Origin of the sequence: Sphingomonas folli, from assembly GCF_019429525.1 — a bacterium.
Classification (GTDB): Bacteria; Pseudomonadota; Alphaproteobacteria; order Sphingomonadales; family Sphingomonadaceae; genus Sphingomonas; species Sphingomonas folii.
Genome location: NZ_JAHXZL010000001.1, coordinates 453,982 through 547,699 on the forward strand (window position 1 = coordinate 453,982; position 93,718 = coordinate 547,699).

At 71.0% G+C, this 93,718-nt stretch carries 76 protein-coding genes and 1 pseudogene (1 of these 77 cut by a window edge); 44 read left to right on the forward strand and 33 right to left on the reverse strand.

Annotated features, from left to right (window positions below; genetic code table 11):
• The 4 genes in view from KZ813_RS02085 to KZ813_RS02100 are tightly spaced (at most 54 nt apart) and all read left to right on the forward strand, a layout consistent with a single transcriptional unit that may run on beyond the window.
• Positions 1-1,292, forward strand: the 3' end of a protein-coding gene (locus KZ813_RS02085; RefSeq protein WP_219753303.1) for a TonB-dependent receptor. Its footprint begins 1,828 nt before the window's first position; 1,292 of the gene's 3,120 nt are visible here — the last part of the coding sequence; its start codon lies beyond the left edge, outside the window; it ends in the stop codon at positions 1,290-1,292.
• Between the two features lie 28 nt (positions 1,293-1,320).
• Positions 1,321-3,660: a GH92 family glycosyl hydrolase gene (locus KZ813_RS02090; protein ID WP_219753304.1), complete on the forward strand. Its 2,340-nt coding sequence runs from the start codon at positions 1,321-1,323 to the stop codon at positions 3,658-3,660.
• A 17-nt stretch (positions 3,661-3,677) separates the two neighbouring features.
• On the forward strand, positions 3,678-5,087 hold the full coding sequence (locus KZ813_RS02095) for a glycoside hydrolase family 125 protein (RefSeq protein ID WP_258046357.1): 1,410 nt from the start codon (positions 3,678-3,680) through the stop codon (positions 5,085-5,087).
• 54 nt (positions 5,088-5,141) lie between these two features.
• Positions 5,142-7,472 carry a GH92 family glycosyl hydrolase gene (locus KZ813_RS02100; RefSeq protein ID WP_219753306.1) on the forward strand — a complete coding sequence of 777 codons (2,331 nt, stop codon included), beginning with the start codon at positions 5,142-5,144 and terminating at the stop codon, positions 7,470-7,472.
• A gap of 409 nt (positions 7,473-7,881) precedes the next feature.
• Here KZ813_RS02100 and KZ813_RS02105 read toward each other — a convergent pair whose 3' ends face one another.
• On the reverse strand, positions 7,882-10,221 hold the full coding sequence (locus tag KZ813_RS02105) for a GH92 family glycosyl hydrolase (protein ID WP_219753307.1): 2,340 nt from the start codon (positions 10,219-10,221) through the stop codon (positions 7,882-7,884).
• 152 nt (positions 10,222-10,373) lie between these two features.
• On the opposite strand from KZ813_RS02105, the gene KZ813_RS02110 reads away from it, so the two are divergent.
• On the forward strand, positions 10,374-11,708 hold the full coding sequence (locus KZ813_RS02110) for an ABC1 kinase family protein (protein ID WP_219753308.1): 1,335 nt from the start codon (positions 10,374-10,376) through the stop codon (positions 11,706-11,708).
• A gap of 251 nt (positions 11,709-11,959) precedes the next feature.
• Here the strand turns inward: KZ813_RS02110 and KZ813_RS02115 are convergent, their stop codons facing one another.
• Positions 11,960-12,451 (reverse strand): nucleoside deaminase, encoded by a 492-nt coding sequence (locus KZ813_RS02115; RefSeq protein ID WP_219753309.1) that lies wholly within the window; start codon positions 12,449-12,451, stop codon positions 11,960-11,962.
• A gap of 265 nt (positions 12,452-12,716) precedes the next feature.
• Between KZ813_RS02115 and KZ813_RS02120 the strand changes: the two genes are divergently transcribed.
• On the forward strand, positions 12,717-13,730 hold the full coding sequence (locus KZ813_RS02120) for a glycoside hydrolase family 26 protein (RefSeq protein WP_219753310.1): 1,014 nt from the start codon (positions 12,717-12,719) through the stop codon (positions 13,728-13,730).
• 467 nt (positions 13,731-14,197) lie between these two features.
• Here KZ813_RS02120 and KZ813_RS02125 read toward each other — a convergent pair whose 3' ends face one another.
• On the reverse strand, positions 14,198-15,196 hold the full coding sequence (locus KZ813_RS02125) for a 2-hydroxyacid dehydrogenase (RefSeq protein WP_219753311.1): 999 nt from the start codon (positions 15,194-15,196) through the stop codon (positions 14,198-14,200).
• Positions 15,197-15,277: 81 nt separating this feature from the next.
• Between KZ813_RS02125 and KZ813_RS02130 the strand changes: the two genes are divergently transcribed.
• The 4 genes from KZ813_RS02130 to KZ813_RS02145 all read left to right on the forward strand — a co-directional run bounded on the left by KZ813_RS02130 (position 15,278) and on the right by KZ813_RS02145 (position 17,820).
• A complete protein-coding gene (locus KZ813_RS02130) occupies positions 15,278-15,781 on the forward strand; it encodes an SH3 domain-containing protein (RefSeq protein WP_373369234.1) in 504 nt (167 codons plus the stop codon).
• Positions 15,778-16,623: a carboxylating nicotinate-nucleotide diphosphorylase gene (nadC, locus tag KZ813_RS02135; protein ID WP_219753312.1), complete on the forward strand. Its 846-nt coding sequence runs from the start codon at positions 15,778-15,780 to the stop codon at positions 16,621-16,623. The genes KZ813_RS02130 and nadC overlap by 4 nt, the downstream gene beginning before the upstream one ends.
• Before the next feature lie 64 nt (positions 16,624-16,687).
• Complete coding sequence (locus tag KZ813_RS02140) at positions 16,688-17,119, forward strand: hypothetical protein (protein ID WP_219753313.1); 432 nt, start codon at positions 16,688-16,690, stop codon at positions 17,117-17,119.
• Positions 17,116-17,820, forward strand: a complete 705-nt coding sequence (locus tag KZ813_RS02145) for a ribonuclease T2 family protein (protein ID WP_219753314.1) — start codon at positions 17,116-17,118, stop codon at positions 17,818-17,820. The genes KZ813_RS02140 and KZ813_RS02145 overlap by 4 nt, the downstream gene beginning before the upstream one ends.
• A 7-nt stretch (positions 17,821-17,827) precedes the next feature.
• Here KZ813_RS02145 and KZ813_RS02150 read toward each other — a convergent pair whose 3' ends face one another.
• The 7 genes from KZ813_RS02150 to KZ813_RS02175 all read right to left on the reverse strand — a co-directional run bounded on the left by KZ813_RS02150 (position 17,828) and on the right by KZ813_RS02175 (position 25,513).
• Positions 17,828-19,006: a vWA domain-containing protein gene (locus KZ813_RS02150; protein WP_219753315.1), complete on the reverse strand. Its 1,179-nt coding sequence runs from the start codon at positions 19,004-19,006 to the stop codon at positions 17,828-17,830.
• A 10-nt stretch (positions 19,007-19,016) separates the two neighbouring features.
• The gene (locus KZ813_RS02155; protein WP_219753411.1) at positions 19,017-19,871 is read right to left on the reverse strand and encodes an AAA family ATPase; all 855 of its coding nucleotides are present in this window, start codon (positions 19,869-19,871) and stop codon (positions 19,017-19,019) included.
• A 42-nt stretch (positions 19,872-19,913) separates the two neighbouring features.
• Complete coding sequence (locus KZ813_RS02160) at positions 19,914-20,570, reverse strand: DUF6975 family protein (RefSeq protein WP_258046311.1); 657 nt, start codon at positions 20,568-20,570, stop codon at positions 19,914-19,916.
• A 75-nt stretch (positions 20,571-20,645) separates the two neighbouring features.
• Complete coding sequence (locus KZ813_RS20005; RefSeq protein ID WP_258046312.1) at positions 20,646-20,768, reverse strand: hypothetical protein; 123 nt, start codon at positions 20,766-20,768, stop codon at positions 20,646-20,648.
• 124 nt (positions 20,769-20,892) lie between these two features.
• A complete protein-coding gene (rpoD, locus tag KZ813_RS02165) occupies positions 20,893-22,929 on the reverse strand; it encodes an RNA polymerase sigma factor RpoD (protein WP_219753317.1) in 2,037 nt (678 codons plus the stop codon).
• Positions 22,929-24,824, reverse strand: a complete 1,896-nt coding sequence (gene dnaG, locus KZ813_RS02170; protein ID WP_219753318.1) for a DNA primase — start codon at positions 24,822-24,824, stop codon at positions 22,929-22,931. Before dnaG ends, rpoD begins: the two co-directional genes overlap by 1 nt.
• 233 nt (positions 24,825-25,057) lie before the next feature.
• Entirely contained in the window at positions 25,058-25,513 is a 456-nt protein-coding gene (locus KZ813_RS02175) for a GatB/YqeY domain-containing protein (protein WP_219753319.1), read from the reverse strand.
• Positions 25,514-25,608: 95 nt separating this feature from the next.
• On the opposite strand from KZ813_RS02175, the gene carA reads away from it, so the two are divergent.
• The 3 genes from carA (at position 25,609) to greA (ending at position 30,758) form a co-directional block, all read left to right on the forward strand.
• Complete coding sequence (carA, locus tag KZ813_RS02180) at positions 25,609-26,781, forward strand: glutamine-hydrolyzing carbamoyl-phosphate synthase small subunit (RefSeq protein WP_219753320.1); 1,173 nt, start codon at positions 25,609-25,611, stop codon at positions 26,779-26,781.
• A gap of 80 nt (positions 26,782-26,861) precedes the next feature.
• Complete coding sequence (gene carB, locus KZ813_RS02185; protein ID WP_219753321.1) at positions 26,862-30,206, forward strand: carbamoyl-phosphate synthase large subunit; 3,345 nt, start codon at positions 26,862-26,864, stop codon at positions 30,204-30,206.
• 75 nt (positions 30,207-30,281) lie between these two features.
• Entirely contained in the window at positions 30,282-30,758 is a 477-nt protein-coding gene (gene greA, locus KZ813_RS02190; RefSeq protein ID WP_219753322.1) for a transcription elongation factor GreA, read from the forward strand.
• Positions 30,759-30,948: 190 nt separating this feature from the next.
• Here greA and rsmA read toward each other — a convergent pair whose 3' ends face one another.
• From rsmA to KZ813_RS02210, 4 genes are all read right to left on the reverse strand, one after another.
• Positions 30,949-31,794: a 16S rRNA (adenine(1518)-N(6)/adenine(1519)-N(6))-dimethyltransferase RsmA gene (rsmA, locus tag KZ813_RS02195; RefSeq protein ID WP_219753323.1), complete on the reverse strand. Its 846-nt coding sequence runs from the start codon at positions 31,792-31,794 to the stop codon at positions 30,949-30,951.
• Positions 31,791-32,768, reverse strand: a complete 978-nt coding sequence (gene pdxA, locus KZ813_RS02200; protein ID WP_373369235.1) for a 4-hydroxythreonine-4-phosphate dehydrogenase PdxA — start codon at positions 32,766-32,768, stop codon at positions 31,791-31,793. The genes rsmA and pdxA overlap by 4 nt, the downstream gene beginning before the upstream one ends.
• Before the next feature lie 28 nt (positions 32,769-32,796).
• Positions 32,797-34,182: a peptidylprolyl isomerase gene (locus tag KZ813_RS02205; protein ID WP_219753325.1), complete on the reverse strand. Its 1,386-nt coding sequence runs from the start codon at positions 34,180-34,182 to the stop codon at positions 32,797-32,799.
• A gap of 112 nt (positions 34,183-34,294) precedes the next feature.
• Positions 34,295-36,538, reverse strand: coding sequence for an LPS-assembly protein LptD (locus KZ813_RS02210; RefSeq protein WP_308461763.1), 2,244 nt, complete (start codon positions 36,536-36,538; stop codon positions 34,295-34,297).
• A gap of 145 nt (positions 36,539-36,683) precedes the next feature.
• On the opposite strand from KZ813_RS02210, the gene KZ813_RS02215 reads away from it, so the two are divergent.
• From KZ813_RS02215 to KZ813_RS02230, 4 genes are all read left to right on the forward strand, one after another.
• Positions 36,684-38,138: a leucyl aminopeptidase gene (locus KZ813_RS02215; protein WP_219753326.1), complete on the forward strand. Its 1,455-nt coding sequence runs from the start codon at positions 36,684-36,686 to the stop codon at positions 38,136-38,138.
• A 32-nt stretch (positions 38,139-38,170) separates the two neighbouring features.
• A complete protein-coding gene (locus KZ813_RS02220; protein ID WP_219753413.1) occupies positions 38,171-38,611 on the forward strand; it encodes a DNA polymerase III subunit chi in 441 nt (146 codons plus the stop codon).
• A gap of 75 nt (positions 38,612-38,686) precedes the next feature.
• A complete protein-coding gene (gene ndk / locus KZ813_RS02225) occupies positions 38,687-39,109 on the forward strand; it encodes a nucleoside-diphosphate kinase (protein WP_219753414.1) in 423 nt (140 codons plus the stop codon).
• Position 39,110: 1 nt separating this feature from the next.
• Entirely contained in the window at positions 39,111-39,635 is a 525-nt protein-coding gene (locus KZ813_RS02230; protein WP_219753327.1) for a GNAT family N-acetyltransferase, read from the forward strand.
• 201 nt (positions 39,636-39,836) lie between these two features.
• Here the strand turns inward: KZ813_RS02230 and purN are convergent, their stop codons facing one another.
• The gene (gene purN, locus KZ813_RS02235) at positions 39,837-40,418 is read right to left on the reverse strand and encodes a phosphoribosylglycinamide formyltransferase (RefSeq protein ID WP_219753328.1); all 582 of its coding nucleotides are present in this window, start codon (positions 40,416-40,418) and stop codon (positions 39,837-39,839) included.
• Positions 40,415-41,506: a phosphoribosylformylglycinamidine cyclo-ligase gene (gene purM / locus KZ813_RS02240; RefSeq protein WP_219753329.1), complete on the reverse strand. Its 1,092-nt coding sequence runs from the start codon at positions 41,504-41,506 to the stop codon at positions 40,415-40,417. The genes purN and purM overlap by 4 nt, the downstream gene beginning before the upstream one ends.
• Positions 41,507-41,569: 63 nt before the next feature.
• On the opposite strand from purM, the gene KZ813_RS02245 reads away from it, so the two are divergent.
• The 4 genes from KZ813_RS02245 to KZ813_RS02260 are packed head-to-tail and all read left to right on the forward strand — an operon-like array spanning position 41,570 to position 47,104.
• Positions 41,570-42,814 (forward strand): heavy-metal-associated domain-containing protein, encoded by a 1,245-nt coding sequence (locus KZ813_RS02245; RefSeq protein WP_219753330.1) that lies wholly within the window; start codon positions 41,570-41,572, stop codon positions 42,812-42,814.
• The gene (locus KZ813_RS02250; RefSeq protein WP_219753331.1) at positions 42,811-43,431 is read left to right on the forward strand and encodes an HdaA/DnaA family protein; all 621 of its coding nucleotides are present in this window, start codon (positions 42,811-42,813) and stop codon (positions 43,429-43,431) included. Before KZ813_RS02245 ends, KZ813_RS02250 begins: the two co-directional genes overlap by 4 nt.
• Positions 43,428-45,608, forward strand: a complete 2,181-nt coding sequence (locus tag KZ813_RS02255; RefSeq protein ID WP_219753332.1) for an RNA degradosome polyphosphate kinase — start codon at positions 43,428-43,430, stop codon at positions 45,606-45,608. Before KZ813_RS02250 ends, KZ813_RS02255 begins: the two co-directional genes overlap by 4 nt.
• Before the next feature lie 5 nt (positions 45,609-45,613).
• Positions 45,614-47,104 carry a Ppx/GppA family phosphatase gene (locus KZ813_RS02260; RefSeq protein WP_219753415.1) on the forward strand — a complete coding sequence of 497 codons (1,491 nt, stop codon included), beginning with the start codon at positions 45,614-45,616 and terminating at the stop codon, positions 47,102-47,104.
• A 158-nt stretch (positions 47,105-47,262) separates the two neighbouring features.
• Here the strand turns inward: KZ813_RS02260 and KZ813_RS02265 are convergent, their stop codons facing one another.
• Entirely contained in the window at positions 47,263-47,574 is a 312-nt protein-coding gene (locus tag KZ813_RS02265) for an I78 family peptidase inhibitor (RefSeq protein ID WP_219753333.1), read from the reverse strand.
• Complete coding sequence (rnd, locus tag KZ813_RS02270) at positions 47,571-48,746, reverse strand: ribonuclease D (protein WP_219753334.1); 1,176 nt, start codon at positions 48,744-48,746, stop codon at positions 47,571-47,573. Before rnd ends, KZ813_RS02265 begins: the two co-directional genes overlap by 4 nt.
• Positions 48,747-48,917: 171 nt before the next feature.
• On the opposite strand from rnd, the gene aspS reads away from it, so the two are divergent.
• Positions 48,918-50,741: an aspartate--tRNA ligase gene (aspS, locus tag KZ813_RS02275; RefSeq protein ID WP_219753335.1), complete on the forward strand. Its 1,824-nt coding sequence runs from the start codon at positions 48,918-48,920 to the stop codon at positions 50,739-50,741.
• A 174-nt stretch (positions 50,742-50,915) separates the two neighbouring features.
• On the opposite strand, the gene KZ813_RS02280 is transcribed toward aspS, so the two are convergent.
• A complete protein-coding gene (locus KZ813_RS02280; RefSeq protein ID WP_219753336.1) occupies positions 50,916-51,545 on the reverse strand; it encodes a carbonic anhydrase in 630 nt (209 codons plus the stop codon).
• 54 nt (positions 51,546-51,599) lie between these two features.
• Here KZ813_RS02280 and lipA point away from each other — a divergent pair, with 54 nt between their 5' ends.
• Entirely contained in the window at positions 51,600-52,520 is a 921-nt protein-coding gene (lipA, locus tag KZ813_RS02285) for a lipoyl synthase (protein WP_219753337.1), read from the forward strand.
• Complete coding sequence (locus KZ813_RS02290) at positions 52,507-53,001, forward strand: type II toxin-antitoxin system RatA family toxin (protein WP_219753338.1); 495 nt, start codon at positions 52,507-52,509, stop codon at positions 52,999-53,001. The genes lipA and KZ813_RS02290 overlap by 14 nt, the downstream gene beginning before the upstream one ends.
• Here KZ813_RS02290 and KZ813_RS02295 read toward each other — a convergent pair.
• Genes KZ813_RS02295 through KZ813_RS02305 form a run of 3 tightly spaced genes read right to left on the reverse strand, consistent with a single transcriptional unit; the run spans position 52,929 to position 55,125 of the window.
• Entirely contained in the window at positions 52,929-53,465 is a 537-nt protein-coding gene (locus KZ813_RS02295) for a CinA family protein (RefSeq protein WP_219753339.1), read from the reverse strand. The genes KZ813_RS02290 and KZ813_RS02295 overlap by 73 nt on opposite strands.
• Positions 53,462-54,001: a hypothetical protein gene (locus KZ813_RS02300; RefSeq protein ID WP_219753340.1), complete on the reverse strand. Its 540-nt coding sequence runs from the start codon at positions 53,999-54,001 to the stop codon at positions 53,462-53,464. Before KZ813_RS02300 ends, KZ813_RS02295 begins: the two co-directional genes overlap by 4 nt.
• Positions 53,998-55,125, reverse strand: a complete 1,128-nt coding sequence (locus KZ813_RS02305; protein ID WP_219753341.1) for a bifunctional 2-C-methyl-D-erythritol 4-phosphate cytidylyltransferase/2-C-methyl-D-erythritol 2,4-cyclodiphosphate synthase — start codon at positions 55,123-55,125, stop codon at positions 53,998-54,000. Before KZ813_RS02305 ends, KZ813_RS02300 begins: the two co-directional genes overlap by 4 nt.
• Positions 55,126-55,206: 81 nt before the next feature.
• Between KZ813_RS02305 and dusB the strand changes: the two genes are divergently transcribed.
• From dusB to hflX, 7 genes and pseudogenes are all read left to right on the forward strand, one after another.
• Entirely contained in the window at positions 55,207-56,220 is a 1,014-nt protein-coding gene (dusB, locus tag KZ813_RS02310) for a tRNA dihydrouridine synthase DusB (protein WP_219753342.1), read from the forward strand.
• Between the two features lie 2 nt (positions 56,221-56,222).
• Positions 56,223-57,278: a two-component system sensor histidine kinase NtrB gene (locus KZ813_RS02315; RefSeq protein WP_219753416.1), complete on the forward strand. Its 1,056-nt coding sequence runs from the start codon at positions 56,223-56,225 to the stop codon at positions 57,276-57,278.
• Complete coding sequence (gene ntrC, locus KZ813_RS02320; RefSeq protein ID WP_219753343.1) at positions 57,275-58,717, forward strand: nitrogen regulation protein NR(I); 1,443 nt, start codon at positions 57,275-57,277, stop codon at positions 58,715-58,717. Before KZ813_RS02315 ends, ntrC begins: the two co-directional genes overlap by 4 nt.
• Positions 58,718-58,769: 52 nt before the next feature.
• Positions 58,770-61,019, forward strand: coding sequence for a sensor histidine kinase (locus KZ813_RS02325; protein ID WP_219753344.1), 2,250 nt, complete (start codon positions 58,770-58,772; stop codon positions 61,017-61,019).
• A gap of 6 nt (positions 61,020-61,025) precedes the next feature.
• A complete protein-coding gene (gene ntrX, locus KZ813_RS02330) occupies positions 61,026-62,396 on the forward strand; it encodes a nitrogen assimilation response regulator NtrX (protein ID WP_219753345.1) in 1,371 nt (456 codons plus the stop codon).
• 192 nt (positions 62,397-62,588) lie between these two features.
• A pseudogene (hfq, locus tag KZ813_RS02335) lies at positions 62,589-63,083 on the forward strand (RNA chaperone Hfq); the annotation flags it as partial.
• A 22-nt stretch (positions 63,084-63,105) separates the two neighbouring features.
• Positions 63,106-64,398 carry a GTPase HflX gene (gene hflX, locus KZ813_RS02340; RefSeq protein ID WP_219753347.1) on the forward strand — a complete coding sequence of 431 codons (1,293 nt, stop codon included), beginning with the start codon at positions 63,106-63,108 and terminating at the stop codon, positions 64,396-64,398.
• 203 nt (positions 64,399-64,601) lie between these two features.
• On the opposite strand, the gene mazG is transcribed toward hflX, so the two are convergent.
• The 6 genes from mazG to KZ813_RS02370 form a co-directional block, all read right to left on the reverse strand.
• Entirely contained in the window at positions 64,602-65,360 is a 759-nt protein-coding gene (gene mazG, locus KZ813_RS02345) for a nucleoside triphosphate pyrophosphohydrolase (RefSeq protein WP_219753348.1), read from the reverse strand.
• A 38-nt stretch (positions 65,361-65,398) separates the two neighbouring features.
• Entirely contained in the window at positions 65,399-65,863 is a 465-nt protein-coding gene (locus KZ813_RS02350; RefSeq protein ID WP_219753349.1) for a VOC family protein, read from the reverse strand.
• Positions 65,864-65,960: 97 nt separating this feature from the next.
• Positions 65,961-67,295 carry an amidohydrolase gene (locus KZ813_RS02355; RefSeq protein ID WP_219753350.1) on the reverse strand — a complete coding sequence of 445 codons (1,335 nt, stop codon included), beginning with the start codon at positions 67,293-67,295 and terminating at the stop codon, positions 65,961-65,963.
• A 55-nt stretch (positions 67,296-67,350) separates the two neighbouring features.
• Positions 67,351-68,244: an alpha/beta hydrolase gene (locus KZ813_RS02360; protein WP_308461764.1), complete on the reverse strand. Its 894-nt coding sequence runs from the start codon at positions 68,242-68,244 to the stop codon at positions 67,351-67,353.
• Positions 68,235-68,525: a hypothetical protein gene (locus tag KZ813_RS02365; protein WP_219753352.1), complete on the reverse strand. Its 291-nt coding sequence runs from the start codon at positions 68,523-68,525 to the stop codon at positions 68,235-68,237. Before KZ813_RS02365 ends, KZ813_RS02360 begins: the two co-directional genes overlap by 10 nt.
• A 72-nt stretch (positions 68,526-68,597) precedes the next feature.
• The gene (locus tag KZ813_RS02370) at positions 68,598-69,878 is read right to left on the reverse strand and encodes a glycoside hydrolase family 130 protein (RefSeq protein ID WP_219753417.1); all 1,281 of its coding nucleotides are present in this window, start codon (positions 69,876-69,878) and stop codon (positions 68,598-68,600) included.
• A gap of 271 nt (positions 69,879-70,149) precedes the next feature.
• Between KZ813_RS02370 and KZ813_RS02375 the strand changes: the two genes are divergently transcribed.
• The 4 genes from KZ813_RS02375 to KZ813_RS02390 all read left to right on the forward strand — a co-directional run bounded on the left by KZ813_RS02375 (position 70,150) and on the right by KZ813_RS02390 (position 77,767).
• On the forward strand, positions 70,150-70,746 hold the full coding sequence (locus tag KZ813_RS02375; protein ID WP_219753353.1) for an RNA polymerase sigma factor: 597 nt from the start codon (positions 70,150-70,152) through the stop codon (positions 70,744-70,746).
• A complete protein-coding gene (locus KZ813_RS02380; RefSeq protein ID WP_219753354.1) occupies positions 70,746-71,744 on the forward strand; it encodes a FecR family protein in 999 nt (332 codons plus the stop codon). The genes KZ813_RS02375 and KZ813_RS02380 overlap by 1 nt, the downstream gene beginning before the upstream one ends.
• Positions 71,745-71,764: 20 nt before the next feature.
• The gene (locus tag KZ813_RS02385) at positions 71,765-75,016 is read left to right on the forward strand and encodes a TonB-dependent receptor (RefSeq protein ID WP_219753355.1); all 3,252 of its coding nucleotides are present in this window, start codon (positions 71,765-71,767) and stop codon (positions 75,014-75,016) included.
• 177 nt (positions 75,017-75,193) lie between these two features.
• Positions 75,194-77,767 carry a glycoside hydrolase family 3 protein gene (locus KZ813_RS02390; RefSeq protein WP_219753356.1) on the forward strand — a complete coding sequence of 858 codons (2,574 nt, stop codon included), beginning with the start codon at positions 75,194-75,196 and terminating at the stop codon, positions 77,765-77,767.
• Between the two features lie 280 nt (positions 77,768-78,047).
• Here KZ813_RS02390 and KZ813_RS02395 read toward each other — a convergent pair whose 3' ends face one another.
• From KZ813_RS02395 to KZ813_RS02405, 3 genes are all read right to left on the reverse strand, one after another.
• On the reverse strand, positions 78,048-79,382 hold the full coding sequence (locus tag KZ813_RS02395) for a GntT/GntP/DsdX family permease (protein ID WP_219753357.1): 1,335 nt from the start codon (positions 79,380-79,382) through the stop codon (positions 78,048-78,050).
• A complete protein-coding gene (locus KZ813_RS02400; RefSeq protein WP_219753358.1) occupies positions 79,383-79,775 on the reverse strand; it encodes a RidA family protein in 393 nt (130 codons plus the stop codon). It abuts the gene before it with no gap.
• An 86-nt stretch (positions 79,776-79,861) separates the two neighbouring features.
• Positions 79,862-81,304, reverse strand: a complete 1,443-nt coding sequence (locus KZ813_RS02405; RefSeq protein WP_219753359.1) for an N-acyl-D-amino-acid deacylase family protein — start codon at positions 81,302-81,304, stop codon at positions 79,862-79,864.
• An 84-nt stretch (positions 81,305-81,388) separates the two neighbouring features.
• Between KZ813_RS02405 and KZ813_RS02410 the strand changes: the two genes are divergently transcribed.
• From KZ813_RS02410 to KZ813_RS02435, 6 genes are all read left to right on the forward strand, one after another.
• Positions 81,389-82,612, forward strand: coding sequence for an amino acid deaminase (locus tag KZ813_RS02410; RefSeq protein ID WP_219753360.1), 1,224 nt, complete (start codon positions 81,389-81,391; stop codon positions 82,610-82,612).
• Between the two features lie 657 nt (positions 82,613-83,269).
• Entirely contained in the window at positions 83,270-85,438 is a 2,169-nt protein-coding gene (locus KZ813_RS02415; protein ID WP_219753361.1) for a TonB-dependent siderophore receptor, read from the forward strand.
• Between the two features lie 460 nt (positions 85,439-85,898).
• Positions 85,899-86,264 (forward strand): DUF305 domain-containing protein, encoded by a 366-nt coding sequence (locus tag KZ813_RS02420; RefSeq protein ID WP_206379054.1) that lies wholly within the window; start codon positions 85,899-85,901, stop codon positions 86,262-86,264.
• A gap of 1 nt (position 86,265) precedes the next feature.
• Complete coding sequence (locus KZ813_RS02425; RefSeq protein ID WP_088368484.1) at positions 86,266-87,705, forward strand: YncE family protein; 1,440 nt, start codon at positions 86,266-86,268, stop codon at positions 87,703-87,705.
• Position 87,706: 1 nt separating this feature from the next.
• Positions 87,707-88,216 carry an RNA polymerase sigma factor gene (locus KZ813_RS02430; protein ID WP_088368483.1) on the forward strand — a complete coding sequence of 170 codons (510 nt, stop codon included), beginning with the start codon at positions 87,707-87,709 and terminating at the stop codon, positions 88,214-88,216.
• Positions 88,213-88,983 carry an anti-sigma factor family protein gene (locus tag KZ813_RS02435; protein WP_058733713.1) on the forward strand — a complete coding sequence of 257 codons (771 nt, stop codon included), beginning with the start codon at positions 88,213-88,215 and terminating at the stop codon, positions 88,981-88,983. Before KZ813_RS02430 ends, KZ813_RS02435 begins: the two co-directional genes overlap by 4 nt.
• Positions 88,984-89,034: 51 nt before the next feature.
• Here the strand turns inward: KZ813_RS02435 and KZ813_RS02440 are convergent, their stop codons facing one another.
• Positions 89,035-89,547: an MgtC/SapB family protein gene (locus KZ813_RS02440; protein ID WP_058733712.1), complete on the reverse strand. Its 513-nt coding sequence runs from the start codon at positions 89,545-89,547 to the stop codon at positions 89,035-89,037.
• On the reverse strand, positions 89,544-90,611 hold the full coding sequence (locus tag KZ813_RS02445) for a molybdopterin-dependent oxidoreductase (RefSeq protein ID WP_219753362.1): 1,068 nt from the start codon (positions 90,609-90,611) through the stop codon (positions 89,544-89,546). Before KZ813_RS02445 ends, KZ813_RS02440 begins: the two co-directional genes overlap by 4 nt.
• Positions 90,612-90,757: 146 nt before the next feature.
• Between KZ813_RS02445 and KZ813_RS02450 the strand changes: the two genes are divergently transcribed.
• The 3 genes from KZ813_RS02450 to KZ813_RS02460 all read left to right on the forward strand — a co-directional run.
• Positions 90,758-91,630: a LysR family transcriptional regulator gene (locus KZ813_RS02450; protein ID WP_058733710.1), complete on the forward strand. Its 873-nt coding sequence runs from the start codon at positions 90,758-90,760 to the stop codon at positions 91,628-91,630.
• Complete coding sequence (locus KZ813_RS02455; protein WP_097064886.1) at positions 91,627-92,778, forward strand: TDT family transporter; 1,152 nt, start codon at positions 91,627-91,629, stop codon at positions 92,776-92,778. Before KZ813_RS02450 ends, KZ813_RS02455 begins: the two co-directional genes overlap by 4 nt.
• An 89-nt stretch (positions 92,779-92,867) precedes the next feature.
• Positions 92,868-93,718: molybdopterin-dependent oxidoreductase (locus KZ813_RS02460; RefSeq protein WP_219753363.1), on the forward strand; the 851-nt coding region annotated here is incomplete at its 3' end.

Here is a 93,718-nt window from a genome sequence, read left to right on the forward strand (position 1 = left end):
GCGCGCTGGCGTTGCCGGAGATCTTCTACCCCAATTCGCTCGGCAACATCGCGGGCGGCTTCGAGGCGAGCGCCTTCCCGGCGATCAACATCAACAACTACGTCGACTACCTCAATCGCACCTACAACGGGCCGGTGCGCGTGCCCGAGCCGCAGAACGTGTACAACATCCAGGAGAAGATCTGGGCGGGCTACGCCCAGGCCAACTTCAAGATGGACAACGTCCGCGGGAACCTCGGCCTGCGCGTCGTCAACACCAAGCAGGACGGCACCTCGACCGACGTCCTCTATTATGAGAACGACTATTGCGTGAACGGCCCGGGCGGCGCGTTCGACCCCAACAAGCCGGTCGGCGCCGACGGCAACTGCTCGGTCATCCCGCAGGCGCAGCGCGAACTCCGGGTGTACAGCCCGAACCAGGAGAGCAAGAGCTACACCGACTTCCTGCCGAGCTTCAACATCTCGTGGGAGGCGATGCCGAACCTGCTGATCCGCGCCGCGGCGTCGAAGGTGATCAGCCGGCCGGGTTACGGCGATCTCGCGGGCGCGCGTGGGCTCACCTTCAACTCGGACGCGTTCGTCTTCGATCGCGCCGAGTTCGGCGCGCTGCCGGGTTGGTTCGGCAACGGCGGCAACTTCAACCTCAAGCCGTTCAACGCCTGGCAGTATGACGCCGGCGCGGAATGGTATTTCCACCCCGGCTCGGTCGTCGGCTTCACGCTGTTCCGCAAGGACGTGAAGGACTTCATCGTGCCGGTCGTGGTCGACTTCCCGCAGGAGGTCGCGGGCGAGACGGTGACGGTGCAGCAATATTCGACCCAGGCGAACGGCTCCAAGGCGGTGTCGCAGGGCGTCGAGGTCTACGCGCAGCACACGCTCGACTTCGGTCTCGGCGCGCAGGTCAACTTCACCTACAACGACACGTCGCAGGCCGACGTGGCGCTGAACGGGACGAAGCTGGGCACCTCGCCGCTGGTCGGCAGCGCGAAGACGCAGGTGAACGCCTCGCTCTTCTACGAGCACGGGCCGGTGCTGGCGCGCGTCTCGTACAACCGCCGCGGCGAGGTGGTGCGCGGGCTGTCCTCGGGTCTCAACGTCTACGACGATCCGTACGAGCAGTTCGATCTCAACGGCGCGATCGACGTGATGAAGAACGTCCAGATCACCGCCTCGGTGATCAACCTCACCAAGTCCGAGCAGCGCCAGCATCTCGGCAATGACACCAAGGACCGCTTCATCTCGAACGTGTACTCGGGCCGCCGCTTCTATCTCGGCGCCGCCTTCAAGTTCTGATCATCGATACGTCTCAGGGAGAGTGAACATGGCAAGCGCGCGGCGCCGGGGCATCATCGCGGCGCTGTGCGCCTCCGCCACGATGCTCTCCCCCGCGGCGACGGTGGCGCAGGACGCGCCACCGTCGCCGGTCGACCTCGTCAACCCGCTGATGGGGACGGACAGCAGCTACGAGCTGTCCTACGGCAACACCTATCCCGCGATCGCGGTGCCGTTCGGCATGAACGCCTGGACGCCCGTCACCGGCAAGATGGGGAACGGCTGGGGCTACACGTACAGCGCGCACAAGATCAACGGGTTCAAGCAGACGCACCAGCCGAGCCCGTGGATGAACGATTACGCCGCCTTCGCCTTGCTGCCGATGACCGGCGCGGTGAAGGCGAAGGAGGAGGAGCGCGCCTCCTGGTTCAGCCACAAGGCGGAGGAGAGCCGCGCCTGGGGCTATAAGGTCTATCTCGCCGACTATGACGTCACCACCGAGATCGTGCCGACCGGGCGCGCCGCGCAGTTCCGCTTCACCTTCCCCGAGACCAAGGACGCGCATGTCCTGCTCGACGGCTATGCCGGGGGCTCGATGGTCTCGGTCGACCCGGCGCGGCGCCGCATCACCGGCTATGTCAGCAACAACCACGGCGGCGTGCCGGCGAACTTCCGCAACTGGTTCGTCGTCGAGTTCGACAAGCCCTTCACCGTCAGCCAGACCTTCGACGGCAGCGGCACGCTGACCGCGGGCCGCCGCGCCGAGGGCGATCACGTCGGCGCGGTGATCAGCTTCGCGACGAGGAAGGGCGAGCAGGTCGGCGCGCGCGTCGCCTCCTCGTTCATCAGCGCCGAGCAGGCGCAGCGCAACCTGGACCAAGAGATCGGCCGCGACACGTTCGACCAGACCAGCGCCAAGGCGCGCGCCGCCTGGTCGGCCGAGCTCGACCGCATCAAGGTCGACGACCCCGACCTCGACAACCGCCGCACCTTCTACTCGGCGCTGTGGCGGATGCTGCAGTTCCCGCGCGAGTTCCACGAGCGCGGCGCGAACGGCAAGCTGATCCACTACAGCCCGTATGACGGCAAGGTCCACGACGGCCCGCTCTACACCGACAACGGCTTCTGGGACACGTGGCGCGCGGTCTTCCCCTTCTTCGCGCTGATGTACCCCGAGCGCGACGGCGAGATCATGCAGGGGCTGGTCAATACCTACAAGGAATCGGGCTGGCTGCCGGAATGGGCCAGCCCGGGGCACCGCAGCGTGATGATCGGCTCGAACTCGGCCAACCTGATCGCCGACGCCTATCTCAACGGCGTGCGCGGCTTCGACGCGAACACGCTGTACGAGGCGATGGTCAAGAACGCGACCACCTCCGAGGGGCGCCCGCGCGACAAGAGCGGCAAGGTGCTCAGCGCGGTCGGGCGCGAGGGCGTCGAGCTGTACAACCAGCTGGGCTACGTCCCCTATGACGTCGGCATCAACGAGAATGCCGCGCGCACGCTCGAATATGCCACCGCCGACTTCTCGCTGTCGCGCATGGCCGCCGCGCTCGGCAAGACCGACGACGCGAAGAAATACGCCGAGCACGCGCAGAACTATCGCAAGCTGTTCGACCCGCAGAGCGGCTGGATGCGCGGGCGCAACAGGGACGGCAGCTGGTCGGCGGCGTTCAGCCCGTACAAATGGGGCGACGCCTTCACCGAGGGCAACTCGGTCCACTACAGCTGGTCGGTGATGCAGGACGTGCAGGGCCTGATCGGCCTGATGGGCGGCGACGACAAGTTCGTCGCGCGGCTCGACTCGGTGTTCTCCACCCCGCCGATCTTCGACGACAGCTATTACGGCCAGGTGATCCACGAGATCCGCGAGATGCAGATCGTCGACATGGGGCAGTACGCGCACGGCAACCAGCCGATCCAGCACATGATCTATTTGTACGACTGGGCCGGCGCGCCGTGGAAGGCGCAGTATCACGCGCGCGAGGTGATGCGGAAACTCTACTCCGCCGCGCCCGACGGCTATCCCGGCGACGAGGACAACGGCCAGACCTCGGCCTGGTACGTCTTCTCCGCGCTCGGCTTCTATCCCGTCACGCCGACGGTGGGGCAATATGCCATCGGCAGCCCGCTGTTCCGCCGCACCAGCGTCACCATGCCGGGCGGCAAGGTGCTGACGATCGAGGCCGAGAACAACAGCCGCGACAATGTCTACATCCAGTCGGCGACGCTCAACGGCGCGCCGTACGCGCGGCCGTGGCTGTCGCGTGAGGCGCTCCAGGCGGGCGGTACGCTCCGCTTCGTGATGGGGCCGACCCCGAACAAGCAATGGGGCACCGCCAAGACGGATCGACCCTTCTCGATGAGCGCGCCCGGGGCGCTGAAGTGATCGCGCGGCGCGCGCTGATGGCGGGCGCGGGGGCGGCGGCGGTCTCGGCCGCGCTGCCGCGCGCCGCGGCGGCGCAGGCGTTCGCGAGCAAGCGCCCGCCCAGGGCGCAGCGCAGGTTCACCAGCGCCGCGGTCGAGGCCGAGATCGCGCGGGTCAAGCGCCGCATCGCCGACCCCGAGCTCGCCTGGCTGTTCGAGAATTGCTACCCGAGCACGCTCGACACCACCGTCACCAAGGTCGGCACCGTCGACGGCAAGCCCGACGCCTTCGTCATCACCGGCGACATCGAGGCGCTGTGGCTGCGCGACAGCTCGGCGCAGCTCCAGACCTATGTGCACCTCACGCCCAAGGACGCACCGCTCCGCCGGCTCTTCCACGGGCTGATCCAGCGCCAGGCGCGCTGCATCCTGATCGACCCTTATGCCAACGCCTTCATGGAGGACCCGACCGCGCGCTCCAACCTGGGCGCGCGCGACGACAGGACCGAGATGAAGCCGGGCGTCGCCGAGCGGAAGTGGGAGATCGACTCGCTCTGCTACCCGATGCGGCTGGCGCACGGCTATTGGACCGCCACGCGCGACAAAGCGCCGTTCGACGCCACCTGGCAGCGCGCCATGGCGCTGGCGGTGGCGACGCTGCGCCAGCAGCAGCGCAAGGGCGACGACGGGCCGTATCGCTTCCAGCGGCTCAACCTCTCGCCGACCGAGACGCTGATGTTCGAGGGGCGCGGCGCGCCGACGCGCAAGGTGGGGCTGATCCACTCGATGTTCCGCCCGTCGGACGACGCCTGCCTCTACCCCTTCCTGATCCCGTCCAACCTGTTCGCGGTGAGCGCGCTGCGCATGCTCGCCACCGTCCAGCGCGAGGCCGCGGGCGACGCCACCAGCGCCGCCGACGCCGAGGCGTTGGCGGGCGAGGTCGAGGCGGCGCTGGCGGCGCACGGCAGGATGCCCGACGGGCAGGGCGGCGAGGTCTGGGCCTATGAGGTCGACGGCTACGGCAACGCGATCTTCATGGACGACGCCAACGTGCCGAGCCTCTCCGCGCTGCCGCTGCTCGGCGCGGCGCGGCGCGACGACCCGCTCTACCGCCGCACCCAGGCGCTGGCGTGGAGCGAGCGCAACCCCTATTTCTTCAAGGGCAGCGCGGCCGAGGGGATCGGCGGGCCGCACGTGGGGATGGACATGATCTGGCCGATGTCGATCGTCAGCCGCGCGCTCGACAGCGACGACGACGCGCAGATCCTCCAGTGCCTGCGCTGGCTCAAGGCGACGCACGGCGGCACCGGCTTCATGCACGAGAGCTTTCACAAGGACGATCCCGTCAAGTTCACGCGCCCCTGGTTCGCCTGGGCCAACGGGCTGTTCGGCGACCTCATCCTCGACCTCGAGCGGCGTCGCCCCGCGCTGCTCGCCGCGCCGCTCTGACGGTCCCCGTCCTGACCGACCCCGCCCGCCCTGACCGACCCTGAAGGACCCGACATGACCACCACCCGCCGCGAGGCGCTCGCCTCCGCCGCCGCGCTCGGCCTGGCCGGCGCGCTCCCCGCCGTCGCACGCGCGCAGGGCGGCGCGGCGCCCGCGGCCGCCGCCCCCGACCTGTTCATCGGCACCGGCGGCCACGGCCACACCTTCCCGGGCCCGACGATGCCGCACGGCATGGTCCAGCTCGGCCCCGACACCGACAACACGCGCTGGGATTCCTGCTCGGGCTACCATCGCACCGACACGTCGATCATGGGCTTCAGCCACACGCACCTGTCGGGCACCGGGATCGGCGACATGCTCGACGTGCTGGTGGTGCCGACGCGCGGCCCCGTCCAGCTCCAGCCCGGGCCGCTGAGTGACCCCGACCAGGGCTATCGCCAGCGCTTTTCGGAGGAGCATGCCGAGCCCGGCTATTATCGCGTCCGGCTGGAGAGCGGCGTGCTGTCCGAGCTGACCGTGACCGACCGGACCGGCTGGCATCGCCACAGCTTCCCCGACGGCCCGGCGCACATCCTGGTCGACTTCGCGCACATGGTGCTCGACGTGTGGGACAAGGGCGTGCTGGTCGACGAGGCCTCGCTCCGGCTCGACGCCGACGGGCTGCTCACCGGCAGCCGCCGCGTCCATCGCTGGGCCAAGGGGCGGCGGATCCATTTTGCGATGCGGCTCTCGCGCCAGCCCGATCGCGTCCAATTCTACGGCGACGACGACCGGCCGCTGCCCGCCGGCGCGCGCGCGGCCACCGGCGCCAGGCTCAAGGTGGCGCTGTTCTACGACCAGGCCGGCGGCGCGCCGATCCTGATCAAGACCGGCATCTCCGCGGTCGACGTCGCCGGCGCCAAGCAGGCGCTCGCCGAGGAGGCGCCCGGCTGGGACTTCGACGCCACCGCCACCGCGGCGCGGCGGCGTTGGGCGCGCGAGCTCGACTCGATCAAGGTGGCCGGCGCCACCCCGGCCGAGCGGACGATCATGGCGAGCGGGCTCTACCACTGTCTCGTCGGCCCGACGCTCTTCACCGACCGCGACGGCCGCTACGTCGGGCTCGACCGGCAGGTCCATCGCGTCCCCGCGGGCGAGGCGGCGTACAGCGCCTATTCGCTGTGGGACACCTATCGCGCGCTCCACCCGCTCCTCACGCTGGTGAAGCCCGATCAGGCGGGGCTGCTCGTGCGCGACCTGGTGCGCCAGACGGTCGAGAGCCCGTACGGTCCCCCGGTCTGGCCGTTGCAGGGGGTCGAGACGGGCACGATGATCGGCTGGCACGCGGTGTCGGTGATGGCCGAGGCCTGCGCCAAGGGGATCAAGGCGGATTACGCCGCCGCCTGGCCCAATTTGCGCCGCCGCGCCTTCGACCGCGACTTCAAGGATTCCGACAGCTCGCTCGGGCGCGGCTGGTACATGGACCTGGGCTTCGTGCCGGCGGACAAGACGTGGGAATCGGTCAGCCGCACGCAGGAATATGCCTATGACGACTGGGCCGCGGCGGTGATCGCCGAGGCCGCGGGCGCGACCGCCGACGCCGCCGCGCTGCGGCAGCGCGCGCGCAACTGGCGCAACGTGATCGACCCCTCGATCGGCTTCGCGCGCCCGCGCTTCGCCGACGGCAGCTGGTGGAAGGACTATGATCCGATCCAGCTCGGCCACGATCCCGCCAAGCAGCGCGACTATACCGAGGCCAACGGCTGGCAGGCGACCTTCCTCAACCAGCACGACAGCTACGGCATGATCGAGCATTTCGGCGGCGACGCGCGGTTCATCGCCAAGCTCGACGCGCTGTTCAGCGCGCCCTCGATGCTGCCCAAGAACGCGCCGCCCGACATCTCGGGGCTGGTCGGCCAGTATGCGCATGGCAACGAGCCCGACCAGCACGTCGCCTATCTCTACGCCTTCGCGGGCGCGCCGTGGAAGACGCAGGCGATGGTGCGGCGGCTGTGCGCCGAGATGTACAAGGCCGACCCCGACGGCGTGATCGGCAACGACGACTGCGGCCAGACCAGCGCCTGGTTCGTGCTGAGCGCGCTCGGCTTCTATCCCGTCGATCCGGTGAGCGCGGTGTACGTGTTCGGCTCGCCGCTGTTCGACGCGGCCGAGATGGATCTCGGCGGCGGGCGCCGGCTGCGCGTGCGGGCGGTGGGCAACGCGCCCGACCGGCCCTACGTCCAGTCGGTGCGCTGGAACGGGAAGCCGTGGACGCGCAACTGGATCGCGCACCGCGACCTGGTGAAGGGCGGCACGCTCGAGTTCAATATGGGCGCGGCGCCGTCGCGCTTCGGCACCGCGCCGGCGGACCGGCCGCCGTCGTTCGGGCGCATGGCGCGGGGGTGAGGATTAGGCCCTCTCGCTGACGGCGTGCCCCGGCGAAGGCCGGGGCCCAGCTGAAATGTCGTCGGTGAGATCCACTGAGGTCCGCCCGACTGGGCCCCGGCCTGCGCCGGGGAACAGGTTGGCGGCGGCCGATCGTGGCCGTGCCGTGCTCCTGCGCACGCAGGAGCCCAGAGCGGCGGGCGCTACCTTTCGTGGTCCTGGGTTCCTGCATGCGCAGGAACACGGGAGTGTGCCCCCAAACGCACCGCCCCGGCGGACGCCGGGGCCCAGGTGGGAAGGCCTTCGTGAGAGCCACGGGCGTCTCCCGACTGGACCCCGGCGTCCGCCGGGTGGTCGCGGGTGAGGAGCGGCGTCGTGCCTGCCACTGCCGCCACCCGCCCCGAGAAGACCACCGCCGCGCCCCCCGGACTTACCGCGGCATCGGCGTCAGCGACGGCGGCGCGTCGCCCGGCGCGCTGCCCCATGCCTTGTTCGGAGACGGCCCCATCACCAGCTCGAGCCGCGCGCCGTCCTTGACGTCGTCGTGGCGGAACCACGCCTTGGTCCAGGGCCGCCCGTCGAGCGTCGCTGACTGGATGTACGGGTTCGCCGCGCCGTTGTTCTTCGCCACGATCTCCAGCACCTTGCCGTTGCCGAGCGTCACCGCGGCGCGATCGAACAGCGGGCTCGCCAGCATATAGACGTCGCTCGACGGGTCGACCGGGTAGAAGCCCAGCGCCGCCAGCGCGTACCAGGACGAGGTCGCGCCCTGGTCGTCCATGCCGGGATAGCCGAAGCCCGAGGTGTCGCTGCCGTAGAGCGTGTCGAGGATGCGGCGGGTCAGCGCCTGCGTCTTCCACGGCTGCCCGCCCCAGGCGTAGAGGAAGGGCGCGTGCTGGTCGGGCTGGTTGCCCTGGACGTACTGGCCCACCATCCCGGTGCAGTCGCGGCAGATCCCCTTGGGCGTGTAGGGCGTGGCGAAGAAGCGGTCGAGCTTGGCGTTGAACTTGTCGCGGCCACCGAGCGCGCCGGCGAGCCCGCCGACGTCGTGCGGCACCAGCCACAGCGTCGACCAGCCCGAGGCCTCCTTCATCATGAAGTTGTAATAAGGCTCCTGCGGGTCGAACGGCGCGATCCACTGGCCGTCGTCGGTGCGGCCGCGGATGAAGCCGGTGCGCCGGTCGAACACGTTGCGCCAGTTGGCGGCGCGGCGGCGGAACATCGCGGCGTCGTCGCGGCGCCCGAGCCGCTCGGCCAACTCCGCCATGGCATGGTCGTCCCAGGCATATTCGAGCGTCGTCGCGGCGCCCGCCTTGCCACCAGCGTAGGGCGGGCTGGGATTGCCCGCGGGCACCTCGTCCGAGATCCAGCCGCGGCGCATATATTCGGCGAGATAGCCGCGCGGGCCGACCGGGTCGGTCGCGTTCTTGCGCATATACTCATAGGCCGCGGCATAGTCGAAGGCGATGCCGCGCCGCATCGCGCCGAGATACAGGAAGACCGCATTGTCGCCGTGGAAGGAGGTGTTCATGAAGCCGCGCTCGCGCGCCATGTCGAGCTCGGACGCCATGATGTCCTGCACGACCTGGGGTTCGAGCAGCTCGAGCAGCACGATCTGGTTGCGCCCGGTATCCCAGAAGGGCACCGGGCCGTAGCGGTCGTGCGTCGCCGTCTGCACCTTGCCGTTGCTGTCGGCGAAGCGCTCGCCCTTGCGCGCGATCAGTCGCGGGCTGGCGAACGACTGGAACAGGGTGGAGTAGAACAGCCGCCGCTGCTTCTCGCTGCCCCCGCTCACCTGGACGCGGTCGAGCAGCGCCGACCAGGCCGCGCGCGCCGCGCCGCGCATCGCGTCGAAGTCCCACCCCGGGCTCTCCGCGCGCAGCCGCGCCTCGGCGTCGGCGTAGCTGGCGCCGTGCGCGATCTTGACGAGCACCTGCTCGCCCGCGCGCGTGGTGAAGTCGGCGTAGGCGCCGGCGAAGCCGCCCTCGATCGCGCGCGCGTCGGGCATCACGTCGGCGCCGCCGATGCCATAGCCCTGACCGTCGCCGGGGTCCTTGCGGAACGTGCCGAAACGCTTGAACGGCTTGGAGAAGACCGCGACGAAATAGCGACCGTCGCGGGCGTCATGATCGTCGTGGGCGGTGGCGGCGCCGCGCACGATCCGGTCGTTCACCACCTCGATCGCGCCGCCGCGGCGGTTGAGGTTGAGGATCAGATGCGCGCGCTCGGTGGCGGGGAAGGTGAAGCGCATCAGCCCGGTGGCACGCGTCGCGGTCAGCTCCGCCTTCACGCCGATGCTGGTGAGGTCGGCGGCGTAATAGCCCGGCGACGCCACCTCCCTGGCCTTGTCGTAATAGGCCTGGGTCGAGGCCGGCGGCACGGTCCAGTCGCCGACCACGGGCATGACGAAGGGCTGCGCGCGACCGCCATAGGTCGGCCCGCCGCCCGCGGTGAAGCCGATCATCGTCGGGTTGCTGTAGTAATAAGGTGTCGCCACGCCGCTGGGGTACGTGAGCGGCACGTTGACGTTGACCGGCGCCGCCTCGACCGCGCTGTGCGGCAGCCGCGCGCCGGGCGAGGTGATCCCCGAGTAGGTCGGCTCGCCCGGCGGGGGCGCGTTGCCGATCAGCTCGGGCCGGTCGAGCGGCGCGGTGCCGACTCGTGGGTCGGCGAGGTCGACGCCGGAGGGGCCGGCCTGCTGGCCGTGGCCGCCGCTCGCCGTCAGCGCCGCGAGCGCCACCGCGCCCACCCATCTCGTCGCTCGCCGCATCGTCACTCTCCCGCCCGCGCCGCGTGATCCGCTGCCACCCGGCTACGCTTCCGATTAGACGGATAAATCAATTTGTTTGTCAATGGTGTGCGATGCGCGCGTGTACCCGAACACCGCGGCCGGCCGTTGCAGGGGCACGAAGGAGTGAGCGGATGGTGGACGAGCGCGGACGCGCGGTGCCGAGCGGCCGATGGGCGCGGCTGGGCGGTTTCGGCAAGCTCGCCGGCGGCGTCGCCGGCGGGGTGATCGCCGAGGGGGCACGCCGGATCGCCACCGGCGAGCGACCGCGGATGAACGAGCTGCTGCTCACCCCTGCCAACGCCGCGCGCGTCGCCGACCAGCTGTCGCAGCTGCGCGGCGCGGCGATGAAGCTGGGGCAGATGATCTCGATGGACGCGGGCGACGTGCTGCCCCCGGAGCTCACCGCGATCCTGGCGCGGCTGCGCGAGAGTGCGCACCATATGCCGCCGGCGCAGCTCGACCGCGTGCTGGCGCAGCAATGGGGCGAGGGGTGGCGCAGGCGCTTCCGCCACTTCCAGGCGCATCCGATCGCCGCCGCCTCGATCGGCCAGGTCCACCGCGCCGAGCTGCGCGACGGGCGCGTGCTCGCGATCAAGGTGCAATATCCGGGCGTGGCGGAGAGCATCGACGCCGACGTCGACAATGTCGCGACGCTGCTGCGAGTCACCGGGCTGCTGCCGCGCGCGCTCGACCTGCGCCCGCTGCTCGAGGAGGCCAAGCGCCAGCTGCGCGAGGAGGCCGATTACGCGCGCGAGCTGGCCATGCTCGGGCGCTACCGCGACCTGCTCGGCGACGATCCCGCCTATGTCGTGCCCGCGGCCGAGCCGACGCTGAGCACCGGGCGCGTGCTGGCGATGGACTTCGTCGCGGGCGCGCCGGTCGAGACGCTCGCCGAGGCGCCGCAGGAGACGCGCGACACCGCGGGCGCGGCGCTGGTGCGGCTGGTGCTACGCGAGCTGTTCGACTGGAGCGTGATGCAGACCGACCCGAACTTCGCCAACTATCGCTGGCAGGCCGACACCGGTCGGCTGGTGCTGCTCGACTTCGGCGCCGCGCGGCCGGTGGGGGCGGAGACCCGCGCGGGCTATCGCCGGTTGCTGATGGCGGGGCTTGACGGCGAGCGCGCGCGCGTGCGCGACGCGGCGCTGGCGGCGGGTTTCCTCGGCGCCGCGGCGGTCGAGCGCCACGGCGCGGCGGTCGACCGCATGATCGACGTGATCCTGGCCGAGCTCGGCCGCCCCGGCCTGTTCGATTTCGGCGACCGCCGCTTCGTCGGCGCGATCCGCGAGGAGGCCACCGCGGTGGCGCGCGACCGCTCGACCTGGCACCTGCCGCCGGTCGACACGCTGTTCGTCCAGCGCAAGGTGAGCGGGACGGCGCTGCTGTGCGCGCGGCTCGGCGCGCGGGTCGAGGTGCGCGCATTGGTGGAGCGCTACCGCGCGGCGGACCTGGCGACGATGGGGTAGGTGCGCGGCCGGAGCGAACGGAGGGCTTCTGCCTCACGTCGTTCTCGCGCCTTGACCCCCTTCGTACCGTCATCCTGAGCTCGTCTCAGGATCCACCGTGCGGCAAACCCGACGGCCGGTCCGACGCGGGGATCGGTGGACCCAGAGACGAGTTCAGGATGACGGCAAGGGCAGGGGCAGGGGCAACGGCAACGGCAACGGCAGGGGCGCCGGCCACCCCGCGGAGGCAGGACCGGCCACGCCCGTCCACCTCACAGGTTCGCCTGTTCCTCCTCGGGCAGCTCGGCGTCGGGTGGGTAATAGAGCGCGGCGCACTCCTCGCGCAGGCAGCCGCCCTCCACGACGATGTCGTCGCGATAGGCGTCGGCGATGAACGACAGCGTGTCGACGTGCTGCGCCTCCCAGTACATCGCGTGGACGTCGTCGCGCCCCGCGCCGTACACGACGCGGCCGACCTTGGACCAGATCGAGGCCATGGTGCACATGCCGCACGGCTGAAGCGTCGAGTAGAGCGTCGCGCCGCGCAGCTCGAGCGCGCCGCTGTTCTCGCAGGCGCGGCGGATCGCCATCATCTCGGCGTGCGCGGTCGCGTCGGGCAGCTCGTGGGTCTGGTTGCGCTCGGCGGCGAGCACCTTGCCGTCGAGCACGATCACCGAGCCCAGCGGCGAGGTCGACGGGTGCGAACCCTTCGACCGTGCCACCGCGATGGCCTCGCGCATCCAGCGTTCGTCTTCCTCGGTCATGCTCACCTCCGCCGCGCTCAACGCCGCGGCGCCTCGCCCGGTCCCGGCCGTCTCGGGCTGATCCGCAAATAACAATGGCTTAGCAGCGCAAGCGCGCGACGGTGATCGCACCGGGTGCACCCGGCCGCGCGGTTCGTCGCGGCCGGGGCACGGAAGCCGGTGAACGGTGGTCGACGCGGCGCGAGCGGAGCGCGCCCGCGCTGGCGACGGCTTTCTCGCAGCCGCAGCAACTTCTACGCGACCGGCGGGGTTCGAGGAGGAAATGATGTTCGAGAGCGATCAGCCGCGGCAGACCAGCCGACGGGACGCGCTGCGGCTGGGGGTGGGCGCGGCGGCGACCGCGCTGGTGGCGTGCCGCGGCCACGCCGGCGAGGTGACCGGCCTGCGCCAGGACGGCATCCCGACGCGTCAGCTCGGCGCGATCACGGGCAACGACCCCGCCGCGATGCGGCAATGGGCGCAGTGGCTCGGCCGCGCGCAGGACCATGACCTGCTCTACTTCAACCAGGACAGCTGGGAGCAGCTGGAGCGGTCGATCGATTATATCGTCGGCGTCGGCCGCGCGGTGCTGGCGCAGGGCCGGCGGGTGCAATGGTCGGTCCCGGTCGGTGGCCCGGGCGGCTATGACAGTGTCGCCGCGGGCAAGCGCGACGATCTCTACCGACGCGTCGCCGCCGCGATCGTCGCGGCTTACCCGCGCGGCGAGGGTCGAATCTACGTGCGCCTGCCGTGGGAGTTCAACCTGCCGTCGCAGTCGCTCGCCGCGCGCGACGCCGGCGGGCGCTGGGCGGCGCGGCTCTATGTCGCGGCGTGGCGGCGCATCGCGGGCATCTTCCGCCAGGTCTCGCACCGCTTCTATTTCGACTGGTGCCCCAATATCGGCGAGGGCGGGATCAACCCGGAGCAATGCTACCCCGGCGACGACGTGGTCGATGTCGTCAGCCTCGACCTCTATTACCAGGGCAAGTACGACGACCAGAACATGCGCGACGGCGGCCGCTCGATCTTCGGCTATCGCCTGTCGCAGCCCTTCGGTCTGGCCTGGCTGTCGAGCTTCGGCGCGCGCCACGGCAAGCTGATCGGGCTGTCGGAATGGGGCGTGGACGACGATCGCGCCGTCGTCTTCGCGCAGCTGCTCACCGCCTGGATCGTCGCGCAGGGCACCCGCCTGTCGCACCACAATTACTGGAACCGCGCCGACGGCGGCATCGACGCGAAGCTCACCGACCGTCACCTGCCCAGGATAGCGGGCGTGTATCGCGCCGCGTTCGGGCGCTGACCGCGCGGCGCTGTCCTACGCGAGGGCGGATGCGCTAGGGCAGGGTGACGTCGCATGGCGCAGCCTCTCCCCTGAGGGGATCGCTGCGAGAGGTCTCGCTGTGCTCCTGCGCGGGCAGGAGGGCAGGGCCACGCGCACCCTGGTTCGCTCGGCCCTGGGTTCCGGCTCTCGCCGGAACACGGTCGCGTGGCGCGCGGACGTCGGCGTGGCGCAGCGTCTTTCTCATCGCCGCCGGCTGGAACGGCCGGTGGCGCCTATCCTCGCAGCCCCGTCGGCGGCTCCGACATGTCTCACCATTGGTGCGAGCGCCGATCCGGCGAGAAGCTCTGCCGGATCAAAGTTGCGAGCACCTACAACTGCTTACAGCCGTCGGTTCAGACCAAATAGGTCGTCGCGCGAATGTTGAGTCCGGCGTGCGACATCGTCGAGCGACTCAACATTCGCAACATTCGCGCCGCGCCGAGGGCTCAGGCCCAGCCCTCGAGCACCTGGTCGGGCGGGCGATGGCCGTCGGCCCAGCTGCGGATATTGGCGATGACCCGCTCGCCCGAGGCGACCCGCCCCTCGTAGGTGGCCGAGCCCATGTGCGGCGTCATGACCACGTTGGGCAGCGCGAGCAGTCGCGGGTCGATCTCGGGCTCGTGCCGCCACACGTCGAGCCCCGCCCCGGCGAGCCGTCCCGCCTCGAGCGCGTCGACCAGCGCGTCCTCGTCGAGGATGCCGCCGCGGCTGGCGTTGATGACGAAGACGTGCGGGCGCAGCAGCGCGAGCCGGCGCCGGTCGATCAGGTCGCGGCTGTCGGCGTTGAGCGGGGTGTGGATCGTCAGCACGTCGATCGCGCCGAGCAGGTCGTCGAGCGCGGCGTGCCAGGTCGCGCCCAGCTCGGCCTCGACCGCCGCGGGCAGCCGGTGGCGGTTGTGATAGTGGATCGAGAGCCCGAAGGCGCGCGCCCGCCGCGCGACGGCCTGGCCGATCCGCCCCATGCCGACGATGCCCAGCGCCTTGCCGCCGACGCGATAGCCGAGCATCCCGCCCGGGCTCCAGCCGGCCCATTGGCCCGAGCGCACCAGCTTCTCGCCCTCGGCGAGGCGGCGCGGCACCGAGACGATCAGCGCCATCGTCAGGTCGGCGGTGTCCTCGGTGAGCACGCCGGGCGTGTTGGTGACGATGATGCCGCGCGCGCGCGCGGCGCGCAGGTCGATATGGTTCACGCCCGCGCCGAAATTGGCGATCAGCCGGAGCCGCTCGCCCGCGCCCGCGATCAGCGCGGCGTCGATCGTGTCGGTGACGGCGGGGACGAGCACGTCGGTGTCGGCCATGGCGGCAGCGAGCTGGTCGCGCGCGAGCGGCCGGTCGCCGCGGTTGTTGCTGGCGTCGAACAGCTGCTCCAGCCGTCGCATCACCACCTCGGGCAGCTCGCGCGTGACGGTCACCTTGGGGTGGGCGCAGCGTCGCGGGTCGGCCATGCGCCCGGATTGGCGCAGCCCCGCGCGGGCGTCAACGGTTGCCGGTTGATGACGCGCCGCGCGCCTCCTAGAGACTCGAGCGTGGACAGCGGGATCTCAGTGCGGCGCGCCGTGGCGGCGGTGGGCATGGCGGCGGCGGTGGCGTGCTGCACGGCGGCCGACGCGGCGCCCGAGCAGCGCGAGCCGCCCTATTTCGCCTCGCTGAGCCCGTCGCGCGCGCGGATGCGCACGGGGCCGGGGCGCACCTTCCCGTCGAGCTGGGTCTATGTCCGCGCCGACCTGCCGGTGCGCGTGGTCGCGGTGTTCAAGGAATGGCGACGGGTCGAGGACCCGGGCGGCACGCAGGGCTGGATGCTGGGTACGCTGGTGAGCCACACGCGCACCGCGATCGTCACCGGGGGCGAGCCCGCCGAGCTGCGCGACCGACCCGGCGGCCCGCACGTGCTGTGGCGCGCGCAGCCGGGCGTGGTGGGGCGGTTGAGCCAGTGCGGCAACGGCTGGTGCCGCCTCGACGTGCGCGGGCAGGGCGGCTTCGTCCAGACCGAGCGGCTGTGGGGCGTCGCGCCCGGCGAGGTGCTGCCATGACGTTCGTGCTCGAGGGCTTCGACACCGAGGCGTTCGTCGACTCGACCCTGGCCGAGGACCTGGGCGGGGCGGGTGACATCACGTCCGCGGCCGTCATCCCGGCCGCGGCGCGGTTCGCGGCGGTGATGGACAGCCGCGACGCGATCATCGTCTGCGGGGTCGAGCTGGCCGCCGCCTTCTTCCGCCGGCTCGACCCCGTCGCCGCGATCGAGCCGCTGGTGCGCGACGGCGACCGCGTCGCCCCCGGCGCCAAGCTGCTGCGCGTGACCGGCGCGGCGCGCGCGGTGCTCACCGCGGAGCGCTCGGCGCTCAACACGATCCAGCATCTGTCGGGGGTCGCGACGCTCACCGGCGCCTATGTCGCGGCGCTGGAAGGGACCGGGGCGACGCTGCTCGACACGCGCAAGACGCTGCCGGGGCTGCGGCGGCTGGAGAAATATGCCACGCGGACCGGGGGCGCGCGCAACCACCGCATGGGGCTGTGGGACGCGGCGATGATCAAGGACAATCACGTCGCGGTGGCGGGCGGGGTCGGTCCCGCCGCCGCGCTCGCGCGCGCGACGGGGATCGCCGACATCATCGTCGAGGTCGACCGGCTCGACCAGATCGCGCCCGCGCTCGACGCCGGGGCGACCCACCTGCTGCTCGACAACATGCCGCCCCCGGTGCTGCGCGAGGCGGTGGCGCTGGTCGGCGGGCGCGTCCCGACCGAGGCGTCGGGCGGTGTCTCGCTCGAGACGATCGGCGCGATCGGCGCGACCGGCGTGACCTATGTCAGCGTCGGCCGCATCACCCAGTCCGCGCCCGCGGCGGACATCGGGCTCGACGTCGCCGCGGCGTGAGCCTGGCGGCTTGCCTCGCGGCGCGCGCGGGCGCAGAGCGCGCGCGCAACCATGAGAGATCGCCGTGACGCGTCCGCCCCCGATCGTCCGTTTCGAGCGCCTGTACCTGACCTCCTTCGCGCTGGGGCTACTCATCTGGGCGCTGACCTGGGACCAGCTGTCGGCGCGGCTCGCCGCCGACCCGCGCACCGCGGCGTTCGGCTGGATGCTCGCCGCGGCGCTCACGCTCAACGTCGCGATCGCGCTCTTCCAATGGTATGCGGTGGCGCGCCGCGGGGTGGCGTGGGTGCGCTGGATGGTGGTGCTGCTGACGACGCTCCACCTGCTGTCGCTGCTCCCCGGCCTGTTCGGCGCGCCGCTCGCGCCGGCGACGCTGCTCGGGCTGGTGCGCGTGGCGCTCGAGGTGACCGCGGTGGCGCAGCTGTTCGCGCCGGCGGCGCGGGCGTGGTTCGGGCTGGACGGCGTCGACGACGGTGATCGGGAGGAGTTGGCATGACGCGCTGGTTGGCCGCCGCGGCGCTGGTGGCGCTGCCCGGGAGCGCGGGGGCGCAGGCGCTCTCCTGCGCGCTGCCCGACACGATCGCCGCGCCGCACCCGGACCTGCCGAGCGCGCGCCAGCCGGCCCGGCGCGTGCCGATCGGCAGCTACACGCTGGCGGTGACGTGGAGCCCGCAATATTGCCGCGAGCACGGCGACGACCGCGCCGCGCGTTTCCAGTGCGGTTCGGCCAACCGCTTCGGCTTCGTGCTCCACGGCCTATGGCCGGACGGCGAGGGCAAGGACTGGCCGCAATATTGCCGCGCCACCCCGATCCTGCCCGCGGCGGTGCTGCGCCGGCATCTCTGCGCGACGCCCTCGGCGCAGCTGCTCCAGCATGAATGGGCCAAGCACGGCACCTGCATGGCGGGCTATTCGCCCGAGCGCTATTTCACCCAGTCGAACGCGATGTACGGCCGGCTGCGCTTCCCCGACATGGCGGCGCTGTCGCGCGCGCCGCTGACCGCGGGCGCGATGGCCGCGGCGGTGGCGCGCGCCAACCCGGGGATGCGCGCCGACATGATCCGCGTCACCGCGACGAGGGAGGGCTGGCTCGACGAGCTGTGGCTCTGCGTCGACAAGGGCTTCCGTTACACGCGCTGCCCGGCGCACCAGGGCGGGCTCAGGCCGGGCGCGCCGCTCCGGGTCTGGCGCGGCTGAGCCGCGCTCAGCGCCGCCGCGCCAGCTCGCGCGTGGCGGCGTCGATCCCCTCGATCGTCAGCGGGAACATGCGGCCGCCCAGCAGGTCGCGGATCAGCGCGGTGGAGGCGGAATAGCCCCATTGTGCCTCGGGCGCGGGGTTGAGCCAGGCGGCGGCGGGATAGGCCCCGGTCAGCCGCCGCAGCCAGGCCGCGCCGGGCTCGTCGTTGTGATGCTCGACCGAGCCGCCGGGATGCGTGATCTCGTACGGGCTCATCGCCGCGTCGCCGACGAACAGCAGCTTATAGTCGCGGCCATAGGTGTGGAGCAGGTCCAGCGTCGGCGTGCGCGCGTCGAAGCGGCGGCGGTTGTCCTTCCACACGCCCTCGTAGACGCAATTGTGGAAGTAGAAGAATGCCAGGTCGCGGAACTCGCTGGTGGCGGCGGAGAACAGCTCCTCGCAGCGCGTCACGAACGGGTCCATCGAGCCGCCGACATCGAGGAAGAGCAGCAGCTTGACCGCGTTGCGCCGCTCCGGCCGCAGCCTCACGTCGAGCCAGCCCTGGCGCGCGGTGCCGTCGACCGTCGCGTCCATGTCGAGCTCCTCCGCGGCGCCCTCGCGCGCGAAGCGGCGCAGGCGACGCAGCGCGACCTTGATGTTGCGCGTCCCCAGCTCGCGGCCGGGGTCGAGGTCGCGGAAGGCGCGCTGATCCCATATCTTGACCGCGCGACCGTGGGTCGCTTCGCCGCCGATGCGGACGCCCTCGGGATTGTAGCCCGAGTTGCCGAAGGGGCTGGTGCCGCCGGTGCCGATCCACTTGCTGCCGCCCTGATGGCGCCCGTGCTGCTCGGCGAGCCGTTCGCGCAGCGTCCGCATGATCTCGTCCCACGAGCCGAGCGCCTCGATCGCCGCCATCTGCTCGGGCGTGAGATGGCGCTGCGCCACCGCGCGGAGCCACTCCTCGGGCAGCTCGGCGGGGACGACGCCATCCACCGGCAGCGCGCCGCGGAACACCGCGGCGAAGACCTGGTCGAAGCGGTCGAGCAGCGCCTCGTCCTTCACGTAGATCGCGCGGCTGAGATAGTAGAATTGCTCGGGCGAGCGGTCGATCACCGCCGCGTCGAGCGCCTCGAGCAGCAACAGATGTTCCTTGAGGCTGGCCGGGATCCCCGCGGCGCGCACCGAGTCGAGGAAGGCGAGGAACATCGCGTCCGGCTCAGGGCCGCGGCGCGTGCCGGCGCGCCATGAAGGCGAGCCGCTCGAACAGCATCACGTCCTGCTCGTTCTTGAGCAGCGCGCCGTGGAGCGGCGGGATCGCCTTGGTCGGGTCGCGCTGCTGCAGCACCTCGAGCGGCAGATCCTCGTGGAGCAGCAGCCGGAGCCAGTCGAGCAGCTCACTGGTCGACGGCTTCTTCTTGATCCCGGGCACCTCGCGGACCTCGTAGAAGAGGTCGAGCGCGCGGTTGACGAGCGTGGTCTGGATGCCCGGAAAATGGACGTCGACGATCGCCTGCATCGTCGCTCGGTCGGGGAAGCGGATATAATGGAAGAAGCAGCGCCGCAGGAAGGCGTCGGGCAGTTCCTTCTCGTTGTTCGAGGTGATCACCACGATCGGCCGCTCGGTGGCGCGCACGGTCTGCCCGGTCTCGTAGACGTGGAACTCCATGCGATCGAGTTCCTGCAACAGGTCGTTGGGGAACTCGAGATCGGCCTTGTCGATCTCGTCGATCAGCAGCACCGCGGGCGTGTCGCGCTCGAACGCCTCCCAGAGCTTGCCGCGGCGGATGTAGTTGGCGATGTCGTTGACGCGCGGGTCGCCGAGCTGCCCGTCGCGCAGCCGCGCCACCGCGTCATAGTCGTAGAGCCCCTGCTGCGCCTTGGTGGTGGACTTCACGTTCCACTCGATCAGCGGGTAGCCGGTCGCGCGCGCGATCTCATGCGCCAGCACGGTCTTGCCAGTGCCGGGCTCGCCCTTGACCAGCAGCGGCCGGCGCAGCCGCACCGCGGCGTTCACCGCGACCTTCAGATCATCGGTGGCGACATAGTCGCCGCTGCCCTCGAACCGCTCCATGCGCGCCGTCATGCGGTGCGCCGCGGCGGCTGGCAAGCCGGCTCAGCCGGCGCGCGCGGCGGCGCGGGACTCCAGCAGCTGCCACAGTCCGCGATGCTGGCCGAGCAGCTGCTCGGCGCCGAAGCTGAGCGCGCGCAGCCGCGGTGGCGCGAGCGCGAGCGAGCGGAGCATCTCGACGGCCTCGTCGCGCGCGGCGGCGAAGTTCGCCGCGGCTTCCTCGCCCAGGCGCTCGGCGCAGCGGTCGAGCAGCGCGCGGATCGCGACCCAGTCGAGCACGAAGGCCGCGGCGGCGCCGGTGGCGCAGCCGAGCCGGTCCGAGCGCGCCAGCAGCGCCAGCGTGTCGCGCTGCTGCAGGATCGCGGCGGCGGCGCTGGCCTGGCCGGGCGTCGAGGGCAGCGGGCCCGCGGCGGCGGCGAGACGGACGAGCAGCGTGCGCTCGGCCGCCATCGCGCCCGCGGCCCGCGCCATCCACGCCGGCGCCAGCGTGTCGACGCCGTGGGCGGTGGCGTGATCGACGAGGCCCGGGAAGGTCCCGTGGACGACGCACAGGGCGTGGATCGCGTCGGCGAGGTCGCGCAGCGGGGCGGTGGGGTCGGCGAGCGCGCGGGCGTGGCGCGACGCCGCGGTGCCGTCGCGCGCGACCATCGCGAGGATCAGGTCGGCCGGACCGTCCTCGGGGCGCTGACTCGCGTCCGCCATCATTCCTGCCTCCACACTCGCGCGGCGCGCCTCGGCCGCGCGCTGCGAGCTAGCAGATCGACGTAAAGGTGCGGTTTACGCGGGCCGGCGAACCGCCGCCGCGACCACCTCGTCGAGGCGCAGGTTGACCCAGATCGGCCAGCAACCGAGCGCGAACCGACCTGTTCCGCCGTCGCCGGTCAGCGGCGTCGCGGCCACGCCGGTCTGGCCCTCGCTCGCGCCCGCTAGAGCGACTCAGCGACCGAGGGCCGATCCCGTCGCGACGATCCGTCGATCGCCGCGACGGACCCGGATCAGGAGGTCGCACCGACGCAGGGCGTGCTCACTGGTCGAGGAACGAGCGCATCTTGCGGCTGCGGCTCGGGTGCTTGAGCTTGCGCAGCGCCTTAGCCTCGATCTGCCGGATACGCTCGCGCGTCACGCTGAACTGCTGGCCGACCTCCTCGAGCGTGTGATCGGTGTTCATGCCGATGCCGAAGCGCATGCGCAGCACGCGCTCCTCGCGCGGGGTGAGCGAGGCGAGCACGCGCGTCACCGTCTCCTTGAGGTTGGCCTGGATCGCGGCGTCGACCGGGATCACCGCGTTCTTGTCCTCGATGAAGTCGCCGAGATGCGAATCCTCCTCGTCGCCGATCGGCGTCTCGAGGCTGATCGGTTCCTTGGCGATCTTCATCACCTTGCGCACCTTCTCGAGCGGCATGCTCAGGCGCTCCGCCATTTCCTCGGGCGTGGGCTCGCGCCCCTGCTCGTGGAGGAACTGGCGGCTGGTGCGGACCAGCTTGTTGATCGTCTCGATCATGTGGACCGGGATGCGGATCGTGCGCGCCTGGTCCGCGATCGAGCGCGTGATCGCCTGGCGGATCCACCAGGTCGCATAGGTCGAGAACTTGTAGCCGCGGCGATACTCGAACTTGTCCACCGCCTTCATCAGGCCGATGTTGCCTTCCTGGATGAGATCCAGGAACTGCAGCCCGCGGTTGGTGTACTTCTTGGCGATCGAGATCACGAGGCGGAGATTGGCCTCGACCATCTCCTTCTTGGCGATCCGCGCCTCGCGCTCGCCCTTCTGCACCATGTTGACGATGCGGCGGAACTCGGCGAGCGCCATGCCGGTCTGCTGGCTGATCTCGCTGATCTCGGTGCGGATTCGGTCGATCGCGGGCGCCTCGTTGGTGGCGAAGGCGGCCCATTTCTTGTCGCGCCCGCGCACCGCGTCGAGGAAGCCCTCGTCGAGCTCGTGGCCCATATATTGATCGAGGAAGTCCTTGCGGTTCACCTTGTGCCGCTCGGCCAGTCGCAGCATCTGACCGCCCAGCGCGGTGAGGCGCCGGTTGTAGCTGTAGAGCTGGTCGACCAGATACTCGATCTTGCTCTGGTGGAACTGCACGCTCTCCACCTCGGCCGTGAGCTCCTCGCGCAGCTTCTGGTATTTGCGCTCCTGCGCGTCGGACAGGTCCGCGCCCGACGCCATCGCGTCGAGCCGGCTCTCCTGCATCTTGGAGAAGTTGCGGTAGATCGCGGTGATGTTGGCGAACTTCTCGAGCGCGAGCGGCTTGAGCGTCTCCTCCATCTGCGCGAGGCTGAGGGTATTGTCCTCCTCCTCGTCGTCGGACGGCCGCGGCGTGCGGCGCTCGGTCATGTCGTCCTCGTCGTCGGCGGGCGCCTCCTCGGGCTCCTCCTCCTCCTTGAACGACGGGCCGGTGCTCGACTCGCTGATCTCGCCGCTGTCGTCCTCGGCGCCCTCGACCTGCTCGGCCGACGGACCCTTGGACAGCATCGCGTCGAGATCGACGATCTCGCGCAGCTGCATCGTGCCCTCGTTGAGCGCGGTCGACCAGTCGATGATGGCGTTGAAGGTGATCGGGCTCTCGCACAGCCCCAGGATCATCGTGTCGCGGCCCGCCTCGATGCGCTTGGCGATCGCGATCTCGCCCTCGCGACTGAGCAGCTCCACCGCGCCCATCTCGCGCAGGTACATCCGCACCGGGTCGTCGGTGCGGTCGACCGTCTCTTTCTTCTTCGCCTCGGGGGCGGGGGCGGTACCGTCGGACTCACCGTCGCCGTCGACCGCCTCGGCCTCGTCGTCGTCGGCGCGCTCCTCGGGCTCGCCGTCCTCGCCCGCTTCCTCGTTCTCGACGATATTGACGCCCATCTCGTTGAGCGCGGACATGACGTCCTCGAGCTGGTCGGACGACATCTGGTCCTGCGGCAGCGCCTCGTTGAGCTGGTCGTAGGTGATGTAGCCGCGCTTCTTGGCGCGCGCGATCAGCTTCTTGACGCTCGCGTCGTTGAGATCGATCAGCGGAGCGTCGGCCACTTCCGCGCCCTCGTCACCACCGCCACCGTTCATCTTCGCCATCAATCGTCCTCAAGTCCAAGCGCGCGGGCGTCTTCGTTTGCCTGCACCAGATTTGCAAGTCGCTCATCCAGCGCGCGTTGTTCGTTCACCAACGCTACCTGCCGTTCGAACGCCTCGGCGGTGAAGCGCGCCTTCATCGCGGAAGTTGCTTCCGCCAGCGCAGCATCGACCTCGGGCCGGGCGACCAGGATCGCGATCGCCTCGTCGAGGTCGTCGCGCGCCTGCTTCTCGTCGGCGCCGGCGCGCGTGAACGAATAGGGCATCGTATCGGCTCTCAAGAGGTCGTGCGCGACCGTATCGAAACCGGATCGCGCCAATATGGTGACGAGCCGCCCGCTATCAAGCGGATCGCCGCGACGATCCTCCAGCGCGACGTCGACCACCGCCTCGAACAGCCGGCCGAGCGCGCCCTCGGCGAGGCGGAGGCCGCCCAGCACCTCCATGTGGCGCGCGATCTCGGCGGGGTGGCGGATCAGCCCGGCGAGTACCGCCTTGGCGAGCACGCGATCGATCCCGCCCGCGGCGCCGACGCGCTTGGCGTCCTCGGTGACGGGCGCGGGCGGGGGCGTCCACTTCTGCCCGGGGCGACGCTGCGCCATCGGGTAGAACGGCGTGCGCTGCTGGAACGGCTGGCGGGTGCGCGCGAACTGCTCGTCGAAGCGGTGGCGGAACTCGGCCTGATACTCGGTGCGGACGCTCGGGTCGGTGATCGACTGAACGAGGTCGCCCAGGCGGCGCTTGAAGCCGGCGCGCTGCTCGGGTGTGGTGAGCGGCTCGACGGCGAGCTCGTGCTGCCACAGTCGGTCGACCAGCGGCTGCGCGCTACGTACCAGCGGCTCGAACGCGCCCGGCCCCTGCGCGCGCATCAGGTCGTCCGGATCCTGTCCCTCGGGCAGGGTGACGAAGGCGAGGCTGCGCCCCGGCGCGAGCAGGGGCAGCGCGCGCTGCGCCGCGCGGATCGCCGCTTTCTGCCCGGCCGCGTCGCCGTCGAGGCAGACATAGGGCACGTCGACCACGCGCCACAGCCGCTCGAGCTGCGCCTCGGTCAGCGCGGTGCCGAGCGGCGCGACCGCCTCGCCGATGCCGTGCTGCGCCAGCGCGACCGCGTCCATATAGCCCTCGACCACGAACAGCCGCTCGGCCTTGCGCGCGGCCGCGGCGGCGCGGTCGAGATTGTAGAGCGTGCGGCCCTTGTCGAAGAGCGGGGTGTCGGGCGAGTTGAGATATTTCGGCTCGCCCTCACCGATGATGCGGCCGCCGAAGGCGATGACCCGCCCGCGCGGGTCGCGGATCGGGATCATCAGCCGGCCGCGGAAGCGGTCATAGGGTTCCTTGCCCTCGACCTGGATCAGCAGCCCCGCCTCGATCAGCATGGCGTCGCCGAAATCCTTGAGCGCCGCGCGCAGCCGGGTGCGGGAATCGGGCGCGTAGCCGAAGCCGAACGTGCGCTGCGTCGCCGCACTCACCCCGCGCCTGTCGAGCAGCGCGCGCGCGGCGGCGCCGTCGCTGCCGCCGAGCTGCTGGGTGAAGAAGTCCGCGGCGGCCTGCATCACGTCGTGGAGCGACCTCGCGCGCTCGGCACGCTCGGCCGAGTGGCGGTCCTGCTCGGGCATCTCCATCCCTGCCGCGGCGGCGAGTTCCTTGACCGCGTCGATGAAGGGCAGGCCTTGGTGATCGGTCAGCCAGCGGATCGCGTCGCCGTGCGCCGAGCAGCCGAAACAGTGATAGAAGCCCTTGTCGTCGTTGACGTAGAAGCTGGGCGTCTTCTCGTTGTGGAAGGGGCAGCAGCCCTTCATCTCGCGCCCGGCGCGGGTCAGCTTCACCGTCCGGCCGACCAGCGCGGTGAGCGAGGTGCGCGCGCGCAGCTCGTCGAGGAAGGCGGGGGTGAGACTCACCAGCGCATTATACCCCTTATGCCGCGGGATCGCGCGGGGGGCAATGTGTCGCGGTGGGACGGGGTGTTCTGGCCCACCTGGGCCGTGGATCCTGCATCCCCCTCTGCCGTCATCCCGGACATGGTCCGGGATGACGGTAGTGTGTCGGGCGGGGCAGGGGGAAAGCACTCGCGGCGCCTCGGCGCCTCCGCGTGAAGCCTCACCCCGCCCGCGGCCTCACGCCATCCGCGATTTCACCCCGCCAGCGCCGCCTTCACCAGCGCGCTCGCCTTGCTCATGTCGAGCGTGGCGGCGTGGCGCGCCTTCAGCTCGGCCATCACACGGCCCATGTCCTTCATGCCCGACGCGCCCAGCTCGCCCTTGATCGAGTCGATCGCGGCGCGGGTCTCGTCCTCGCTCATCTGCTGCGGCAGGAAACGCTCGATCACCGCCACCTCGGCCTGCTCCGCCGCGGCCAGCTCAGGGCGGCCGCCCTGCTCGTACATCGCGATCGACTCGCGGCGCTGCTTCACCATCTTCTGCAGCACCTCGACCACGACCGCGTCGTCGTCCGCCGGCGCCGGGCCGGTGCGCAGCTCGATGTCGCGATTCTTCACCGCCGCCTGGATCAGCCCGATGGTGGCGCGCGCCTCCCTGTCGCCCGCCTTCATCGCCGCGATCTGCGCGGCCTTGATGTCGTCCCGAATCATACCCGTGTCCTTAACCGATTGACGCGTCCGGCGCGCGTCTCTAGCGGGCGGGGCTTAGCGACATTGCCGACCCACACAAGGAGTGCCCGCCTGCCATGGCCGACGCCACGTTTCCGCACGCGCCCAGACCGGATGGAGCGACGGGCGTCCTCGTCCTCGCCAGCGGCGAGGTGGCGTGGGGCCGCGGCTTCGGCGCGACCGGGCAGGCGGTGGGCGAGGTGTGCTTCCACACCGCCATGACGGGCTACCAGGAGATCATGACCGACCCGAGCTTCGCCGGTCAGATCATCACCTTCACCTTCCCGCACATCGGCAACGTCGGCGCCAACCCCGACGACGTCGAGGCCGACAACCCGCACGCGCTCGGCATGATCGTGCGCGAGGATCCGACCGCGCCCAGCAACTTCCGCGCGATGGAGCATCTGTCGGGCTGGATGGCGCGGCACGCGCGGATCGGGCTCGCCGGGATCGACACGCGCGCGCTGACGCGGCGCATCCGCGGCGGCGGGGCGCCGACCGGCGTGGTGGCGCACGCGCCCGACGGCGCGTTCGATCTCGACCTGCTGCTCCAGCTGGCGCGCGGCTGGCCCGGGCTGGAGGGGATGGACCTCGCCAAGGACGTGACGCGCGAGACCCATGGCAGCTGGGAGGGCGGCATCTGGCGGCTCGGCTTCGGCTATGAGGGCGCGGGCGAGGGCGCGCGGCCGCACGTGGTCGCGGTGGATTACGGAAGCAAGTTCAACATCTTCCGCAATCTCGTTCAGGCGGGGGCAAAGGTGTCGGTGGTGCCGGCGACCGCGACCTACGACGAGATCATGGCGCTCGCGCCCGACGGCATCTTCCTCTCCAACGGCCCCGGCGACCCCGCCGCGACCGGCGCGTACGCCGTCCCGGTGATCCGCCAGCTGCTCGACACGGGCAAGCCGCTGTTCGGCATCTGCCTCGGCCATCAATTGCTCGCACTAGCGGTGGGGGCGCGGACGACCAAGATGTTCCAGGGCCACCGCGGCGCCAACCACCCGGTGAAGCGGCTCAGCGACGGCGCGGTCGAGATCACCAGCATGAACCACGGTTTCGCGGTCGAGCGCGAGACACTGCCCGCCAACGCGCGCGAGACTCACGTGTCGCTGTTCGACGGCAGCAACGCCGGGCTCGAACTCACCGACCGGCCCGCGTTCAGCGTGCAATATCACCCTGAGGCGAGCCCGGGGCCGCAGGACAGTTTGTACCTGTTCGAGCGGTTCGTGGGGCCGCTGCGCGCGGGCTGACGCCGCGCCGCGACGACATAGCGGGCGAGCGGCGGTACCCTTGCCCGAAACAAAGAAGCCTTGAAGGCAGGACCTGACGCATGCCCAAACGCACCGACATCTCCTCGATCCTCGTCATCGGCGCGGGGCCGATCATCATCGGCCAGGCGTGCGAGTTCGACTATTCCGGCACGCAGGCGATCAAGGCGCTCAAGGAAGAGGGCTATCGCATCGTCCTGGTCAACTCGAACCCGGCGACGATCATGACCGATCCCGAGCTCGCCGACGCCACCTATGTCGAGCCGATCACCCCCGAGGTGGTCGCCACGATCATCGCTAAGGAGCGCCCCGACGCGGTGCTGCCGACGATGGGCGGGCAGACCGCACTCAACACCGCGCTGGCGCTGTTCCGCGACGGCACGCTGGAGAAATACGGCGTCCAGATGATCGGTGCCGACGCCGAGGCGATCGACAAGGCCGAGGACCGGCTCAAGTTCCGCGACGCGATGGACAAGATCGGGCTGGAGAGCGCGCGCAGCCATATCGCCCACACCGAGGCCGAGGCGCTCGCCGGGCTCGACAAGGTCGGGCTGCCCGCGATCATCCGCCCCAGCTTCACGCTCGGCGGGACGGGCGGCGGCGTCGCCTACAACCGCGAGGAGTTCCTCGAGATCGTCCGCAAGGGGCTCGACGCCTCGCCCACCACCGAGGTGCTGATCGAGGAGTCGCTGCTCGGCTGGAAGGAATATGAGATGGAGGTGGTCCGCGACCGCGCGGACAATTGCATCATCATCTGCTCGATCGAGAACATCGATCCGATGGGGGTGCACACCGGCGATTCCATCACCGTCGCGCCGGCGCTGACGCTGACCGACAAGGAATATCAGATCATGCGCAACGCCAGCATCGCGGTGCTGCGCGAGATCGGCGTCGAGACCGGCGGCTCCAACGTGCAGTTCGCGGTCAACCCCAAGGACGGGCGCCTGATCGTCATCGAGATGAACCCGCGCGTGTCGCGCTCCTCGGCGCTGGCCTCGAAGGCGACCGGCTTCCCGATCGCCAAGGTCGCCGCCAAACTGGCCGTGGGCTACACGCTGGACGAGATCGAGAACGACATCACCGGCGCCACCCCGGCCTCGTTCGAGCCGACGATCGACTATGTCGTCACCAAGATCCCGCGCTTCGCCTTCGAGAAGTTCAAGGGCGCCGAGGCGGTGCTGGGCACCGCGATGAAGTCGGTCGGCGAGGTGATGGCGATCGGGCGCAACATCCACGAGTCGATGCAGAAGGCGCTGCGTGGGCTGGAGACGGGCCTGTCGGGCTTCGACCCGGTCGAGCGGCTCGCCGGCGCGCCGCGCGCCGAGATCGAGGCCGCGCTCGCCGCGCCCACCCCCGACCGGCTGCTCGTCGCCGCCCAGGCGCTGCGCGAGGGCTTCACCGTCGCCGAGGTCCACGCCATCGCGAAGTACGATCCCTGGTTCCTCGAGCGGATCGCGGAGATCGTCGCCGCCGAGCGCCAGGTGATGGCGGACGGCCTGCCGATCGACGCGCCCGGCATGCGCCGGCTCAAGGCGATGGGCTTCTCCGACAAGCGGCTCGCCTGGCTCGCGCTCCAGTCGGCCAACCTGCGCGGGATGCAGCGCGGCATCGCGCGCGGCTCGGGGCTGATCCACGAGGCGGTGAAGGCGATGACCGGCGGCGTCACCGAGGCGGAGGTGCGCCAGCACCGCGTCAAGCTCGGCGTCCGCCCCGTGTTCAAGCGGATCGACACCTGTGCCGCCGAGTTCGAGGCGAAGACGCCGTACATGTACTCGACCTATGAGGCGCCGATGTTCGGCGAGCCCGAGAACGAGGCGCAGCCGAGCGACCGGCGCAAGATCGTGATCCTGGGCGGCGGCCCGAACCGCATCGGGCAGGGGATCGAGTTCGATTATTGCTGCTGCCACGCCTGTTTCGCGCTGGCCGACCAGGGCTATGAGACGATCATGGTCAACTGCAACCCGGAGACGGTGAGCACCGACTATGACACCTCGGACCGGCTCTATTTCGAGCCGCTCACCGCCGAGGACGTGCTCGAAATCCTCCACGTCGAGCAGCAGGCGGGCGAGCTGGTCGGCGTCATCGTCCAGTTCGGCGGCCAGACGCCCCTCAACCTCGCGCGCGCGCTGGAGCAGGCGGGGATACCGATCCTGGGCACCTCGCCCGACGCGATCGACCTGGCCGAGGACCGCGAGCGGTTCGCGGCGCTCGTCAACAAGCTGAAGCTGCTCCAGCCGTCGAACGGCATCGCGCGCAGCCGCGAGGAGGCGCTCAACGTCGCCGGCCGCATCGGCTATCCGGTGCTGATGCGCCCGAGCTACGTGCTCGGCGGACGCGCGATGGAGATCGTCGACAGCGACCAGCAGCTGGAGGATTATATCCAGACCGCGGTCCAGGTCTCGGGCGACGCGCCGGTGCTGATCGACCAGTATCTCCGCGACGCGGTTGAGGTGGACGTCGACGCGATCTGCGACGGCGAGCAGGTGGTGGTCGCGGGCGTGCTCCAGCATATCGAGGAGGCGGGGGTCCACTCGGGCGACAGCGCGTGCTCGATCCCGCCCTACTCGCTCGCCCCCGAGATCATCGCCGAGATCGAGCGCCAGACCGAGGCGCTGGCGCACGGCCTCTCCGTGCGCGGGCTGATGAACATCCAGTTCGCGGTGAAGGACGGGCACGTCTACCTCATCGAGGTCAACCCGCGCGCCAGCCGCACCGTGCCCTTCGTGGCCAAGGCCATCGGCGCGCCCATCGCCAAGATCGCGGCGCGCGTGATGGCGGGCGAGAAGCTCGCCGACCTGCCCGCGATCGACCGCCACATCGACTATTTCGCGGTGAAGGAGGCGGTGTTCCCGTTCAGCCGCTTCCCCGGCATCGACCCGGTGCTGTCGCCCGAGATGAAGAGCACCGGCGAGGTAATGGGGATCGACCGCGACTTCACCACCGCCTTCGCCAAGTCGCAGCTCGGCGCGGGCACGGTGTTGCCGAGCGGCGGCGCGGTGTTCGTCAGCGTCAAGGCGGGCGACAAGGAGGCGATCGTGCCCGCGGTGCGCGCCTTGGTCGAGGCCGGGTTCACGATCGTCGCCACCGCGGGCACCGCGGACCATCTCGAGCGCGCCGGGCTGCCGGTCGAGCGCATCAACAAGGTGGCGCAGGGGCGGCCGCACATCGTCGACCGCATCAAGGACGGCAAGATCGACCTGATCTTCAATACCACCGAAGGGTGGCAGAGCCTGAAGGACTCGCAGCCGATCCGCGCCTCGGCGGTCAACGGCAAGATCCCCTATTTCACCACCGCCTCGGCCGCGGTGCAGGCCGCGGCGGCGATCCGCGCCGGTGTGGCGGGCAATTCCGGGGGTAAGCTTGAAGTGCGTCCACTGCAGGCCTATTATTCGCAGCCGCACAACTGATCCCCAGACAATCCGGATGGTGCGGGCGGTCGCGACGACGCGACCGCTCGGGGGGTGTTATTCGAAGGATGGACGATGGCGACGGTCGAGAAGATGCCGATGCTGCAGGAGGGCTATGAGAAGCTGAACGCTGATCTCAAGCGCCTCAAGACCGAGCGGCCGCAGATCGTCGACGCGATCGAGGAAGCCCGCGCGCACGGCGACCTGTCGGAGAACGCCGAATATCATGCCGCCAAGGAGCGTCAGGGCCAGATCGAGGCGTCGATCGCCGACATCGAGGACAAGCTCAGCCGCGCGCAGATCATCGACCCGCGCGACCTGTCGGGCGACAAGATCGTCTTCGGCGCGACGGTCACGTTGCTCGACGAGGACGACAAGCCGGTGCGCTATCAGATCGTCGGGCAGACCGAGGCCGACGCGAAGACCGGGCGGATCAGCTATAACTCGCCGCTCGGCCGCGCGCTGATCGGGCGCAGCGTCGACGACGAGGTCGAGGTCGCGGTGCCCGCGGGCGACCGCTATTATGTGGTGTCGAAGGTCGAGTTCATCTGAGGCGTGCGCCAGTCGCGGGATGATGTCGGGCGGAGGTTCGGCATCGCCCTTCACGGCGGTCAGCCCGGCGAAGGACGGGGCCCGGTGGGAAGGCCGCGGCAAGGCGCGGTAGCATCTCCAGGGTGAGCCCGGCCTTCGACCGGGTACGTATCCTCTGGTCCGGGCCGCTACCTGATACGCGCCGAGCCGCTCAGGCGCGCTCGCCGTCGAGCCGCCGCGCCACCGCGACGAACTCCGCGACGCTGACCGTCTCCGCGCGCCGCGTCGGGTCGATCCCCTCCGCCTCCGCCGCGGCGATCGCGCCGGGCACGCCGCGCAGGCTCTGTCGCAGCATCTTGCGCCGCTGGCCGAACGCCGCCGCGGTCAACCGCTCCAGCGTCTCCAACCGCACGCCACCCGGTGCATCCTCCGGCACGACATGCACCACCGCCGACATCACCTTCGGCGGGGGGGTGAAGGCCGAGCGGTGCACCGGCATCGCGATGCGCGCGCTCGCGCGCCACTGCGCCAGCACCGCGAGCCGGCCATAGGCCTCGCCGCCGACCGGCGCCACGATCCGCTCCGCCACCTCGCGCTGGAACATCAGCGTCAGCGACTGCCACCACGGTCGCCACGCGGCCGAGAGCCAGCCGACCAGCAGCGCGGTACCGACATTATAGGGCAGGTTCGAGACGATGTGCGGCGCGGTCGCGAACAGCGCGCGCGCGTCGATCGCGGTGGCGTCGCCCTCGATGACCGTCAGCTGCCCGGGGTAAGCGTCGGCCAGCTCGGCGAGCGCGGGGATGCAGCGGCGGTCGCGCTCGATCGCGGTGACCCGCGCACCCGCGGCGAGCAGCGCGCGCGTCAGCCCGCCCGGGCCCGGCCCGACCTCGAGCACCTCGGCGCCGGCGAGGTCACCCGGCACGCGCGCGATCCGCGCGAGCAGCTGCGAGTCGAAGAGGAAGTTCTGCCCCAGCGCCTTGGACGCGTTGAGACCGTAGCGCGCGATGACGTCGCGCAGCGGCGGCAGCGCCACCGGCGCGGGCGGCGCGCTCACGCCGGCTGGGCGCAGCGCGCGCGCTGGCGCGCCGCGGCATCGGCCATCGCGATCGCCGCGATCGTCGCGCCGGGGTGCGCCACGCCCTTGCCGGCGATGCCGAAGGCGGTGCCATGGTCGGGCGAGGTGCGCACGATCGGCAGCCCCAGCGTGATGTTGACGCCGTCGTCGAAGTGGAGCGTCTTGAGCGGCACGAGCGCCTGGTCGTGGTAGCAGCACAGCGCCGCATCATACTGCGCGCGCGCGCGGGCGTGGAACATCGTGTCCGCGGGGAAGGGGCCGCGCGCGTCGATGCCCTCGTCGACGAGCTGCTCGATCGCGGGGCGGATCACGTCGATCTCCTCGCGCCCCATCGTGCCGTCCTCGCCGGCGTGGGGGTTGAAGCCGGCGAAGGCGAGCCGCGGCGCCGCGATGCCGAAGTTGCGCGTCAGCCCGCGCGCCGTCACGCGCGCCTTGGCGACGATCAGCTCGACGCTGAGCAGCCCGGACACCGAGGCGAGCGCGACATGGGTGGTGATCGGCACCACCCGCAGCCCCGGCCCGGCGAGCATCATCACCGCGTTGTCGCGCGCGATCCCGCAGCGCTCGGCGACGAACTCGGTCTGTCCCGGATGCGTGAAGCCGACGCCGTAGAGCTGCGACTTGGAGACCGGCCCGGTGACCAGCGCGCGCCCCGCGCCCGAGCGCACGAGCCCGGCGGCGAGCTCCAGCGCGTGGAGCGCGCAGCGCGCGCCGTCGGCGTCGGGCTGGCCCGGCACGATCTCGCCCGCGTCCTGCACGGTGAGCACCGGCAGCGCCTCGGCGAAGACGCGGTCCACGGCGGCGAGGTCGCTCACCGGCGCGATCGGCCCGTCCCACACGCGCGCCACGGCGCGCACGTCGCCGACCGCGACGAAAGGGGGCAGGCCGTGCGAGTCGCGTGCCGCCCACGCCTTGGCGATCGTCTCGGGCCCGATCCCGGCGGGATCGCCCATCGCGATGACGATCGGCGCGGTCACGGCCTCAGCGATACTCGATCACCGCGTCGCGGCGCAGGTCGCGCAGCGCCTGCTGCGCGCGCAGGTTGACGCGCTGCTGCTCGAGCTGGTTCTGCACCTGCTGCGCGCCCGGCAGCTGGCCACCCTGCGCCTCGTCGCGGCCGCACAGCACCAGCGTGCGCACGCCCTCGGTCGGCGAGCCGAACGGCGGGGTGGCCTGGCCGACCTGGAGGTTGACCATGATGCTCTGCAGCTGCGGCGGCAGGTCGCGGATGCGGATCGCGTCGTTGTTGACCACCTCGGCGTTGAGCGTCGCGGCGACCTTGTCGACCGAGCCGCAGCCCTGCAGCTTCTGGATCGCCTCGGCGAAGGCCGAGGTGCGCGCGGTGGCCTGCACCTGGGTCGTGCCGGTCGGGAATTTGATCGTCAGCTGCTTCAGGCTGAGCCGCGAGTCGCGCGGGTCGGCGGCGCCGACGCGGCGCTTGTCGACGAGGTACAGGATCGAGAAGCCGCCCGGCGTCGCGACCGGGCCGGCGACCTGGCCGACCTGCATCGTCGTCGCCGCCTGGGCCAGCGCGTCGGGCAGCTGCGCGGCGCGCACCCAGCCGAGGTCACCGCCGACGCCGCGGGTCGAGGCCTCGGAGAAGTTGCGCGCGAAATAGGCGAACGGCGCCTTGCCCTGACCGATCTGGGCGATCAGCTGGCGGGCGTTGGTGAACACCTGCTCCTGTCGGTCGGGCGTGGCGGCGAGATAGATCTCGTTGAGGTGGAACTCCTCGGTGCCCTTGGCCGCCTCGAGCCGGTCGAGGATCGCCTTCACCTCCTCGTCGCCGACGTTGACGAAGGGCTCGACTCGCTTGCTGAGATAGCGGCTCCACGCCAACTCGCCCTCGATCTGGCGGCGGATCGAGCGGTCGGACGAGCCGTTCTCGCGCAGGAAGGCGGCGAACTGCTCGGGCGTCTTGCCGAAGTTGCGCGCGACGCGGGCGAAGCTCTGGTCGATCTGGTCCTTGGTGATCGTCACCTCGGCGGTCTTGGCCTGCTGGATCTCCAGCGTCTCGTCGATCAGCTGGCGCAGCACCTGGAGCTGGAGCCGGTCGCGCTCCTGGTCGGAGAGCTTGACGTTGTTGGCCGCGGCGATCAGCGCGACGCGCTGGTCGACGTCGGTGCGCGTGATCACCGCCTCGTTGACGATCGCGGTCGCCTTGCGCACGTTGGGGTCAAGGTTGCCGAACACCTGGAGGTTGGCGGGCAGGCCGAGGCCGGTCGGGTCGAGCCCGGGCGCCTCCTGCCCGGCGTCGGCGCCGTCCTGCTCCGCCGCGGTCTGCGCGATCGCCACGCCGGCCGTCCCCACCATCAGCAGCGCCGCCAGCAACCGGCGGGTCAGCGCCGCGCCCCTCGTCTTGGTCATCACGTGTGTCTCGAAATCCCTATCGCGTCGCCGCACGTCGATCGCTTCCACCACGGCTCCCGGACATAGGCCGCCAGCGGCCGTTCCTGCCCGGAGCGAACTGAACAGGGGCTTAGCGGCCGAGGTTCTTGAAGGAAAGCGTCAACAGGTAGCTGTCGCCGCGACGGGCATCGCCGACGGTGCGATAGTCGCGCCGCCACGTCAGGCCCAGTTCGAGACAATCGTCCTGATAGGCGACGCCGAGGCGATGGCGGATCGGGGTGAAGCCGTCGGCCTGCGACAGCGGGTCCTCGGCCCGGTCGGTGAGGTCGACCAGTGCCGAGCCCCACAGCGACCAGAAGCGCGCGAAGGCGACGCGCCCGCCGGCGCGGACCTCCTCTCGATCCTGCAGGTCCTCCAGCTCGGTGATGTCACGGTTGAGCCGGAGGTAGCCGACCGTCGCATAGGTGCGGCGCGAGCCGACCGTCGCGTCGAGCTCGTTGCGGCGCACCGCGAGGTTGCTCTTGTCGAGCCGGTAGCGGTGCGTGAGCGTGACGAACTCGCCGATCCGCACGTTGGTGCGCCCGACGATGTCGGAGAAACGGTCCGACAGGCCGGTGCCGTCGGGCAGGATGCTGGGGCGCGAGTTGAGCCGGTAGCTCTGCCCGACGTTGGTGGCGATGGCGATGCCGGGCAGGTCGAGCGACCAGTCCGCGCCATAGGTCACGCGGCTCGAATCCTCCCACCGGTCATAGCCGGGGAAGCGATTGAGCGCGAACAGGTTGGAATCCTCGAGGTCGACCGCGCGCGCGTCCTCGTTGGGCACCTGGATGTTGCGCGTGCGCGGGGTGGCGACCACCTGGACTCGCGGCGAGAAGCGCTGCAGCCCGCCGAGCAGCTCGCCGACGAAGGGCCAGCGCACGTCCGCCGCCAGCGCGCCGATCGCGCGCGTCTGGAAGCCCGCGAGCCCGCGATATTGGTCGACCGCGGTCGCGACCGTGTCGTCCGAGTTATAGGCGTCGCCGCGGGCATAGGCCGTGAGCGTCACCTCCTGGCCCATGACGGTGATGCCACGCCAGTCCCAGCGGGCGCTGGCGAAGGCGCGCTGCGTGTCCTGCCCGGCCTTGCGCCCGACCGCGAGCGTGTTGAGCTGAAGCTGGAGCACGCCGCCGAGCGGCGCGTCGGTGATGCGGCGGCGATAGTCCAACTCGGGGAACGCGACCGGCTGCATGCCCTGACGGTCGCCGACCCGGAGCGTCTGCACCGCCCAGCCGGCGAGCGAGAAATAGCTGTCGGAGTCGATCCGCTCGAGCGCGATCGTGGTGCGCAGCCGGTCGTCGTTGGAGATGTCGTAGCGGCGGAGGAACGTGCGGTCGGTGACGATCCGCATCGAGCCCGAGATGCTCCAATTGGGGTCGAGCTGGAACCGCCCGCTGCCGTCGAGATAGCCGCGGAAGGCGCGCGTCGTGTCCGAGGTGAAGCCGCCCGACAGGTCGTCGCTGCGGCGGCTGCTGGTGGCGTAGCCCGCGATCGAATAGGCGCCGAGCTCGTTGACCGCGCTGTAGCGCGCCTCGAGCATCGGCACCTCGGACGAGAAGAGGTGCGGCGCGATCACGAGCGATCGGCTCGGCCCGAGCGCGAGATTGAACGGCAGCACCAGCTCGGCGCCGTTGAGCCGGGTGAGCCCGATCGAGGGCGTCAGCAGCCCGGTGTCGTTGCTCTGCGCGGTCGAGTGGCTGAAGCGCGGCAGCGACGGGCTGGTCAGGCCGAAGAGGTGGAAGCGCGCACCCTCGTAGGAGACGCGCTGGCGATCGGCGTCATAGGTCACCTTCACCGCGGTGATCTTCCACGCCGGTTCCTTGGGGCAGCCGTCCGAGTCGGTCACCGCGCAGGGCGAGTAGACCGCGCGGTCGAGCCGATAGAGGCCGTCCGGCTCGCGCGTGCCGCGCACCGCGGCGAGCCGGCCGCCCTGCTCGAGCACCACCAGCAGATTGTCGACGACGCCGTCGCGCAACGTGTCGGTCAGCTCGATCGAGTCGCCATAGGCGATGTCGCCCTCGGGATCGGTGACCGCGACGTTGCCGGTCGCGACGACCTTGCCGGTCCTGCGGTCCCATACGACGCGCTCGGCGCGCAGCCGGTCGGCGCCGCGGGTCATCCGCACCTCGCCGGTGGCAGTGACGACGTCGGCGTTCGTGTCATACTCGAGCGCGGTCGCGCTGAACTGCACCTGCTCGGTCTCGCCCGTGCCGCCCGCCGTCGTCGGCGCCGGCGCGGCGGGCGATGGCGCGGGAGGCGTTCCGGGTGCCTGCGCCGCGGCCGGGGCGGCGGCGAGCAGCCACAGCGCGCCGCCGGCGAGAAGATCGTTACGCGTCACGTCGCTCCCGTTGCACCCCCGCGCGCGCGGCCGGGATGGCGACGGCGCAACGCCGCCCTATCGCATCGCGCAGGGCCGGCTGCAACGCTTTGCCAGTTCACGCGCTCGGGCCTATTCAACGCGCATGATCGAGAAGGACAGTCGCATGAAGATCGCGTTCGCCGCCACCCGGCCCGACACCGCCCCCGCCGCGGGTGAGGTGCTGGCGCTGCCGGTACAGAAGGGCGGCGGCACCGCCGGGCTGGTCGAGGGGGCGGACGCGCTGCTCGCCGCCGCGGCCGCGGGCCAGCGTTTCGACGGCGAGGCCGGGAGCGTCGCGGAGCTGTTCGCCCCCGGTGAGGGCGGCGCGCGGCGCGTGCTGCTGCTCGGTACCGGCGCGGGCGACGATGCCGGCTATGAGCGCGCCGGCGGCGCGCTGACCGCGCGGCTGCTTACCAGTGGCGTCACCGCGGCCGTGGCGGACCTGGCCGGTGCCACGCCGCTGGCGGCGGCGCGGTTCGCGGCGGGCGCGGCGCAGCGCGCGTGGCGCTTCGACGAGTATCGCACCAAGCTCGCGGACAAGCAGAGGCCGACCTTGTCCTCGCTCACCGTCGTCGGCAGCGACGCGGCGTGGCGCGACCGTGCCGCGGTGACCGACGGCGTGGCGCTGGCGCGGCTGCTCGCGACGCTGCCGCCCAACATCCTCTACCCCGAGACCTTCGTCGAGCGCGTGCTCGCCGCGGTGGATGGCCTCGGCCTCGAGGTCACGGTGCTGACCGAGGCGGAGATGCGCGAGCTCGGCATGGGCGCGCTGCTCGGGGTGAGCCAGGGCTCGCGTCGCGACGCGCGCATCCTCGCGCTGCGCTGGACCGGCGGCGGGGAAGGGGCGCCGCTGACCGCGCTGGTCGGCAAGGGCGTGACCTTCGACACCGGCGGCATCTCGATCAAGCCCGCCGCGGGCATGGAGGACATGAAGTGGGACATGGGCGGCGCCGCGGCGGTGGCGGGCGCGATGCTCGCGCTGGCCAAGCGCGGCGCCAAGGCCAACGTCATCGGCGTGATGGGTCTCGTCGAGAACATGCCCGACGGCAACGCGCAGCGGCCGGGTGACGTCGTCACCACCATGTCGGGCCAGACGGTCGAGGTGATCAACACCGACGCCGAGGGCCGGCTGGTACTGTGCGACTGCCTCACCTGGGTACAGCGCGAGCACCAGCCGACGCGGATCGTCGACCTGGCCACGCTGACCGGCGCGATGATCGTCAGCCTCGGCAACGAGTACGGCGGCCTCTTCAGCAACGACGACACGCTCGCCGACGCGCTGCTCGCCGCCGGGCGCGCCTCGGGCGACCAATTGTGGCGCTTCCCGCTCGCGGACGCCTATGACCGGCTGATCGACTCGCCGATCGCCGACGTGAAGAACGTCGGGCCGCGCGGCGCCGGCTCGATCACCGCGGCGCAGTTCCTCCAGCGTTTCGTCGACGCCGGTATCGCCTGGGCGCACCTCGACATCGCGGGCATGGTCTGGGCCGACAAGGACGGGCCGACCTGGGCCAAGGGCGCGACCGGCTACGGCGTGCGCGTGCTCGACCGCTTCGTCGCGGACGCCTGCGAGAAGTGAGCGCGGCGGCGATCGAGCCCGGCGAGCGGGCGGTGCAGGTGGACTTCTACCACCTGACCCGCATGCCGCTCGAGCGCGCGCTGCCGCAGGTCGCGGAGAAAGTGGTGGCGAACGGCGCGCGGCTGCTGATCGTCGCCGCCGAGGAGGAGCAGCGCGCCGCGCTCGACCGGCTGCTGTGGAGCTACGCGCCCGCGAGCTTCCTGCCGCACGCGCGGCTCGGGGGCGGCGACGACACCCGCCAGCCGGTGCTGATCGCCGGCACGCTCGACGCCGCCAACGGCGCGCGCCACGTCGCGCTCGCGGACGGCGCGTGGCGCGACGACGCGCTCGACTTCGACCGCGTGTTCCACTTCTTCGCCGAGGACCAGATCGTGCCGGCGCGGGCGGCCTGGAAGGCGCTGGCGGACCGTCCCGCCGTGGCGCGGCGCTACTGGAAGCAGAACGACAGCGGGCGCTGGGAGCAGGCGGCGTAGCGCTTGCCTCGGGCCGCCCCGCCGCCTAGGGGAGCGCCACTTTCCCCTTCCTATCAGCAGGAGCCCGTGACCGTCATGGCCGCGAACCGTACCTTCTCGATCATCAAGCCCGACGCGACGCGTCGCAACCTGACCGGCGCCGTCACCAAGATGCTCGAGGAGGCGGGGCTGCGCGTCGTCGCGTCCAAGCGCATCCAGATGACCAAGGAGCAGGCCGAGGGCTTCTACGCCGTCCACAAGGAGCGGCCCTTCTTCGGCGACCTGGTCGGCTTCATGATCTCGGGCCCGGTCGTGGTCCAGGTGCTCGAGGGCGACAACGCCGTGCAGCGCAACCGTGACATCATGGGCGCGACGAACCCGGAGAATGCCGCGCCGGGCACGATCCGCAAGGAGCTGGCCGAGTCGATCGAGGCCAACACGGTGCACGGCTCGGACTCGGACGAGAATGCCGCGATTGAGATCGCCTATTTCTTCAAGCCGGAAGAGCTGGTCGGCTGAGATGACGACGCCGGCGTGGCGACTGCGCCGCGCCGGCGCGGAGGACGCGGACTCGCTCGCGCTGGTCGCGGGCGCGACCTTCCTCGAGGCGTTCGCGGGCGTGCTCGACGGTGCCGACATCGTCGCGCACGTCGCGCGCAACAGCAGCGCGGCGGCCTTCGCGCGCTACCTCGCCGAGGGCGGGGTGGCGACGCTGGCCGAGGTCGAGCCCGGCGCCGCGCCGGTCGGCTACACCTTGCTCACCGCGCCCGACCTGCCGGTGACGCCGCTGCCGGGTGACCTCGAGCTCAAGCGGATCTACGCGCTGGCGCCGTATCACGGCACCGGCCTGGGGGCGGCGCTGATCGCGCGCGCGCTCGACGACGCGCGGGCGACGGGATGCGGGCGCGTGCTGCTCGGCGTGTACGGCGGCAACCGGCGCGCGCATCTCTTCTACGAGAAGCACGGTTTCGCGGAGATGGGCGAGCGCCGCTTCCTGGTCGGTGCGACCTGGCACGACGATCGCGTGTACGGACGGGCGGTGTAGGGCCGACGGGAAGGGATGAGGGAACGAAAGTAAGCGGCTGCCCCGTTTTCCCGTCATCCTGAACTCGTTCCAGGATCCACCGTGCCGCAAACACCGCGGCACCTGGGGGTGGGGACGGGTAGATCCTGAGACACGCTCAGGATGACGCCGGCGGGCGGGAGAGGCGCTGCTGCCCGCGAGCCGCCGCGCTCCCAAGACCGCTCATCCCTCCCGCCACGTCCCTTCTCGCACGAAGCGCGCCAGCACCTCCGGATACAGCCGGTGCTCCGCCGCCAGCACGCGGTCGGCCAGCGTCTCGGGCGTGTCGCCCGGCGCGATCGCCACCTCGGCCTGGCCGAGCACCGCGCCGCCGTCGAGCTCCTCGGTGACGACATGGACCGAGCAGCCCGCGACCGCGTCGCCCGCCGCGATCGCGCGCGCGTGCGTGTCGAGCCCCTTGTACCTGGGCAGCAGCGAGGGGTGGATGTTGACGATCCGCCCGCGCCAGCGCGCGACGAGATCGTCGGAGAGCAGCCGCATATAGCCCGCGAGCGCGATCACCTCGACGCCAGCCTCGCGCAGCGCGGCGTCGAGCGCGGCCTCATAGGCGGGCTTGCCGATCCCGCGCGGCGAGAGCGCGAAGGTGGCGAGCCCCTGCTCGCGCGCCCAGGCGAGCCCCGCCGCCTCGGGCTTGTCCGAGGCGACCAGCGCGATCTCATATGTCTCACCCGCCGCGGCGGCGAGCGAGCGCATGTTCGATCCCCGTCCCGAGACCAGCACCGCTACCCGCACCGGCTCACTCATGCGCGGTGGGTCGCGGTCCAGTCGGCGTGCGCGCTCCACGTCTCGGTGGAGCCCGAGACGGTGCAGCCGCGCTCGCCCGCCTCGATCCGCCCGATCGCGTGGACCGTCTCACCCGCCTCGCGCAGCGCCGCGGCGACGTCATCGGCCTGATCCGCCGCCACCACCACCGCCATGCCGATGCCGCAGTTGAAGGTGCGCGCCATCTCCTCGGGCTCGATCCCGCCCTGCGCCTGGAGGAAGGCCATCAGCCGCGGCTGCTCCCAGGCGTCAGCGTCGACCGTCGCGTGCGTGCCCGCGGGCAGCACGCGCGGCAGGTTCTCGAGCAGCCCGCCGCCGGTGATATGCGCCAGTCCCTTGATCCGGTGCGCGCGCAGCAGCGGCAGCAGACTCGCCACATAGAGGCGGGTCGGCACCATCAGATGGTCGATCAGCAATTTGTCCGGGTCGAACAGCGCCGGGCGATCGAGCTTCCAGCCCTTGTCGGCGGCGAGGCGACGCACCAGCGAGAAGCCGTTCGAGTGGACGCCCGAGGAGGCGAGCCCGAGGATCACGTCCCCCGGCGCGATCGTGGCGCCGGTGAGGACGTCGCCGCGCTCGACCGCACCCACGCAGAAGCCGGCGAGGTCATAGTCGCCTACCTCGTACATCCCCGGCATCTCCGCGGTCTCGCCGCCGATCAGCGCGCAGCCGGCGATGCGGCAGCCCTCCGCGATCGAGGCGACGACTCGCTCGGCGACCGCGGTGTCGAGCCGGCCGGTCGCGTAATAATCGAGGAAGAACAGCGGCTCGGCGCCCTGGACGATCAGGTCGTTGGCGCACATCGCCACCAGGTCGATGCCGACGCCCTCGTGCCGCTCCCACTCGATCGCGAGCTTCAGCTTGGTGCCGACCCCGTCGTTGGCGGCGACCAGCAGCGGGTCGGTGAAGCCCGCGGCGCGCAGGTCGAAGAAGCCGCCGAAGCCGCCCAGGTCGGCGTCGGCGCCCGGGCGGCGCGTGGCGCGCGCCAGCGGCGCGATCGCGCGCACCAGCGCGTTGCCGGCGGCGATCGACACCCCGGCCCGCTCGTAAGTATAGCCTTCGTTGCTCATGGCGACGCGCCTAGACACATCGCGCTTGGATTTCCACGCCTGCTTCGCCAAAAGACGCGCGACATGCGACGCCTCCCCGTCATCATCGCCGCCGTGGCCGCGGCCGCGCTCGGCGCCGCCGCGGTGGTCGCGCAGATCGAGGGCGGCGACCGCGGCGTCGCCGCCGTGGACAGCTCGGACGACTTCGAGGTCAGCGGCGTGCGCGTCGACGTCTCGGGACCCAGCGCCGAGGTGGCGCGGCTCGCCGGGTGGCGCGAGGCGCAGCGCACGGGCTTCACCCAGCTGGCGCGGCGGCTCGGCGCGGGCGAGCGGACGCTGCCCGACGGCGCGCTCGACTCGATCGTCTCGAGCATCGTCGTCGAGCAGGAGCAGATCGGGCCCAATCGCTACATCGCGCGGCTCGGCCTGCTGTTCGACCGCGCGCGCACCGCGGCGCTGCTCGGCGTCTCGGCCTATGTCGAGCGCTCGCCGCCGTTCGTCGTGGTGCCGGTGCAATGGGCGACCGGGGTCGGCACCGCGTTCGAGCAGCGTACCGTGTGGCAGGAAGCCTGGGCGCGTTTCCGCACCGGCGGCAGCACGATCGACTATGTCCGGCCGAGCGGTACCGGGCCCGACCCGCTGCTGCTCAACGTCGGCGAGACGCAGCGGCCCGACCGCGGCTGGTGGCGTACCGTGCTCGACCAATATGGCGCGAGCGACGTGCTGATGCCGACCGCTCGGCTCACCCGGCGATGGCCGGGCGGCCCGGTGGTGGGCACCTTCGAGGCGCGCTACGGCCCCGACCACCGCCTGCTGCGCGGCTTCACGCTCCGCGTCGGCAGCGCGCGCGGCATACCGGCGCTGCTCGACGAGGCGGTGCGGCGGCTCGACTCGATCTACCAGGAGGCGCTGCGCGGCGGCGACCTCGACCCCGACAGCGGGCTCAACCCGATCATGCCCGAGGCCACCCCGACACCGATCGACCTCACCGACGCGTTCGTCGACCTCACCGCTCCGGTGGCGATCGCGAGCAGCATCACGGTGCAGTTCGACACGCCCGACGCCGGCGCGGTCACCGGCACGGAGGGCGCGCTGCGCGGCGTGCCCGGCGTCACCTCGGCGGCGACGACCAGCCTCGCGCTCGGCGGTGTCTCGCTGATGGCGGTGAGCTACGCCGGCACGCCCGAGGCCTTCCGCGCCGCGATGGAGGCGCGCGGCTGGCAGGTGTTCGGCAGCGGCACGACGCTGCGGATCCGGCGCGCGCCGCCCGGCGCCACGCCCGCGGCGCCGGCACCCCCCGCCGCGCCGCCGCGCGGGCCGGCGGGATGAGCCAGTTCGCGCTGCCGCTGGCGTTGCCCATCGACGCGCGCGACGCCGAGTTCCTCGTCACCGACTCCAACGCCGCCGCGGTGCGGCTGCTCGATCACTGGGCGACCTGGCCGGTGCGCACCGCGGTGGTCGCCGGGCCGCCGCGCTCGGGGCGCACGCTGCTGGGGCAGATCTTCACCGTGCGCTCGGGCGGACAGCTCATCGACGACGCCGAGACCCAGCCCGAGGAGGCGCTGTTCCACGCCTGGAACCGCGCGCAGGACGAGCGCCGGCCGCTGCTGCTGCTCGCCGCCGCGCTGCCGCCCGCCTGGGCCATCGCGCTGCCCGACCTGCGCACCCGGCTCGCCGCCAGTCCCGCGGCGACGATCGGCGCGCCCGACGACGCCCTGGTGCGCGCCCTGCTCGAGCGCGGCTTCGCGCGACGCCACCTCGACGCGCGGCCCGAGCTGCTCGCCTGGCTCGCCGCGCGGGTGGAGCGGAGTCACGCCGCTGTCATCGATGCTATAGAGAGACTGGACCGCGCCGCGCTGGCGGGACGACGTCGCCTGTCGATCCCGCTGGCGCGCGAAACCCTCCAGCCCGACGCGGCGTTCACCGCGCAGAGCGACGATCCATGACCCGACCGACCACCATCGCCCGCATCGACGCCGAGGACGTGCTCGAGGACCCCTTCGTCGACCGCGACGGCGAGCGCTATTTCAACCGCGAGCTGTCGTGGCTGGCGTTCAACCGCCGCGTCCTGGAGGAGGCGTGCAACCGCGCGCACCCGCTGCTTGAGCGGCTGCGCTTCCTGGCCATATCGGGCGCCAACCTCGACGAGTTCTTCATGGTCCGCGTCGCCGGGCTGAAGGGCCAGCAGCTGCAGGACGTCGAGGCGCGCTCGGCCGACGGCCTCACCCCGGGCCAGCAGCTCGCCGCGATCATCGAGGGGGCCGATTCGGTGATGGCGAGCCAGCAGGCGGTGTGGCGCGACATCCGCGCCGAGCTGCACGAGGCCGGTATCGCGGTGCTCGGCAGCCACGCGCTGGCCAGCGCGCTGGACGCCGAGCAGCAGGCCTGGCTCGAGACGCATTTCCACGAGCAGCTCTTCCCGGTGATCACGCCGCAGGCGCTCGACCCGGCGCACCCGTTCCCGTTCCTGCCCAACCGCGGCATGGCGGTGATGTTCGACCTGATGCGCCGCTCCGACCAGGAGCCGATCCGCGAGCTGGTGATGCTGCCCGCGGCGATGCCGCGCTTCGTCCGCGTGCCGGGCGAGGGCGCGCGCTACGTCGCCACCGAGTCGATCCTGAAACGCTTCGCCCCCGCGCTCTTCCCCGGCTATGACGTGCTCGGCGCGGCCGAGTTCCGGCTGCTGCGCGACAGCGACATCGAGATCGAGGAGGAGGCGGAGGACCTCGTCCGCTACTATGCCAACGCGATCAAGCGGCGCCGCCGCGGCCGCGTGATCCGGCTCGAGCTCGAGACGGGCATGCCCGACACGCTCGCCGCGGTGCTGCGCGACGAGCTGGGCGGCGCCGACGCCATCGTCACCGAGACGGGCTCGTTCCTCGGCATCGGCGACCTCTCGCTGCTCGCCGACGAGGATCGGCCCGACCTCAAGTTCGTCCCCTTCACGCCGCGCTTCCCCGAGCGGATCCGCGAGTTCGGCGGTGACTGTTTCGCCGCGATCCGCTCGAAGGACATCGTCGTCCACCATCCCTATGAGACGTTCGACGTCGTGCTCGCCTTCCTTAAACAGGCGGCCAACGACCCCGACGTCGTGGCGATCAAGCAGACGCTGTATCGCGCGGGCAAGCAGTCGGCGGTGATCAGCGCGCTGATCGCCGCGGCCGAGGCGGGCAAGTCGGTCACCGCGGTGGTCGAGCTCAAGGCGCGCTTCGACGAGGAGCAGAACCTGCAATGGGCCAGCGCTCTGGAACGCGCGGGCGTGCAGGTCGTCTACGGCTTCATCGACTGGAAGACCCACGCCAAGGTGGCGATGGTGGTGCGGCGCGAGAACGGCAAGTTCCGCACCTACTGCCATTTCGGCACCGGCAACTATCACCCGGTGACCGCGCGGATCTACACCGACCTCAGCTTCTTCACCGCCGACCCGCGCGTGGGGCGCGACGCGGCGCGGCTGTTCAACTATATCACCGGCTACGTCGAGCCGGGCGACATGGAGAAGGTGGTGCTCAGCCCGCGCAGCCTGCGCGAGCGGCTGATGCAGGATATCGACCGCGAGATCGCGCACGCGCGCGCCGGCCGCCCCGCCGCCGTCTGGGCCAAGATGAACTCGCTGGTCGACCCCACCATCATCGAGAAGCTCTACGAGGCGAGCAACGCCGGGGTGGAGATCGACCTGATCATCCGCGGCATCTGCTGCCTCAAGCCGCGCGTGCCCGGCATGTCGGAGAACATCCGCGTCAAGTCGGTGGTGGGACGCTTCCTCGAGCACAGCCGGATCGCCGCCTTCGGCAACGGCGCCACGCTGCCCAACGATAACGCGCTGGTCTACATCTCCTCGGCCGACTGGATGCCGCGCAACTTCGACCGCCGGGTCGAATACCTGCTGCCGCTCGACAACGAGACGGTGCACGACCAGGTGCTCGACCAGGTCATGGTGGCCAATCTCATCGACAATGAGCAGAGCTGGGAGCTGCAGGCCGACGGCAGCTACGTGCGCGTCGAGCCGGGCGACAAGCCGTTCAACCTCCACCGCTACTTCATGGTCAACCCGTCGCTCTCGGGGCGCGGCGCGGCGCTGGACGGCGACGAGGTGCCGGTCCTGTCGCTGAGGCGGCGGCGTTGAGGCTGCTGCCGACGCGGCGTGTCCCCCGTCCTGCCGCGACCGACACGAGCGACCCGCCGCGCACCGCGATCATCGACATCGGCTCGAACTCGATCCGCCTCGTCGTCTATCAGGGGCCGCCGCGCTTGCCCTCGATCCTGTTCAACGAGAAGGTGCTCGCCGGGCTGGGCCGCAGCCTGGCGCAGTCCGGGGCGATCGACTCGCAGGCGATGGCGACGGCGCGGACCGCGCTGCACCGCTTCGCTGCGCTGGCCCGCGCGATGGAAGTCACGCGGCTGCGCACCGTCGCCACCGCGGCGGTGCGCGACGCCGACAACGGCGCCGAGCTGGTCGCGGTAGCCGAGCAGGCCGGGCTGAGCGTCGAGACTCTGCCCGGCGAGAAGGAGGCCGAGGCGGCGGGGCTGGGCGTGCTCTCGGGCATCCCCGACGCCGACGGCATCGTCGGCGACCTGGGGGGCGGCAGCCTCGAGCTGGTGCGCGTGCGCGGCGGGGCGCTGCACGAGCGCGCCTCCTTCCCGCTCGGTGTGCTGCGGATCGGCGCGTTGCGCGAGAAGAACCAGCTGGAGCGGCGCGTCGGCGCGCTGCTCGCGGCGGGCGGCTGGACCGGGGCGGGGCAGGGGACGCCGCTGTACCTCGTCGGCGGCTCGTGGCGCTCGCTGGCGCGGCTCGACATGGTGGTGACCCATTATCCGCTGCCGGTGATCCACCAATATGGCATGTCGGCCGAGACGATCGCGCGGCTGCGGCGCACGCTGTCGCACGTCAGCAAGGCGCGGCTGCGCGAGATTCCCGGCATCTCGGGCGGGCGCGTGCCGACGCTGGGCGACGCCGCCGCGCTGCTCGCCGCGGTGCTGCGCCATCTCGGGAGCACGCAGACGATCGTCTCCGCCTACGGCCTGCGCGAGGGGCTGCTCTACGACGAGCTGAGCGCGGAGGAGCGCGCGCTCGACCCGTTGGTGGTGGCGACGCGCGACGAGGGGCGGGTGAGCGGCCGCTTCGCCGAGCACGGCGACCTGCTCGACGCGTGGATCGCGCCCCTGTTCGCCGACGAGGGCGCGAGCGACGCGCGGCTGCGCACCGCGGCCTGTCACCTCGCCGACGTGGGCTGGCGCGCCAACCCCGATTTCCGCGCCGAGCGCGGGCTGGAGATCGCGCTCCACGGCAATTGGGTCGGCATCGACGCGCGCGGTCGGGCGATGCTGGGGCAGGCGCTGTGGACCGGGATGGGCGGCGCGGTGACTCCGCCGCCGCCGCTGACGCTGCTGGCGGACGAGCCCTCGCTGAAACGCGCCGCCGCCTGGGGTACCGCGATGCGACTGGGGCAGCGGCTCAGCGGCGGCGTGGCGGGGCCGCTGGCGCGCTCGTCGCTGCGGGTCGAGTCGGGCGAGCTGGTGGTGACGCTGACCGGCGACGACGCCGCGCTCTACGGCGAGGCAGTGCAGAAGCGCCACAAGGCGCTGGCCCAGGTGCTCGGATTGCAGCCGCGGCTGGGGTGACGGGCTGAGGTAAGCTTTGACCTCGGCCCCACCAACTTACCGTCGTCCGGGCTCGCGCCGGGATCCACCGTCCCGCTCGTTCGATGGCGTTCGCGTGATGGGACGGTGGATCCCGGACCATGTCCGGGATGAAGGAAGGCTGGCGGGGCGCGCGTCCCTCAGCCGCAGCTCAGCTTGACGATCACGCCCCTCGCGTCGGTCTCGACGTCGAGCCGATCGGCGCGATAGTCCATCGTCAGCGCGTCGCCGGTGCGATAGCGCCGCACCGCTCGCGCGCCGCTCAGCCGCTGCGCCTCCGCGACCGACGGATCGGCCGCGCGCCCGACCAGCGCCGAGGCGGCGCCGGCGTCACAGCGCGTCCCCGGCGTCTCACCGGTGGCGACCGGTGGCCCCGCGGCCGGCGCCGCCACCTTCGGCGCACAGCCCGACAGCGCGACCAGCGCCAGCGTCGCGAGCGTCACCCGGCTCACGCCGCCGCCTCCGTCCGCGTCATCTTGAGCTTGCCGCCCTGAACCGCGAAGCCCAGCCGCCCCTCGACTAGGTCGAGCGCGTCGTGCCCGAACTGGTCGTAGCGCCAGCCCTGCAGGATCTGCAGCCCGTGGCGCTGCCCCGCCGCCAGCGCCTCCAGCTCGTCGCCGCGCGCGAGCAGCCGCGGTGCCACGTCGATGTCGCGCGCGCGGATCTTCAGCAGCAGCTTGAGCAGGTCGGCCACCAGCGCGCCCTCGCGCCCGAGCCCGGGCTTGCGGTCCTCGCGCGGCGGCAGCTCGTCCTCGGCCAGCGGCGCGGCCGACTCGATCGCGGCCATCAGCCGCGCGCCGATGTCGTTGCCCGCCCAGGTCTGCGACAGGCCGCGGACCTTGGCGAGATCGACCTGCTTGCGCGGCGGGTGGCTGGCGAGATCCGCGATCGTCTCGTCCTTCACGATGCGGCCGCGCGGCAGGTCCTTGGCCTGCGCCTCCAGCTCGCGCCAGCGCGCGATCGCCTTGAGCCGGCCGAGCACCTCGGGCTTGCGGCTCGACACGCGGACCCGCTTCCACGCCACGTCGGGGTCGTTGGCGTAGTTGGCCGGGTCGGCGAGCCGCTCCATCTCCTGGTCGAGCCACGCGCCGCGCCCGGTCTTGCGCAGCCGCTCCAGCATCTTGGGGAAGATCTTGGCGAGATGCGTGACGTCGCCGATGGCATATTCGATCTGGCGCGCGTCGAGCGGGCGGCGCGCCCAGTCGGTGAAGCGCGCGCCCTTGTCGACCGCGATGCCGAGCCAGCTGTCGACGAGGTTGGAATAGCCGATCTGCTCGCCCTGGCCGAGCGCCATCGCCGCCACCTGGGTGTCGAACAGCGGGTGCGGGGTCTTGCCGGTGAGATTGTAGATGATCTCGATGTCCTGCCCGCCGGCGTGGAAGACCTTGAGCACGTCCTCGTTGTCGACGAGCAGCGCGAGCAGCGGGGCGAGGTCGAGGCCCGGCGCCATCGGGTCGATCGCGGCGGCCTCCTCGGTGTCGGCGATCTGGATGAGGCAGAGCTCCGGGTAATAGGTGCTCTCGCGCATGAACTCGGTGTCGACCATCACGTACGGCGCCTCGGCGAGGCGGGTGCAGAGGTTGGCCAGCGTCGCGCTGTCGGTGATCAGGGGGTGAACGTGCATAAGCGCCTGCCCATAGCCGGGCGGGCGCGGGTTGACAAAGAGGGTAATGACGCGAGAGGGCGCGATCATCCGACAACCGCCGTCGCGGCGTGTCGCGGGCCGCCGTGCCGCCGCTTCGCGCGGCGCCGGCGCCCGGAGCCAAGCGCGGCGCCGCAGCCAGAGTCCCGCCTTATGCACGCCTATCGCTCCCACACCTGCGCCGCGCTGACCGCCGACGACGCGGGCCAGACCGTCCGCCTCTCGGGCTGGGTGCATCGCAAGCGCGACCATGGCGGCGTGCTCTTCGTCGACCTGCGCGACCATTACGGGGTCACCCAGATCGTCGCCGACAGCGACTCGCCCGCGCTGGCGCTGCTCGAGGGCGTGCGCGTCGAGTCGGTGGTGACGATCGACGGCGAGGTGAAGCGGCGCAGCGAGGCGACGGTGAACGGCGCGCTCGCGACCGGCGAGATCGAGGTCTACGCGCGCGCCGCGACGGTGCAGAGCGCCGCCGCCGAGCTGCCGATGCCGGTCTTCGGCGAGGCCGAGTATCCGGAGGAGATCCGGCTGCGCAACCGCTACCTCGACCTGCGCCGCGACAAGCTCCACGCCAACATCATGCTGCGCTCGAGCGTGATCGCCTCGATCCGGCGCCGCATGGTCGACCAGGGCTTCACCGAGTTCCAGACCCCGATCCTGACCGCCTCGTCGCCCGAGGGCGCGCGCGACTATCTGGTGCCGAGCCGCGTCCATCCGGGCAAGTTCTACGCGCTGCCGCAGGCGCCGCAGATGTTCAAGCAGCTGCTGATGGTGGCGGGCTTCGACCGCTACTTCCAGATCGCGCCGTGCTTCCGCGACGAGGACGCGCGCGCCGACCGCAGCCCGGGCGAGTTCTACCAGCTCGACTTCGAGATGAGCTTCGTCACGCAGGACGACGTCTTCGCCGCGATCGAGCCGGTGCTCCACGGCGTCTTCGAGGAGTTCGCGGATTGGCAGGGCAAAGGACGCACCGTCTCGGCGCTGCCGTTCCGCCGCATCCCGTACCGCGAGTCGATGCTGAAGTATGGCAACGACAAGCCCGACCTGCGCAACCCGCTGATCATCAGCGACGTCGGCCAGCAGTTCGTCGGCTCGGGCTTCGGCCGCTTCGCCGCGATCGTCGAGGCCGGCGACGTGGTGCGCGCGATCCCCGCGCCGAACACCGCCGACAAAAGCCGCAAGTTCTTCGACGACATGAACGCCTGGGCACAGGGCGAAGGCTATGCCGGGCTGGGCTATGCGACGCGGAAGGGCGGCGAGTGGGGCGGGCCCATCGCCAAGAACCACGGCGAGGAGAAGATGAACGCGCTCGCCGACGCGCTCGGGCTGGGGCCGGACGACGGGCTGTTCTTCGCCGCGGGCAAGGAGGCGCAGGCGGCCAAGCTCGCCGGGCTCGCGCGTACCCGCGTCGCCGACCAGCTCGGGCTGATCGACACGTCGCGCTTCGAGTTCTGCTGGATCGTCGACTTCCCGATGTTCGAATATGACGAGGACAGCAGAAAGGTCGACTTCAGCCACAACCCCTTCTCGATGCCGCAGGGCGAGCTGGAGGCGCTGGAGACCAAGGACCCGCTCGACATCCTCGCCTATCAATATGATATCGTCTGCAACGGCATCGAGCTGTCGTCCGGCGCGATCCGGAACCACCGGCCGGATATCATGTACAAGGCGTTCGAGATCGCGGGCTATACCAAGGCCGACGTCGACACCAACTTCGCGGGCATGATCAACGCCTTCAAGTTCGGCGCCCCGCCGCACGGCGGGTCGGCGCCGGGGATCGACCGGATCGTGATGCTGCTCGCCGACGAGCCCAACATCCGCGAGGTGATCGTCTTCCCGATGACGCAGAAAGCGGAGGACCTGATGATGGGCGCGCCCAGCTTCGTCTCCGCCAAGCAGCTCAAGGAGCTGAACATCAAGGTGACCGCCGAGCTGCCGAAGGACAATGACGCGCTCGTGGCGCCCAAGGCGGGGTGAGGGGAGTAGGGCAGGGACGACACCGCGTTTCCCCACACTGCTCCCCGGCGAAGGCCAGGGCCCAGGTGGGAAAGCCATGGTGGGTCTCGCCGACGTCCCCAACTGGGCCCCGGCCTCCGCCGGGGAACGGAAGAGGGTAGGGGCGCCCGCTTACGCAGACGACCCCCGCCCAGATCACGCCGGCTCGAAGTGGCCGTCCTCCTGCAGCACGCGCAGCTTGCCGTCGGCGATCGCGAAGACCGCGCCGTGGAGCCGCAGCTTGCCCGCCTCGACCCGCTCCTGCACGAACGGGAAGGTCATCAGGTTGGAGAGCGAGACCTTCACGCCCTCCTGCTCCAGCGCGGTCTGGCCCTCGGGACCCTGGCCGTGCTCGTGGATCACCTTCTCGCGCGCGTCGTCGAGCAGGTCGATCCACGCCGCGACGAAGCCGCCGTGGCCCGGCTCGGCCTGCTTGAGGTCGCCCGACAGCGCCGCCTTCACGCCGCCGCACGCGCCGTGGCCGAGCACCAGCACTTCCTCGACCTGGAGCACGGTCACCGCGAACTCGAGCGCGGCCGAGACACCGTGACGCCCGCCGCCGGTCTCGAACGGCGGCACCAGCGCGGCGACGTTGCGGACGACGAACACCTCACCGGGGCGGCTGCCGAAGATGGTGGCGGGGTCGACCCGGCTGTCCGAGCAGGCGATGACCATCACCTTGGGCGACTGGCCGCTGGCCAGCTCGGTCCAGCGCTCGCGCTCCTCCAGCCACTCGTTTCCGCGAAAGCGGTAGTAGCCTTCGACCATATCGTTAAACTTGCTCATTCCTCAGTTACCCTTCCGTTGTTTCGAAGACGGCCAGCCGCTATCTGCGACCGCATGAACGAGATGACTCCGCTTCCGGCTCCCGCGCGCCAGCGCAAGCCCGACTGGATCCGCGTCAAGGCACCGACCAGCGAGGGCTTCGCCGCCACGCGCGCGCTGATGCGATCCAAGAGCCTCACCACCGTGTGCGAGGAGGCCGCCTGCCCGAACATCGGGGAGTGCTGGACCAAGAAGCACGCGACCGTGATGATCCTGGGCGACACCTGCACGCGCGCCTGCGCCTTCTGCAACGTCAAGACGGGCATGCCGCGCGCGGTCGACCCGCTGGAGCCGCAGAACGTCGCCGACGCCGCCGCGCAGATGGGCCTGGAGCATATCGTCGTCACCTCCGTCGACCGCGACGACCTGCCCGATGGCGGCGCGCGGCAGTTCGTACGGGTGATCGAGGCGATCCGTCGCACCAACCCGACGACGACGATCGAGATCCTCACACCCGATTTCCGCAACAAGCACGAAGCCGCGGTGGAGGCCATCGTCGCGGCGCGGCCAGACGTGTATAATCACAATCTGGAAACCGTGCCGCGGCTGTACCCGACGATCCGGCCGGGCGCGCGCTACTACGCCTCGATCCGGCTGCTCGAGAGCGTCAAGAAGCTCGACCCCTCGATCTTCACCAAGTCGGGCATCATGCTCGGGCTCGGCGAGGAGCGGCTCGAGGTCCACCAGGTCATGGACGACATGCGCTCGGCCGACATCGATTTCCTGACAATGGGCCAGTATCTCCAGCCGACCCCGCGCCACGCCAAGGTAGCCGAGTTCGTGCCCCCCAAGGCGTTCGACGCCTATGCCGCGATCGCGCGCGCCAAGGGCTTCCTGCTGGTGGCCTCGTCGCCGCTGACGCGCTCGAGCTACCACGCCGGCGACGATTTCGCGAAGATGAAGGCGGCGCGCGAGGCGAAGCTTGCCCAAGCATAGCGAGACCCGCCGGCTGCCCTACAGCCCCGAGCAGATGTTCGACCTGGTCGCGGACGTGCGCCGCTACCCCGAGTTCCTGCCCTGGGTCACCGCGATGCGCGTGCGCCGCGACGGCGAGACCGAGACGCTGGCGGACATGATCGTCGGCTTCAAGGGGCTGCGCGAGACCTTCACGTCGAAGGTGGCGAAGGCGCGGCCCGACATGATCCGCGTCGAATATGTCGACGGGCCGCTGAAGTATCTCCACAACGACTGGCGCTTCCGCCCGGCCGGCGAGGGCGGCTCGCTGGTCGACTTCACGGTCGACTTCGCCTTCAAGAACCGCATGTTCGAGATGCTCGCCGGGCAGGTGTTCGGCGTCGCGCTGCGCAGGATGATCGGCGCCTTCGAGGAGCGCGCGCGCGCGCTCTACGGCGATTCGTCGACGGGTTCCTCGTCGGGCTCGGGCAGCAGCAGCTCGAGCGCGCACAGCGCCGCCTGAAGCCGCACGCCGGCGCGGCCGAGATCGCCGAAGAAACGCTTGTCGGCGACCACGTTGGCGGGATCGCCGGCGCGCTCGGCGCGCGCGAACACCACGGTGCCGACGGGTTTCTTCTCGGTACCGCCGCCCGGCCCGGCGACGCCGGTGATCGCCACCGCGACGTCGGCCGCGGACTGCGCCAGCGCGCCCTGCGCCATGCTCCACGCGACCGCGATCGAGACCGCGCCGAACGTGTCGAGCACGTCGCCGCTGACGCGCAGCTGGCGCTGTTTGGCTTCGTTCGAATACGTGATGAAGCCGGCGTCGAACACGTCGGACGAGCCCGCGATCTCCGTCAGCGCGGCGGAGACCAGCCCGCCGGTGCAGCTCTCCGCCACCGCGACGCGGCGTCCCGCGGCGCGGTTGGCCTCGATCACGCGGCGCGCCGCGTCGACCAGCTGCTGCGGGAGGACGTCGTCGCTCACGGCGCGGTCGCCGCGGCGCAGACGGGCAGGTCGGGGATGGCGTCGCGCTTCCCCTTGTTCTTCTCGGCCTTGAGATATTGCAGCGTCGCCACGACGATGCCCGCGGTGTTGCGCGCCGGCAGCGGCTCCAGCAGCGTCACCAGCCGGTCGAGCGTGGCGCAGTCGCCGGGCTGGATCCGCCCCGTGATCTGCGGCGCGAAGAGCGAGGTCAGCATCGGCCGCGCATAGTCGCTCAGCAGCAGCAGTTCCACCGCCGGGTCGCTGAGCTTGGCGATGGCGGTGCGCGCCGCGGGCCAGGCGCGATCGGCCTCGCGATCATATTTCTGCAGCAGCGCGCTGTCGGTCTGGCGCAGCAGGCTGGAGCCGGGCAACGCGGCGCAGACGCGGCCGGCGTCGCGGATGATCTCGGGCATCGCCACCAGCGCGATCGACTCGGCGTCGGTGCTCGACAGGCAGCGGTCCTGCGCCGCCGCGGGGGGGGCGACGAGGAGCGCGGCCCCCGCCAGCGCCGCGGCGAACTTGGGGAGACGGCTCATGCGTCGACCCCGCCGGGCAGCGTGACGGTCGCCACCGCCTGGGCGGCGATGCCCTCGCCCCGTCCGGTGAACCCGAGTCGCTCGGTGGTGGTGGCTTTCACGCTGACCCGATCGGTCGAGAGGCCGAGAAGTTCCGCGATGCGCGCCTGCATCGCGGCGCGGTGCGGGCCGATCTTGGGCGCCTCGCACATTAAGGTAAGATCGATGAAGGTGACGCGACCGCCGCGTGCTTCCACCAGGGATCGCGCGTGCGCGAGGAACTGTCCCGATTCGGCACCGCGCCAGCGCGGGTCGCTCGGCGGAAAGTGCGTGCCGATGTCGCCCGCCGCGATCGTGCCGAGCACCGCGTCGGTGATGGCGTGAAGGGCGACGTCGGCGTCGCTGTGGCCCGACAGGCCCCGGTGGTGCGGGATCAGCACGCCGCCGAGCCACAGCTCCTCGCCGTCCTCGAGCCGATGGACGTCGAAGCCGCTCGCCGAGCGGGTCTCCGCGCCGACGCGCGCCGCCGCGGCGGCGAAATCGGCGGGGTAGGTGATCTTGTCGAGCATCATGTCCCCTTCGACCTGCGCCACGCCCAGCCCGAGCGCGCGCACCATCTGCGCGTCGTCGGTCGCCGCACCGCCGTCCCACGCCGCGTGCGCGCGCGCCAGCGTCGCGGCGTCGAACGCCTGCGGCGTCTGCACCCGCGCGAGCGTCTCGCGCGCTATCGTAGCACCGTCCGCGCCGACCAGCGTGTCCGCGACCGGCAGCACCGGGATCGCGCCCGGCGAGTCGTCCAGCGCGGCGAGCAGCCGGTCGATGACCGCGCGCGGCACGAACGGCCGCGCCGCGTCATGCACCAGCACGCGCGTCGCGCCCGACGCGGCGTCGAGCCCAGCGCGTACCGAGTCGCGCCGCGCCGCGCCGCCGGTCACCCACTCGGCGTTGGGCACCGTGGCCGCGAGCAGCGCCTGCTGCCCGTCGCCGATCACGACGATCACCCGGCCGATCGCGGGGTGCGACGACAGCGCGGCATGGCTCCACGCCAGCATCGGCCGGCCGGCGACCGGCGCGAATTGTTTCGGCAAGGCGCTGCCGCTGCGCGAGCCGCTGCCGGCGGCGACGATGAGGGCGACCGTGGTCATGGCGGCGCGCCCTAGCCGCTCCGCGCGAACCTTGCCAGAGCGGCGCGCGTCGACTACCTGCCCATTTTTCGAGCAGCAGCGATGAACCAGCCTCCTTCCACCCGGCTCACGCCGATCCGCATCGGCGAGGTGAGCGTCGACCAGCCGGTCGTGCTCGCGCCGATGACCGGCGTGTCCGACCAGCCGTTCCGCACCTTGGTGCGGCGCTACGGCTCGGGGCTCAACGTTACCGAGATGATCGCGAGCCAGGCGGCGATCCGCGAGACGCGGCAGTCGCTGCAGAAAGCGATGTGGCACGTCTCGGAGGAGCCGGTGTCGATGCAGCTGGTCGGCTGCACCCCGCACGAGATGGGCGAGGCGGCGCGGCTGGCGCGCGACAAGGGCGCCTCGATCATCGACATCAACATGGGCTGCCCGGTCCGCAAGGTCACCAACGGCGACGCCGGCTCGGCGCTGATGCGCGATCTCGGGCTCGCCGCGGCGATCGTGAAGGAAGTGGTGCGCGCGGTCGACGCGCCGGTGACGCTCAAGATGCGGATGGGCTGGTGCCACGACAGCCTCAACGCCCCCGAGCTGGCGCGCATCGCCGAGGATCTCGGCGTGCGCATGGTCACGGTCCACGGCCGCACCCGCAACCAGATGTACAAGGGCAGCGCCGACTGGGGCTTCGTCCGCTCGGTCAAGCAGGCGGTGGCGATCCCGGTGGTCGTCAACGGCGACATCTGCACGATCGACGACGCCGAGGCGGCGCTCGCACAGTCGGGCGCGGACGGCGTGATGATCGGGCGGGGCGCCTATGGTCGGCCGTGGCTGCTCGGCCAGGTGATGCACTGGTTCGCCACGGGTGAGCGCCGGCCCGATCCGACGCTCGACGAACAATATGCCGTGATCTCCGAGCATTACGAGATGATGCTGAGCCACTACGGCATTGTCACTGGCGTCAACATGGCGCGCAAGCACATCGGCTGGTACACCAAGGGCATCCCCGGCTCGGCCGAGTTCCGCAACAAGGTCAACCAGGAGCCCGACCCCGCGCGGGTCAAGGCGATGCTCACGGACTTCTACGCGCCGCACCGGATGCGGGACGCCGCGTGAGGCTGACGCAGCGCGGGCCGAGCGAGGCCGAGCTGCTCGCCGCGCTGCCGGTCGCGGTGCTGGTGGTCGACCCCGAGGACCGTGTCGAGCGCGCCAACGCCGAGGCCGAGACCCTGCTCAACCTCGCCGAGCGCGCGATCCGCGGCCAGACCGTCGCCGAGCTGCTGGGCGCACCCGACGTCGAGACGCGCCGCGCCGGCCACGCCTTCGCCGCCTTCGACATCGAGGTGGAGACGCGCGGCGGCGCCAGGGTCCGCGTCGACCTGGTCGAGGCGGCGGTGGTCGACCAGCCCGGCTGGCGCACGATCACGCTCCACCATGCCGCGGCGTCGCGCCGGCTCGGCGTCTCGGGGGACCGCGCCGCGGCGGCGCGCGCCGCGGTCGGCGCGGCGGCGATGCTGGCGCATGAGATCAAGAACCCGCTGTCGAGCATCCGCGGCGCGGCGCAGCTGATCGCCGACGGCGCGGCGGCGGACGAGCTCACCGGGCTCGTGATCACCGAGGTCGACCGGATCGCCGCGCTGATCGATCATATGGAGGATTTCACCGACACCCGCCCGCGCGAGGTGGCGCCGCTCAACATCTACCCGCTGCTGGCGCACGCGCGCGGCGTCGCGGTGGCGGGGTTCGCGCGCGACATCCCGATCGACGAGCGCTACGACCCGTCGCTGCCGCCCGTGCTGGGCAATCGCGACGCGCTGCTCCAGGTGGTGCTCAACCTGCTCAAGAACGCCGCGGCGGCGCTGGGCGAGCGGGGCGAGCGGCGCATCACGCTCACCACCGCCTACCGGCACGGGATCACCGTGGCGACCGGGAGAGGCCGCGAGCGGGTCGCGCTGCCGATCGAGCTGTGCGTGATCGACACCGGGCCGGGCGCGCCCGAGGACATCGCCGACCACCTCTTCGATCCGTTCGTGTCGGGGCGGCCCGAGGGCAAGGGGCTGGGGCTGGCGCTGGTCGACAAGCTGGTGCGCGACATGGGCGGCATCGTCCAATATGCGCGCGAGGGCCAGCCGCACCACACCGTCTTCCGCCTGCTGCTGCCGCGCGCCGCGTGACCGGCGGGCGCGTCCTGATCGTCGACGACGACGACGCCGTGCGCACCGTGGTGGCGCACGCGCTGCGCCGCGCCGGCCACGCGGTCCGCACCGCCGCCAGCCTCGCCGACATGGCGCGCGAGCTGCGCACCCACCCGCCCGACGTGCTGGTGACCGACGTGGTGCTGCCCGACGGCGACGGCATCGACCATGCCGGCCGGCTCGCCGCCGAGCGCCCCGACATGCCGGTGATCGTGCTCTCGGCGCGCAACACGCTGACCACCGCGGTGCGCGCCACCGAGGCGGGCGCGTACGATTATCTCCCCAAGCCGTTCGACCTCGACACGCTGACCCGCACCGTCGCGGCGGCGCTGGCGCGCGGCGGGGCGGCCGCCGAGCACGTCGCGGTCGAGGAGGAACAGCTGCCGCTGATCGGCCGGTCGCCCGCGATGCAGGACGTGTATCGCGTGATCGCGCGGGTGATCTCGAACGACCTCACCGTGCTGGTCTCGGGTGAGTCGGGCACGGGCAAGGAGCTGGTCGCGCGCGCGATCCACGATCTCGGCGCGCGTCGCGCCGCGCCCTTCGTGCCGATCAACATGGCGGCGATCCCGCGCGAGCTGATCGAGGCCGAGCTGTTCGGGCACGAGCGCGGCGCCTTCACCGGCGCGGCGCAGCGCAGCGCCGGCCGCTTCGAGCAGGCGGCGGGCGGCACGCTCTTCCTCGACGAGATCGGCGACATGCCGATCGAGGCGCAGACGCGGCTGCTGCGCGTGCTCCAGTCGGGCGAGTTCACCACGGTGGGCGGCGCGCGCACGATCCGGGCCGACGTCCGCATCGTCGCCGCCACCAACCGTGACCTGCAACAGGCCGTCGCGGCCGGGCAGTTCCGCGAGGACCTCTACTACCGGCTCAACGTCGTGCCGGTCGCGCTGCCCGCGCTGCGCGAGCGGCGCGGCGACATCGCCGAGCTGGCGCGCCACTTCCTCGACCGCGCCGCCGAGGCGGGGCTGCCGCGCAAGACGCTCGACGCCGAGGCGGTCGCCGCGCTCGAGGCGCACGACTGGCCGGGCAACGTGCGCGAGCTGGAGAACCTCCTGCGGCGGCTCGCCGCCCTGTCGCGCGACGATCGCATCGGCGCGGCCGAGGTGGTGGCCACCATCGGCAGCGTCCCCGCCGCGGCCGAGGCGCTGCCCGATCCCGGCATCGAGGCGGCGGTGCGCGCGATGATCGAGCGGCTGGCGCGCGAGGAGCCGAGGGCGCTCGACGACGGCTCGCTGTACGACCGTGTGATCGGCGCGGTGGAGCGGCCGCTGATCGGGGCGATGCTGGCGCGCCACGGCGGCAACCAGCTGCGCGCGGCGCGCGCGATCGGGCTCAACCGCAACACGCTCCGCAAACGGCTCGACGCGCTGGGCATCACCCCCGGTGCGCGGCCATCGGGGTCGGGCGAGGGATAGATCGCCGAAATATGTGTTCTCTGTGCAACACCGATGTTGTAGCGGGAGAGCGATGATCGCGGGAGTCACTCCCTCCTCCTCCGCCACGTCGACCGCCCGCCGGCGGTCCACGGTGACGCCCGCGCTGGAGCTCGCGGTGCTGGCGGTGGCGATCGCGATCGCCGTCGGCAGCTATTTCTCGGTGCGCAGCGAGGGTGGCCCGGCCGCGCTGATCGAGCCGCCGGTGGTGGCATTGCTGCTCGTCGCCAACCTGGTCGCGGGCATCGCGCTGATGATCCTGCTGGGGCGAAGGATCGCGCTGAACCGCGCGGCGCGCTCGCCGGTCGGCGGGGAGGGGCGGCTCCACGTCCGGCTGGTGCTGCTCTTCTCGCTCGTCGCCGCGGTGCCCGCGCTGCTGGTGACGATCTTCGCCTCGCTGCTGTTCCAATACGGCGTCCAGTTCTGGTACTCGGACCGCGCGCGCGGCATGTTCGAGAACGCCGCCTCGGTGGCGCAGGAGAGCTATCGCAACGAGTCGGACCGGGTCGGTCGCGAGACGATGACGATGGCGGGCGACCTCGCCGACTATCTCCGCGCCGACCCGATCGAGAGCAAGCGCTTCGCCGCGGGCCTCGCCTACCAGCTCTACCTGCGCAACCTGTCCGAGGCGCTGATCGTCCAGCGCGGCCAGGACGGCGAGCTGCGCACCCGCGCCCTGGTCAATCCCTATGACCGCCAGCTCGAGCGCGTCGTCACCGCGCCGATGATCGACCAGATCGAGCGCGGCGCCGCCTCGGTGGTGGTACGCTCGGGCGACCGCGTCGGCGTGCTGACCCGGCTCGACTATGAGCCGCACACCTATCTCTACTCGGCGCGCGTGTTCGACCCGCAGCTCGCCAACCAGCTCAACCGCGGCGCGGCGGTGCTCAACGACTATCGCCAGCTGATCGCGCGCGCGCGCTCGCTCCAGCTCCGGTTCAACGCCGCGTTGCTGATCGTCTCGCTGCTGATCGTCGGCGTCGCGGTGTGGATCGCGCTGGCGGTGGCGGACCGGCTGGTGCGCCCGGTCGGCGAGCTGGTCGACGCCGCGCGGCGGGTGGGGGAGGGCGACCTGTCCGCGCGCGTGCCCGAGACCCCGGCCCGCGACGAGGTCGGCACGCTCGCCACCGCCTTCAACGGCATGACCGCCCGGCTCGAGACGCAGAACACCGCGCTGGTCACCGCCAACACCCAGCTGGAGAACCGTCGCGCGCTGATCGAGGCGGTGATGTCGGGCGTGTCGGCGGGGGTGATCTCGATCGACTCGCAGGACCGCACGATCCGGCTGGTCAACAGCTCGGCGCAGACGCTGCTGGGGCTCGACGCGCCGCCGGTCGGCCGCGTGCTGCGCGCGGTGGCGCCCGAGCTCGACGCGATGCTCGACGAGGGCGCGCGCGAGGCCAATGTCCAGCACAATGTCCAGGGCGAGATGCGCACCTTCGCGGCGCGGATCGCGCGCGACGGCACCGGCCCGATCATCACCTTCGACGACATCACCCAGCAGCTCACCGACCAGCGCCGCGCCGCCTGGGCCGACGTGGCGCGCCGCATCGCGCACGAGATCAAGAACCCGCTCACCCCGATCCAGCTCGCCGCCGAGCGGCTGCAGCGCCGCTACGGGAGCAAGATCGAGGCCGGCGACGTCACCTTCTCGCGCCTCACCGACACGATCGTCCGCCAGGTCGGCGACCTGCGGCGGATGGTGGACGAATTCTCCTCCTTCGCGCGCATGCCCAAGCCGGTGTTCCGCGACGAGGCGCTGGTCGACATCGCGCGCCAGACGATGTTCCTCCACGAGGTGGCGCATCCCGGCATCCGCTTCGTGCTGGAGCACGACGATCCCGCCCCGACGCTGGTGTGCGACCGCCGCCAGCTCGGGCAGGCGCTGACCAACATCGTCAAGAACGCGGTCGAGGCGGTCGAGGCCGCCGACGTCAGCGACGGCGCGGTGACGATGGCGCTGCGCGAGGGGGAGGGGCGCGTCGTGATCGAGGTGGCGGACACCGGCGTCGGCCTGCCGCTCGAGCGCGACCGCATCGTCGAGCCCTATATGACGACTCGCGCGCGCGGCACCGGGCTGGGGCTCGCGATCGTCAAGAAGATCGTGGAGGAGCATTTCGGCACGATGACCTTCGCCGACCGCGCGGGCGGCGGCACCGTGGTGACGCTGTCGTTCGACGCGGCGCTGCTCGCCCCGCTCGCCGCCGAGGACCATCTCCCGCCCGGCGCGGGCTCCACCGACGACGATCGCACGATCGCCGCTCTGACCAGGAATCGGATCTAGACAGTTATGGCGATCGACATCCTCGTCGTGGACGACGAACTCGACATCCGCGAACTCGTGGCCGGCGTGCTGGAGGACGAGGGCTATGAGACCCGCATGGCGGGCGACAGCGACGCCGCGCTGGAGGCGATCGCGACCCGCCGCCCCAGCCTGGTGCTGCTCGACGTGTGGCTCCAGGGCTCGCGGCTCGACGGGCTCGACCTGCTCGAGGAGATCAAGCGCCGCGACCCCTCGATCCCGGTGCTGGTGATCTCGGGTCACGGCACGCTCGACACCGCGGTCGCCGCGATCCGCAAGGGCGCCGCCGACTTCATCGAGAAGCCGTTCCAGGCCGAGCGGCTGCTGCTGATGGTCGAGCGCGCGACCGAGACCGAGCGGCTCCGCGCCGAGGTGAAGAGCCTGCGCGCCGCCTCGGGCCGCGGCACCGACCTCACCGGCAGCTCCACCGCGGTGAACGCGGTGCGCGCCACGCTCAAGCGCGTCGCCGGCACCGGCAGCCGCGTGCTGATCGTCGGCCCGGCGGGCGTGGGCAAGGAGGTGGCGGCGCGGCTGCTCCACGGCTGGAGTCAGCGTCAGCACGCCAATTTCGTCATCGTCAGCACGGCGGGCATGAGCCCCGACCGCGTCGAGGAGGAGTTGTTCGGGGTGGAGGAGGGGGGCGACCTCGTCCGCACCGGGCTGCTCGAGCAGGCGCACGGCGGGACGCTGTTCCTCGACGAGATCGCCGACATGCCGCAGGCCACCCAGGCGCGCATCCTGCGCGTGCTGACCGACCAGAGCTTCACGCGCGTGGGCGGCACGCGCGTGGTCAAGGTCGACGTCCGCGTCGTCTCCGCCACCGCGCGCGACCTCTCGCTGGAGATCGCCGAGGGGCGCTTCCGCGAGGACCTCTACTATCGCCTCAACGTGGTGCCGGTGACCATCCCGCCGCTCTCCGAGCGGCGCGAGGACATCCCCGCGCTGGTCGAGCATTTCGTCGCCCATTACGCCGCCGAGCGCCGCGTGCCCGTGCCCGAGATCGCCACCGACGCGCTGGTGGCGCTCCAGTCCTACGACTGGCCCGGGAACGTGCGCGAGCTGCGCAACGTGGTGGAGCGCACCATCATCCTCGCGCCCGGCGACCGCATCGGCCGGATCGACCTGGACCTGCTCCCCGCCGAGGTGCTCGGCGGCCACGACGCCGGCCCGGGCGCGACCGCGATCATGGGCGCGCCGCTGCGCGAGGCGCGCGAGACGTTCGAGCGCGAGTATCTGCGCGTCCAGATCCGGCGCTTCTCGGGCAATATCTCGCGCACGGCGAGCTTCATCGGGATGGAACGCTCGGCGCTGCACCGCAAGCTGAAGCTGCTGGGGATCACCGAGACGCGCGAGGACTGAGCTTATCCCCGGCACGGGTCACGTCCGTGCCGTCGCGCCCCGCAGGGAGGCCTGATTACCGCGACTTGACCGTGCGCCTCCCTAGACGCGCCCGCCCCGGAACCCTAACTTGCGCGCGCCGCTTACAGCGGCGGCACGTCCGACGCCGGCAACGGCGCACCCCGCGGGGAACCTCCCGCCAAGAACAAGGACCTTCTCATGGCCGACAAGCAGACCTCGCTCCAGGACCTGTTCCTCAACGCGCTGCGCAAGTCCAAGACCCCCGTCACGATGTTCCTCGTCAAGGGCGTCAAGCTGCAGGGCATCGTCACCTGGTTCGACAATTTCTCGGTGCTGCTGCGGCGCGACGGCCAGTCGCAGCTGATCTACAAGCACGCCATCTCCACCATCATGCCGGCCGGCCCGATCGACGTCGCGGGCATCGTCGGCCAGCTCGGCGAGGGCGGCAAGAAGCAGCTGTTGCAGGACATCTTCCTCTCCGCGGTGCGCAAGTCGGAGGATCCGGTGACGATGTTCCTCGTCAACGGCGTGATGCTGCAGGGCGCGATCGCGGGCTTCGACCTGTTCTGCATGCTGCTCCAGCGCGACGGCATGTCGCAGCTGGTCTACAAGCACGCCGTCTCGACGATCCAGCCCTCGCGTCCGCTCAACCTGGCCGAGGAGCAGGCCGCGGGCGAGGAGGAGTGAGCGCGCGCGTGAGGGCCGGGGCATGAGCGGCGGCTTCGAGCGCGACCGCGACGAGTTCGCGCGCGGCGCGCGCGCGATCGTGGTCTATCCCGACCTCGGCGGCTCGTCGCGCGACGCCGAGGCACGGCTGGAGGAGACCGCCGGGCTCGCCGAGGCGATCGGCGTCGTGGTCGCCGACCGCGTCGCGCTTCGCATCCGCACCCCGCGCGCGGCGACGCTGATCGGCGCCGGCCAGATCGAGGAGCTCGCCGCGCGCGCGCGGATGGAGGAGGCGGGGCTGGTCGTCGTCGACGGCAGCCTCACCCCGATCCAGCAGCGCAACCTGGAGACCGCGCTCGAGACCAAGGTGATCGACCGCACCGGGCTGATCCTCGAGATCTTCGGCGAGCGCGCCGCGACCGCGGAGGGGCGTCTCCAGGTCGAGCTCGCGCACCTCGACTATCAGTCGGGCCGACTGGTGCGCAGCTGGACCCACCTCGAGCGCCAGCGCGGCGGCTTCGGCTTCCTCGGCGGGCCCGGCGAGACTCAGATCGAGGCCGACCGCCGGCTGATCCGCGACCGCATGGCGCGGCTGCGGCGCGAGCTGGAGCAGGTGACCCGCACGCGCGGGCTGCACCGCGAGCGGCGTCAGCGCGCGCCCTGGCCGGTGATCGCGCTGGTCGGCTACACCAACGCGGGCAAGTCGACGCTGTTCAACCGGCTCACCGGCGCGCACGTGATGGCGGAGGACCTGCTGTTCGCCACGCTCGACCCGACGCTGCGCCAGATCAGCCTGCCCGGCATCGACAAGGCGATCCTGTCCGACACGGTGGGCTTCGTCTCGGAGCTGCCGACCCAGCTGGTCGCGGCGTTCAAGGCGACGCTGGAGGAAGTGGTCTCGGCCGACCTGCTGATCCACGTCCGCGACGTCGCGCACCCCGATACCGCGGCGCAGAAGGCCGACGTCGAGGGCGTGCTCGCCGACGTCGGGGTGAGCGAGACGACGCCGCGGATCGAGGCATGGAACAAGCTCGATCTGCTCCACGGCGAGGCGCGCGGCGACCTGCTGGACGAGGCGGCGCGGCGCGACGACGTGGTCCCGCTCTCGGCGCTGACCGGCGAGGGCGTGGACGAGCTGATCCGCCACGTCGGCGACCTGCTGACGCAGGGGCACCAGCGCTACGCCATCGCGCTGGACGCGGGTGACGGCGCGGGCGCGGCGTGGTTGCACGCCCACGGCGAGGTGCTCGACCAGCAGGTCGAGGGCGATCGCGTGCGCTACGAGGTGCGGATGGCGCCCGCGGTGCACGAGCGCTTCCTGTCGCGGCAGGGGTGAGGGGACGCGTCGGCCACTCCGCCGCTGATTACCCCGGCACCTCCGACCCGTTCGCCTCGAGTAGAGGCCGAGCTCGTGGCCACCTCGTATCGAGAGGACCACGCGCGATACCCTCTCGACACGCCGTCTCGACAGGCTCGACGGCTACTCGGGGCGAACGGAAGTGGTTAAGCCATCGGCGCGATCAGCCCACGCGCCGTGCCTCACCCCCCCTTCACCTGCTGCCACAGCGCCTCTTTCTCCTCCAGCGACAGCGCCGCGAAGCGCTCGCCGCCCGCCGCCTCGATCGCGCGGAAGCGTCGCTCGAACTTGGCGTTCGCCGCGCGTAGCGCGTCTTCCGCGTGGACCCCGAGATGGCGCGCCCAATTGACCACCGCGAACAGCAGGTCACCCACCTCCTCGACGCGCTCGACCTGGTCGCGCGCGGCCTCCACCTCGGCCAGCTCCTCGTCGACCTTGGCGCGCGGCCCGCTCGCGTCGGGCCAGTCGAAGCCGGTGCGCGCCGCACGTTTCTGCAGCTTCTCGGCGCGGCTCAGCGCGGGCAGCGCCACCGCCACGCCGTCGAGCGCGCCCGCCGCCCCTTTGCTCGCGCGCTCGGCCGCCTTCACCTCCTCCCAGAGGTGGTGGCCACCCTCGGCCCGGTCGCCGAAGATATGCGGGTGGCGGCGCTCCATCTTGTCGCCGATCGCGGCGGCGACGTCGGCCAGCGCGAAGGCGCCGTCCTCCTCGGCGATGCGGCTGTGGAACACCACCTGGAGGAGCAGGTCGCCGAGCTCCTCGCGCAGCTCGTCGACCGCGCCGCGCGCGATCGCGTCGGCCACCTCATAGGCCTCCTCGATCGTATAGGGCGCGATGGTGGCGAAGGTCTGCGCGCGATCCCATTCGCAGCCGCCGGGGCCGCGCAGCCGCGCCATGATCCCCACCAGCCGCTCGATCTCGACACTCGTCCGCTGCTCGCTCATGCCGGCGCGCTAGCAGCCGGGGCCGCGCGCGGCCAGCCTCAGCGCGGCGGGCGGTTGGCGGCGTCGTTGACCTCGATCCAATAGCCGTCCGGGTCCTGGGTGAAGATCTGGCGGACCCCGTCGGTTCGGGTACGATTGATCTCGCCGACCTTGCCCGCATAGTCGGTCCAGGTCCGGTTGGTCCGCTTGAGGAAGGCGATGACCGGGTCGAGGTCCTTCACCGTCAGCGCGAAGTGGATGATGCGCGGCGGCGGGGTGAAGGGCACCTTGATCGCCTGGATGTGCAGCTCCACCCCATTGCCCAGCCGCATCCAGCGCGGGTGGCCCGGCGCGGCATTGAGTGGCGCCGGGATCTCGGTCAGCCCGAACGCCTCCTCATAGTAAGCGACGCTGCGCGCCTGGTCGGTGACGTTGATCGCGACGTGGTTCATCGTCGCCTGCGCGGTCGCCGCGACCGGCACGAGGCCGGCGACCGCGACGAGCGCGGCCAGTGGGTATCGCATCATCCTCTCCCCTGTGAATCGACTATCGTGCTCCGTGGGCGCTGAGTCTCGCGGCCTTGAGCGCCTGCACACGCCTCCGCGGGAGCACGCGATCCCGTCAGCCCGCGCTCGCCTGACCCGGCTTGAGCAGGTCGAGCACCGCCGCGGTCATCGCGGTGGCGCCGGTGGTCACCACCGCGCGCGGGTCGACCTTGAACAAGGGCGAGTGGTGCGACGGCACCGGCGGTCCGCCGTTGGCGGCGGCGTCGAACGCCGCCTGCTGCGTGCCGCCGACCGCGAAATAATAGCCTTTCACGCCCAGCTCGGGCTGCACGAAAGCGGCGAAATCCTCCGCGCCCATGCCCTTCTGCTGGAACGGGATCACCTTGTCGGCGCCGAGCGTCGTCGCCATCACGCCGTTGAGCCGTCGCGCCAGCGCGGCATCGTTGATCGTCGTCGGCGTGCCCTCGATCACCTTGACGATCGGCATCTTGTCCGCGGGCATGCCGTTGAGCTCGCCGATGCCGCGCGCGACCCGCTCGATCCCGGCGAGCAGCTGCTTGCGGGTCGCCTCGTCGTTGGCGCGGACGGTCACCTGGAGCTTGGCCTCGTCCGAGATGATGTTGTGCTTGAGCCCGGCGTGGAAGCTGCCGACCGTGATCACGCCCGGATGGAGCGGCTGGCGCTCGCGGCTGATCAGCCCCTGCAGCGCGATGACGAGCTGGCTCGCCATATAGACCGGGTCCTTGCCGGTGTGCGGGCTGGCGCCGTGCGCGCCGATGCCGGGGACGGTGATGTCGACGCTGTCGGACGAGCTGTACTGGATGTCCTCCGACGCCGAGACGGTGCCCGCCAACCCTTCCGAGTTGGAGTGATAGGCCAGCGCGTACTGCGGCTTCGGGAAGCGCGTGTAGAGCCCGTCGCGCAGCATCGCGGCGGCGCCGCCGACGCGCTCCTCGGCGGGCTGGACGACGAACACGACCGTGCCCGCCCAGCGATCCCTGAGTGCGGCGAGCCGGCGCGCGGTGGCGAGCAGCCCGACGATATGCGTGTCGTGCCCGCAGGCATGCATCACCGGCGCCTCGACCCCGTCGACGCCGACCTGGCGCACCTTGCTCGCGTTCGGCAGCCCCGACTTCTCCTCGACCGGCAGCCCGTCCATGTCGGCGCGCACCAGCACCACCGGCCCGGCGCCGTTGCGCAGCACGCCGACCACGCCGGTACCGCCGACCTTCTCGGTCACCTGCATGCCGGCGACCGCGCGCAGCGCCGCGGCCATCTTCGCCGCGGTGCGCACCTCCCTGAACGACAGCTCGGGGTTGCGGTGGAAATCGTCCCACATCGCGCCCAGCGTCTTGTCATAGTCGGCGGCGATCGCGGGCGCGACGTCGGGCGCGGCGAGCGCGGGCGTGGTGACGAGCGACAGCGCGGTCGCGGCGAGCAGGTAGCGCATGCGAGAGATCCCCTTTTCCTCAGCGTAGCGGCGCGGGCGCGCGACGCAACGCCGCTCAGCGGCGCGTCGCGCGCGGCGACAGCCAGCCGCCGTCGGCGAGCCAGTCATACAGCCGGTCGGGCCAGTGGAGAATAGAGAGCCGCTCCGACTCGTCGAGGTTGAAGGCATGGCCGCTGTCGGCGTACATGTGCAGCTCGGCCGAGACGCCGGCGCGGCGCAGCTGCTCGTACAGCGCGACGGTCGGGGCGGCGCAGCACGCGTCGCGACTGCCGGCGACGAGAAAGGCGGGCGGCGCGGTCGCGACCGCCGGCGCCGGCACGCCGCGCGGGCCCGGGAAGACGAGCACCTGGAAATCGGGGCGCGCCGACAGCGAGTCGATCGCGTCGATATGCGGCCGCCCCGCGGGTTCGGGATGGTCCGCGATCTGGGTGACGAGCTCGCCCCCGGCGGAGAAGCCCATCGCGCCGACCCGCCCCGGGTCGATGCCGTAATCGGCGGCGTGCGCGCGCACCCAGCGGACCGCACGGCGCGCGTCATCGGCGGCGTCGCCCTCGACCGTGTAGGTCGAGCCGGGCTCGTTCGCGAGCCGGTATTTGAGCACGAAGGCGGTGACACCGGCGCGGTTGAGCGCGGTCGCCACCTTGGTGCCCTCGTTGGTCCAGACCAGCAGCCTGTGCCCGCCGCCCGGCAGGATCACGATCGCGGCGCCGTTGCGCTTGGCGGTGGGCGCGGGGAAGGGGATCAGCGACGGGTCGTGGACGTTGCGCACCCAATAGTCGCGCGCCACCTCGGTCTCGCCGCGGCGTCGGCCCACACCGGGCGCGCCGTTCGGCCACAGCGCGATCGCCTCGTAACGCGGCGTCCGCTCGGGCGGCGGGTCCTGCGCGCTCCCCGGCGCGGCGAGCAACGCCGCGGCGAGCGCGACCAGGCCGCGCCGGTTCAGCTGCACAACGCGCCGCCGTTCGCTCGATCGCGGCACGAGTCGCTGACCGACTGTTGCCGCAGGTTCTCGCGCTCGCGCTCCCACTCCCATTTGGTCTTGCAGGTGCGGTAGCCGTCCACGAGCGAACCGGTGCGGACGAAGCGTTTGCAGATCACCTTGTCGCGCGCGTCGGCGGCGCGCTCGGGCGCGTCGCTCGCGGACGCGCGGCGTGTCGGCGCGGCGCCGTCGACGGCCATCAGGCCGATCAGCATCGCCGCGACGAGCGGCGCTCCCCCGTTCCGCGTCATCCTGCTCCCCCCGGAAATCAGCCGGCAGTGAAGCACAGCTGGGAGAGGCTGACAATCGCGGCGCGGACGGCCTCAGCGCATCACGCCCAGCAGATCGTCGACGCTGCCGGTGGCGAAGGCGGTGTGCTCGTCGCCGATCGCATAGGGCAGCAGGATACGACGCCGATGCAGCAGCGCGCCGCAGCTGTAGGTGACGTTGGGGACATAGCCGCCGCGCTGCTCGGCGCTGGGGAAGAGCAGCGGGGAGGGGGTGCGCGCCAGCACCTTGCTGGGGTCGTCGCGGTCGAGCAGGCAGGCGCCGACGCAATAGCCGCGCACCAGCCCGACGCCATGGGTGAACACCAGCCAGCCCTCGTCGAGCTCGATCGGCGAGCCGCAATTGCCGATCTGGACGAACTCCCAGGGATAGCGCGGGCGCATGATCACCTCGCCCCGTTCCCAGTGATGCAGATCGTCGGAGCGGAGCAGCCAGATATTCTCGTTGTCCTGGCGCCCGAGCATGACGAAATCGTCGCCGATCCGGCGCGGGAACAGCGCCATCCCCTTGTAGCCCGCCATCGCGCCGGTGAGCGGGCGCATCTCATAGGTGCGCACGTCGATGCCGCGCAGCAGCTCGGCGCGCGCGACGCGGCCGTCGAACGCGGTGTAGGTGCCGATCACGCTCTGCGTGCCGTCATGATCGGTGAAGCGCACCAGCCGAAGGTCCTCGACGCCGCTGCGCTGGCTCGGCAGGATCGGGAAGATCACGGTCTCGGAGATGTCCTCGCTGTCGTCCGAGCGCAGCCGCACCCAGCCGGCGTCGTCGTCGCGCTCGATCCGCGGCGGCACGCCCTGCGCGCTCGGCGAATCCACCGTGAGCCGGGTGCCGCCGTCCCAGTTGCCCGAGCGGAACGTCACCGAGGAGATATGCCCCTCGCCGACACCGCGCAGCGAGAGCAGGAAGGCGACGCGGTCGTCGTCGGGATCCTGGTCGGGGATCGCGACGATCGAGGGGTTGAACAGCGCCGCGCTCTCGAACGCATATTCCTGGCTGAAATAGGCGCCGACCAGCAGCCGATCGTCCTCGCCCTCCACCGTGACCCCGATCGCGTCGCGGACCTCGTCGAAGCGGCGCAGGAAGACCTGATCGACGTTGCGGTGGCGCGGCCGCATCGCCTCGTGGAGCAGGCGGAGCATGCGCTCGCGCATCGGCCGATCGAGCGCCATCAGCCGCGACGCCACGGCCTGCGCGCGGTTCGGCTTGCCCGCGGCGAACGCCTCGGGATAGTCGAAGCTGAACGGCCGGATCACCGTTCGCGCGGGGTCGGGCTGGAGCTCGAGATCGAGCGTGGTGAAGACCTCGGCGGCGTCCATGTCAGCCCTCATGCTGGTTGCGCTGCCGATAGCGCGCGGGACGACGCGAATATCCATGAGGAAAGATTGCCGAGACGGCGGAGGCTTCCCGCCTCGCGGGGCGACCTCGTCGCCGCGTCGATCAGGGGCGACCCGGCCGGCCGACGATGGTAGCCCCGGCGCTCGCTCCGGCGGCATGTCGCGCCGAATGATCGCGCGGCGGCGGGAAGGATTATCGCGCGCCGAGCCTCTCACCGGGGAACGGCGTGATGGGGGGGGCGGGTAAGTCGTCATGGCGAGTGAGACGGGGGGAGGCACGATCGACGCGGCGCGCAGGCGGCGCACCGCCGTGTGGGTCGCGCGCGAGATCCTGCCGCACGAGCATCGCGTCCGTGCCTGGCTGCGGCGCTCGGGCACCACGGCGGACGACGCGGACGAGCTGATCCAGGAGGCCTATTGCCGGCTCGCCATGCTGGAGGACGTCGACCATATCGACAGCCCCTACGCCTATTTCTTCTCGATCGTGCGCAACCTCCTGGTGCGGCGGCTCAAGCGCCAACGCATCGTGCCGCTCGAGACGATCGCCGAGATCGACGCCTATCACGACGACCGCCCGTCCCCCGAGCAGCTCGCCGCGGGGCGGCTGGCCTATGGCAAGGCGCTCGACCTGATCGCGCTTCTGCCCGAGCGCTGCCGCCGCATCGTCCAGCTGCGCAAGATCGAGGGCTGGTCGCAGCGGCAGATCGCCGAGCATCTCGGCACCACCGAGAAAGCGGTCGAGAAGCAGGTCTGGCTCGGCGTGCGCTTCCTGCGCCAGGCGTGGAGCCGGGCCGAGCAGGACGCCGACGATCTGATGAGCGGGATCGAGCAGCGCGGAGGGCGTGGCTGATGACGGGACAGAGCGCGAGCGAGATCGCGGACGAGGCGGCGGCCTGGGTCGCGCGGCTCGACGCCGGGGACTGGTCGAGCGAGGACGAGGCGCGGCTCGACCAGTGGCTGGCGGCCGACCCGCGCCGCCGCGGCGCGCTGCTCCACGCCCAGGCCTGCTGGGTCGCGCTCGACCGCCCAGCCGCGCCCGGCCGCGCGGCGGTACCGCGGCGCGGGCTGATCATGGCGGCGGGCGGCGCGCTCGCGGCCTCGGTCGCGGGCGGGTTCCTGTGGCTCGCGCGGGGCACGACCTACCGCACCGAACTGGGTGAGATCCGCCGCGTCCCGCTGGCCGACGGCTCGACCGCCACGATCAACAGCGACACGCGGCTCGAGGTCATCTTGGCCAGCCGACGGCGCGAGGTCCGCATCGCCAGCGGCGAGGCGTGGTTCCGCGTCGCCAAGGATCCCGCGCGGCCGTTCGTCGTCGAGGCGGGGCAGGTGGTGGTGCAGGCGGTCGGCACCGCTTTCTCGGTGCGGCGCCGCGACGGCGGCGCGGACATCGTCGTCACCGAGGGCGTGGTGCAGGTCTGGGCGGCGCAGGCGGACGGCTATCGCACCAGCCTGGTCGCCGGGCAGAGCGCCTTCTTCGGCGACAATGCGGCGGTGCGGATCAGCGACGCCTCTCCCTCGGCGGTCGACCGCGCGCTGGCGTGGCGCTCGGGCGCGATCGACCTGAGCGGGCAGACGGTCGCGCACGCGGTCGACGATTTCAACCGCTACAACCGCCGCAAGCTCGTCCTCGCCGACCCGCGGCTCGCCGGCGAGCAGATCGACGGCATCTTCCGCACCGACGACCCGGAGGGCTTCGCGAAGGCGCTGCACGACAGCTTCGGGGTGGCGCTCGATACCTCCGACGCCGACGCGATCCGCATCGGCCACGCGAAAAATATATCCGACGTGGAAGGAAGTTCCTCGCCGACGTCTCTCCACCAGCACGGGAAAGCAACGAGACCGTGAGGAGTGGATTGATGGGGGGAATGAGGCGGCACCTGTGGCTCGCGACGGGCGCGGCGGTGGTGGTGGCGGCGCAGCCGGCGATCGCGCAGGCCAAGCAGTTCGACATACCCGCGCAGCCGGCCGAGAGCGCGATCACCGCGCTCGGTCGCCAGGCGGGGGTGCAGATCGTCGCGGCGCGGTCGTTCAGCCGCGGCAAGCGCACCAACGCGGTGCGCGGCGCGATGAGCGTCGACACCGCGCTGGCACGACTGCTCCAGGGCACCGGGCTGCGCGCGCAGCGCAGCGGGCCGCAGACCTATGTGGTGCTCGGCCCGGTCGCGGCGATGTTCAGCCCCGCCGCCGCGACGTCGCGGCAGGTGTCGGCGGGCGAGCCGCAGCTGCCGCCCGGCGCCACCCCCGGCGTCACCACCGACCAGCCCGCCGATGGGGCGACCGGCAGCACCACCGCCGCGAACCTGCCGGGTGACGGCCAGGCGGAGGAGCCGGCGCGCGACGTCGTCGTCACCGGCTCGCGCATCGTCTCGAGCGGGTTCACCGCGCCGACGCCGACCCAGGTGCTGAGCTACGAGGCGATCACCAAGAACGCCCAGCCCAACGTCTTCACCACGGTGGCGCAGCTGCCCGCGCTCCAGGGCTCGACCGGCGCCACCGTCGGCGCCAACGGCACCTCCACCGGCGTGCAGGGGCTCAGCACGCTCAGCCTGCGCGGGCTCCAGCCGATCCGCACGCTGACGCTGATCGACGGCCAGCGCGTCGTGGGCGCCAACGTCACCGGCGTCGCCGACGTCAGCCTCTTCCCGCAGCTGCTGATCGAGCGAGTCGACGTCGTCACCGGCGGTGCCTCGGCCTCCTACGGTTCGGACGCGGTCGGCGGCGTGGTCAATTTCGTCACCAACACGCGCTTCACCGGCTTCCGCGCCAATATCCTCGGCGGGATCAGCACCTACGGCGACGACGCGAATTACACCGTGCAGGCGGCCGCGGGTAAGTCGCTCGCGGGCGACCGGCTGCACCTGATCCTCAGCGGCGAGTACAGCCACGAGGACGGGATCCCCTCGGCCGGCTTCGGCGTCGGCAACGATCCCAACGGCGACGGGCCCAACGGCCGCACCTGGCTGGTCGCGCGCGGGGTGCAGAACCGCGGCATCACCACCGACGGCCTGCCGCAATATCTCGTCCGCGATCACGTCCAGTCGACGCTGTTCGGGCGCTACGGTCTGATCAACTCGGGCCCGCTCGCGGGCACGGCGTTCGACGTCAACGGCAACCCGGTGCCGTTCCGCTACGGCACCGGCTGTCTGCCCGGCTCGTGCATCGGCGGCGACCTCAGCGGCAGCGTGACCAACGGTAACAGCTTCAAGTCCGAGATCACGCGGCTCAACTCCTACGGCCGGATCGGCTTCGACGTGGATCCCGACAACGAGATCTACGCCACGCTCAACGTCGCGCGCGTCGACACGAGCAACACGCCCAACCCCGGCTCGGCGCAGGACAATCTGACGATCCAATGCGCCAACCCGTTCGTGCCGGCGGCGATCCAGTCGGCCTGCGCGGCCAACGGCATAACCAGCTTCCGCTTCGGCACGGTCAACCCGATGTTCGACTTCATCGACGTCAACACGCGGCGGCACCAGTATCGCGGCGTGGTCGGCGCGAAGGGCAAGGTGGCGGCGTTCGGCACCGACTGGCGCTACGATGCCTATTACGAGCACGGCACCGGCATCACCGACATCAACGTCAACAACATCCCGCTGATGCCGCGCTACCGCGCCGCGATCCAGGCGGTGCGCGGCGCCAACGGCGTGATCACCTGCGCCGACCCGGTCGCGGTGGCGAGCGGCTGTTCCCCGCTCAACGTCTTCGGCGGCCAGGCGCCGACCGACGCGACACGCTACTACATCGAGCCGCAGGACGGGCCGTACCAGCACACGCGTCAGACGCAGGACGTCGCCAGCTTCTCGGTCAGCGGCGAGCCGGTCGCGCTGCCCGCGGGGCCGCTCGCGGTCGCCTTCGGCGCGGAGTTCCGGCACGAATTCTACCGCGTCACCGCCGACCCGTACGGCAACGGCGTGCTGACAGGCGACGGCTATACCGACGATTACCCGGCGGACCCGCTGCTCAGCCAGCAGGGCGGCAACTGGTATGCGGGCAATTACCGCAACGGCAGCGGCGGCTATGACGTGCTCGAATCCTACCTCGAGCTCAACGCGCCGCTGTTCGACAGCGAGTCGATCGGCCGCGCCAACCTCAACGTCGCGGGGCGCGCGACCAACTACAGCACCTCGGGGACGGTCTACACCTGGAAGGTGGGCGGCACCTGGGACACGCCGCTCGACGGCTTCCGCCTGCGCGGCGTGACCTCGCGCGACATCCGCGCGCCCAATTTGTCCGAGCTGTTCGCCGCGCCGGTGACGAGCAACCGCACCGGCACGATCGACCCGTTCAACGGCAATCGCTCGATCACGGTGCTGCAGACCACCACCGGCAACCGCGGGCTCACCCCCGAGATCGCGCGCAACACCGAGGTGGGCTTCGTGCTGTCGCGCGCCAGCTGGCTGCCCGGCTTCAGCCTGTCGGTCGACTATTTCCGCATCAAGATCGACGACGCGATCTCGGCGCTGGACGCGCAGACGCAGATCAACCTGTGCTACGGCGGGGTGCAGTTCACCTGCGGCTCGTTCGACCTGAGCAACCTCGATTCCGCCTACGTCACGGTGCAGCCGTTCAACTTCGCGTCGATCTTCACCGACGGGCTGGACATCGAGGCGAGCTACACGACCAAGCTCGACGGCATCGGCCTGCCGGGGCGGCTCAGCCTGCGCGGGCTGGCGACGCACACGATCAACTTCGTGCAGGACACCGGCCTGCCCGGCACGATCCCGCGCCAGCTCGCCGGCACCAACATCGAGGCCACCGCGGTGCCGCACTGGAAGGTGCTGGCGTCGCAGGACTGGAGCACCGACACGGTCAGCCTGACGGTGCAGGAGCGCTGGTTCAGCGCGGGGGTGTTCTCGAACGAGAACATCGTGTGCCAGACGAACTGCCCGGTCTCGACGGTCAACCACCCGACCTACGACTATAACCGCGTGCCGGGGGCGCTCTACGTCGACCTCGCGGCGTCGTACCGGTTCACGCCGGCGTTCCAGGCCTATGCCAAGGTCGACAACGTCTTCAACCGCGACGGCGAGACGGTGCCGGGCAACATCACCACGCCGACGCTGTACGACGTGGTCGGCCGCGCCTTCCGCCTCGGCCTACGCGCCAACTTCTGACGCGTCCGATCCTCCCCGGCACGGGGAGGGGGACCGCCGGCGAAGCCGCCGGTGGTGGAGGGGGCTCTCCACGCAGCACAGCGCCTGCGGAAGCCCCCCTCCACCAGCCTGCGGCTGGTCCCGCTCCCCGTGCCGGGGAGGATCTTTCTGCATCTCCCCTAAACCGCAGGACCCGCCATGCTCCCTCTCCTGCTGATCGCGGCGCAGGCCGACACCGTCGCGCCCGCGATCGAGCGCGCGATCGCGGCGATGTCGCTCGAGGAGAAGGCCGCACAGCTCGGCAATGCCGCCCCGGCGCTGCCCGCGGCCGAGCTGCCCGCCTATGATTATTGGAGCGAGGGGCTCCACGGCCTCGCCCGGAACGGCGTCGCCACCGTCTTCCCCCAGGCGATCGGGCTGGCGGCGAGCTGGGACGTCGACCTGTTGCGCCGCGTCGGCGACGTGGTCTCGACCGAGGCGCGCGCCAAATATAATGCGCTGCCCCGCGGCGCGGCGCGGCCGCGCTTCGCCGGCCTCCACCTCTGGTCACCCAACATCAACATCTTCCGCGACCCGCGCTGGGGCAGGGGGCAGGAGACCTACGGCGAGGATCCGTATCTCACCGGCAAGCTCGGCGTCGCCTTCGTCCGGGGCGTGCAGGGGCCCGATCCCGCGTCCCCCAAGGCGATCGCGACGCCCAAGCATCTCGCGGTTCATTCCGGCCCCGAGGCGGGGCGCAACGCCTTCGACGTCGACGTCTCGCCGCGCGACCTGGCGGAGACCTACACGCCCGCCTTCCGCCTCGCGCTCACCGAGGGCGGCGCGCTGTCGACGATGTGCGCCTACAATGCCCTCCACGGCGTGCCCGCCTGCGCCTCGTCGGCGCTGCTGAACGATCGCGTCCGCGCGCGCTGGCGCTTCGGCGGCATGATCGCCTCCGACTGCGACGCGGTCGGCTATATCGAGAGCTTCCACAATTACCGGCTCGACCTGCCTTCCGCCGCCGCGGCGGCGCTGCGCGCGGGTACCGACCTCGACTGCGGGCCGAGCTACGACGCACTGCCCGCGGCGGTGCGGCAGGGGCTGGTCAGCGAGGCCGAGCTCGACACCGCGCTGCGCCGCGTGCTCGGCTCGCGCGCCGCGCTCGGCATCGCCTTCGGGCGGCGCAGCCGGTGGGACCGCATCCGCCTCGACCAGGTCGACACGCCCGCGCACCGCGCGCTGGCGCTGGAGGCGGCGGAGAAGTCGCTGGTGCTGCTGACGAACAAGGACCGGCTGCCGCTCGCGGCCGGCACGCGGCTGGCGGTGGTCGGCGCCAACGCCGACTCGCTCGACGTGCTCGAGGCCAATTACCACGGCACCGCCGCGGCGCCGGTCACGCCGCTGGCGGGGATCCGCGCGCGCTTCGGCGCCGCCAACGTGCGCTACGCGCAGGGCAGCGTTCTCGCCGAGGGCGTGGCGGTGCCGGTGCCCGAGACCGCGCTGTCCGCGGGCGGGCAGGCCGGCCTCCGCGGGGAGTATTTCCAAGGGTCGATCGCCCGCGGGCGGCGGCTGCTCACGCGCCAGGACCGGGTCATCGACTTCGACTGGGACCGCGCGCCGCCCGCGCGCGGTCTCGAGGATCGCCACTATGCGGTGCGCTGGACCGGGCAGCTGACGCCGCCCGCGGCCGGCACCTACACGTTGCGCCTGGAAGTCCCGCGCTGCTTCGACTGCGACGGCCACGATCCCGTGCGGCTGTGGGTCGACGGCGAGCCCGTCATCACCGATCGCGGCAGCGACGCGGGTGTGGAGGCGAGCGTCACCTTCGCCGACGCGCGCCCGCGCGCCCTCCGTGTCGAGCTCGACCATGTCAGCGCCGACGGCGGGATCGGGCTGCGCTGGGTCGCGCCCGCCGCGGCGCAGCTGGCCGAGGCGGTCGCCGCGGCGCGCGACGCCGACGTGGTGGTCGCCTTCGCGGGCCTCTCGCCGACGCTCGAGGGCGAGGCCCTGCGGCTCGACGTCCCCGGCTTCGTCGGGGGCGACCGCACCAAGATCGAGCTGCCCGAGCCGCAGCGCGCGCTGCTCGCCGCGCTGGCGGCGACGGGCAAGCCGCTGGTGGTGGTGCAGATGACCGGCGCTGCCATCGCCGATCCCTGGACCAAGGCGACCGCCGACGCCGCGGTCGCGGCCTGGTACCCCGGGCAGGCGGGCGGCACCGCGATCGCGCGGCTGCTCGCCGGCGACATCGGCCCGAGCGGGCGGCTGCCGGTGACCTTCTACGCCGCCACGCGCGATATGCCGGCGTACATCGACTATAGCATGAAGGAGCGGACCTACCGCTTCTTCACCGGCACGCCCTTGTACCCGTTCGGCCATGGGCTGAGCTATACGCGCTTCGCCTATGCCGCCGCCTCGCCCGCGGCGATGACGGTCGCGGCGGGGAACGGGCTCAGCGCCGCGGTGCGCGTGACCAACACCGGGGCGCGCGACGGCGACGCGGTGGTGCAGGCCTATCTCGCCCCGGTCGCGCCGCAGCCGCAGGGGCGGACCGTGCCGGTGCTGCAGCGCCAGCTCGTCGGCTTCGCGCGCGCGTCGCTCGCGCCGGGAGAGACGCGCGAGGTGCGGCTGACGATCGACCCACGCTCGCTCAGCCTGGTGGCGCGCGATGGCACGCGCGCGATCGTGCCCGGCGCCTATCGCCTGTTCGTCGGCGGGGGCCAGCCCGGTGACGCCGAGGGTGCCTGGACCGAGCTGACGATCACGGGCGAGCGCACCGTCCTGCCGGAGTGAGCGCGGTGCTGCCGCGCAGGTAAGAGTCCAGACGCCGTCGACTTCAACTGATCCTCCCCTGCAAAGGGAGGTGGCAGGCCGCAGACCTGACGGACGGATGTCGCCGCCGGTGAGCCGAGCGACACTCGCCACCGCGTCACCCCTCCGTCAGCGCTGAAGCGCTGCTACCTCCCCTGCAAGGGGAGGATCGAAGAGGCCGTTGGCAGTCGATCATGCCCAGGGCCGCAGGAGCGACCTCCGTTTCTCTTGACCTCCCGCCTCCTCAGGAACCCATCGTTGCTCATACCAGGGCGGACAACGTCAGCGTCAGCACCAGCGCCACCACCGAGATCAGCGTCTCGCACACCGTCCAGCTGCGGATCGTGTCGGCGACGCTGAGACCGAAATATTCCTTCACCAGCCAGAAGCCGCCGTCGTTGACGTGGCTCAGCACCACCGAGCCCGCGCCGGTGGCGAGCACGAGCAGCTCGGGCCGCACCCCCGGGTTGGCGGCGGCGAGCGGCGCGACGATTCCCGCCGCGGTCGCCATCGCCACCGTCGCCGAGCCGGTCGCGACTCGCATCAGCGCGGCGATCAGCCAGGCGAGCAGCACCACGGGGACGTGGAGCTGCGCCGCCAGCGCGACGATCGCGTCGGACGCGCCGCTGTCGGTCAGCACGCGGCCGAAGCCCGCGCCGACGCCGACCACCAACGTGATCATCGCGGTCGGCGCGAGGCACTCGTTGGTGTAGCGCTGGAGCGTCGCCGCGGCGAGCCCGCGCGCGAGGCCGAGCGTCCAGTAGCTCACCAGCACCGCGGCGAGCAGCGCCACCACGGGCGTGCCGAGGAAGCGCAGCGCCTGGTCGAGCGACGTGCCCGACGCGGCGAGCGACGGCGCGAGGCTGCCGAGCAGCATCAGCGCCACCGGCAGCAGCAATGTCGCCAGCGTGATGCCGAATCCTGGCAGCGCGCGATCGGGCACGTCCTCCGCGGCGGGCGGGGGCGGCACGGCGGGGGCGAGCCGCGGCACGACCAGCCGCGCGTAGAGCGGCCCCGCGATCGCCGCGGTGGGCACGCCGACGATCAGCGCGAACAGCACGGTCAGCCCGACGTCGGCGCCATAGGCCTGGGTCGCGAGCATCGCGGCGGGGTGCGGCGGCACCATCGCGTGCACCACCGACAGCCCCGCCGCCATCGGCAGGCCGAGCCGCAGCGGGTGCTGGCGCAGCCGCCCGGCCACCGCGAAGACGATCGGTACCAGCAGCACGAAGCCGACCTCGAAGAAGACCGGCAGGCCCACGATCAGCGCCACGGTCATCGCCGCCCAGTCGGCGCGGCGCGCGCCGAAGACGCCGATCACGGTGCGCGCGACGCGGTCAGCACCGCCCGACTCGACCATCATCTTGCCGAGGATCGTGCCGAGCCCGACCACCAGCGCGATATGGCCCAGCGCGCTACCGACCCCGGCCTCGAACCCCTTGACGATGTCGGCGGGCGCGATGCCCGCCACCAGCGCGAGCGCGAGCGACACCAGGGTCAGCGCGACGAACGGGCTGAGCCGCGCGCGCACGATCAGCAGGATCAGCAGCGCGACCGCGCCCGCCGCCTCAAGCAGCAGCAGCGTGCCGCCGCTCACTCAGGGCTGCTTCCAGGCGACGCAGTCGACCTCGACCTTGCAGTCGACCACCATCTGCGAGACGACGCAGGCGCGCGCCGGCGGGTGGGCGCCGAAATAGTCCTTGAAGACGCGGTTGAACGACATGAAGTCGCGCGCGTCGTCGAGCCACACCCCGCAGCGCACGACATGCTCGGGGCCGTAGCCGGCTTCCTCGAGGATCTTGAGCACGTTGCGGATCGCCTGGTGGGTCTGCGGGATGATCCCGCCGTCGATCACCTCGCCGTCGACCATCGGCACCTGGCCCGAGACGTAGAGCCAGCCGTCGGCCTGGACCGCGCGCGCGAACGGCAGGTGCTGCCCCCCGGTGCCGCTGCCGCCCTCGACGCCGTAGCGCTTGATGCCGTCACTCATCGATGATGTCCTTCTCGTTGATCTGGATATTGAAGATCCTCCCCGCATGGCGGGGAGGATTGCGAGTCTTGAAAGTGCCCCCGCCACTACGGCGTCGTGCCCGCCCGCCGCAGCAGCCGCCCGCCGCGCGCGCCCGTGACGCCGTCGCGATCGAGCGTCGCCACGCCGTTGACCCACAGGCCGAGCACGCCGTCGGCGGCGCGCGCCGGGTCGTCGTAGCTGGCGCGATCGAGCACGCGCGCGGGGTCGAACAGCACGAGGTCGGCGGCGAGCCCCTCGCGAACATAGCCCCGGTCGCGCAGGCCCAGCCGGTCGGCGGTGAGCCCGGTCATCTTGCGGATCGCCTCGGGCAGCGCGAGCAGCCCGCGCTCGCGCACGTAATGCGCCAGCACGCGCGGGAAGCTGCCCCACAGCCGCGGGTGCGGGCGCGGGTCGCACGGCAGCCCGTCCGAGCCGATCATCGTGAGCGGGTGTGCCAGGATGCGGTCCACGTCGCTCTCCGCCATGCAGTGATAGACCGCGCCGGCGGGCTGGAGCCGCCGCGCGGCGTCACGCAGGTCGCAGCCCCAGTCGGCGGCGATGTCGGCGAGCATCCGCCCGGCCTGGTCGGGCGCCGGCTCGGACCAGGTGATCAGGATCGGGGTCTCGGGCACCACCTGCTTCAGGTCGAGCGTCGAGGAGCTCGCGGTATAGGGATAGCAGTCGCAGCCGGTCGGGTGCGTCGCCGCGGCCTCCTCGAGCCGCGCGAGGATCTCCCCGCTGCGCCCATATTGGCTCGCGCCCGCGCATTTGAGGTGCGACACGACCAGCGGCGCGGCGGCGTGGCGCGCGATCGCGACCGCCTCGTCGATCGCGGGCAGGATCGCCGCGCCCTCGCTGCGCAGGTGGGTGGCGTAGAGCGCGCCGGTGTCGCGCAGCGCCGCGGCCACCGCCATCACCTCCTCGGTCGAGGCGTGCGCGGCATTGGCATAAGCGAGGCCGGTCGAGAGGCCGAAGGCGCCGGCCTCGAGCGCGGCGGCGAGATCGTCGCGCATCGCCGCGCGCTCGTCCGCGGCGGCGTCACGGTCGAGCCGGTCGAGGTGGCGCGCGCGCAGCGCGGTGTGGCCGACCAGCGCGACCACGTTGGTCGCGGGCATCGCGTCGTCGACCGCGGCGGCATAGGCCGCGAAATCCTCATAGGCGAAGTCGTCCGGCGCGCCGAGCAGCACCATCGGGTCGGGCAGTGCGCCGCGCGCGCGCCCCGCGCCCGCGCTGATGCCGCAATTGCCCACCACGACGGTGGTGACGCCCTGGGTGATCTTGGGAACCATCGCCGGCGCGGTGATCGCCACCAAATCGTCGTGCGTGTGCGCGTCGATGAAGCCGGGCGCCAGCGCGAGTCCGCGCGCGTCGATCGCGCCGTCCGGCGGCGCCGGCGCGGCGGGCGCGACCGCGGCGATGCGGCCGCCGCGGATCGTCACGTCGGCGCGACGCGGCGCGCCGCCCGAGCCGTCGTACAGCTCGGCGCCGGCGATGATCGTCTCAGTCATGACTCCTCCGCGCCCCGATGCCGCCGACGTTGTCTCCTGCCTCGGGAATAATGTAAACATCTTTGCGTATTAGGGAGTGACGCGGTGGACGAACTGAACAAGGGCGTGGGGCAGACCGGCACCGAGTGGGACCTGCTCGCGGGCGACGTGCCGCTTCCCGCCGCGGTGCTGAGCGAGCCCGACATGGCGCACAATCTCGCCTGGATGCGCGCCTTCATCGACTCCTACGGGCTCGCGCTCGCGCCGCACGGCAAGACGACGATGGCGCCCGCGCTGTTCCGCCGCCAGCTCGACGCGGGCGCCTGGGGCATCACGGTCGCCACCAGCCAGCAGGCGCGCGTCGCCGCGGCGCACGGCGTGGAGCGGGTCCTGATCGCCAACCAGGTGGTCGGTGCCGCCAATCTCGCCGCGATCGCCGAGCTGGCGGCGCACCCAGGGTTCGACCTGCTGTGCCTGGTCGACAGCGCCGAGGGCGTCGCGCAGCTCGGCGCGGCGTGTCGCGCGCGGGGCGCCGAGCTCGACGTGCTGATCGAGCTGGCCCCCGAGCGCGACCAGGAAGGGCTGCGCTGCGGCGTCCGCGACGCGGCGCAGCTCGCCGCGGTGCTCGACGCGCTGGCGGGATGGCGCGGCGCGCTGCGGCTGGCGGGCGTCGAGTTCTACGAGGGCGTGCTCGCCGACGAGACGTCGGTGCGGCGTTTCGTCCGCCGCGCGGTGGCGACGGTCGAGCGGCTGGTAGGGGAGGGGCACGTCGGGCGCGCGCCCGCGATCCTCACCGGGGCGGGGTCGGCCTGGTACGACGTGGTCGCGGAAGAGAGCGCCCCGCTGGCGCGCGACGGCGCGGTGCAGGTGGTGCTGCGCCCCGGCTGCTACATCAGCCACGACGACGGGCTGTACCGCGTCGCGCAGGAGCAGATCCTGCGCCGCAACCCGGTCGCGCCGGGACAGGGCGAGCCGCTGCGCCCCGCGCTGCGGGTGTGGGCGGCGGTCCAGTCGATCCCCGACCCGACGCGCGCGGTGGTGGCGATGGGCAAGCGCGACGTCGCCTTCGACGCCGGCCTGCCGCGCCCCGCGACGCTCTACCGGCCCGGGCGCGACGCGCGGCCCGCCGTCGCGCCGGCGCATTGGGCGGTGACCGGACTGATGGACCAGCATGCCTATCTGTCGATCGCGGCCGGCGACGATCTCGCGGTCGGCGACGTGATCGCCTTCGACATCTCGCACCCGTGCCTCACCTTCGACAAATGGCGCAGGATCCTGGTCGCCGACGCGGATCACCGCGTGATCGAGGTGATCGAGACGTTCTTCTAGCGCGGCGAGCGTGACCCGGCGGCGTGGCGACCGCAGGGGTGTAGTCAGGGCCGAGCGGGGCGCCGAGGAGCGGAGGCCGCGAGCCGAGGTGGCTGGCCGGCAGCGCCCGGCGCGGTTCGATCGGGCGTCCGGGTCACGCTCGGCGGTGACCGCCGCCTTCGAGCGGCCGGGTCGTCGACGGTCGTGCCCGGCGCTGCCCCAACCGGAGACATTGTCGCCTTCTTCCGGGCGGCTCCCCACCGCCATCTCGCCGCGCGCGACTGCGACGAACGTCCGCGTCCGCGAACCCGGGTGAGGGGAGGAAGCACGGGTCCGGCGGCGAGAGCGACGGTCGCGACGATGCCGTCCGGCGCGTCGGAGCGGCGCCCACCAGCCTCGTCGACCCCCGCATCATCCAACCGTGATCGCCGGGGAAGACGATCGGACGGGTCTGATCACCCATTGTGGTCGTCGACGATGCGAGCAGCGGGCGCGAGGGCGGATGCGTTCGGCTCGACATGTCGCCGCTGATCGCCGGCGCTGGCGTCGCTGCCCGTCTGAGATGGTCTGCCTGCACGATCGCTACGATGATAGTTGCGAACCGGTCGCAACGATCCTAGAATGCTGTTGCGGCTGACTCGCGCTAGCAAAAAGCCCCATACGCGGGGAAGAGGATTGATGAAGACGATCACTAGCGGCCTCCTGGTCGCGGGCCTGGCGCTCGCGTCGGCAGGTCACGCAGATCCCAGGGATGACCGGGTCGGCGCGACCGGGGAGGGCGGGCAGGACATCGTCGTCACCGGTCGCGCGTCGCCCGCGCCCGCCGCGGCCGACGACAGCTACAAGCCGACGCCAGACGCCTCGACGCTCCGCTCGTCGGCGACGCCGCTCGAGACGCCGCAGACGATCAACATCGTGCCGGCACAGGTCATCCGCGATCAGCGCCCGCGCTACCTCGACGACGTGCTCGCCAACGTCAGCGGCATCACCCAGGGCAACACGCTCGCCGCGACGCAGGACACAATCCTGAAGCGCGGCTTCGGCGGCAATCGCGACGGCTCCGTGATGCACAACGGCATGCCCGTCGTGCAGGGACGCGCCTTCAACGCCGCGGCGCAGAGCGTCGAGGTGCTGAAAGGGCCCGCCTCGCTCCTCTACGGGATCATGGACCCGGGCGGTGTCATCAACGTCGTCGCCAAGAAGCCGCTGCTCGAGCCACAGTTGAACGTCGCGGTCACGGGGTCGAGCTATGCCGACGCCCGCGCGGGCTTGGAGGCACTGGCGGACCTCACCGGTCCGATCGCCGGGGCACTGGCCGGGCGGCTGGTGGTCGACCATCAGGACGAGGATTATTGGCGCGACTTCGGCGAACGCCGTGACACGCTGATCGCGCCGTCGCTCGGCTGGTACGGCGGCACGACGCAGGCGGTCCTCTGGTACGAGTATCGCCGGTTCGATTACCCGTTCGACCGCGGCACCGCGCTCGACCCGCGCACGCTGACGCCGCTGCCGGTGCCGAGGCGGCAGCGGCTCGACGACCTCAACAACCGCATGGTCGGGTCGAGTCACCTCGTCCAGCTCGCGGTCGATCACCGGCTCGGCGGGACGTGGGCGGCGCATCTCGCCGCGGCGTTCAACAGCGAGACCTATGACGCCGGGCAGCTGCGCGTCACCGGCGTCAACACCGCGCGCGGCACGCTGACCCTCAGCAACGACGCGACGCTGGGTTCGCTCAGCACCGACGCGTACGCGCAGGCCTATCTCACCGGCGGGTTCGACCTCCTCGGCGCGCGGCACGAGGCCATCGTCGGCATCGAGGGTGAGTATCGCCGCTATTATCGTCGCGACCTGATCCGGCAGGCGGTGCGCAGCGCGTTCAGCTACCTGAGTCCGGTCTACGGCCGCGAGCCGTTCCCGACGACGGTGTCGGCGAGCGACAGTGACCAGACCGACCGGCTCTACAATTACTCCGTCTTCGGGCAGGACTCGATCCATCTCGGCGACCGCTGGATCGTCGCGGCGGGCGGGCGGTTAATCGGCTTCGACCAGCGCGCCGGCCGCGGTCGTCCCTTCACCGCCAACACCGATCTCGACGCCTGGGCGTTCGTGCCGCAGGCGGGCCTCGTCTGGCGGGCGGCGGATGTTGTCTCGCTCTACGCCAGCTACACGCGATCGCTGAAGCCCAGCTCGACGATCGCACCGCTCGCCAGCGGCGTGACGATCACCTCCGGCTTCGCGCCCGAGCGCGGCCGGTCGTTCGAGGTCGGCGCCAAGCTCGACGTGCCCGAGCGGGTGTCGGCGACGCTCGCGCTCTACGACATCGACAAGCGCAACGTCTTGGTGTCGCAGTTCAACCCGACGACGGCGCTGACCGAGTATCGCACGGCCGGCCGGGCGATCTCGCGTGGCGTGGAACTGGACGTCTCGGGGCACCTCACGCGCGCGCTCGGCCTCATCGGTAGCTTCGCCTACACTCATGCGCGCACGACCGAGGACCCGGTCTTCGCGGGCAAGCAGCTGGCGAACGTCGCGCCGTACACCGCGTCGCTGTCGGCCGCCTATGACGTCGGGGCGATCGCGGGGAATGACAGGCTGCGGCTCGGCGGGGGCGGGCGCTATGCCGCACGCCGACCCGGCGACGGCGCCAACAGCTTCTGGTTGGACGATTATGTCGTGGCCGACGCTTTCGCCACCTATGACACGGAGCTGGGCGGGCGGCGGGTGTCGTTCCAGGTCAACGTGAAGAACGTCTTCGACAAGACCTATTACGCCTCGGCGGTGAACCAATATGGCGTCGCGATCGGCGACCCGCGCCGGGCGATCGGGACTATGAGCTTCACCTTATGATGAACTGCTCCCGGCTCCTAGGTAGCGCAACGATGGTGTTGCCGCTAGTTAGAAAAGGCACATCCTGCGCCAGATAGAAATGACACCCCTTGGTAGCAGCGGGGGCAGCGTGGAGCCATCCAAACAGCGCAGCGCTGCCCCCGCTGATGCGATCACCTCTCGGCTCCTGACCCCGGACCCGCTGCGCCAGCAGCGGGCTCGGTCACGCCAGTTTTCGAGCGCTCGAGCTTTCCCGAAACTCCGTCTCCGATGCCGCATTTCGGGAAAAGGCAATCGGGAGCATATTTCGGGAAAATCAGCCCCCGATCCGCGAGGCGTAGCCGGTTTGCGGCCCAGGATCTCGATTGACCTTCCCAATCGGGAAGGCTGATAACCGGCTCACCCATGGAATAAACCCGGACGAGCGTCGTCTATGCTTTCAGGACTGATGCGCCGGAGGCTTATGCGTAGACGATATTGGATGCTCGGTCTGACTGCTTCGGCCCTGCTCACAGGCGCAGTCGCGGCCGCCCCTGCCGGTGGTTACGCCAGCATGGTGGCTGCCGCGATGGACCGGATGATGGCGGGCATGATGGTCAAGCCGTCCGGCGACGTCGACCGCGACTTCGTCACGATGATGCTTCCGCATCATCAGGGTGCCATCGATATGGCGGTGGCGGAGCTTCGCTACGGCCACAACGAGCAGCTCAAGCGCATCGCGCAGGAGATCATCATTGATCAGCAGCAGGAGATCGCCGCCATGAAGCTGGCGATCGGTCAGCCGCTACCCCCTTCGACGCCAGCCCCGACGCAGGGCGGCGACCACCACAGCCATATGGAGCACTGACATGATCCGGACCATCCTGCGCTCGGCCGCCTTGCTGATGAGCGCCGCACCGGGGATCGCCATGGCCCAGCAGGCGCCATGGAACGCCAGGGACGTACCCGTCAGCCACCGCGACCGCGTCTATGCGTCCGAACAATTCTCCAACACGGTGTCGGTGACGGACCCGGCCGACAACCGGCTGCTCGGCGTCATCAAGCTGGGCGATCCCCAGCCGATGAACTTTTCGCCGCTCTACAAGGGACAGGTGCTGGTCCACGGCCTCGGCTTCTCGCCGGACGGGAAGACCTTGGCGGTCGTGTCGATCGGATCGAACGCCGTGTCGTGGATCGACACCGCCACCAACACCGTCAAGCACACGACCTATGTCGGGCGCAGTCCGCACGAGGCGTTCTTCACGCCAAACGGCAAGGAGGTGTGGGTTACGGTACGCGGCGAGGACTATATCGCCGTGCTCGACCCTACGACGTACAAGGAGACGGGGCGCATCAAGACGCCCGGTGGTCCGGGCATGACGATCTTCTCTCCCGATGGCCGGTACGGCTATGTCTGTTCGTCGTTCAATCCGGTGCTGGCCGTGTTCGATGTCGCGACCCACGCGCAGGTCGGACAGGTGGCACAGCCAAGCCCGTTCTGTCCCAATATTGCCGCGACGCCGGACGGCAAGCAGGTGTGGTTCACGCTGAAGGACATCGGCAAGACGGTCGCATTCGATGCGAGACCACCCTTCGCGATCCTGAAGGTGCTGGATACCGGGCCGATCACCAACCATGTCAACTTCGCCCGCACGGCCAAGGGGCAGTTCGCCTATGTGACGGTCGGCGGAGAGAATGCGGTGAAGGTGTTCCGCACATCCGACTTCGCGCCCGTCGCCACCATCCCGGTCGGCAAGATGCCGCACGGTGTCTGGCCATCGGGCGACGGCCGGCGCATCTACGTCGGGCTGGAGAATGCCGATGAGCTCGCCGCGATCGACACCGCTGGCAACACGGTCGTTGCCACCGTGCCGGTCGGACAGGCACCGCAGGCGATCGCCTATGTGTCGAACGCAGTTCCGACAGGCCCCGGCACCGACAATCTCCAGCCGCTCGGCACGGCCGGCAAGGCGTTGCATCTGACCATGGGGCCGATCGGCGGCAAAGGTACAGCAAGCAGCATCACCCTCTTCGACCAGGGCATCATTCAGGTCGTGCAAAGTGCCGTTACCGGTTTGCAGCCCAAAAAGCCTTACATGCTCGTGCTGACCGCCAATGCGGACGGCAGTGGTGCGGTAGAGCCGCTTGCGAACTTCATGAGCAACCCGGCAGGTGCGGCGATCGTCAACGCATCGGGTCCGATCCGGCAGATCGTTCAGGGCAGCACCGCGACGCCCCGCCGCTTTCTGGCGGTGGCGGAGGTGGTGAACGGCGCGCCTGGACGCATCGTGCAGGTGCAGCGCGACTGAAATGGACCCTCTTGCCGCCGCGATCGAACCCCTGATCCCCGGCCTGCGCCGCTATGCCCGGTCGTGGCTGCGCGATCGGGCGATGGCGGACGACGTGGTGCAGGATTGCCTCGAGCGCGCGGTCGGGCGATGGCGACAGCGGCGCGGGGTGGAGGTTCGCCCATGGGTCTACGCGATCCTGCACAATCTGTTGGTCGACCATCAGCGGCAGCGTAGCCGGCGAGGCACGGCGGTTCCGCTCCACCTCGTGGATGACGCCGCGCTCGGCCGTCCGGCCGATCAGGACACAGGCCTGCACCACCGCGACCTGCTGCGCGCGCTTGATGCGTTGCCTGAAGAGCAGCGAACGGTGCTGCTCCTCGTATCGGTCGAGGGTCTGCCCTATGCGGAGGTCGCTGCCGTCGTCGGCGTGCCGCTGGGCACGGTGATGTCGCGCATATCGCGGGGGCGCGACCGTCTGGCGACACTCCTCCGGGAGGGTGAACGGCCGCGATTGAGGAGCGTGCAATGACCAGCCCGATCGGCGAGGACGATCTGGCCGCATGGATCGATGGCAGGTTGTCGCCCGAGCGGCAGCGCCTGGTTGACGCCTACCTTAAAGGCCAGCCGGATCTGCATGCCCGTTTGCGGGAGCAGGCGGAGCAGGCGCGAGCCCTTGCATCCCTGTTCACCACGATCGCGGACGAACCCATTCCGGCGACGATGCGCGTGGCAGCGATCAGGGGACGGCAAAGGCAACCGCGTTGGCAACTCGCCATTGCCGCGTCACTTCTGCTGGCGTTGGGGTTTGGCGGGGGCTGGTCGAGCGCGCGGTGGAGCGGTGAACCCCGCGCGGGCATCGCGGCGCTGGCCAACGAGGCGAGTGACAATTTCCGTGTCTATGCCGCCGACCGGATACGACCGGCGGAAATCGGCCCCGACCAGCGCGCCATGCTGATCCGGTGGACCTCCGCCCGACTGGGTGAGCGCGTCACCATCCCGGACCTCAGCACAGCCGGCTATCGCTATGGCGGGGGGCGATTGGTCGCGACGCCTCACGGCCCTGCGGCACTGCTCCTCTACGACGGACCGCAAGCGTCGAAACTCGCGGTGCTGACGAGGCCTATGCAGATCGACAAGACCGCGAGCATGACCAGCACGTCCAGCGGGACCATGGGCCGGGTCACATGGGCGGTTGATGGGATCGGCTATAGTGTGGTGGGCGAGCGACCCGCGGCCGAGTTGCATCCGATCGCCGACGAGGTCCGGCGCCAGGCCGATGCGGCGCTGGTGTCCTGATTGCACCTTGCCGCTTCCCGACGCCGACAGGCACCGGGCGATCCAGCGGGATCACGGCTTGCGCTCGACGTCCTTCCTGTCGGCCTCGGCCGGCGTCCGGCGAGCCCGCTCGCGGATGCGGCGTTCCAGCGGCGCACCGACGAACAGGACGAGCATTGCAAGGCTCACCCCGCCGATGATGAGCGGCCACACTGCCAACCCCGCTGCCGCGCCGATCGTGGCCGTCACCCAGATGCACGCGGCGGTCGCCAATCCATGCACTTCCTGACCCTGGCCGACCCGCAGCACCGCGCCGGCACCGATGAAACCGACGCCTGTCAGAATGCCCTGCATCGCCCGCCCTGCGGCGTCGGCGTTTACATTTGGCAGGCCACTATGCACGACCGCCTGCACGGCGATGCAGCTCGCCAGACCGACCAGACCCAGCGTTCGCAAGCCCATGATCTGCCGGTTCTCGCGCGAGCGTTCCCAGCCGAGCACCATCCCGGCCGCGGTCGCCACCACCAGCCGCCCGATCGCATCGATCCAGAAGCCGATGTCCGATGCCGCTGACGCTTCGATCATTCGACCAGCACGTGGACGTGATGCCAGGCGGTGCACAGATATCCGGCGAAGTTCCACATCGTGTCCGGCCGTTCGGGCTGTCCCTGTCCAGCCCCGTCGAAGGCGCGCACGACAAGGTGCTGGCGACCTTTGGCAAGCGTGGCGTCGAGGGTCCAGCGCCGCCAACCCCAGTGCGTCTCCGGATCATCGGCGAACGTCGCCTGTTGCCACTCGCGACCACCGTTTACCGACACTTCGACCCGAGAGACGCGGCGATCATAGGCGATGGCATAGCCCTCGATCCGCACCTCCCCGGCCGGCAGGCTTTCGCCAGAGCCGGGCACGCAGATCGCGGCGTTGAGCGGCATGGCGTTGATCGTCAGACCCTGGCTCCAGTCGACGGTGTCGCTCGTCACATCGGCGGGAAACAGCTTGTAGTCGTGCGCCTGGATCGATGCGTCGGAAGGCGTGTCTCGCACCTCGATCCGTGTCAGCCATTTGGCGCTGCGCACGCCTGCATAGCCCGGCACCACCATGCGGAGCGGGGCGCCATGTTCGGGCGTCAGCGGCTCGCCGTTCATCGCCCAGGCAATGAGGACGTCGGGTTGCCGCGCCTTGTCCATGGCGATCGAGACCCCGAACAAGGCTTCTTCGCCCTCCACGTCCACCTCGTCGGCGCCGGTGAACGCCACGAACAGGTTGGACGCATCAGGCGCGCCAACTGCATCGAGCACATCGGCCAGGCGTACGCCGGTCCACTCCGCATTGCCAATCGCGCCGACATCCCAAGGATCGCCCGACGTCTTGCCGACCTGCTGGAGGTCCGTGCGCCGGTTACCCGCGCATTGGAGCACGGCTGTCACCGAGTGCGTGGAAAACGTAGCTTTCAGTTCCTCTACCGAGAAAGAGCGGCTCGCCATGCCCGTCCCGCTCACCTCGATCCGATGATTGGCGGGCAGATCCGGCACTGGCCCGTGGCTGCGCACGTAGAACAGCGCCTGCGGCGTCAGGAACCGCTCGATCAACGCACTGGGCGTCGGCTCGGCGTTGTAGGGATCGGATTTGCGCTCGATCATATCGGTCATGGACGAACAAACGCCGCAAGCGCGCGGATCGCTTCAAGTCTTCAAGACCATCACAGACGAAAGGCTGCCGATCGTTCCGATATCCAGATTGGAATGAGCAGATCAAACGGTTGGTCGTATCGATCAGATTGCGCGATATAAGCTGCATGACCCTGGAGCAGCTCAGAATATTCGTCGGTGTCGCGGAGCGCGAACACGTCACCAAGGCAGCGGAGGTGCTGAACGTCACGCAGTCTGCTGCCTCCGGCGCGATTGCTGCCCTCGAAGCGCGCTACGGGGTTCCTCTGTTTCACCGCGTCGGGCGTGGCATCCAGCTGACCGAAGCAGGCCGCGGCTTTCTGGAGGAAGCGCGCGCGGTGCTGGGGCGGGCAGCGCATGCCGAGACGATGCTGGCGGACTATGCCGGGCTTGCCCGTGGTTCATTGCGGATCGTCGCCAGCCAGACGATCGCGAGCTACTGGTTGCCGGCAAAGCTCGCCGCCTTCCACGAACGCCACCCGCAGATCGCGGTTGAGCTCGCGATCGACAACACCGAAGGTGCGGCAGCGCAGGTCCTGAGCGGCGCGGCGGAACTCGGCTTTGTCGAGGGCGAGGTGGACGAACCGGCACTCGCCCACTGGACTGTCGGGCGTGATCCGATGGTGCTGGTCGGCCGCGAGGACGCCGAACGTGTCGACGAGGCCTGGCTGCGCACTGAACGCTGGATCGTCCGTGAGCTGGGATCCGGTACGCGCTCGACCTTCGAGGACGTGCTGCGAACGCGCGGGTTTGATCCGGCCCAGCTGACGATAGCGATGACGCTGCCGTCCAACGAGGCGGTGCGTACCGCGGTCGAGGCCGGTGCCGGCGTTGCCGTCTTGTCGCGATTGGTCGTAGCTCGTGCGCTCAAGGCCGGTGACCTTGTCGAGCTGCCGCTCGGGCTGCCCGACCGCGCCTTTCACGCGCTGCGCCACAAGGAACGCTATCGCACCCGCGCGGCCGACGCGCTGACGGACCTCATCAAGGAGCAGGTCGCATGACTGCCGACACGCACTCCGTTCTGAGCGGCCTCAAGCCGCTCAGCCGGCTCGATCACCCCCGCGAGATGATCCGCCAGTTCACGCCCAACTGGTTCGCCGCGACGATGGGCACGGGCATCCTCGCGCTCGCACTGCCGCAGGTACCCGGCATTGGACCCTCGCTGAAGCCATTCGGCGAGGTGTTGTGGTTCTTCAACATCGCACTCTTCGCGCTGTTCGCCGGCCTCTATGGCGCGCGCTGGGTGATGTTCGGGCATGAGGCGCGGCGCATCTTCGGGCACAACACCGTGTCAATGTTCATCGGGACCATCCCGATGGGGCTGGCGACAATCATCAACGGCTGCCTCGCCTTCGGCATCGCGCGGTTCGGGAATGGCATCGTACCGGTCGCGCAGGTCTTGTGGTGGATCGACGTCGCCATGTCGCTCGCCTGCGGCGTGCTGATCCCGTACCTGATGTTCACCCGCCACGAGCATAGCCTGGACGGCATGACCGCGGTATGGCTGCTGCCGGTCGTCGCTGCCGAAGTGGCGGGTGCCAGCGGCGGGCTGCTCGCGCCGCATCTGGCCGATCCCCACGCGCAGCTAGTCACGCTTGCGACCTCCTATGTGCTGTGGGCCTATTCAGTGCCGGTCGCGTTTGGCATCCTCGCCATCCTCATCCTGCGCATGGCACTCCACAAGTTGCCGCATGAAAGCATGGCGGCATCCTCCTGGCTGGCGCTGGGGCCGATCGGCACGGGTGCTCTGGGCATGCTGGTGCTCGGCGCGGATGCGCCGGCGATCCTCACCGCGCACGGGCTAGCCGGCGTCGGCACCGTCGCGCAGGGGATCGGCGTTGTCGCCGGGCTCTGCCTGTGGGGTTTCGGCCTGTGGTGGCTGGCGCTCGCGACGCTTATCACCATCCGCTACTGGCGCGCTGGTGTGCCGTTCAACCTGGGCTGGTGGGGCTATACCTTTCCGCTCGGCGTCTACACCGTCGCCACCTTCCGCCTCGGCACGACGCTGAACCTCGGCTTCTTCGGCATAGCTGGCACGGTGCTGACAGTCGCGCTTGCGGCGATGTGGCTGCTGGTCGGTGCCAAGACGCTGGCTGGCGCATGGCGGGGCAACCTGTTCGTCTCGCCCTGCATCGCCACCCCGAACTGATCCGCCGTGGTGATCGGATCAGTCGGTTCGATCACTTGCAGAACGCCCCTTCGATCCGCCAGCGTGGCTGGCCACAGGAGAGCCTTGTCATGGACAATTTCGACGCCGGGCTGGCGAGTGAGACCAGCCGTCGCCGCTTTCTTAGGCATGCCGCGCTCGGCAGCGCCGGCCTTGCCGCAGCACCTGCGCTGGCACAGCAGCTCGTCGACCTGAAGCTGCCTGGCGGCAATGCCGAACGGCCGATGACCAGCGCCTTTCCCGGCAAGGGCAGCATGATCCTCCAGCGTGTCCATCCGCCTTTGCTGGAAACGCCGATGGACGTGTTCGACAAGTCGGTGTTCACGCCCAACGACCAGTTCTTCGTCCGCTGGCACTGGGCCGATATCCCGACCTCGATCGATGTCGAGACTTTCCGCCTCAACGTCTTCGGCCACGTCAACCGGCCGCTGTCGATCAGCCTCGCTCAGCTGCTGCGCCTTCCACGGGTCGAAATGGCGGCGGTCAATCAGTGCTCGGGCAACAGTCGCGGGCTATTCCAGCCGCGCGTCGCCGGCGCGCAATGGGGCAATGGCGCGATGGGCAACGCCAAGTGGCTCGGCGTTCGCCTGCGCGACGTGCTCGACCTCGCCGGGGTCAAGGCAGGCGCGGTGCAGGTGCGCTTCGGCGCTCTCGATCAGCCGGTCGTGGCGGGCGCTCCTGACTTCGAGAAGGCACTCGACATCGACCATGCCCGCGACGGCGAGGTCATGATCGCCTTCGGCATGAACGGCGAGCAACTGCCGCTCCTCAACGGCTTTCCCTGCCGGCTGATCGTGCCGGGCTGGTACTCGACCTATTGGGTCAAGATGCTGAACGCGATCGAGGTACTGCCCGGCCCTGACGACCAGTATTGGATGGCCAAGGCCTACAAGATCCCCGCGACACCCGGCGCGAATGTCGC

Excerpts from the sequence above, each read along its gene's own strand:
- KZ813_RS02090 (WP_219753304.1), top strand. The coding sequence starts at position 1,321 with ATGGCAAGCGCGCGGCGCCGGGGCATCATCGCGGCGCTGTGCGCCTCC.
- KZ813_RS02095 (WP_258046357.1), top strand. The coding sequence starts at position 3,678 with ATGGCGGGCGCGGGGGCGGCGGCGGTCTCGGCCGCGCTGCCGCGCGCC.
- KZ813_RS02100 (WP_219753306.1), top strand. The coding sequence starts at position 5,142 with ATGACCACCACCCGCCGCGAGGCGCTCGCCTCCGCCGCCGCGCTCGGC.
- KZ813_RS02105 (WP_219753307.1), bottom strand. The coding sequence starts at position 10,221 with ATGCGGCGAGCGACGAGATGGGTGGGCGCGGTGGCGCTCGCGGCGCTG.
- KZ813_RS02110 (WP_219753308.1), top strand. The coding sequence starts at position 10,374 with ATGGTGGACGAGCGCGGACGCGCGGTGCCGAGCGGCCGATGGGCGCGG.
- KZ813_RS02115 (WP_219753309.1), bottom strand. The coding sequence starts at position 12,451 with ATGACCGAGGAAGACGAACGCTGGATGCGCGAGGCCATCGCGGTGGCA.
- KZ813_RS02120 (WP_219753310.1), top strand. The coding sequence starts at position 12,717 with ATGTTCGAGAGCGATCAGCCGCGGCAGACCAGCCGACGGGACGCGCTG.
- KZ813_RS02125 (WP_219753311.1), bottom strand. The coding sequence starts at position 15,196 with ATGGCCGACCCGCGACGCTGCGCCCACCCCAAGGTGACCGTCACGCGC.
- nadC (WP_219753312.1), top strand. The coding sequence starts at position 15,778 with ATGACGTTCGTGCTCGAGGGCTTCGACACCGAGGCGTTCGTCGACTCG.
- KZ813_RS02145 (WP_219753314.1), top strand. The coding sequence starts at position 17,116 with ATGACGCGCTGGTTGGCCGCCGCGGCGCTGGTGGCGCTGCCCGGGAGC.
- KZ813_RS02150 (WP_219753315.1), bottom strand. The coding sequence starts at position 19,006 with ATGTTCCTCGCCTTCCTCGACTCGGTGCGCGCCGCGGGGATCCCGGCC.
- KZ813_RS02155 (WP_219753411.1), bottom strand. The coding sequence starts at position 19,871 with ATGGAGCGGTTCGAGGGCAGCGGCGACTATGTCGCCACCGATGATCTG.
- KZ813_RS02160 (WP_258046311.1), bottom strand. The coding sequence starts at position 20,570 with ATGGCGGACGCGAGTCAGCGCCCCGAGGACGGTCCGGCCGACCTGATC.
- rpoD (WP_219753317.1), bottom strand. The coding sequence starts at position 22,929 with ATGGCGAAGATGAACGGTGGCGGTGGTGACGAGGGCGCGGAAGTGGCC.
- KZ813_RS02175 (WP_219753319.1), bottom strand. The coding sequence starts at position 25,513 with ATGATTCGGGACGACATCAAGGCCGCGCAGATCGCGGCGATGAAGGCG.
- carA (WP_219753320.1), top strand. The coding sequence starts at position 25,609 with ATGGCCGACGCCACGTTTCCGCACGCGCCCAGACCGGATGGAGCGACG.
- carB (WP_219753321.1), top strand. The coding sequence starts at position 26,862 with ATGCCCAAACGCACCGACATCTCCTCGATCCTCGTCATCGGCGCGGGG.
- greA (WP_219753322.1), top strand. The coding sequence starts at position 30,282 with ATGGCGACGGTCGAGAAGATGCCGATGCTGCAGGAGGGCTATGAGAAG.
- pdxA (WP_373369235.1), bottom strand. The coding sequence starts at position 32,768 with ATGGGCGATCCCGCCGGGATCGGGCCCGAGACGATCGCCAAGGCGTGG.
- KZ813_RS02205 (WP_219753325.1), bottom strand. The coding sequence starts at position 34,182 with ATGACCAAGACGAGGGGCGCGGCGCTGACCCGCCGGTTGCTGGCGGCG.
- KZ813_RS02215 (WP_219753326.1), top strand. The coding sequence starts at position 36,684 with ATGAAGATCGCGTTCGCCGCCACCCGGCCCGACACCGCCCCCGCCGCG.
- ndk (WP_219753414.1), top strand. The coding sequence starts at position 38,687 with ATGGCCGCGAACCGTACCTTCTCGATCATCAAGCCCGACGCGACGCGT.
- KZ813_RS02230 (WP_219753327.1), top strand. The coding sequence starts at position 39,111 with ATGACGACGCCGGCGTGGCGACTGCGCCGCGCCGGCGCGGAGGACGCG.
- purN (WP_219753328.1), bottom strand. The coding sequence starts at position 40,418 with ATGAGTGAGCCGGTGCGGGTAGCGGTGCTGGTCTCGGGACGGGGATCG.
- purM (WP_219753329.1), bottom strand. The coding sequence starts at position 41,506 with ATGAGCAACGAAGGCTATACTTACGAGCGGGCCGGGGTGTCGATCGCC.
- KZ813_RS02245 (WP_219753330.1), top strand. The coding sequence starts at position 41,570 with ATGCGACGCCTCCCCGTCATCATCGCCGCCGTGGCCGCGGCCGCGCTC.
- KZ813_RS02250 (WP_219753331.1), top strand. The coding sequence starts at position 42,811 with ATGAGCCAGTTCGCGCTGCCGCTGGCGTTGCCCATCGACGCGCGCGAC.
- KZ813_RS02255 (WP_219753332.1), top strand. The coding sequence starts at position 43,428 with ATGACCCGACCGACCACCATCGCCCGCATCGACGCCGAGGACGTGCTC.
- rnd (WP_219753334.1), bottom strand. The coding sequence starts at position 48,746 with ATGCACGTTCACCCCCTGATCACCGACAGCGCGACGCTGGCCAACCTC.
- aspS (WP_219753335.1), top strand. The coding sequence starts at position 48,918 with ATGCACGCCTATCGCTCCCACACCTGCGCCGCGCTGACCGCCGACGAC.
- KZ813_RS02280 (WP_219753336.1), bottom strand. The coding sequence starts at position 51,545 with ATGAGCAAGTTTAACGATATGGTCGAAGGCTACTACCGCTTTCGCGGA.
- lipA (WP_219753337.1), top strand. The coding sequence starts at position 51,600 with ATGAACGAGATGACTCCGCTTCCGGCTCCCGCGCGCCAGCGCAAGCCC.
- KZ813_RS02300 (WP_219753340.1), bottom strand. The coding sequence starts at position 54,001 with ATGAGCCGTCTCCCCAAGTTCGCCGCGGCGCTGGCGGGGGCCGCGCTC.
- KZ813_RS02305 (WP_219753341.1), bottom strand. The coding sequence starts at position 55,125 with ATGACCACGGTCGCCCTCATCGTCGCCGCCGGCAGCGGCTCGCGCAGC.
- dusB (WP_219753342.1), top strand. The coding sequence starts at position 55,207 with ATGAACCAGCCTCCTTCCACCCGGCTCACGCCGATCCGCATCGGCGAG.
- KZ813_RS02325 (WP_219753344.1), top strand. The coding sequence starts at position 58,770 with ATGATCGCGGGAGTCACTCCCTCCTCCTCCGCCACGTCGACCGCCCGC.
- ntrX (WP_219753345.1), top strand. The coding sequence starts at position 61,026 with ATGGCGATCGACATCCTCGTCGTGGACGACGAACTCGACATCCGCGAA.
- hflX (WP_219753347.1), top strand. The coding sequence starts at position 63,106 with ATGAGCGGCGGCTTCGAGCGCGACCGCGACGAGTTCGCGCGCGGCGCG.
- mazG (WP_219753348.1), bottom strand. The coding sequence starts at position 65,360 with ATGAGCGAGCAGCGGACGAGTGTCGAGATCGAGCGGCTGGTGGGGATC.
- KZ813_RS02350 (WP_219753349.1), bottom strand. The coding sequence starts at position 65,863 with ATGCGATACCCACTGGCCGCGCTCGTCGCGGTCGCCGGCCTCGTGCCG.
- KZ813_RS02355 (WP_219753350.1), bottom strand. The coding sequence starts at position 67,295 with ATGCGCTACCTGCTCGCCGCGACCGCGCTGTCGCTCGTCACCACGCCC.
- KZ813_RS02365 (WP_219753352.1), bottom strand. The coding sequence starts at position 68,525 with ATGACGCGGAACGGGGGAGCGCCGCTCGTCGCGGCGATGCTGATCGGC.
- KZ813_RS02370 (WP_219753417.1), bottom strand. The coding sequence starts at position 69,878 with ATGGACGCCGCCGAGGTCTTCACCACGCTCGATCTCGAGCTCCAGCCC.
- KZ813_RS02375 (WP_219753353.1), top strand. The coding sequence starts at position 70,150 with ATGGCGAGTGAGACGGGGGGAGGCACGATCGACGCGGCGCGCAGGCGG.
- KZ813_RS02380 (WP_219753354.1), top strand. The coding sequence starts at position 70,746 with ATGACGGGACAGAGCGCGAGCGAGATCGCGGACGAGGCGGCGGCCTGG.
- KZ813_RS02385 (WP_219753355.1), top strand. The coding sequence starts at position 71,765 with ATGAGGCGGCACCTGTGGCTCGCGACGGGCGCGGCGGTGGTGGTGGCG.
- KZ813_RS02390 (WP_219753356.1), top strand. The coding sequence starts at position 75,194 with ATGCTCCCTCTCCTGCTGATCGCGGCGCAGGCCGACACCGTCGCGCCC.
- KZ813_RS02400 (WP_219753358.1), bottom strand. The coding sequence starts at position 79,775 with ATGAGTGACGGCATCAAGCGCTACGGCGTCGAGGGCGGCAGCGGCACC.
- KZ813_RS02405 (WP_219753359.1), bottom strand. The coding sequence starts at position 81,304 with ATGACTGAGACGATCATCGCCGGCGCCGAGCTGTACGACGGCTCGGGC.
- KZ813_RS02415 (WP_219753361.1), top strand. The coding sequence starts at position 83,270 with ATGAAGACGATCACTAGCGGCCTCCTGGTCGCGGGCCTGGCGCTCGCG.
- KZ813_RS02420 (WP_206379054.1), top strand. The coding sequence starts at position 85,899 with ATGCTCGGTCTGACTGCTTCGGCCCTGCTCACAGGCGCAGTCGCGGCC.
- KZ813_RS02425 (WP_088368484.1), top strand. The coding sequence starts at position 86,266 with ATGATCCGGACCATCCTGCGCTCGGCCGCCTTGCTGATGAGCGCCGCA.
- KZ813_RS02430 (WP_088368483.1), top strand. The coding sequence starts at position 87,707 with ATGGACCCTCTTGCCGCCGCGATCGAACCCCTGATCCCCGGCCTGCGC.
- KZ813_RS02435 (WP_058733713.1), top strand. The coding sequence starts at position 88,213 with ATGACCAGCCCGATCGGCGAGGACGATCTGGCCGCATGGATCGATGGC.
- KZ813_RS02440 (WP_058733712.1), bottom strand. The coding sequence starts at position 89,547 with ATGATCGAAGCGTCAGCGGCATCGGACATCGGCTTCTGGATCGATGCG.
- KZ813_RS02445 (WP_219753362.1), bottom strand. The coding sequence starts at position 90,611 with ATGACCGATATGATCGAGCGCAAATCCGATCCCTACAACGCCGAGCCG.
- KZ813_RS02450 (WP_058733710.1), top strand. The coding sequence starts at position 90,758 with ATGACCCTGGAGCAGCTCAGAATATTCGTCGGTGTCGCGGAGCGCGAA.
- KZ813_RS02455 (WP_097064886.1), top strand. The coding sequence starts at position 91,627 with ATGACTGCCGACACGCACTCCGTTCTGAGCGGCCTCAAGCCGCTCAGC.